A 113,657-nucleotide genomic window follows, 5' to 3' on the forward strand; every position below is an offset into this window, starting at 1 on the left:
CGTGAAACGACTTTGCGCCGATGATAGTGCTGCAACCAGTGTGAAAGTAGGTTATCGTCAGGCTAATTATTCAGCAGAGCCCGCCCAGTTAAGTCTGGGCGGGCTTTTTGCTTTTCTAAGGCTGTTTTCAACTTATATTTGCAAAATCGCCACAAAACCTTATATAGGGAAAGTTTTTGCTGGAGCCAAGAGGTGTGCGTACGGTAGCATTTCGCCTTTGCCATCTTTACCTTCCTTATGACCACCAGCAGCGACGCAATTTTGCAGCCCAAGCGGGCCAAGCATTTCCGCCTTGCCGCATTGATGGTGTCATTTTCCTGCCTGACTGTCGCGATCACGGTCCTGCTGCAGCTCCTACTCGTCGACCATTACGCCATCGCACATGCCTCGGAGCAGGCGAGACTCCGCTTGCAGCAGTTGTCCTGGCAGATGCGCGACTCGCTCGACCGTACCCTTGACCAGGCGGTGCGTGACGTCTATCTGCTGTCGGCCCTTCCGCAAGTGCAGCGTCCCGCCGACCCTGCCGCTGTGCGCCAGATTCTCGAAAACCTGCAGCACTATTTCAGCGATTATGCCTGGATTGGCATCGCCGATCCGAACGGTAAGGTGTTGGCCGCCACCGGCGGCCTCCTGGAAAACCGCGACGTCACCGCCCGGCCGTGGTTCCATACGGGCCAGCAGGGCGTCGTTGCCCATGACTATCATCCGGCCCTCCTGTTGGGACAACTCCTGCCGCGCACCTCCGATCCCTGGCGTTTCGTCGATATCGCCGGACCGATCCGGAATGCCGATGGTACGCTGCGCGGCGTGCTCGCCATTCACCTGAGCTGGTCGTGGGCGCGCAGTCTCGCCCGCGACTTGCTGACGCCGGCGCAGCGGGATATCGGCGCCGAAATCATCGTCGTGCGCAGCGATGGCGTGGTCCTGCTCGGCCCCAACGACATGCTGGAAAAGCGCATCGCGACGCAAAGCCTGACGCTGGCCCAGCAGGGCAAGACCGGCGCCATCACGGAACGCTGGCCGGACGGCTGCGTCTATGTGACGGGATACAGCCAGAGTGGAGGCAGCCGCGAGCACGCAGCCCTGCATTGGGCGGTCCTCGTGCGCCAGACGGAACAGGCAGCAATGGCTTCGGCGCACCAGTTCGAGCACCGTGCACTATGGTTCAGCCTGCTTCTTGCGGCTGTTCTGGCTTGCCTCGCAGCGCTGCTGGCACGCCGCCTCGCAGCGCCCTTGAAGTCGCTGAGCGGCGCCATCGAAGGCATGGCCCAGGCGCCGGACCAGGCGCGGCCGGAAGCGATTCCCCCGATTGGCGGATTCTACGAGGCAGAGGTCTTGTCCGATGCGCTGCGCGGTCTGATTCGCAGCGAACGCCACCATCGTGTGGAACTCGAGGAGATGAACGCGCATTTGGAAGAAACCGTGGCTGCGCGTACAGCGGAACTGCAGGGCCTCCTGATGCGTGACGTCCTGACCGGCCTGCCCAACCGGCGCGCCCTGCTGCAGGCGCTGCCCGAAGCGATGGCCCGTGCGGCGCGACTGGACCGTCCCTGCGCGGTGCTATTCCTCGACATGGACGGTTTTAAACAGGTCAACGACACCCGCGGTCATGAAGAGGGCGACGAGCTGCTGCGCCAGTTCGGCAGCCGCATCCTGACATGTATCCGCCAGACCGATATGGCGGCCCGCTTGGCGGGCGATGAATTCGTGGTGATCCTGGAGATGCTGGGCGGCGAGCCCGATGCAGTCGCCAAGGCCGATTTCCTGCTGAGCCAGCTTACCCGGCCGTTTATCCTGAGCAGCGGCAGCGTGCAGGTGGGAGCCAGTATCGGAGTGGCCCTGCAGATGCCGCATCAGGTGCCGGATCCGGCGCGCCTGCTGGCCCGGGCCGACCAGGCCATGTACGAGGCAAAGCGCAAGGGCAAGAGCAGGGTCGCGACGGCGCCGGTGGAAGCCGAGCCCGTCGCAGTGCGCTAGCGGCGCGCAGGCGTCAAGCGATGATTCAGACGCCCCAGAGGATGTCGCTGCCCTGGTCGCGCGCGGCGCGCAGCATTTCCAGCAGTGGATAGGCGCGGGTCGGGAAGCTCACCATTTCGGCCGGTTCGTGCTCGGCATCTTCGATCTCGCCGGCATGGGCCTTGACGTCCTGCTCGACCTCGTCGGTGGCCTGGTGCTTGCGGCTTTCCTCGATCTCATGTTCGAGCAAGGGCACCGCCTTGGCCGCTTCCGCAGCGGTGATGACACCGCGCTCCGGATCCTTGTCCAGCAGATCCAGGATGCGCATGGCGTGTTCCTGGAACATCAGGACGTTGGGATAGGCTTTGGATTTGAAGGTGATTAGCATAGCTGTCTCGTTCAATTTTTAGTAACCAAACGATAACACGACTCGCGGTAACATGTCGGTGCGCAGGCCCACTTTAGCCTCAGACTCGGCGCCTGCGCATCAGCCAGGCCAGCAACAGGCAAAGCAGTTCGGCCGCGAGCACGCCTGCCGCCATCAAGGCCGTCGAGCCCGCCGATGCGCCGCTCTCCACCGCCAGCGATACCACCAGCCAGCCGAGGCCGCCCCAGCACAGCGTGTTGACGCCCTCGAACACCGTGCACAGGAAGTTTTCCTTGCCGCGCATCTTGAAATCGCTGCGCAGGCCCGGCCGCCCCAGCCAGCCCACGATCAACGCGGCGCTGAGCACCGCTCCCACGACCACGAAGGCGATCAGGAGCCCGGCCAGCGGCGCTCGCACGAGCAGCCACAGCAGGGGCAAGGCGACCAGCAGCAGCGGCGGCATCACCGAGGCCGCCAGCTTGGCCAGCCGGATGGTGCGGCCGGCTGCCGGCGACGAGTGCAGCAGGTCGGGCGCATCCTCGGCCGAGACGATGATCCAGGCCAGCGAGCTGGTGAGCGAACTGCACAGCAGGGCCAGGCCGGCGCCGATCGCCGGGCCTGGTGCGTCGTTCTTCCGCAGGATCAGGAACAGCATCGGCGCCAGATAGACCAGTTGCAGCAGCACCTGGGAGATCAAATGTGGATCGCGTGCGATCAGGCGCCATTCCTTGGCCACGACGGTATCGAACAAGCTGCGGCGGAACCGCAGGCGCAGGGGCCCGGACGGCTTGCCGGCGGCACGCGCGCTGCCGGCCGCCTGTTGCAAGCCGTGCACGAAGAAGCGGTGCGTGCGGCCCACCGTCAGCGCAAACGCCGCGATGCCGAGCAGGGCCATGCCCAGCGTCGGCAGCGGATCGCCGAGCACGGCGCGGCCTGGCAGCCACAAGGGGCTGTCCGGCCCCAGCCACGGCGACTTCGCCATGGTGCGCAGCGTGCGCTCGGCATCGCCCGCATCGCCGCTGTGCGAGAGCATCGAATACGACTGCGACAGCAGGAACAGCAGGGCGCCCGCCACGGCGCTCAGCACCTGCGCCAGCACGCGCGTGCGGCGCGCGCCCAGCAGGCGCACCAGGGCCAGCGTGAGGAGCATGCCGAGGCAGGCCATCAGCGTGGCCGTGGCCACGATCGCTACATACACGCCGACCCAGTGGAACTGCCCCAGTGCCACGCCGACGTGGACGAGCGGCCCGAACAGGAACAGGTAGAGCGCCGCGGCGGCCAGGATCACGCCCAGCAGGCGCACCGTGAAGATGCTGCGCGACGACAAGGGCGAAGACAGCAGCAAATCCAGGTCGCCGCGCTCGAACAGCGCCAACACGCTGGCCCTGAGCGAGGCCGCGAGCATGAAGGTGGCGACGGCGGCCAGCAGTATCGTTGCCGGGATCGCCAGAACCGGATCGATGACGCCCCCCGGCGTGAGCTTGCGCAGGAAGGCAAACGCGGCCACATGCAGCAGCAGCCAGGCGACCGCCCACACCGTCATGCTGCCCCAGCTCATGCGCCGCCGTCCGCCCGCATTGATGGCCGCGCCATACCAGGCCAGCCGCAGTTCGTGGCGCAGCAGCCAGCGGGCCGAGCCGGGCGGTGCCTTCATGCCTGCTCCGTGAGCTGCAGGAACACGTCTTCCAGGCTCCCGCCGTGCGTGCGTTCGCGCAGTTCGGCCAGCGTGCCTTCCGCGATCAGTCGGCCCTGGCGGATGATGCCGATGCGCTGCGCCAGGCGTTCTGCCACCTCGAGGATGTGGGTGGTCAGGATCACGGTGCCGCCCTTGGCCACGTGGGAAACCAGCAGGTCCTTCACCTGGCGCGCAGCAGCGGCGTCGAGGCCGGTCAGCGGCTCGTCCAGGATCAGCAGCTCGGGTTCGTGGATCAGGGCGCCGGCCAGGGCCAGCTTCTGCTTCATCCCGCGCGAAAAGCCTTCGGTCAGCTCATGCGCATGCTTGGTGAGGTCGAGCCAGTCGAGCAGCCGGCGCGCGCGCGGCTCGGCGTCCTCGGGACCGATGCCCCACAGGCCGGCGACGAATTCGAGGTATTCGGTCGGCTTGAGCTTGCCGTACAACAGCGGGTCGTCCGGCAGGTAAGCCATCTTCTGCTTGGCCGCGCCGGGATCGCTGGCCAGGTCGATGCCGAGCACCTCGACCTGGCCGGAATCCGGCGCCAGCAGGCCGGTGACCATGCGCAGCGTCGTGGTCTTGCCGGCCCCGTTCGGGCCGAGCAGGGCGTAGAGTTCGCCGCGCCTGACGCTCAGGTCGATGCCGTCGACGGCCGGGCGGCCGAAAGCCTTGCTCAGGGCGCGCAATTGCAGTGCTGGGGTATCGCTGTTCATAGTTTGAAGGAAGTGAGGAACTGCTCGACCTGCTCAGGCGGCAGGGCGCCCGGCTTGCCGAGCACGATGACCTGGTAGAAGCGCTTGCCGCGCGCCTCGAAATGGCCCACCAGGCGCACCGGCGTGCCATTGCTGTTGCCGGTGGCGTCGACGTCGCGGCTGTTCTTGCCGGGCGCGGCGGCAGCTGTCCGGCTGTTCGCGGTGGCGCCGATGTTACGCATCAGCGCTTCCTGCATCGCCGCCACCGCGGCCTGGGCGTGCGCCTCGTCCGGCGCCTCGGCCGCGCCGACCGCAAAGGTCGCGCCATCGACGTCGGCCGCCGTCATCGTCATGCTGACCTGCATGCCATCGAGGTCGATCGTGCGGGTGAAGCTGGCCGGCTTGACCGGGAACATGATCCGGTAGGGCGCATCCGGACTGGCATAGTCGCGCCAGTTGTATTTCGGGCTGCAGGCGCCGAGCAGGGCGTTGGCCAGCAGGAGGGCAACAGCCGACGACGGGAGACGGATTTTCATGGGACCGATGGTATCAGTGCCCCGCGCCGCCGGCCAGTCCAATCCTTGCTTTTATGTAATCTCCGCCTATGCCTCGACCAGCCCGCGCCGGTACTGGATCGCCTCGGCCACGTGTTCCGGCTGCACCCGCGCGGACTCCGCCAGGTCGGCGACGGTCCGCGCCACTTTTAACACCCGGTGATACGCCCGCGCCGACCAGTGCAGGTGCCGCATCGCGCCGCGCAGCAGCTGCTCGGCGGCGGCATCGAGCGCGCAATGGCGGTCGATTTCGCGGGTCGACAGGCGCTGGTTGGCCTTGCCCTGGCGCGCCAATTGAAATGCATGGGCTTGCGCCACGCGTGCGGCGATGGCGCCGCTGGGCTCGCCGTCGGCATGCGCCGCCATCGATTCCGGCGCCATCGCCGACACCGGCACCTGCAGGTCGATGCGGTCGAGCAGCGGACCCGAGATCTTGTCCTGGTAGCGCAGCACGGCCTCCTGGCTGCAGCGGCACTTGCCGGACGGGTGGCCCAGCCAGCCGCAGGGGCAGGGGTTCATCGCTGCGATCAACTGGAAGCTCGCGGGAAAATCGGCTTGGCGCGCCGCGCGCGAAATCGTGATGTGGCCGGATTCGAGCGGCTCGCGCAGCACTTCCAGCACATGGCGGCTGAATTCAGGGAGCTCGTCGAGGAACAGGACGCCATGATGGGCCAGCGAAATCTCGCCCGGACGCGGCACCCCGCCACCGCCGACCAGGGCCATGCCCGAGCTGGTGTGGTGCGGGCTGCGGAAAGGGCGGCGCCGCCAGCGTTCGATCGAAAAGCGCCCGGCCAGCGACTGGATCGCCGCCGACTCCAGTGCCTCCTCATCGCTCAGTGGCGGCAGCAGGCCTGGAAAGCGCGAGGCCAGCATGCTTTTTCCCGCGCCGGGCGGACCGACCAGCAGCACTGAATGCAGGCCGGCGGCCGCGATCTCGAGGGCGCGCTTGACGTGCTGCTGGCCCTTCACATCCGCAAAGTCGGGATAGCAGGGCGGCGCCAGGGCTGCCGGCGGACGGTGGCGCGCCAGCCGGGCATCGTCGCTCCGGGCAGCGAAGTGCGCGCAGACCTCGAGCAGGGTGCGCGCCGGGTAGATGGCGGCGTCGCTGACCAGCGCCGCCTCGTCGGCATTCGCCTGCGGCAGGACGAAAGCGCGTCCGGCGCCGTCCGGGCTGCGGTGCATGGCGAAGGTCATCGCCAGCGCGCCGCGGATCGGGCGCAGCTCGCCCGACAGCGAAAGCTCGCCGGCGAATTCGTAGCGGTCCAGCGCGTCGCTGGGAATCTGTTCCGAGGCCGCCAGGATGCCCAGTGCGATCGGCAGGTCGAAGCGGCCCGATTCCTTCGGCAGGTCGGCCGGGGCCAGGTTGATGGTGATGCGCCGGTTCGGCAGTTCGAAGCCGGAATTCTGCAGCGCGGCGCGGACCCGGTCCTTCGATTCGCGCACTTCGGCGTCCGGCAGGCCGACGATGGCGAGGCCGGGCAGGCCGTTCGCCAGGTGCACTTCGACGCTGACGGCGGGCGCGTCCATGCCGGCCAGTGCCCGGCTGCGCAGTACTGCAAGACTCATGGCAATCCTGTCGGAATGAAGACTTGCAGATGGTGAGGGCAGGCCGCCACCCTATTGTTGAGAGCGGCCAAACGTGCGGCCGGGACTCAGGCAACCGGGGTTTCGGCGTCCAGTCCGGCAAGGGCGGGGAGGTGCAGCTCGATATTGAACTGCTCGGCGTCCGAAGGCGCGACGAAATAGGCGGTGATGTGGTCGAATTCCTCTTCCGACATCACTTTCGAGCCTGGTGGCTGCTCGATATTGCGCTGTCGTAGCTGGTTCTTGCAGAGGGCGTCCGGCAGGTCGACGAAATGCAGTACATGGTGCGCGCCCGCGGCCTCGAACAAGCTACGGAACCACTGGCGCTGGCGTGGGACGTTGCCGGGAAAGTCGAGTACCACCGAATTGCCGCGCCGGAGCAAGTCCACGATATGCGGCGCCAGGGTTTCCTTGAGTCGCGCCGCACGCTGCAGGTAATCCTCGAAGCTGTGGATGTCGGCCGGATACAGCCGCGACAGCCACGGGTCTTCGCAAATCAGCACCGCGCCCAGTTCGCCTGCCAGTTTCTTCGACAGGGTCGATTTGCCGGCGGCCATTTTCCCGCAAAAGAAATGCAGGGTTGGCGTGGAGGAATTCAGAAATGCGGGATTGCCCATTTTTCTCCCCGATCGAGGTGCTTGTTCAAGGTCGAATCAAGCTTGCGCGAGTATTGCTGGAAAGTCAACAGCCCTGATGGGGAGAAACGGATGACGTATAGTGCCGGGATGCCGAAACTGATCCTGTCCTGCGCCGTGCTGGCGCTGCTGTTCTGCCTGCTGTGCGGGCCGGTGCTCTATGTGGCCTTGCGCTTCAGGCGCAGAGGGGATGTCGCGGCATTGCGGCCGCTGCGCTCCGTCTGGCTGGCGCAGCTGGCGCTGGCCGCCGTCTTCATCTTCGTCGCCGACGATGCCCGGCTGGGCAATCCCGTCGGCGTCATGCTGGGCATCGTCATCGGCGTGAGCCTGGGCGGCGCAGCCGTGTTCGCCCTGTGGCGCCTCGTGCGGCGCCTTGCTGTTCGCTGAACCTGTGCGTTAAACCTTCTGCTCCGCCGCCAGCTTCGCTTCCAGTTCCGCCACGCGCAGTTCCAGCGCCTCGAGCTTGGCGCGGGTCTTGGCCAGCACCTGGGCCTGGATGTCGAACTCTTCGCGCGTGACCAGGTCCAGCTTCGAGAAGCCCTGGGTCATCATGGCCTTGACGTTGCGTTCGATGTCCTTGGCCGGCGAATTCTCGATCGCCTGGTTGATCCTGCCCTGCAGGTCGTTGAAGAAGTTATTCATATCCATCTCTGTCCATAGTGACCGGCGCCGCGCAATCTCGGTGCACCGCCTCGTGCGCACTCTTTTCGTGCGCGCCTCGCTGCGCTTTTCGCTGATTTAGTGCGTGCACCCAAGTGGCGCACGTCCCGCGGCGTCGTTTAAATTTTTTTCAATCCCAGAGTGGGGGCAGGCCCCGGGAATACAAGGCCAGCCGGTCCAATCCGGGGTGGCACGCATCCTGCTAAAGCAACCATACAAGATAAAAAAGCAGGAACGCGAAGTTCTGATTGTAAACCCATCAGGTCCAAAGTTCATTGATGAAGGGAGTTCGTATGAAGCGTCGAAGCAGCAAGTGGCCGCACGCCGTCGTGCTGGCAGCAGGATTGTGGAGCCTGACTACCGGGCTGGCCGGCGCACAGGAACAGGCGCCGGAGCAGAAGCCCGAGCATGAGCTGAGCTTCAATGCGGCGCTGACCAGCGACTACCGTTACCGCGGGGTGTCGCAAAGCCGTCTCGACCCGGCCCTGCAGGGCGGCGCGGACTACGTGCACAACCCGACCGGCCTGTACGTGGGGACCTGGCTCTCCACCATCAAGTGGACCAAGGACGCGGGCGGCAGCGGCAACGTCGAATGGGACATCTACGGCGGCAAGCGCGGCAACCTGAGCGCGGATGTCACCTACGACGTTGGTGGGCTGTACTACTTCTACCCGGACAACGGCCTGCACCCGAACGCCAACACCTTCGAGCTGTACGGCCAGCTGGGCTATGGCCCGGCCTACGTCAAGTACTCGCACTCGCTGACCAACCTGTTCGGCACCGCCGACAGTAAAGGCAGCGGCTACCTCGACGTCGGCGCCAACGTCGATGTCGGCAACGGCTTCACGCTGAACCTGCACGCCGGCCGCCAGAACGTGCGCCACAACGGTTCGCTGTCCTATACCGACTACAAGCTCGGCGTGACCAAGGACCTGGGCGTCTGCTCGGTGGCGCTGGCTTACGTCAAGGCGAATACCAGCAGCTACCGGAGTCCGTCCGGAGAAAACCTCGGGAAGTCCGCGGCGCTGCTGTCTGTTTCAAAAACTTTCTGAAGAGGCAATCGTATGAAAATGATCACCGCCATCATCAAACCCTTCAAGCTCGACGAGGTCCGCGAGGCCCTTTCCGAGATCAATGTCCAGGGTATTACGGTGACCGAAGTGAAGGGGTTCGGGCGCCAGAAAGGCCATACCGAGCTCTACCGTGGCGCCGAATACGTGGTCGATTTCCTGCCGAAGACCAAGATCGAGGCAGCGGTCGACGACGCCATCGTCGACCAGGTGATCGACACCATCCAAAGCGCGGCACGCACCGGCAAGATCGGTGACGGCAAAATTTTCGTCTCCAGTCTGGAGCAGGTAATCCGTATCCGTACCGGCGAGACCGGCAACGATGCGCTGTAAGGGGAAACCGATGATCCGCACAATCACCAAACTGATCGCAGGCTTGAGCGTGGCCGTGGCGCTGGGCAGTTCGCTGCCGGCCATGGCCCAGGATGCCGCCAAGCCCGCCACGCCGGCGGCCACCGCAGCCGCCGATGCAAGCGCCGCTCCCGCCGTGGCCGCTCCTGTCGCCGCTCCGGCAACGGCAGCGGCAACCCCGGCCGCGCCGGCCGCCGCAGCACCGGCTGCCGCACCGACTCCGCAGAAGGGCGACACCGCCTGGATGTTCGTCGCCACCTTGCTGGTGATCATGATGACGATCCCGGGCCTGGCCCTGTTCTACGGCGGCCTGGTGCGCTCGAAGAACATGTTGTCCGTGCTGCTGCAAATTTTCATGATCTTCGCCGTCATCATCGTGTTGTGGTGCATCTACGGCTACTCGCTGGCGTTCACGGAAAACAATGCCTTCATCGGCGGCTTCGATCGCGCCTTCCTGAACGGCATCTGGGATCCGGCCAAGGCCACCTTCGCGACCGCCGCCACCTTCAGCAAGGGCGTGGTGATCCCCGAGTTCATCTATGTCGCCTTCCAGGGCACCTTCGCCGCCATCACCTGCGGCCTGATCGTCGGCGCCTTCGCCGAGCGCGCCCGTTTCGCCGCGGTGCTGGCCTTCGTGGTGCTGTGGTTCACCTTCGGCTACCTGCCGGTGGCCCACATGGTCTGGTTCTGGACCGGCCCGGATGCGATCAAGGATGCGGCCACCCTGGCGACCGAATCCGCGAAGGGCGGCTGGCTGTGGCAGAAGGGCGCGCTCGACTTCGCGGGCGGCACCGTGGTGCACATCAATGCGGCCGTCGCCGGCCTGGTCGGCGCCATCATGATCGGCAAGCGCATCGGCTACGGCCGCGAGCACATGGCACCGCACTCGCTGACCATGACCATGATCGGCGCCTCGCTGCTGTGGGTGGGCTGGTTCGGCTTCAACGCCGGCTCGGCGCTGGAAGCGGGCGACGTCGCCGCGCTGGCTTTCATCAACACCCTGCTGGCGACCGCCGCGGCCACCGTGTCGTGGGTGTTCGGCGAATGGATCACCAAGGGCAAGCCGTCGATGCTGGGCGGCGCCTCGGGTGCGGTGGCGGGCCTGGTCGCGATCACCCCGGCCTGCGGCTTCGTCGGCCCGATGGGCGCGCTGATCATCGGCCTGGTGGCGGGCGTGGTCTGCCTGTGGGGCGTGAACGGCCTGAAGCGCATGATCGGCGCCGACGACTCGCTCGACGTGTTCGGCGTGCACGGCGTGGGCGGCATCCTGGGTGCGTTGCTGACCGGCGTGTTCGCCGCGCCGCAGCTGGGCGGGCAGGGCATCTTCGACTACACGACCAACAAGATGTCGGCCGACCCGTACTCGATCGCCGGCCAGGTGCTGATCCAGGCCGAGGCGATCGGCACCACCATCCTGTGGTCGGTCGTGGTGTCCCTGATCGCTTATAAACTGGTGGACATCGTGATCGGTCTGCGCGTGCCGGAAGAGCAGGAACGCGAGGGACTGGACATCACCAGCCACGGCGAATCGGCTTATCATTCCTGATTGCCGGCCGCATCGTTCGAAGCGCCCTGCGGGGCGCTTTTTCGTTTCCGATGGGATAATTGGCCTTTAAAAAGAAGGGGAGTGCCCCCATGTTGCATTTCCCACATCGCTAAGAAGCCCCAAGGACGTCACCATGGTTCCCCACCTTGCCACAGCCCTCAACGGTCCCCTGCTGGACCTGGAAAAGAAGATCCTCGAAGCCACCCCCGCCATCGAGCGCTGGTTCCGCCTCGAGTGGCAGGAGCATACGCCGCCATTTTATTGCTCGGTGGACCTGCGCAACGCGGGCTACAAGCTGGCGCCGGTGGATACCAACCTGTTCCCGGGGGGCTTCAACAACCTGTCGACCGAGATGCTGCCGCTGACGGTGCAGGCGGCGATGGCGGCGATCGACAAGTATTGTCCGGACGCCCGCAACCTGCTGCTGATCCCGGAAAGCCATACGCGCAACCCGTTCTACCTGCAGAACGTGCAGCGCCTGATGCAAATCTTCCGCCAGACCGGCCTGCACGTGCGGCTCGGTTCGCTGTCGCCGGAAGTGACCCAGCCGACGCCGCTGGCGCTGCCTGACGGGAACATGCTGGTGGTCGAGCCCCTGGTGCGTTCGCCCAACGGCCGCCGCGTCGGCCTGGCCGATTTCGACCCCTGCACGATCCTGCTGAACAACGATCTCTCGAGCGGCATCCCGAGCATCCTCGAGAACGTCCACGAGCAGTCGCTGCTGCCGCCGCTGCACGCGGGCTGGGCGATCCGCCGCAAGAGCAACCACTTCAAGGCCTTCGACGAAGTGGCGAAGAAGTTCGGCAAGCTGATCGACATCGACCCGTGGCTGGTGAATCCGTTGCACAGCAAGTGCGGCGAGGTGAACTTCCAGGAAGACGTGGGCATGGAGTGCCTGGCCGACAACGTCTCGGCCCTGCTGTCGAAGATCAAGAAGAAGTACAAGGAATACGGGATGAAGGACCAGAAGCCCTTCGTCATCGTCAAGCCCGACGCCGGCACCTACGGCATGGGCATCATGACGGTGAAGGACGCTTCCGAGGTCAAGGACCTGAACCGCAAGCAGCGCAACAAGATGTCGGTCATCAAGGACGGGGTTACCGTCAACGACGTGCTGATCCAGGAAGGCGTGCCGACCTTCGAATCGATCAACGACGCGGTGGCCGAGCCGGTCGTGTACATGATCGACCGCTACGTGGTGGGCGGCTTCTACCGCATTCACGCCGAGCGCGGCATCGACCAGAACCTGAACGCGCCGGGCTCGCAGTATGTGCCGCTGGCGTTTTCCCAGCAGCACGCGGTGCCCGATTTGAAGGCCAAGCCGGGCACGGCGGCGCCGAACCGCTTCTACGTGTACGGCGTGGTGGCGCGGCTGGCGCTGCTGGCGGCCTCGCTGGAGATGGAGCGCACGGATCCGGATCCGGAGATTTATTAATCACTGCCGCGTCCCCCCTACGGCTCCTTGCGCGCCATGTAGATGAAATGGGAGCGCAACAGCGGCACCAGCGCTCCCAGCAGCTCCGGCAGCAGCCAGGGCAGGCGTGCCATCGCCCGGCCCAGCGGCGGCGCCAGCACCAGGGTGCGGTAATGGCGCTGCTCGGCGGGCCAGAAGCGCAACAGTTCGACCTCGGTGAGCTTGCGGACGCTGGTGTTGCGCGGACTGCCGTAGCGGACGTCGAACAGCATCGCCCAGCCGCCGGGCTTGAGCACGCGCCACATTTCCGTAGCCAGTTCGCGCCGCATGTCTTCGTCCAGGATCGCCGAGAACACGGCATGTGCGCTGACCAGGTCGACGCTGTTGTCGGCAAAGGCGTCCAGCCGGCCCAGGTGCCAGCGCACCCCGGGCGCCGTGTGCAGGCGCGCGTGGTCGAGCCGCTCCTGCTGCAGTTCGGTGCCGGCCAGGTGGGAAGGCGTGGCGCCCCAGTCGATCAGCTGGCGCAGGAAGGCGCCGCTGCCGCAGCCGACATCGAGCACGCGCACGGCGGACAGGTCGCGGCCCACGGTGCGCGCCAGCAGTCCGGCCAGCACGCGCGTGCGCGCCGCCTCCCGGCTCACGGTGTCCGGCCGGTGCCAGTCCTGGCGCCCCGGCGTGGCGCTGCCGTGCCAGTGGCGATAGACGTGCTTGATGCGTTCCTGCTCGGCCTGCTTGCTCATCGTTGATCTCCCAGGCCGCCCATGATCCGTAAGCCATCTGCGCGCACGCTTGAGAGCCCGCAAATGCCACCCGAATAAGTGCTTTTTTGCCAATGGGAAGTGGCCGGACGGGCAAGGCGGGCGCTTCTGGCCGGCTTTTCGCGAGAATCCGCGTTTCCGGCTAAAATCGATGCATTGTCCCGACTGGAACCAACATGAAAATCGCTTTTCTCGCCGACCCGCTGTCCGGATTCAAGATCTACAAGGACTCGACTTTCGCGATGATGCGGGAAGCGGCGCGGCGCGGCCACCAGGTCTATGCCTTCGAGCAGCGCCACATGGTGCTGGAGCAGGGCGTGGTGACGGCCGACGTGGTCGAGCTCACGCTGACCGGCGATCCCGACGAGTGGTACCTCGCGGGCGAGGCGCAGACCCTGCGCCTGTCCGAGTTCGACGCCGTCATCCAGCGCAAGGATCCGCCGTTCGACATGGAATACGTGTACGGCACCTACCTGCTGGAACTGGCCGAGCGCCAGGGCGCGCGCGTGTTCAACAAGCCTTCGGCGATCCGCGACCACAACGAGAAGCTGGCGATCGGCCAGTTCAGCGAGTTCACCTCGCCGACCCTGGTGACGTCGTCGCCGACCCGGCTGCGCGCCTTCCACGCCGAGCACGACGACGTGATCCTCAAGCCGCTCGACGGCATGGGCGGCGCCGGCATCTTCCGCGTGAAGGACGATGGCCTGAACCTCGGCTCCATCATCGAAACGCTCACCGAGAACGGCACCCGCACCATCATGGCCCAGAAGTACATTCCGGCCATCGTCAAGGGTGACAAGCGGGTCCTGGTGATCAACGGCAAGCCGGCGCCCTTCGTGCTGGCGCGCATTCCGCAGGGCGGGGAAGTGCGCGGCAACCTGGCGGCCGGCGGCGTCGGCGTGGCCCAGCCGATCTCAAGCAGGGAGCGCGAGATCGCGGAAGCGCTCGGCCCGACACTGGCCGAGCGTGGCCTGTTGCTGGTAGGATTGGATGTGATCGGCGATTTCCTGACCGAGGTGAATGTCACCAGCCCGACCTGCTTCCAGGAGATCACCGACCAGACCGGCTTCGACGTCGCGGCGATGTTCATCGATGCCATCGAAGCACAGGTAACCGGAAAATAAAGACATGGTAGGCATTCTGCTGATGACCCACGCGCCGCTGGGCCAGGCATTCATCGCGGCGGTCGCGCACGTGTTCCGCGGCCCGACCGAGCGCTTCGAGGCGATCGACGTGACGGCGGACCAGGACACGAACGAGGTCAACCGCCTCGCGATTGAGGCGATCAAGCGCCTGGACGACGGCGACGGTGTGCTGGTCATCACCGACATCAAGGGCGGCACGCCGTCCAACTGCTGCAATACGCTGGCCGAGGCGGGCCGCGTGGAAGTCATCGCCGGCATCAGCCTGCCGATGCTGCTGCGCGCCATCACCTACCGCCGCGACACCCTCGACGTGGTGGTCGAGATGGCGCTGGCGGGTGCACAGAACGGCGCGGTCCGGGTCGACAACCGGATCCGCGTGGGTACCTGATCAAGTACTTGAGTTGATAAACTGAGTAACGAACGACACTACAACGAGAACATGATTCAACAGGAACTTGAGATTATCAACAAGCTGGGCCTGCATGCCCGCGCCTCCGCCAAATTCACCCAGCTGGCCTCGAAATACAAGAGCGACGTCTGGCTCACCCGCAACGCGCGCCGCATCAACGCCAAGTCGATCATGGGCGTGATGATGCTGGCCGCCGGCAAGGGCGCCAAGGTGACGCTGGAAGCCGACGGCCCGGACGAACAGGAGTGCATCGCGGCCCTGACGGGGCTCATCAACGACAAGTTCGGCGAAGGCGAGTAATGCCGGACTCCCGAGGCGGCCGGTTTCAAGGACCATCGATGGCATCGTTCACACTGCATGGCATTCCGGTCTCGCGCGGGATCTCGATCGGGCGCGCGCACCTGCTCACGCCGGCCGCGCTCGACGTCAAGCACTACCTGGTACCGGAAGAGCAGGTCGAGGCCGAGGTCAAGCGCCTGCAGGACGCGATCGCCGCGGTGCACCGCAACCTGCAGGACCTCTGGACCGAGTTGCCGAAGGACGCCCCGACCGAACTGGGCGCCTTCATCGACGTGCACGTGCTGATCCTGTCGGACCCGATGATCTCGGAAGCGCCGCTCGACATCATCCGCACCCGCCACTACAACGCCGAATGGGCGCTGGTGACCCAGATCGACGAGCTGTCGGCGCAGTTCGACGAGATCGAGGACGAATACCTCCGTGAACGCAAGCAGGACATCCAGCAGGTCGCCGAGCGCGTGCTGAAGGTCCTGATGGGCACCGCCCTGGCCGCGCCGCCCGTGCGCGCCGCAGGCGAGGACGAGTTCCAGCCGCAGATGATCGTGGTGGCCCACGACATCTCGCCGGCCGACATGCTGGCCTTCCGCGACCGCTCCTTCGTCGGCTTCGTCACCGACGTCGGCGGCCAGAACTCGCACACCGCGATCGTCGCACGCAGCCTGGACATCCCGGCTGCGGTCGGCATGAGCCAGGCCTCGCGCCTGGTCGAGCAGGACGACTGGGTGATCGTCGACGGCGATGCCGGCGTCGTGATCTGCAATCCGAGCGCGCTGGTGATGGAGCAGTACCGTGCGCGCCAGGCCATGTTGCTGAAGGCGAGGAAGCGCCTGCTGAAGCTGAAGAAGACCCCGGCGGTGACCAAGGACGGCACCCCGATCACGCTGCTGGCCAACATCGAGCTGCCGGACGACTGCGCGCCGGCGCTGGATGCGGGTGCGGCCGGCGTCGGCCTGTTCCGTTCCGAATTTTTGTTCATGGGACGCGGCGGGATCGGCAATGCGGGCCTGCGCGTGCCCAGCGAGGACGAGCAGTTCGAGCAGTACCGCAAGGCGGTGCTGGCGATGAAGGGCCGCCCGGTCACGATCCGCACGCTGGACGTGGGCGCCGACAAGCCGCTTGACCCGACCGAGCACACGGCGCTGAATCCGGCCCTGGGCTTGCGCGCGATCCGTTACTGCCTGGCCGAACCGCAGCTGTTCCTGACCCAGCTGCGCGCGATCCTGCGTGCCTCCGCCTTCGGCAAGGTGCGCATCCTGATCCCGATGCTGGCGCATGCCTTCGAGATCGACCAGTCGCTCAGCATGATCGCCCAGGCCAAGCAGCAGCTGCGCGAGCAGAACGTCAAGTTCGACGATGGCGTAGAGGTCGGCGCCATGATCGAGATCCCGGCCGCCGCGCTGGCGCTGCCGATGTTCGTCAAGCGCCTGGATTTCCTGTCGATCGGCACCAACGACCTGATCCAATATACGCTGGCGATCGACCGCGTCGACTACGAAGTGGCGCACCTGTACAATCCGCTCCACCCGGCGGTGCTGAACCTGATCGCGATGACGATCGAGGCCGGCCGCAAGGCGGGCATCGACGTCGCGGTGTGCGGCGAGATGGCGGGCGATACCAAGCTGACCCGCCTGCTGCTGGGCATGGGCCTGCGCGAATTCTCCATGCATCCGGCCCAGCTGCTGGCGGTCAAGCAGGAAATCCTGTCCAGCGACCTCACCGTGCTGCAACCACGCACCCGCCGCATCCTGCGCGCGATGGAACCGGCGGCGATTGCCGAGGCCGTCGAGCAGCTGCAAACCCTGTAAAACAAGAACCTCATGGGATCGATCGGAATAGTTTCACCCCAGGCGATGCACTTCGCCGAGCCCCTGCGCCTGCAAAGCGGCGCCGCCATTAGCGACTACACGCTGATGTATGAAACCTATGGCCTACTCAACGCCGACAAGTCCAACGCGGTGCTGATCTGCCACGCGCTGAACGCCTCGCACCACGTGGCCGGCCACTACGCGGGCGAAGCCAAGAGCGCCGGCTGGTGGGACAACATGGTCGGCCCCGGCAAGCCGGTCGATACCGACCGCTTCTTCGTCATCGGCGTCAACAACCTCGGCTCCTGCTTCGGCTCGACCGGCCCGATGCACACGAATCCGGCCACCGGCAAGCCCTACGGCGCAGCCTTCCCCGTGGTGACGGTGGAGGACTGGGTCGCGGCCCAGGCGCGCCTGGCCGAGCGCCTCGGGATCGAACAGTTTGCGGCGGTGATGGGCGGTTCGCTGGGCGGCATGCAGGCCCTGGCCTGGAGCATCATGTTCCCCGAGCGCCTGCGCCACTGCATCGTGATCGCCTCGACGCCCAAGCTGTCGGCCCAGAACATCGCCTTCAACGACGTCGCCCGCCAGGCCATCCTGACCGATCCGGACTACCGCGGCGGCGATTTTTATGAACACGGCGTGGTGCCGAAGAACGGCCTGAAGGTGGCACGGATGGTCGGCCATATCACCTATTTGTCGGATGATGACATGGCGGAGAAGTTCGGCCGCAAGCTGCGCAACGCGTCCGAGAGCGACGACTACAAATTCGGCTTCGGGGTCGACTTCGAGATCGAGTCCTACCTGCGCTACCAGGGCGACAAGTTCTCCGAGTACTTCGACGCCAACACCTACCTCCTGATCACCAAGGCGCTCGACTACTTCGACCCGGCGCGCGAGCATGGCGGCAACCTGGCCAAGGCCCTGTCGGCTACTCGCGCGCAGTACCTGATCGCTTCCTTCAGCACCGACTGGCGCTTCTCGCCCGAACGCAGCCGCGAGATCGTCGAGGCCCTGCTGGCGAACCGCCGCAAGGTCAGCTACGCCGAGATCGACGCGCCGCACGGCCACGACGCCTTCCTGCTCGAGGACGCGCGCTACATGAACATCGTGCGCGCCTACTATGACCGGATCTGGGAAGAAGCCAGCAAGAGCAGGGAGGCCGCATGAAATTCGAAGACCTGAGCACCCTGCGCCCCGACCTTGCCTTCATCGCGCACTGGGTCGGGGAACGCGCGCACGTGCTGGACGTGGGCTGCGGCGACGGCGCCATGCTGCGCTACCTCGAACGCAGCAAGCGTTGCACCGGCTACGGCGTCGAGATCGCCGACGACAAGGTCCTGGAGAGCACGAAGCGCGGCATCAACGTGATCCAGCACGACATGGAACAGGGCCTGGACCTGTTCGGCGACGATGCCTTCGACATGGTGCTGTGCCTGTCCTCGCTGCAGATGATGCAGCATGTCGAGGCGCGCCTGCGCGACATCGTCCGGGTCGGCAAGGAAGCCATCGTGTCCTTCCCGAACTTCGCCTACTGGCCGCACCGGATAGCGCTGCTGAAGGGCCGCATGCCGGTGTCGCGTTCGCTGCCCTACCAGTGGTTCGACACCCCCAACGTGCGCTACGCCACGATCTACGACTTCAAGGACCTGGCCGAGAAATGCGGGCTGGAGGTGCTGGAATACGTGGCGCTGGCCGAGGGCCAGGTCGTGTCCTTCCTGCCGAACCTGCGCGGCAGCCTGGCGGTGTTCCGCCTGCGCAAGAAGGATCTGGTCGTTACCTAACAGTGCGCTCTCATATGCTTGTGTATGATGCGGCGTAATGACAGCGTATCGGAGAGGACCATGACCAAGTTCAAGCAAGCAGTGGCCGTGCTGGCCTTGTGCGGCATCGTGCAGGTGGCCCCGGCCAAGGATCGCGGGCAGCAGGGCCAAGTGGTGCAGGACGGGATCGCGGTCAAGCCGCTGAAAGGCGGCGCTCTGCGCGACCTGCTGGCGCCGGAAGGCGCGATGGACCAGCAGGCCGCCCAACAATACACGGCGCTGCTGGGCCAGGCCCAGCAGAAGGGGGTGCTGGTGCCGCCCGGCGACCCGCAGGTCAAGCGCCTGCGCGCCATCGCCGAGCGCATCATCCCGCATACCACGCGCTGGAACCCGGATGCCCAGCAGTGGAAATGGCAGGTCAACCTGTTGAAATCGGACCAGGTGAACGCCTTCTGCATGCCGGGCGGCCGCATTGCCTTCTTTAGCGGGATTATCGACAAGCTCAAGCTCACGGACGACGAGATCGCCGCCGTGATGGGACACGAGATCGCGCACGCCCTGCGCGAGCACGGGCGCGACCGTCAGGCCAAGGCGACCACCACGGGCTTGGCATCGTCCGCGCTCGGAGCGCTGTTTTCGGCCTGGTCGGGCTACGACGTGCGCGGCCTGGCCAACACGGCGGGCCAACTGTACGTGCTGAAGTTTTCGCGCGACGAAGAGCGCGAAGCCGACCTGGTCGGCCTGGACATCGCCGCCCGCGCAGGCTACGACCCGCGCGCCGGCATCGCGTTGTGGAACAAGATGGCAGCACTGGACCAGAGCGGCGCGCCGATCGACCTGCTGTCCACCCACCCGGGCGGTGCCAACCGCATCCAGCAGATCGAAGATCACATGAACGTGCTGCTGCCGCTATACGCGCGCACCAAAGGCACCTCGGTGGACCGCCTGCCGCCATACCGATCGAATGTCGCGCTTCGTTAGAAAGGGCCACCAGGCCGAAGCCAATGCCTTCGTTCCGCTGCCGGTGCGCGACGGCGTCGCGCCCAGCTACCTGTGGATCACGGAAAGCCGCCCGGGCGGCATGCTGGCCTTCCTCGAGGAGCGTTTTGCCGGCGTCGCCGGCCCGCCCTGGCGCGAGCGCCTGGCGCGTGGCGACGTGGTCGACGCCACGGGCGAGCCGCTGCGGGCCGACAGCCACGTGCGCCAGGGCATGCGTATCTGGTATTACCGGGAACTTGAAGAAGAAACCCCGATCCCGTTCGAGGAAACCATCCTGTTCCAGGACGAGCACCTGCTGGTGGTCGACAAGCCGCACTTCCTGCCGATGATCCCGACCGGGCGCTTCCTGCGCGAGACCCTGCTCGTGCGTCTCAAGCGCAAGCTGGCCCTGCCGCACCTGACGCCGATCCACCGGCTCGACCGCGAGACGGCCGGGGTCGTGATCTTCTCGCACAACCTGGCCACGCGCGGCACCTACCAGTCGATGTTCCAGAAGCGCGTCATCCGCAAGACCTATGAGGCGCTGGCGCCGGCGCTCGAAGGCAGGGAGTTCCCGTTCACCTACCGCAGCCGGATGGTCGACGGCGAGAAGTTCTTCGTGATGAAGAACGAGCCGGGCGAGCCGAATTCGGAAACCGTGGTGGAGTTGATCGAGCGCCGCGGCGATCTCGCGCGCTACCGCCTGCACCCGCACACGGGCCGCAAGCACCAGCTGCGCCTGCACATGGCCTCGCTGGGCGTGCCGATCCTGAACGACACCTTCTATCCGGTGGCGCTGCCCTGCAAGGGCGACGATTTCTCGGCACCGCTGCAGCTGCTGGCGCGCTCGATCGCCTTCGAGGACCCGCTTACCGGTGAAGCGCGCAGCTTCGCCAGCAGGCGGGAGCTGGACTGGCCCTGAGGGCCGGCCTGTGATCGATTACAGGGCGTAGTCGATGATGAGGGGCGCGTGGTCGGAGAAGCGCTCGTCCTTGTAGACCGAGACCGCATGCGCCTTGGCCGCGATGCCCGGGGTGGCGACGTGGTAATCGATGCGCCAGCCGACGTTCTTCGCGTAGGCCTGGCCGCGGTTGCTCCACCAGGTGTAATCGGCGGCTTCGGGCGCTACCACGCGGTGCACGTCCACCAGGCCGAGCTCGTCGAAGATGCGGGTCATCCAGGCGCGCTCTTCCGGCAGGAAGCCCGAATTTTTCTGGTTGCTCTTCCAGTTCTTCAGGTCGATTTCCTTGTGCGCGATGTTCCAGTCGCCGCAGATGACGACCTCGCGGCCTTCGGCCTTCAGCGCTTGCAGGTGCGGCAGGAACACTTCCATGAAGCGGAACTTGGCTTCCTGGCGCTCCGGCGAGGACGAGCCGGACGGGCAGTAGACCGAGATCACGGTCAGATTGCCGACGTCGCAGCGGGTGTAGCGGCCTTCGTTGTCGAACTCGACGCAGCCGAAGCCGATCCTGACGGCATCCGGCCTGCTGCGGCTGTAGACGCCGGTGCCGGAGTAGCCCTTCTTTTCGGCGTAGTGGAAATGGCCGTGGTAGCCATGCGGCGCGAGGAATTCCTCGGTCATGTCGGCTTGCTGGGCTTTCAATTCCTGCACGCAGATGAAGTCGGCGTTCTGGCCGCCGATCCAGTTGAAAAAGCCTTTTTTGTGGGCGGAGCGGATCCCGTTCAGGTTGGCGGAAATAATTCTTGGCATGGATCGAAAAGAAAGAGGGCGGAACGGTTCTGGAAGGTCAAGAGTGTAACGTGTTTTGATCTATCTCAACATATCCCTCATGGACCAGGCTTACGGCCAGTGTGTACAGTTGAGGTCGATTTACCCATGAATGTGAACTGCTCTGTTGCGGCATGTTAAACTTTTTCGTGGTGTCTGCTTTCTGCGGCGCCTTTCACCAATGCACAGGGAGTTTGCGTGCTGATCAAGACCGACGACGTTCTGTCTGGCAAATACGGCAAGTGCGGGCATTTCGTCCGCTTCTACGACAATGACGACGTCCTGCTCGACGAGGTCGCGGCGTTCGTCGAGCAGGCCCTGCATGTCCATGGCAAGGGGATCGTGATCGCCAGCGCCGCGCACCGCGAGGCGCTGTGCCGGCGTCTGGATGCGGAGGCCGCGCGGGTCGTCTGGCTGGATGCCGAGGCGACGCTGGCGACCTTCATGGTCGACGGCTGGCCGGACCGGCAGCGTTTCGACGCCGTGGTCGGCGGCGTCGTGGCCGCAGCCTGCGCCGGCGGCGTCCGTGTGCACGCGTTCGGCGAGATGGTGGCGCTGCTGTGCGCCGCCGGGCAGTACGAGGCCGCGCTGCAGCTCGAACGGCTGTGGAACGAGCTGGCGCAGCGGATGGAGTTTTCCCTGTTCTGCGCCTATCCGTGGGATCTGTTCCCGTCGGCCGACCTGGCGAACGCCTTCCAGCAAGTGTGCGACGAGCACCATCACGCCTGCGCGGATGCGCCGATGACCTTCCCGGCCGGCGGCAAGGTCGACATCAACCTGGTCAAGCTCGAACAGAAGGTGCACGCGCTGCAGGCCGAGGTGGCGCGCCGCCAGGAGGCCGAGGAAGCCCTGCGCCAGAGCGAGCGCGAGTTCAGCGACTTCGTCGAGAACGCGGCCGAAGGCCTGCACCGGGTCGGCTTTGACGGCACCATCCTGTGGGCCAACAAGGCCGAGCTGCAGATGCTGGGCTACCGCTGGGAAGAATACGTCGGCCACCACATCGCCGAATTCCACGTCGACGAGCCCATCATCGGCAGCATCCTGCACCGGCTGTCGAGCGGCGAAACCCTGTACGACCAGCCGGCCCGCCTGCGCTGCAAGGACGGCTCGATCAGGCACGTGCTGATCCACTCGAACGGCCACTTCGAGGACGGCAAGCTGCGCTATACCCGCTGCTTCACGCGCGACGCCACCGAACGGCGCGAGCGCGACATCGCGCTGGCCCAGCGCGACAGCATGCTGCTCAACGCGCCGGTGGCGGCCGCGCTGCTGACCGGACCGGACTTCACCTTCCGCCTGGCGAACCGCAGCTATTGCGAACTGGTCGGCCGCAGCGGGCTGGAAGGGAAGGCCTTCCTGGAGGCTTTTCCGGAATTGCGCGACAGCGAGACGCTGCACCTGCTGGAACAGGTCTACCGCAGCGGCCAGATGGCCCGCGCGGAAGAGCTGCGGATCATCCTGCACGACGCCGACGGCCAGCCGCGCGAGCGCTTCCTCAAGTTCAGCCTGGAGCCGCTGGCCGTGACCGGAGGGGAAGCGCCGGGTGTGATCGTGGTGGCGGTCGACGTTACCGAACACGTGCGCAGCCGCCAGGAAATCGAGCGCGCCCATGCCGAGCGCGCAGAGCTGCTGGCCGAACTGACCGCGGCCGCCCAGGCCAAGGACGAGTTCCTGGCCATGCTCGGCCACGAGCTGCGCAATCCGCTCTCGCCGATCGTCACCTCGCTCCAGCTGATGCGCCTGCGCGGCGAGAGCGCCGCCCTGCGCGAGCGCGAGATTATCGAACGCCAGGTCGGCCACCTGATCCGCCTGGTCGACGACCTGATGGACATCTCGCGCGTCACGCGCGGCAAGATCGACCTGAAGTTCGAGCGCGTCGAGATCGCCCAGCCCCTCGACAAGGCGGTCGAGATGGCCAGCCTGCTGCTGGAAAAGCGCCACCACCGCCTCGACGTCGAGATCGAGCCCGGCCTGGCCTGGGAAGGCGATCCGGTACGCCTGGCACAGGTGGTCTCGAACCTGCTCACCAACGCGGCGCGCTACACCGAACCCGGCGGCCATGTGCGCCTGCGCGCGGCGCGCGAGGGCGCGTCCTGGCTGCGCATCAGCGTGGCCGACAACGGGGTCGGCATGGCGCCGGAACTGCGGGCCCAGGTGTTCGACCTGTTCTTCCAGGGCAAGCGCAATATCGACCGCGCCGAGGGCGGCCTCGGCATCGGCCTGGCGCTGGTCAAGAACATCGTCGAACTGCACGGCGGCCGGGTCGAGGCGCGCAGCGAAGGGAAGGGCAGGGGCAGCGAATTCGTCGTCCTGCTGCCGCTGCGCACGCTCGGCGCCGGCGCCGCGGACAGCCTGCCGGCGCCGCAGCCGGCACCCGCCGCCTGCCGGCGTCGCGTCATGCTGGTCGACGACAACGTCGACGGCGCCGAGACCTTGGCGCGCCTGCTGGTCGCCCACGGCCACCAGGTGCAGGTGTTCCACGAACCGATCGCGGCGCTGGCCGCGGTGCGCGCATTCCGTCCCGACCTGGCCGTGCTCGACATCGGCCTGCCGGTCCTCGACGGCTACGAACTGGCGCGCCGCATGCGCACGCTGCTCGACGGCCATCCGTGCCGCCTGGTCGCGCTGACCGGCTACGGCCAGGAAGCCGACAAGGCCAGGAGCGAGCAGGCCGGCTTCGAACGGCACCTGGTCAAGCCGGTCAATCCCGACCTCTTGGTGCGGCTGGTGGCGTTAAAATAGCGGCTTTACAGACCAGATCAGAGGTAAGTCGTGGACAATCTGCGCCAGCAGTTCATTGCGTTTTCCGTCGAGGCCGAAGTGTTGAAGTTCGGCCAGTTCGTCACCAAGGCCGGCCGCCAGTCGCCGTATTTCTTCAACGCGGGCCTGTTCCACGACGGTGCCACGCTGGGCAAGCTGGCCCAGTTCTACGCCCAGACCCTGCTCGACTCGGGCATCGAATTCGACATGCTGTTCGGCCCGGCCTACAAGGGTATTACCCTGGCCTCCGCCACTGCGGTGGCGCTGGCGGCGAAGGGCCGCGACACCTCGTTCGCCTACAACCGCAAGGAAGCCAAGGACCACGGCGAGGGCGGCACCATCGTCGGCGCGGGGCTCAAGGGCAAGGTCGTGATCATCGACGACGTGATCTCGGCCGGCACTTCGGTGCGCGAATCGGTGGCCATGATCCGCGCCGCCGGCGCCGAGCCGGCCGCGGTACTGATCGCGCTGGACCGCATGGAGCGGGCTGGCCGCGACGGCGTGCTGTCGCCGCTGTCGGCGGTGCAGGAAGTCAGCCAGACCTACGGCATCCCGGTGATCTCGATCGCCAACCTTGCCGACCTGTTCACCTACCTGTCGGCCGATCCGGCCATGGCGCAGCACAAGGAGGCGGTGGCGGCGTATCGCGCCCAGTACGGCGTGGTGTGATCCGGTAACTGCCGCCAGCATAAAAAACCGGGGCCAGGCCCCGGTTTTCGTTGAAAGGGTCAGCTTCAGCCGGCCAGCTTCTTCTTCAGCAGCTCGGTCACCTGGGCCGGGTTGGCCTTGCCCTTCGAGGCCTTCATGCACTGGCCGATCAGGGCATTGATCGCCGCTTCCTTGCCGGCGCGGTACTGCTCGACCGATTTCGCATTGTTGGCGAGGACTTCGTCGACGATGCCTTCCAGCGCGCCGGTGTCGGAGATCTGCTTCAGGCCTTCGCGCTCGATGATGGCGTCGGCCAGGTGCTCGTCCTCAAGCTTCGCTTCCCACATCAGGCTGAACACCTTCTTGCCGGCGTTGTTCGAAATCGTACCGTCGGCGATCCGTTTCAGGAGCAGGGCCAGCTGCGAAGCCTCGACCGGTGAATCCACGATGTCCACGCCTTCGCGGTTCAGTGCCGAGGACACGTCGCCCATCAGCCAGTTGGCGGCGGCCTTGGCGTTTTCCTTGCCGGCCTTGGCCACCACGGCTTCGTAGTAGGTCGCCATGCCCTGCGAGCCCGTCAGGATCAGGGCGTCGTATTCCGGCAGGCCGTAGTCGCTGACGAAGCGCTCGCGCATCGCGCCCGGCAGTTCCGGCATGTCGGCCTTCACGCGCTCGATCCAGTCCTGCGAGATCATCAGCGGCGGCAGGTCCGGGTCGGGGAAGTAGCGGTAGTCCTGCGCGTCTTCCTTGGTGCGCATGGAACGGGTTTCCTTCCTGTCCGGATCCCACAGGCGAGTCGCCTGGATCACCTTGCCGCCGTCTTCGATCAGTTCGATCTGGCGCCGCACTTCGTAGTGGATCGCCTCTTCCATGAAGCGGAAGGAGTTCAGGTTCTTGATCTCGCAGCGGGTGCCGAATTCCTGCTGGCCGACCGGGCGCACCGAGACGTTGACGTCGCAGCGGAACGAGCCTTCCTGCATGTTGCCGTCGCAGACACCCAGCCACATCACCAGCGAGTGCAGCGCCTTGGCGTAGGCGACCGCCTCGGCGGCGCTGCGCATTTCCGGCTCGGAGACGATCTCCAGCAGCGGCGTGCCGGCGCGGTTCAGGTCGATGCCGCTCATGCCGGCATAGTCCTCGTGCAGCGATTTGCCGGCATCCTCTTCCAGGTGGGCGCGGGTCAGGTTGATGGTGCTGGTGACCATCTTGCCGTCCTTCTCGTAGGCGAAGGTGAGGGTGCCGCCCTGGACCACCGGGTCCTCGAACTGGCTGATCTGGTAGCCCTTCGGCAGGTCGGGGTAGAAGTAGTTCTTGCGCGCGAACACGGACTGCGGCGCGATCTTCGCGCCGACCGCCAGGCCGAAGCGGATCGCGCGCTCGACCGCGCCGCGGTTCAGCACCGGCAGCACGCCCGGCAGCGCCAGGTCGACCGGGCTGGCCTGGGTGTTCGGCTCGGCGCCGAAGCGGATCGAGCTGCCGCTGAAGATTTTCGAATTGGTCGTGAGCTGGACGTGGTTCTCAAGACCGATGACGACTTCCCATTCCATAATATTCTCTCTTGTTTATCTCTGTTCCGGCGTGGTTGGCACAAACCGGGGTCAGAGCCCTTTTAAAAGCAACACCGGGCTCTGACCCCCGCCTCCGTTACACGCCTTCAGGGGCGCGGGTGTGCCAGTCGGTCGCCTGCTGGTACTGGTGGGCGATGTTCAGCAGCTTCGCTTCGCTGAAGTAGTTGCCGATGATTTGCAGGCCGACCGGACGCTTGGCGTTCTTCTCTCCCTGGCCGAAGCCGACCGGGATCGACATGCCGGGCAGGCCCGCCAGGCTGGTCGACAGCGTGAAGATGTCGGCCAGGTAGTTGGCGACCGGGTCGTCCGATTTCGCGCCCAGGTCCCAGGCCACGGTCGGGGCCACCGGGCCCATGATCACGTCGCACTTGTCCTTGAACGCGGCCTGGAAGTCGTCGGCGATCAGGCGGCGGATCTTCTGTGCCTGGACGTAGTAGGCGTCGTAGTAGCCGTGGCACAGCACGTAGGTGCCGACCATGATGCGGCGCTGGACTTCCTTGCCGAAGCCTTCCGCGCGCGTCTTCTTGTACATGTCCTGCAGATCCTTGTACTCCGGCGTGCGGTAGCCGTAGCGGACGCCGTCGAAGCGCGACAGGTTGCTCGATGCTTCCGCCGGCGCGATGATGTAGTAGACCGGAATCGACAGCGAGGTCTTCGGCAGCGAGATCTCGACCAGGGTCGCGCCCAGCTTCACGAACTGGTCGAGCGCGGCGCGCACGGCCTGCTCGACATCCGCGGCCAGGCCTTCGCCGAAATACTCTTTCGGCACGCCGATCCGCAGCCCGTTCAAAGGCTGGTTCAGTTCGCGGGTGAAGTCTTCGCGCGCATTGCCTTGTTCAGGGGTGAGGCAGGTCGAGTCGCGCTCGTCGAAGCCGACCATCTCGTTCAGCAGCAGGGCGCAGTCCTCGGCAGTGCGCGCCATCGGACCGCCCTGGTCGAGCGAGGAGGCGAACGCGATCATGCCGAAACGCGACACCCGGCCGTAGGTCGGCTTGATGCCGGTGATGCCGCAGAAGGCGGCCGGCTGGCGGATCGAGCCGCCGGTATCGGTGCCGGTCGCGGCCGGCGCCAGGCGCGCGGCGATCGCGGCGGCCGAGCCGCCCGAGGAGCCGCCCGGCACGGCCAGGGCATCCCACGGGTTCGTCACAAAGCCGAAGGCCGAGTTCTCGTTGGCCGAGCCCATCGCGAACTCGTCGCAGTTCAGCTTGCCCAGCGTGACCATGCCGGCGTCGCCGAACTTCGTGACCACGGTCGCGTCGAACGGGCTGACGTAGTTGCCCAGCATGTTGGACGCGGCGGTGGAGCGCCAGCCGCGCGTGACGAAGATGTCCTTGTGCGCGATCGGAATGCCGGTCAGCGGGCCGGCCGAGCCTTCCGCGAAGCGCGCATCGGCGGCCCTGGCCTGGGCCAGCGACAGCTCGGCGTCGACGTGCAGGAAGGCGTTATGCTTGCTCGCGGCGATGCGGTCGAGGTAGTGCCGGGTCAGCTCGGTGCTCGATACCTGTTTCGAATGCAGGAGCGTGGACAGCTCCTTGATAGTCTTGTTATGCATGATCTGGTGGGGGCTCGAACAAGCTGCTGCGCGTTGCATTGCTGGTGTGCGATGCTCGCTACGCTTCTTCGAAGCCCCTTCGCTGTTAATGGTTAAATTATTCGATGACTTTCGGCACCAGATACAGGCCGTCCTGGGCTTTCGGGGCCGGCGCCTGGTAGTCGGCGCGGCGGTCTTCCTCGGTCACCACGTCTTCGCGCAGGCGCAGCGGCAGGGCGAGCCTTGCTGCCAGCGGGTGCGACAACGGCTCGACGCCGGTGGTGTCGACGGCTTGCATCTGTTCGGCCAGGGCGAAGATGCCGTTCAGTTCATTGAGGGCGATCTTCGCGTGGGCCTCATCCATATCGAGCTGGGCCAGGTTGGCGATCCGTTTTACGTCTGAAAGAGTCAGGGACATGGCTTAAGACGCGGTCAAGGGCCGCGTTCAAAGATGGTTGTGCGAATAATGAAATTTGGTTAACGGCGTGCTAAAGCTGATAAAAGCTTTCTAATACCGTCGATCTCGCGGGCTGATATAGGCGTGTTTCCACCCGTTTTTCAGCGTTTAATCGGCAAATTATAAGGTAGAATGGCGGGCTAATGCGTTCTCCGGCGCCGAAAGCAGGCAGCCGCGCATGAAAGCCCGCGGTGCGGATTCATCAATCGCGGCGAGGATCCCCCGATTAATGTTTGGGATCTCGACAAGTCGACAAGTCGAGATCCGCTTTAGGCGCACTTGGATGCGCATCAGGACACACATGTTTGGTTTTGTCACGCAGTTATTTTCGAACGATCTGGCGATCGACCTGGGTACCGCAAATACCCTGATCTACGTTCGCGGCCAAGGCATCGTCCTGGATGAGCCGTCGGTCGTTGCGATCCGCCAGGAAGGCGGCCCGAACGGCAAGAAGACGATCCAGGCGGTCGGCAAGGAAGCGAAACAAATGCTGGGCAAGGTGCCTGGCAACATCGAAGCGATCCGCCCGATGAAGGATGGCGTGATCGCCGACTTCACCGTCACCGAGCAGATGCTCAAGCAGTTCATCCGCATGGTGCACGACTCGAAATTCCTGCGCCCGTCGCCGCGCATCATCATCTGCGTGCCTTGCGGTTCGACCCAGGTCGAGCGCCGCGCGATCCGCGAGTCGGCGCTGGGCGCCGGCGCCCGCCAGGTCTACCTGATCGAAGAGCCGATGGCGGCCGCGATCGGCGCCGGCCTGCCGGTGTCCGAGGCGACCGGTTCGATGGTGGTCGACATCGGCGGCGGCACCACCGAGGTCGGCATCATCTCGCTGGGCGGCATGGTCTACAAGGGTTCGGTGCGCGTGGGCGGCGACAAGTTCGACGAAGCGATCGTCAACTACATCCGCCGCAACTACGGCATGCTGATCGGCGAACAGACCGCCGAGTCGATCAAGAAGGCCATCGGTTCGGCCTTCCCGGGTTCCGAAGTCAAGGAAATGGAAGTCAAGGGCCGCAATCTGTCCGAAGGCATCCCGCGTTCGTTCACGATCTCGTCCAACGAGATCCTGGAAGCCCTGACCGATCCATTGAACAACATCGTCTCCGCCGTCAAGAACGCGCTCGAGATGGCGCCGCCCGAGCTGGGCGCCGACATCGCCGAGAAGGGCATGATGCTGACCGGCGGCGGCGCGCTGCTGCGCGACCTGGACCGCCTGCTGATGGAAGAGACCGGCCTGCCGGTGCTGGTCGCGGAAGATCCGCTGACCTGCGTGGTGCGCGGTTCGGGCATGGCGCTCGAGCGCATGGACAAGCTGGGTTCGATCTTCTCCTACGAGTAAGCCGGCGCGCGGTTTCGCGAAACAGGACGGGCGGCCTCCGCGCGTCCTGTTTTGCGTGTCTCGCCGCGTTCAATGTTAGTGTGTCTTCACGTCGGTGCCCCGCTGCATTCCACGGGCGCCCTCATTATTGGAAGTCATGGAATACAGTCCTCCGCCGCTCTTCAAGCAAGGCGCTCCCGCCAGGGTCAAGGTGACGGTGTTCGCAATCCTCTCGATCGCACTGCTTGTCGTCGACGCGCGGTTTCATGCGCTCACCGCCGTGCGCCAGGTTGCGGCCACGGTCCTTTATCCTTTCCAGATGGTGGCCCTGATGCCGCGCGACGCGCTGAGCAACATGGGCAGCTATTTCTCGTCGATCTCCGCCTTGCAGAAGGAAGTGCGCGACTTGAAGAGCCAGCAGGTGGCGATGGCCCAGGCCATGCAGCAGGCCCAGCTCCAGATGGCCGAGAACGGCCAGCTGCGCAAGTTGATGGACGCGCGCGCGCACCTGCCGGTGCGCTCGATGATGAGCGAGATCCTGTACGACGCGCGCGACCCGTCGACCCGCCGCGTGGTGCTCGACCGCGGCGCGCGCAACGGCGTCAAGCTCGGCCTGCCCGTGATCGATAACGCCGGCGTGGTCGGCCAGGTCACGCGCGTGTTCCCGTTCACCTCCGAAGTCACCCTGCTGACCGACAAGGAGCAGGCGATTCCCGTGCAGGTGCTGAGGAACGGCCTGCGCAGCGTCGCCTACGGCCGCGGCCAGTCCGGCCTGCTGGACCTGCGCTTCGTGGCGCCGAATGCCGACATCCAGGTCGGTGACGTACTGGTCACCTCCGGCCTGGACGGCATGTATCCGGCCGGCCTGGCGGTCGCCAAGGTCACCCAGGTGGAGAGCGTGGCCCAGGGCGCGTTCGGACGCGTGGTGTGCCAGCCGCTGGCCGGCATCGACCGCCACCGCCAGCTGCTGGTCGTGATGTCCGACGAGCCGGCGCAGCCGCGCCCGCCCGCGGAAGCCCCGAGGAGCAACGCCAACAACACGCCGCGCCGCAACCTGCCGAAGATGGAGCCGATCCCGCTGCCGCCGCTGCCCGCGCAGCCGCTGCCGCCGGCCCGGCAGCCGGCGCCGAACGGCGCCGCGCCCGCTACGGCCGGCGCCGGTGTGCGGCCGGCCACGGCGCCGTCCGCAGCGCCGTCAAGCGGTGTGCCGGCGGCGCCGGCGAACCGCGGCGCCGCACCGGCCCGCGCCACGCTGCCCGCAACGGCTGCCGGCACCGCGCCGGCCGCGCGTAACCCGGCCGCGCGCGCGCCGGCGACCGCTACGCCGGCTGCCGCGGCACCGGCTACCGCGGCACCGGCTACCGCGGCACCCGCGGCGCCCCAGCCGGCGGCCGCCCCGCGCACCGGGGAGGGTGCATAATGCCGAACCGTCCGCACTACATCCTGCTGCCGGTCAGCCCGCTGTTCATCGCCTTCAGCCTGATCTGCGCGTTCATGCTCAACCTGATGCCCTGGGGACGCTGGGTCGGCGCGCCGGACTTCGTCGCGCTGGTGCTGGTATTCTGGGGCATCCACCAGCCGCGCAAGGTCGGCATCGGCATCGCCTTCTCGATGGGCCTGCTGATGGACGTGCACGACGCCACGCTGCTCGGCGAGAACGCGCTGGCCTATACGCTGCTGTCGTATTTTGCGATCATGATCCACCGCCGCGTGCTGTGGTTCCCGCTGGTGACGCAGGCGATGCACGTGTTCCCGCTGCTCCTGATGACGCAGGCGGTCCAGGTGGTGGTGCGCTTCATCGTCACCGGGCGCTTCCCGGGGTGGCTGCACTTCATCGAAAGCGTGATCGCGGTGGCCCTGTGGCCGGCCATTACCTGGCTGCTGCTGGCACCGCAGCGCCGTGCGGTTGACAAGGACCATACCCGTCCCATCTGATTTTCTCGAATGACCGAAATTAAAGACAGCGATCGCGAGATCCACCACTTCCGCATGCGCCTGACGGCGCTGGTGGGGCTGGTGTTGATCTGCTTCGGCCTGCTGGTGGCGCGCTTCGTGTGGCTGCAGGTGGTCAAGCACAACCAGTACATGGCGCAGGCCGAGGACAACCGCATCGCGCTGGTGCCGATCGTCCCCAACCGTGGCCTGATCCTGGACCGCAACGGCGTGGTCCTGGCCAGCAACTACTCGGCCTACACGCTGGAAATCACGCCCTCCAAGCTGGAAGCCAACCTCGACTCCGTGATCGACGAGCTGTCCAAGCTGGTCGCGATCGAAGCGAAGGACAGGAAACGGTTCAAGCGCCTGCTGGAAGAGTCGAAGAATTTTGCGAGCGTGCCGATCCGCACCCGCCTGACCGACGACGAGGTCGCGCGTTTCACCGCGCAGCGTTTCCGCTTTCCGGGGGTCGAGGTGCAGGCGCGCCTGTTCCGCCAGTATCCGCTGGGCGAAATCGCGTCGCACGTGCTGGGCTTCATCGGCCGCATCAACCAGAGCGAAGCCAAGGCCATCGAGGCCAGCGACGACGCAGCCAACTACAACGGCACCGACCACATCGGCAAGGAAGGCCTGGAGAAGAGCTACGAACGCCAGCTGCACGGCCAGACCGGCTACGAGGAAGTCGAACGCTCGGCCGGCGGACGCGCGATCCGCACGCTGTCGCGCACGGCGCCGACCCCGGGCACCAACCTCGTGCTGTCGATCGACATCGAGCTGCAGAAGGTGATCGAGGAAGCCTTCGGTGACTTCCGCGGCGCCCTGGTCGCGATCGAGCCGGAGACCGGCGACGTGCTGGCCTACGTGTCGCGTCCCGGCTTCGACCCAAACCTGTTCGTCGACGGCATCGACGCCCAGAGCTGGAACGAGTTGAATACCTCGCTCGACCGTCCGCTGATGAACCGTCCGCTGTCCGGCACCTACCCGCCCGGCTCGACCTTCAAACCCTTCATGGCGCTGGCCGCGCTCGAGCTGGGCAAGCGCCGTCCGGAGCAGGGCATCAGCGACGCCGGCTTCTTCATGCTGGGCGGGCACCGCTTCAACGACGACAAGCCCGGCGGCCACGGCTACATCGACATGTACCGTTCGATCGTGATGTCCTGCGACACCTACTACTACCAGCTCGGCAACGACATGGGCATCGACGCCATCAGCGGCTTCATGAAGCAGTTCGGCTTCGGTTCGCCGACCGGCATCGACCTCGAGCACGAAAAGGCCGGCGTACTGCCCTCGCAGGAGTGGAAGCGCGAACGCTTCAAGCGCAACCGTGCGGCCCAGAAGTGGGTCGGCGGCGACACCATCTCGATCAGCATCGGCCAGGGCTACAACAGCTACACCATGCTGCAGCTGGCGCACGCGGTCGCGACCCTGGCCAACAACGGCGTGATCATGAAGCCGCACCTGGTCAAGATCCTGGAAGACGGCGGTACCAAGCAGCGCACACTGACGGTGGCGAAGGAATCCGGCCGCATCCCGCTCAAACCGGAGAACATCGAGGTGATCAAGCACGCAATGGTGGGCGTGATGACCGACCAGAGCGGCACCGGCTACCGGACCTTCCGCGACGCCCCCTATGTTGCCGGCGGCAAGACCGGTACCGCCCAGGTGGTGGGCCTGAAGGGCGCCAAGTACAATCACAACATGACGCCGGAGCGCCTGCGCGACAACGCGCTGTTCACCGCCTTCGCGCCGGCCGACAAGCCGAAGATCGCGATCGCGATGGTGGTCGAGAACGCCGGCTTTGGTGCGCAGTATGCGGCCCCGATCGCGCGCAAGGCGCTCGACTACTACCTGCTGGGCAAGCGCCCCGGCGACAAGGCCAAGCCGGCGGAGAAGCCGGTGGTGCCGAAGGAAGACCTGGCGGTTCCCGAAGAGTCCTTCGGTCCGAACGCCGGCCTGCCGAAGCCGCCGGGCGGTGAAACCCCTGGCAACAAGGAGTAAACGATGCCGGCCCATATTCCCGAACGGCGCTCGCTGAGCCGGCGCCTGAAACCCTATCTCCTGGTATTCGACGGCCCGCTGGCCCTGATCCTGTTCCTGCTGTTCTCGGTCGGCACGCTGACCATGAGCTCGGCCGGCCATGACTTCCCCGGCCGCATGGAAGGGCAGATGCGCAATATTCTGCTGTCCTTCGTCGTGATGTGGATCGCCGCGAATATTCCGCCGCAGATGCTGCTGCGGCTGGCGGTGCCGATCTATACCTTCGGCGTCACGCTGCTGGTCGCGGTGGCCTTGTTCGGCGTCGTCAAGAAGGGCGCGCGGCGCTGGCTGCACATCGGCGTCGACATCCAGCCTTCCGAGATCCTCAAGATCGCCACGCCGCTGATGCTGGCCTGGTATTTCCAGTCCCGCGCCGGCTTCATGAAATGGCAGAATTTCGTCGTCGCGGCGATCCTGCTGCTGGTTCCGTTCGGCCTGATCGCCAAGCAGCCCGACCTCGGCACCGGACTGCTGGTGGGCGCTTCCGGTTTCTACGTGATCTTCCTGGCCGGCCTGTCGTGGAAGGCGCTGGCGGCGCTGTTCGCGGGCGGCTGCGCGGCCCTGCCGGTGGCGTGGTCGATGATGCACGACTACCAGCGCGAGCGGATCATGACGCTGATCGACCCGACTTCGGATCCGCTCGGCAAAGGCTTCCACATCATCCAGTCGACCATCGCGATCGGTTCCGGCGGGGTGAGCGGCAAGGGCTATATGAAGGGCACCCAGGCCTACCTCGAGTTCATTCCCGAGCGCACGACCGACTTCATCTTTTCCGTGTATTCGGAAGAGTTCGGTCTGGTCGGTAACCTGGTGTTACTGTTCTTGTATTTTCTGCTCATCGGGCGCAGCATGATGATCGCTGCAAATGCCCCGAATCTGTTCACGCGCCTGCTGGCGGGCGCGGTCTCGATGATGTTCTTCACCTATTGTTTTGTGAACATGGGAATGGTCAGTGGAATTCTTCCCGTGGTCGGAGTTCCGCTTCCTTTCATGAGCTATGGCGGAACTGCGTTGATTACTTTGGGGCTCTGCAGTGGTATATTGATGAGTATCCAACGACACCGTAAACTGGTGCAGACCTGACATGAAAGAGAACGCGATAGCCGTTCGCGCATTACGCGGTCGATTTTTGCCAGCGGTTATTACGTTAGCGTCAGCGACGCTGATCACCGGCTGCAGCACGACCGAGAATGGCGAACACAAGAGCCTGATTCCCCTGCCCTGGAAGCACAAGGTGGCAACACGGAACGGCGATATCGACCCCAAGCTCCCCAAAGCCGGTTCCGGCCGCGGCGGCTACTACCAGGACGACGGCCCAGGCGACAATCCGCCGCCCGGCTTGCGCGACGTCCCCGATGCGGTCGTCAAGTACGAGCCCTATGCCAGGTTCGCCAACAAGCCGTATTCGGTATTCGGCCAGACCTACGTCCCGCTGGTCAACGACGAACCCTTCAGCCAGCGCGGCGTCGCCAGCTGGTATGGCGTGAAATTCCACGGCCAGCGGACCTCGTCGGGCGAGCCCTACGACATGTACAAGATGACGGCCGCGCACCCGACGCTGCCGATCCCTTCCTACGCCCGCGTCACGAGCCTCGAAACCGGCAGGTCCGTGGTGGTGCGCATCAACGACCGCGGCCCCTTCCACTCGGACCGCATCGTCGACGTCTCGTACACGGCGGCACTCAAGCTCGGCCTGCTGGGCAAGGGCAGCCACCAGGTCGAGATCGAGCGGCTGTTCGCAAACGATTCCACCCGCGTCGCCACCGTGCGCCGCGCCGCCGCCTCGGCCGCGCAGGCCGCGCCGGCGCCGGCCGAGATCGCCGCGCTGATGCTGGAAGACCGGGTCGCGATGGACAGCGCCGCGGTGGCGCGTCCGGACTCCCAATCCCGTTCGGAACAGGCGAAGGCCGTCAAGTCCGTCGCCAAGGCGGGATTCTACCTGCAACTGGGCGCCTACGGCCGCGACGGCAAGGCGGAAGAGGTGAGTGAGCAGCTGAAAAAATCCGGCGTCTCGCAGGCGCTGGAAGTGGTGCGCTCGGGTTCCGTCAACCGCCTCTACAGCGGCCCCTTCGACACCCGTGCCATGGCACAGGAAGCGGCGCGTTCGCTGCCCACTTCACTCGGCCTGAAACCGATCGTCGTACGCCGATAAAGGCATGCGTGGGCACCCCGTGCCCACGCGTGACGCCCGCACATCGTCAGCCCCTACCGGCAGCTCTTCGCCTCCGCATCCGACACCGCATCCGCCGCCGCGACTATGCGCTCGCGCGTGCCGGGCTCGATATCGCGGAAGCGGTAGGCGTAGCGCGTGGCCTCCCGCCCGCGCGGCGTGATGCGCGCCGTGTGCACGCCCTGCTTGTTCAGCTGCGCCAGCAGGGTCTGGGCCCCGTTCTCGGTCTTGAACACGCCCAGCGAGATCGCCCACTTCAGCGGCGAGTCCCCCGACATGATGAAGAAATTGGTGACGCCCAGGTTGCGCAGTTCGCCGGCCTTGCGCTCGGCCGCTTCCTTGCTGCCCTGGGGCGGAATGTTCACCAGGTAGCTGGTCACGTCCTGGGCCTGCACGGCCTGGCGCGACTGGCGTTCGCCGAGGTCGAGCGCAGCCAGGCGGGTTTCGAAGCGCTTGGCCTCACCGGTGCTGAAGGTGCCGACATCGATGCAGGCCAGCGGTTTCGCCGCTGCGCTTGCGGCTACCGCCGGCGCGCTCGCTTCCACGGCCGCCGCCGCTGGCGCGATGGCCGCTTCACTGGCCGCTTCGCTGGCCGCTGCCGGCGCCGCCTTCGCCGCTGCGGCCTGCTCGTTGGTCAGCACGGTCAGCCTGGCGGCTTCCAGTTGCGGCTTGATGCGCGCGCGCTCTTCCTCGCTTCCCTTGCTGGTGCCGAAGAAACCCTGGGCATACGCGAACAGGGCGGCATTCAGGAACAGCAGCGACCAGAAGACGAATCTCAACACGGCATTTCCCTATGGTGAAGGTGACGCGATGGCGGCCGCATGCAGGCCGACCAGCACAATATTATCCAGCATCCGGTACGGCACCGACAACGCCGGCGCCACGTGGCCGGCCGCGCCGCCCGAGATGATGCACAGCTCGGCCGGCAGGCTTGCTACGGCGCGCTCGATGGCGCCGGCCTGGGCCGAGATGCAGCCGGAGCGGATCGCGTCCAGCGTGTTGTCGGCAAAGGCGGGCGGCAGCACCGCATCCGCGCTGGCCTCGGGCAGCTGGGCGGTGCCGCGCGCGAGCGATCCCAGCATCAGGCCGAGTCCGGGCAGGATCATCCCGCCCACGAATTCTCCTGCGGACGAGACGGCATCCACCGTGGTCGCGGTGCCGCAGGTGGCCACCACCAATGCCTTGCCGGGAACCAGGGTGCGTGCGCCCAGCGCGGCGGCGAAGCGGTCCGCTCCCAGCTGGCTTGGATTGCGGTAGCGATTGCGCAGCCCGGCCAGCTCGGCTTGGGCGCTGAACCATTCCGGCTGCAGCGTTGGCCAAAGGCGCGGCAGCAGGGCCGCCAGGCGTTCGGCCAGCTGCGCGCCCGCCACGTTCGAGACGAGCGCGCGCGTGACGCCGTGGCCAAGCCAGGCGGCTTGCAGGGTGTCCAGCTCCGCGTGCAGCACCGCGCCGTGGGCGAGCCAGTCGCCCGGCGTCGCGCCATCCCGCGCCAGGGCCCACTTGACCCGGGTATTGCCTGCGTCGACCAGCAGCATCGTCATGACGGCACCTCAGCCTTTGATGCGCAGCGAGACGTCGCCGGCGACGATGGCGATGCGGCCGCTGCCGGTATCGAGCAGCAGGCGGCCGGCATCGTCGACCCCGGCGGCCAGGCCTTCGTGCAGGACTTCGCCGCGGTCGAGGATGGTGACCAGCTGGCCCTGCCAGCCATGCAGCAGGTTCCAGCGCGCGCTGAAGGCCCCGAAGCCGGCCTTGTCGAACAGGCGCAGGGCCTCGGCCAGGCCGTCCAGCAGGGCCGCCAGCAGGGTGTCGCGGTCCATCCGCGCGAGCCAGGGCACGGCGGCCACGGAGCGCCCGATCCGCTCCTCCAGCTCGTCCGGCATGACGAGGTTCAGGCCGATGCCGATGACGGTCCAGACGGCGCCGTCACCGGCCGCGGCGGTCTCCACCAGGATGCCGGCCAGCTTGTCGCCATCCTTCAGCACGTCGTTCGGCCACTTCAGCGCTACCGGCTGGCCGAGCCGGCCCAGGGTTTCGGCCAGCGCCGTGCCGACCGCGAGCGGCAGGCCCGTCAGTTTTTGCAGTCCGCCATCGAATTTCCAGGCCAGCGAGAAGGTGAGGGAATGGCCGGGGCTCGACAGCCAGCTGCGGCCGGCGCGGCCGCGGCCGGCGGTCTGGTGTTCGGCTACCAGCAGCAGCGGCGAGGCCAGGCCGGCAGCGCGCGCCAGCAGGTCGGCGTTGGTCGAGCCGGTTTCCGCCACGACTTCGACAGATACGCCGGCGTGGGACAGCGACATGATGCGCTGCGCGTTCATGCGGCCTCCTTGCGCGCCTTCTGCGGAGCCCGCGCGAACAGCGCGTCGAAGATCGCGTTCGGCAGCACGCGCAGCAGCCGGGCGACGAGGCCCATCTGCCAGGGGATCACACGGAAACTGGTGCCGGCCTCGATGGCGCCGACGGCCCGCGCCGCGAAGCGCCCGGCCGGCATCAGGAAGGGCATGGGGAATCGGTTATTGCTTGTCATGGGTGTATCGATATAGCCGGGCGCGATGGTCACGACCCGGATGCCGTAGGGGCGCATCTCCAGGCGCAGCGACTCGCAATAGCTGTGCACCGCCGCCTTCGAGGCGCAATAGGCGCCGGCGCCTTTCATACCTCGCACGCCCCCCACGCTGCCGATCGCCACCAGCCGGCGTGCGCCGGCACCCTCCTTCATCGCCGCGATGAAGGGGGCGAAGGTGGCGATGGTGGCCTGCACGTTGGTGGCGAACACGGACTCGAACAGCGGCAAATCCTCGAGCCGCTCGGTCAGGGTGCCGTGCGAGATACCGGCCGAGGCGATCACGACGTCGGCGCCCCCGTGCGCGCCGATGAAGTCGTTGGCCGCGCCCGCCAGCGCCGCGTGGTCGGTGACGTCGAGCGCATAGACGCGGTGGCGTTCCGGATGGGGGAGGGTGGCGACCAGGGCGTCGAGCGCATCGCGGCGGCGCGCCAGCAGGCCCAGCACGGCGCCGCGCGCCGCATATTCGCGCGCCAGCGCGGCGCCGATGCCGCTGGACGCGCCGGTGATGAACACGCGCTGAGGCGCGACGCTCATTGTTTTGCCTTGGCCACCAGGTAATCCATCACCTTCAGCGCCACCTCCTGCTGCTGGGCCTCGGTGCGTGCTTCGTTCGCGTACGCGCCGGCGTGCGAAGGCGAGGTCAGGTAGCGGCCGCCGATCGCGACCACCGGCCAGCGGTCGATGTGGTAGGCATCCATCATGGCGTCGGCGCGGCGCAGGCGCTGCTGGATGCCGAAGGAGCGGTAGGTGTCGACGAACTTGGCGCGCTCGATGCCGTTCTTCTCGGCCCAGTCGAACACCTGCTCGTCGCTGTTCAGGCGCAGGCGCTCGACGTGCATGGCATCGAACACCTTGTCGTGGTACTGCTCCAGCAGGCCCATCGCTTCGAGCGTGAAGAACAGGCGCTGCTGGGGCGCCACGCCGGCGTCGCGCGCGACATGCACGCGCTTGAACACGATGTTGTCGCCCTGCCGCCTGACCCAGGCGTTGAGGACCGGCTCGAAGGCGTAGCAGTGCGGGCAGTAGTAGGCGAAGAACTCGATGACCTCGACTTTGCGGCCGGTATCGGTCGGCAGTCGGGCGGGCAGGGTCAGGTAGTCGACGCCGTCCTGCGGCTCGGCGGCGGCAGGCAGGGCGACTGCCGCCTCCGCCAGGCCGAGCAGGGCGGTGCAGAAGCGGCGGCGAAGCGGGCGCGCCATGGTCAGCGCTGGTTGCGCACGATGGCGACGTCGACGCCGCTGTCGAGCAGCTTGGCGCGCGCCTTATTCATCGACTCGACCTGGCTGAACGGGCCGAGGCGCACGCGGTGCAGTACGCCGCTGTCGCTGGTGCGGTCGCTGATCGCGGCCTCGAAGCCGAGCAGGGCCAGCTTGGCGCGGGTGGCTTCGGCGTCGGACATGTCGCGGAAGGCGCCGGCCTGCAGGTAGTACACGTATTCGCCGCTGCCGGCAGCGGCGGCATGGGCCGCGGCCGGCGCGGGCGACGGCGTCGCGGCGGGCACGGCCAGCGGATGGCTGTTGCGCGCGGCCGGCTTCGCTTCCAGGCTGGCGATCGCCTGGCCCAGCGGATCCGCCGCCGCCGGGGCTGCCGGGACAGCCGGGGCTGCCGGAACAGCCGGGGCAGCCGGCTCGGCCGTCCTGGCGTTGCGCGCCGCTGCCTTTTCGGTGACTTCCTTGTTCGCTTCGCGCGCGGCGTCGCGGTTGGTGTACATCGGCTTGTTCGGATCCATCGCCTCGCCGGGGGCCGGGTCGGCCGGGCGGCCGGACTTGGCGGTTTTTTCCGTGAACGGCGAAGCGCCCTTGGTGATCGTCAGGGCCACCGCGACGGCGATGCCGAGGCCGACGATCAGTCCGATGATCAGGCCGGTGAGCGTGCTGCCGCGCTGGCGCCCGGCGGCACGGATGGTGCGGGGTCGGAAAGCGGTCATGGCGATTACATCTTCTCCGGTGCCGAGACGCCGATCAGCGCCAGGCCGTTACGCAGTACCTGGCGGGTCGCGGTGGCCAGGGCCAGGCGCGCCAGCTTGAGCGCTTCGTCGTCGTCGAGCAGCCACTTGTGCGCGAAGTAGTAGCTGTGCAGCTCGCCGGCCAGTTCGCGCAGGTAGAACGCGACCTGGTGCGGGCCGAGTTCGGCCTGGGCGCGCTGCAGCATCTCCGGATAGGCCGCCAGCTTGGCCAGCAGGCTCGCTTCGTGCGGGGTGTTCAGCGGCGACAGGTCGACGTTCGCGAGGCTGGCGACGTCGCCGCCCCAGTTGGCCAGCGCCGAGCAGATGCGGGCGTGGGCGTACTGCACGTAGTAGACCGGGTTCTCGTCGTTGGTGGCCAGGGCGACGTCGACGTCGAACACGAACTCGGTGTCGGCCTTGCGTGAAATGAGGAAGAAGCGCACGGCGTCGCGCCCGCGCGTGACGTCGCCGTTGCCCGACCATTCGATCAGGTCGCGCACGGTGACGTAGGAGCCGGCGCGCTTGGAGATCTTGACCTCTTCGCCATTCTTCATGACGGTGACCATCTTGTGCAGCACATAATCGGGATAACCGCGCGGGATACCAATATTTACCGCCTGCAGGCCGGCGCGCACGCGCGCGATGGTGCCGTGGTGGTCGCTGCCCTGGATATTGATCGCCTGGTCGAAGCCGCGCTTGAACTTCTGGATGTGGTAGGCGACGTCCGGCACGAAATAGGTATAGGTGCCGTCGGACTTGCGCATCACGCGGTCCTTGTCGTCGCCGTAGTCGGTGGTCTTCAGCCACAGGGCGCCGTCCTGTTCGTAGGTGACGCCGGCGTCGACCAGGGCCTGCACGGCGCTTTCCACCTTGCCGTCGGTGTACAGCGAGGACTCCAGATAGTAGTTGTCGAACCTGACCCCAAAGGCTTGTAAATCCTGGTCCTGCTCGTTGCGCAGGTAGGTGACGGCGAAGCGGCGGATCGATTCGAGGTCGTTGGTGTCGCCGCTGGCGGTGACCGGCGCGCCGTCGCTGCAGGAGACAGTCTTCTTCGCCATGAAATCGTCGGCGATGTCCTGGATGTAGTCGCCGTTGTAGGCCGACTCCGGCCACTCGATATCGCCGGGGCGGAAGCCGCGTGCGCGCGCCTGGACCGAATTGGCCAGGGTGGCGATCTGCACGCCGGCGTCGTTGTAGTAGAACTCGCGGGTGACCTTGTGGCCCTGGGCTTCGAACAGCGAAGACAGGGCGTCGCCCAGCGCGGCCTGGCGGCCGTGGCCGACGTGCAGCGGGCCGGTCGGGTTGGCCGAGACGAACTCGATGATCACGTGGTGGCCGGCGCCGCCGTCACCGCGGCCGTAGGCTGCGCCCTCCTGCAGGATGGTGCGTGCCACCGACTGCTTGGCGGCGTCGGCCAGGCGCAGGTTGATGAAGCCCGGACCCGCGAGCTCGGCCGAGGCGATCAGGCCCGCGGCCTGCGGATCGGCCTGCAGGGCGGCGACCAGGCGGGTGGCCAGTTCGCGCGGATTGGTCTTCAGCGGCTTGGCCAGCTGCATCGCGATGTTGCAGGCGATGTCGCCATGGGTCGGATCGCGCGGGCGCTCCAGCGCAATGTTGGGGGTCAAATCGGTGCCTGCGACGATCGGGGCCAGGGCGGCCTGGAACAGGGCAACGATTTCTTGTTTTTGTTGGGCGAGCATGAATGTGGTCGAAAATGAAATGGTTGGGGCCTAGGCCGGGGCCAATGAGACGGCGACAGAGCCGCAGGCAAACATCGGTCATTATACTGGTTTGACGCAACACGGAATACGTTCCCGGCCGTTGCCCCAAAGCTTCGTTTAAGCCTGCGCAACGCTTAACCGCTACAATGTGCGTCTTTATGCATTGACCGATTCGCCATGACTGAAAAGCGCCCGACGCTCACCCTCAAACCCAAGGCCAAGGCCGGCGCCACGCGTCCGGGGCAGAACAAGTCCGGCCCTGCGCGGCCGCAGGCCAAGGGAGGCCCGGGCAAGCGCGCGGACGCTCCGCGCGGCGGCCAGGGACCGGACACGCGTCGCCAATCCGGCCCGGCCAGCCAGCCGGGGCAGGGCGCACGCAGTCCCGCGCCGGAACAGGCATCGGCCCCGGTTTCTGCTCCCATTCCGCAGGCCAAGGCGCCCTCGGCCATGAACGAGGCCCCGCGCCTGCGCCAGAGCCACGAGCTCAAGACCCCGGCCCAGCTCGATTACCGCCCCGAGCTGAAGGGTGATTCGCTCGCGTTTGCCCTGCTCGGCGCGGCCAGCAGCCTGGCCCGCGTGCGCACCGGCACCGCGCTGCCGCAAGCCCTGTCCGAGGTGTTCCAGGCCTATGGCGCGACCCCGCAGGCGCGCGGCGCGATGCAGGACATCGCCTACCGCACGATGCGCCAGCTGGGCCGCAGCGAGACTCTGCTGGGCATGATGACGAGTAAGGCGCCGGAGCCGCCGATGCTGGCTTCGCTCTTGTGCGCGGCGCTGACCCTGCTCGATCCGCCGGAAGGATTGCCGCCGGCGTACGAAACCTTCACCGTGGTCGACCAGGCGGTCGGCGCGGCCGCCGCGCATCCGGATTTCGCCCACGCCAAGGCGATGGTGAACGCGGTGCTGCGGCGCTTCCTGCGCGAGAAGGACGGCCTGCTCGGCAGCGCGCTGGCGCAGCCGCTGGCGCGCTGGAATTATCCGCAGTGGTGGATCGACGCGGTGCGCACCGCCTATCCGCAGCAGTGGCAGGATATCCTCCAGGCCGGCAACCGCCAGCCGCCGCTGACCCTGCGCGTCAACCTGCGCAAGACCAGCGTCGAGGACTACCTGCAGACCCTGGCCGCGGCCGGCATCGAGGCGAGCCGCGTCGGGCCAAGCGCCTTGCGCCTGGCCCAGGCCATGAACGTGCTGCAGATCCCCGGCTTCGAGGCTGGACTGGTGTCGGTGCAGGATGCCGGCGCCCAGCTCGCCGCGCCGCTGCTCGACCTGCGCGACGGCATGCGCGTGCTGGACGCCTGCGCTGCCCCGGGCGGCAAGAGCGGCCACATCCTCGAGCTAGCTGCCGTCGAGCTGACGGCGCTGGACGTCGACAGCCGCCGCCTGGCGCGCGTCGACCAGAATCTGCAGCGCCTCGGCCTGCAGGCCACCGTGAAAACGGGCGCGGCCGAGCACGCCGATTGGTGGGATGGACGCCAGTACGACCGCATCCTGGCCGACGTGCCGTGCACCGCGTCGGGCATCGTGCGACGCCATCCGGACATCCGTTGGTTGCGCCGCAAGAGCGATACCCACCAACTTGCAACACTTTCTACCAAAATACTCGACAACCTTTGGCAGATGCTGCGGCCCGATGGTAAATTGCTGTTCGTGACATGTTCGCTCTGGCCGCAGGAATCGGAAGCGCAGGCCGCCGCCTTCGCGGCGCGCCATGGTGCGGTCCGTCTCGATGCGCCGGGCCAGCTTCTTCCAACGAGCGGTGCCGGGCAGGATCATGATGGTCTGTACTATGCCCTGTTCCAGAAGGCCGCGGCGTGAGACTTCCCGATAACACGCTTTTTTAAGGTTCTGGCCCTAGTGACTGCCCGATTTTTCCGCCTCCTCGTCTGCCAGGTGCTGCTGGTTTTCGTGTGCGCCACCGCGCATGCGGCCGAGGGGATCGAGATCACCCGCGCCAGCATCGAGGCCTCCGACGACGGCTACCGCCTGGCCGCCAATTATTCGTTCGACCTGACCCCTGGCCTCGAGCAGGCCGTGATGCACGGCGTGCCCCTGTACTTCACCACCGAGATCGAGCTGACCCGGCCGCGCTGGTGGTGGACCGACGACAAGGCCGTGTCCAAGCGCCGCACGGTGCGCCTTCACTACGACCTGCTGACCCGCCAGTACACCGTGTTCGTGATGGGCAGCATCCAGCAGAGCTTCGCCACCCTCGACGATGCGCTGTTCCTGATCCGGCGCCCCAGCCGCTGGCTGTTCGCCTCGCGCGGCGACCTCAAGCCCGGCGAAACCTACAACGTGAGCCTGCGCATGTTCATGGATCGCGAATACCTGCAGAAGCCGCTCCAGGTGGACGCCTTCAACAACGCCGATTTGCGCCTGGCCTCGCACAGGAAGACCTTCACCTACCGGGCGGAGTAAGGCGTGACCCAGGTCCTGCGCTACGCACTCGTGATCGGCAGCGCGATCGGCTCGATCCTGCTGTTCCTGCTCGCCTCGGCGTCCGACAACTCGGGCTTCTTCGACCGTAACTATTCCTGGCTGCTGGGGCTGAACGCCGCCGTCGCCGGCGCCCTCCTGATCCTGGTGATCGTGGCCCTGACGCGCCTGTACGCGCGTCACAAGGCCGGCAAGTTCGGCTCGCGCCTGATGACCCGCCTGATGCTGCTGTTCGCCGGCATCGGCATCCTGCCCGGACTGGTGATCTTCATGGTCTCGGTGCAGTTCGTGTCGCACTCGATCGAGTCCTGGTTCGACGTCAAGATCGAGGCCGCGCTCGACTCCGGCCTGAACCTGGGCCGCGCCGCGCTGGACGAATCGCTGTCCGAACTGGGTTCGACCGCCAGCACCACCGCCGCCACGCTGGCCGGGCAGGATCCGGCCAGCGCGCGTGCCATCCTCAGCCGCGTGGTCAGCGGCGAGACCGGGATGCAGAGCGCGCTGCTGCTGTCGGCCGAGGGGCACGTGCTGGCGTCGGCGGCGGCGAACCAGCAGGTCGACCTGGCCCCCGACCTGCCGACCCCGCAGATGCTCAAGCGCGCCGGCCTGCCGGGCGGTTATGCGCAGTCCGAAGGCAGCGCCGAGCGCGAGTTCCGCGACTTCCAGGGCGCCGGCGCACCCAGCGGCCTGGACATGGCCACCGGCCTGCGCCAGCGCGTGGTGGTGGCGGTGCCCGAGCCGCCTGGGATGGCGCCGCGCTACCTGCAGCTGATGCAGGCGGTGCCGGTCAACCTGGCCTCCAACGCCCAGGTGCTGCAGGACGCCTACAGCACCTACCAGAACCGCGCCTTTGCCCGCACCGGGCTGCGCAAGATGTACATCGAAACCCTCACGCTGACCCTGCTGCTGGCGATCTTCTCCGCCATCGGCAGCGCCTTCCTCATCGCCGGCAACCTGGCGCAGCCGCTGCTGGTGCTGGCCGAGGGCACGCGCGCGGTGGCCGAAGGCGACCTGTCGCCGCGCCCGATCGTCGAGACCAACGACGAACTCGGCACGCTCACCCAGTCGTTCAACGCCATGACCGGCCAGCTGTTCGAAGCCCGCTCCGCCGTCGAGCGCAACCGCTCCGCGCTGCAGAGCGCCAAGGCCCACCTCGAATCGGTGCTGGCGAACATGTCGGCCGGCGTGATCGTGATGGATGCCGACGGCGTGGTGGTCAACTCGAACGAGGCCGTGCACCGCATCCTGCAGATCGACGCCAGTGCGCTGGCCGGCCGTCCGCTGGACGAGATCGAGGGTCTGGAAGCCTTCGCCAGCGCCGTCACGCGGGCGTTTTCGGCCCAGAGCGCGGCGCAGAGCGCGCACTCGGCCGCACGGCATGGACGCCGCCAGGGCGACCAGCGCGCCCACTGGCAGCAGCAGATCGAGGTGCCGCGCCGGCCCGGCACCAGCGACGACCACGACCTGACCCTGCTGGCGCGCGGCTCGCGCCTGCCGGTGGGGGCGGGCAGCGGCTTCATCGTGGTGTTCGACGATATCTCCGACGTGATCTCGGCCCAGCGCTCGGTGGCCTGGGGCGAGGTCGCGCGGCGCCTGGCGCACGAGATCAAGAACCCGCTCACGCCGATCCAGTTGTCGGCCGAGCGCATGCAGATGAAGCTGGCCGACCGCCTCGACCCGCAGGGCGCCGAGCTGCTGAAGAAGGGCACCGACACCATCGTCAACCAGGTCGACGCCATGAAGCGCATGGTCGACGACTTCCGCGACTACGCCAAGGCGCCGCCGGCGGTGCTCGGTCCCCTCGACCTGAACGACCTCATCACGCAGATCCTGAACCTGTACCTGGCCGAGGACGAGTCGGACGTCATCCACGCCACATTGGCGCCGAACCTGCCGCGCGTGATGGGCGACGCGACCCAGCTGCGCCAGGTGATCCACAACCTGCTTGCCAACGCCCAGGACGCGCTGGCCGATGCCCCGCCGGCGAACGAGCCGCCGCGCGTCGACGTCGTCACCGAGACCATCCACTACGAAGGCGCGGACGGCGCGGCCGGCACCGCGGTGCGCCTGGCGATCGTCGACAACGGTCCCGGCTTCGCGCCGAAGATCCTGTCGCGCGCCTTCGAACCCTACGTCACCTCGAAGGCCCGCGGCACCGGCCTCGGCCTGCCGATGGTCAAAAAGATCGTCGACGAACACGGTGGACGTATTGACGTTGCCAACCGCGCGGATGGATCTGGCGCTTCAGTATCGATTTTGCTGTTAAAGTTAGCACCCGAGGCGAACTTGGCCGAAGCGTAAATCGCGCATAGAATCTGGGCTGTGAGGGTCAGACAGGAAGGCAAGACAAGATGGCGAATATACTCGTAGTGGACGATGAAATGGGAATCCGCGAACTGCTCTCGGAAATCCTTGGCGACGAGGGCCACGTGGTGCAGCTGGCCGAGAACGCGCAGCAGGCCCGTACTGCACGCCAGCAGGGTGCGCCCGACCTGGTACTGCTCGATATCTGGATGCCGGATACCGACGGCGTCACCCTGCTCAAGGAGTGGCAGCGCGACGGGCTGCTCAGCATGCCGGTGATTATGATGTCGGGCCATGCCACCATCGACACCGCGGTGGAAGCTACCCGTATCGGCGCCCTGAACTTCCTCGAAAAGCCGATCGCCCTGCAAAAGCTGCTGAAGGCGGTGCAGCAGGGCCTGACCCGGGCCCAGGAAGTGGCGCGCGCCCCGGCCATCGCACCGCGTCCGGCGGTCGCCAGCGTACCCGCGCCGGAACCGAGCATGCCCAGTGCCCCGATGTACGCGGCCCAGCCGCCTGCGAGCGGCGCGATCGGCATCGCGCGCCCGATCAGCAACGGCGAAGCCCATGCGCATGGCTACACGCTGTCCTTCGACCTGCCGCTGCGCGAGGCGCGCGACGCCTTCGAGCGCATGTACTTCGAACACCACCTGGGCCGCGAAGGCGGCTCCATGACCCGTGTGGCCGAGAAGACCGGCCTGGAACGCACCCACCTGTACCGCAAGCTCAAGCAGCTCGGCGTCGAGCCCGGCAAGCTGGGCAAGAAGAACGTCGGACAATGAGCGCGGCGCGCCCCGACCGCGTGCCTACCACGCTGGTCACGGGCCCGTCGGCGGAGGCGCGCGAGCGGGCCATCCACGCGCAGTTGCAGTTGTCAGATTTGCACCAAACTAGTGCAAGAGCGGCGATCATCCTGGAAGGCCTGGCGCCCGGTAATTCCCCTCTGGATACTCTTCCTGAACATCTCCTGTTCGCGCGCATCGCCCCGGGTTGCCTGTGCTGCACCGGCAATTTGGTTTTGCGTGTAACATTGAATCGCATGCTGCGCCAGCGCCCCGACCGCCTCTTCATCGGGGTCGCGCGCAGTGAGCATCTTGATCAGTTGCGATCGTGGCTGCAGGCCGAGCCATACGATCAGCTGCTAAGGCTGACAGCCAACCTGATCTCATAGGAGCATGCCTACAATGCCTCAGGCGTTTCCGGATACTTGAAATCGGTTGGGACAGCCCCACCTCATCATTGAAGTGGACTGCAAGTCATCATTGGTCGCCCGCCGCCGGGCACCAAGCTTCGCCAATCTGATCGAGTGAAGGAGTCATCATGAACATGATCTATAACAGCGAGCAATACAGCGTCGTCGAATTTGGCGTCGATCACAACCTCGAAGCCCTGCGCTTCGGCGGTTACGAAATCGTCGACAAATCCGGTCGCCGCGAAGCATTCATCGGCGGCAAACTGGCACAATCGTTCCGGCGTGACGTGAACAACCTGATCGCAAGCGAGCCGACGATGGAAGAGATCGACGAGTTCCTGGGTTCGTACGACACCTTGATGAGCCAGCCGGTCGTCCTGCACTGAACCGCATCGCCCGGGCCCGTCGTCTTCTCCAAGACCGGCCCGGCAACCCGCCCATGGTAAGCTTAGTGCATGTGCCAACTACTTGCCATGAATTGCAATGTCCCCACTGACATTGTCTTCAGCTTCACCGGATTCGCCCACCGCGGCGGCCGCACCGATACCCACCACGACGGCTGGGGCATCGCCTTCTTCGAGGGTGCCGGAGTTCGCCATTTCGTCGACCACCAGGCCGCCATCGCCTCGCCGATCGCCGAACTGATCAAGCAGTACCCGATCAAGTCGCTGAACGTCATCGCCCACATCCGCAAGGCCACGCAAGGCCAGGTCGCGCTGGAGAACTGCCATCCCTTCGTGCGCGAGCTGTGGGGCCGCTACTGGGTGTTCGCCCACAACGGCGACCTGAAGGATTTCCGTCCGACCCTGGACGGCCCGTTCCACCCGGTCGGCAACACCGACAGCGAACAGGCTTTCTGCTTCCTGCTGCAGGAGCTGCGCGCGCGTTTCGGCGACCGCACACCCGCCATGCCGGCACTACGCGCGGCCATCCGCGACCTGGTGCACGTGATCGCCCGCCATGGCACCTTCAATATGATGCTGTCCGATGGCTTGGCCCTGTTCGCGCATTGTTCGACCAAGCTGTGCTACGTGGTCCGCAAGTACCCCTTCGACAAGGCCTGCCTGGCCGACGAAGACCTGTCGGTCGATTTTTCCCAGGTCACCACGCCGAACGACCGCGTCGCCATCATCGTCACCACCCCGCTCACGACCAACGAAACCTGGACCGAATTCGCGCCGGGTGAGCTGAAAGTCTTCGTTGACGGCTTGCCGCAAGCGGAATGATCAAATGTGATTCGAATGGTACGTTTTTTTGTGGAAACTAATGCCTAAAAGCCACTAAGCGGGCGGAATGGGGTAAAGTACTTTGGTCTACCAGCTGCCGAAGAGTCCGAGATGACCGATACCCCGAGACAGGACCACGCCGACCATCCCTTGCGGGTGCGTGATTTTTACCTGGGCCGCCAGCCCGTGCTGGACCGCAACCAGGCCCTGTTCGGCTACGAGCTGCTGTTCCGCAGCACGCCGCTCGGGCAGGCAAACATCGGACAAGGCGGCGCAGCCGGCGCACCGGCCACCGGGACAACACCCGGCCTGAACGCCACCGCCGCCGTGATCGCCCACGCTGCCCAGCTCGGCCTGGCGCGTGCGATCGGCGACGCCCACTGCTTCCTGAACGTCGACACCGACGTGCTCGGCAGCGATATCTACGCCTTCCTGCCGCGCGAACGCACCGTGCTCGAACTGGCCGCTTCGGTGATGCCGACCGATGCCGTGCTGGCGCGCCTGGCCGAACTGGCCGGCCACGGTTTCCGGTTCGCGCTGGACGGCATCGGCAGCGCCAGTGCGGGGGACAGCGAGCGCCTGCAGCGCCTGCTGCCGCTGGCGCGCTTCGTCAAGCTCGACGTCCGCAACAGCTCGCAGCCGGCGCTGACCGCCCTGGTGGCGCGCCTGCACGGCATGCATCAAACCGTGGTGGCGGACAAGGTCGAGACCCGCGACGACTACCAGGCCTGCCTCGACCTCGGCGTCGACTATTTCCAGGGCTATTATTTCGCCCGTCCTTCGGTACTCGGCGGGCGCAAGCTCTCGCCCTCGCAGCTGGCGGTGCTGGAGCTGATGAACCTGGTCACCTCGGACGTCGACAACGCCGGCATCGAACGCGCCGTGAAGCGCGACATCACCGTGGCGCTGAACCTGCTGCGCCTGGTGAATACGCCGGCCGTCGGCGCGCGCCAGCGCATCGACTCGGTGTCTCAGGCCTTGCTGGTGCTGGGCCGGCGCCAGCTGCAGCGCTGGCTGCAGATCATGCTGTACGCCGAACCGGGCACGCGCGGCCACAACCAGACCCCGCTGCTGATGCTCGCCACGACCCGCGGCCGCATGATGGAACTGCTGGCCCAGCGCCTGCGCCCGGGCCAGCGCCACCTGTCCGAGATCGCCTTCACGGCCGGCATCATGTCGCTGATGGACGTCCTGTTCGGCATCCCGATGGCCGACATCGTCGAGCAGATCCCGGTCAGCGAGGAGATCAGGAACGCGCTGCTGCGCCGCAGCGGCTTTTTCGGCGAGCTGCTCAAGCTGGCCGAATGCATCGAGCAGCCGCACCCGCAGGACGAGGGCGCGCTGCCGGCACTGCGCGGGCTGGCGATTGCGGGCGACGACATGGTCGAACTCGAGATGGCGGCATTCCAGTGGAGTGACAGCGTCGTCAGGTATGCCATCTGAAGAGGGGCGAGCATGTCTTCTGTCTTGTTGAGTGTGCATAACCTGGTCAAGACTTACGGGACACGCCGTGCCGTCGACGGTGTCTCGTTCCGTGTGCTGGCCGGCCAGACCGTAGGCCTGCTGGGACCGAACGGTGCCGGCAAGTCGACCATCGTCAGCATGCTGTGCGGCCTGGTCGTGCCGGATGCCGGCGACATCTTCCTGGGCGGCGAGCGCGTCGGGCCGGGCGCCGCCGCCGTCAAGCGCAGGATCGGCGTGGTGCCGCAGGACCTGGCGCTGTACGACGATTTGTCCGCGCTCGAGAACCTGCGCCTGTTCGGGGCCTTGTATGGCTTGCGCGGCAAGCTGCTGGCCGAGCGGATCGACACCGTGCTGGGCCAGGTCAACCTGCGCGACCGCGCGCGCGACAAGCCGGCCACCTTTTCGGGCGGGATGAAGCGGCGCCTGAACATCGCCGCGGCCCTGATGCACGACCCGCAATTGCTGATCCTGGACGAGCCGACCGTCGGTGTCGACCCGCAGAGCCGCAACGCGATCTTCGACACTTTGGAGGCCTTACAGGCCCAGGGCAAGTCCCTGATCTACACCAGCCACTACATGGAAGAGGTGGAGCGCCTGGCCGACCACATCGTCATCGTCGACCACGGCAAGGTGCTGGCCGACGAGAGCCCGGCCTCGCTGCACAGCCGCCTGGCGGCCCAGGCCGCGCTGCGGGTCGAACTGGCCGGGCCGGCCCATGCGAGCCTGCTGGACGGGCTGCGCGCCCACCGCGGCGTGATTTCATTGGCTTGCTGCGAACTGGCGACCAGCGGCACCGCGCTCGACATCGGGCTGGCGCAGGCGGCCGATGCCTTGCCCGTGATGGGCTGGCTGCAGCAGGCCGGCTGCCGGCCGCTGCACTTCGCCACCGCGCGCACCAGCCTGGAAGACATCTTCCTGTCCCTGACCGGACGCTCCCTGCGCGACTGACATGACCGCCTTCTGCGCCCTCGTCCGCAAGGACCTGATCCTGTTCCTGTCCGACCGCCGCGCCCTCGTCATCAGCCTGGCGCTGCCGATCGTGATCGCGGCCTTCTTCGGCTCCCTGTTCGGCGGCACCGGCAAGGGCAGCGCGATCGAGGTCGCACTGGTGCAGCAGGACGGCAGCGAGGCCGGTGCGAAGATCGCCGCCGGCCTGAAGAGCGACCCGAGCCTGCGCATCACCCCGATGACGATGGCGGCCGCCGAAGCCGCCGTGCGCAAGGGCGAGCAGAAGGTGGCGATCGTGCTGCCGGCCGGCTTCGGCGAAGCGGCCGGCGCAGCCCTGTTCGGCAACCGCGAGAAGCCGTCCATCCCGCTGCTGTACGATCCCTCGCAGCCGGCCGTGCTGGCCATGGTGAAGGGCATGCTGACCCAGCAGGTGATGTCGACGGTCAGCGCCGAGATGTTCGGCGGGAAGATGGGCCAGGACCTGACCGAGCGCAGCCTGCGCCGGCTCGACGAACTGGCGCGCACCGACCCGGACAGCAAGGCATTGCGCGACATGCTCGCCAGCGTCCGCAAATACCAGGCGCTGCCGCAGAAAGAGGGCACTTCGGCCGCCGCCGCGAAGGGCCTCAGCATGCCGTTCACCACGACCGACAAGCAGCTCGCCAGCGGCATGGCGGAGCAGGGCTACAACGCGTATGCGCACGCCTTCGCCGGCATGGGCGTGCAGTTCATCCTCTTCATGGGGATCGACATGGGGATCGGCATCCTGCTGGCCCAGCGCAGCGGCGTCTGGAACCGCCTGCTGGCCGCGCCGGTGGGCCTGACCCAGGTGCTGCTGGCACGCGCGGCGTCCGGCGCCATCATCGCCTTCGCGCTGCTGTGCATCGTGTTCGCGGTGGCGGTGTTCGGCTTCGGCGTGCACATCGCCAGCCTGCCGGGCTTTATCGGCATGGCGCTGTGCTTCGGCATGCTGACCGCCAGCCTGGGCCTGCTGATCGCGGCCTTCGGCAAGACTCCGGAAGCGGCGCGCAAGATCGCGATGTTCGCGGTGCTGATCATGGTGATGCTGGGCGGCGCCTGGATGCCGTCCTTCCTGTTCCCGGAATGGATGCAGAAGCTGACGGTGGCGGTGCCGACCCGCTGGGCGATCGACGGCCTGGATGCCATCACCTGGCGCGGCATGGATGCGGCAGCGGCAGCGCCGGCGATGGGCGCGCAGTTGGGGTTTGCGCTGGTGTTCGGCGTGATCGCGGTGTGGAAGTTCAGGCGAGCCTGACCCGTCGTCCCCGCGCAGGCGGGGACCCAAGTTCTGCGTGAGCTATCGCAACGCGAACAAACTTGGATCCCCGCCTTCGCGGGGATGACGTTCTCAGAGATTCGGCGCCAGATAACGCTCGAGTTCCTCTTTCGGCAAGCCACGGCGCGCCGCCATGTCGTCCAGCTGGTCCTGTCCGATCTTCCCGACCACGAAGTACTTCGATTCCGGGTGCGAGAAGTAGAAGCCCGACACCGCCGCGCCCGGATACATCGCGAACGATTCCGTCAGCGCCATCCCGATCTCGTCGGCCTGCAGGGTCTTGAACAGCTCGGCCTTCACGGTGTGCTCGGGGCAGGCCGGGTAGCCCGGAGCCGGGCGGATGCCGACGTAGGCTTCCTTGATCAGCTGCTCCTTGCTCAGGTCTTCGCCCTGCGCATAGCCCCACAGGTCGGTGCGCACGCGCTCGTGCATGTACTCGGCGAAGGCTTCGGCCAGGCGGTCCGCCAGGGCCTTCACCATGATCGACGAATAGTCGTCGCCTTGTGCCTCGAAGCGCTTCTCGATCTTCTCGGCGCCCAGGCCGGCCGTCACCGCGAACATGCCGATGTAGTCGGCCACGCCGGACGATTTCGGCGCGATGAAGTCGGACAGGCACTGGTTCGGGCGCTGCACACCGTCCACCACCGGCTTCACGCCCTGCTGGCGCAGGCCGTACCAGGTGAAGGCGACTTCGCTACGCGTATCGTCGGTGTAGATCTCGATGTCGTCGTCGTTGATGGAGTTGGCGGGCAGCAGCGCGACCGCGCCATTCGCCGTCAGCCAGCGCCCGTCGACGATCTTCTTCAGCATCGCCTGGCCTTCCTCGAACACCTTGCTCGCGGCCTCGCCAACGACTTCATCGTTCAGGATGGCGGGGTAGGGACCGGCCAGGTCCCAGGTCTGGAAGAACGGGCCCCAGTCGATGTAGCGGGCGATGGTGGCCAGGTCGACGTTCTTGAAGACGCGGCGGCCGATGAATTTCGGCTTCAGCGGCGCATAGTCGAGTTTTGCCTTGTTGGCGCGCGCCTGCGCCAGGCTCACCATCGGCAGCGCCTTCTTGTTGGCGTGCTGCTCGCGGATGCGCTCGTAGTCGCCGGCGAGTTCGGCCACGTAGGCGTCGCGCGTGTCCGCCGTCACCAAGGCCTGGCCGACCGACACCGAGCGCGAGGCGTCCGGCACGTACACGACCGGACCTTCGTAGTGCGGCGCGATCTTGACGGCCGTGTGGGCGCGGCTGGTGGTGGCGCCGCCGATCAGCAGCGGAATCTGGCGCTCGCGGAAGTAGGGGTCGCGCTGCATTTCGCGCGCCACGTAGGCCATCTCTTCCAGCGACGGGGTAATCAGGCCGGACAGGCCGATGATGTCCGCGTTCTCTTCCTTGGCCTTGGCCAGGATCTCGGCGGCGGGCACCATCACGCCCATGTTGACGATCTCGAAGTTATTGCATTGCAGGACCACGGAGACGATGTTCTTGCCGATGTCGTGCACGTCGCCCTTCACGGTCGCGATCACCATCTTGCCCTTCGGCTTGGCGACGATGCCGGTGCGCGCTTCTTCAAGCGCCTTTTCCTTTTCGATGAAGGGGATCAGGTGGGCCACGGCCTGCTTCATCACGCGCGCCGATTTCACCACCTGCGGCAGGAACATCTTGCCTTGGCCGAACAGGTCGCCGACGACGTTCATGCCGTCCATCAGCGGGCCTTCGATCACCTGGATCGGGCGGCCGCCGGCGGCGTCGATCTTCTGGCGCGCTTCCTCGGTGTCCTCGACGATCCACTGCGTGATGCCGTGCACCAGCGCGTGCGACAGGCGCTGCTCGACCGCGGCCTCGCGCCACTCCAGGTTCGCTTCCTGCCTGTTACCGCCGGCTTTTAAAGTGCCGGCGAATTCGATCATGCGCTCGGTGGCGTCCTTGCGGCGGTTCAGCACCACGTCCTCGACGCGCTCGCGCAGCTCCGGCGCCAGGTCGTCGTACACGCCGACCATGCCGGCGTTGACGATTCCCATGGTCATGCCGGCCTTGATCGCGTGGTACAGGAACACGGTGTGGATGGCTTCGCGCGCCGGGTCGTTGCCGCGGAAGGAGAAGGACACGTTCGACACGCCGCCCGACACCTTGGCATGCGGCAGGTTCTCGCGGATCCAGCGGGTGGCGTTGATGAAGTCGACCGCGTAGTTGTCGTGCTCTTCGATGCCGGTGGCGATCGCGAAGATGTTCGGGTCGAAGATGATGTCTTCGGGCGGGAAGCCGACCTTCTGCGTCAGCACGTCGTACGCCCGCTTGCAGATCTCGGTCTTGCGCTCGAAGGTATCGGCCTGGCCTTTCTCGTCGAAGGCCATCACGATCACGGCGGCGCCGTAGCGGCGGCACAGCTTGGCCTGGCGCAGGAACTCCTCTTCGCCTTCCTTCATCGAGATCGAGTTGACGATCGCCTTGCCCTGCACGCACTTCAGGCCGGCCTCGATCACGCTCCACTTCGAAGAGTCGATCATGATCGGCACGCGCGAGATGTCGGGTTCGGAGGCGATCAGGTTCAGGAAGCGCGTCATGGCCGCCTGCGAATCGAGCATCGCCTCGTCCATGTTGATGTCGATGACCTGGGCGCCGTTCTCGACCTGCTGGCGCGCCACCGACAGCGCCTCGTCGAACTGCTCGTTCAGGATCATGCGCGCGAAGGCCTTCGAGCCGGTCACGTTGGTGCGCTCGCCGACGTTCACGAACAGCGAGGACTCGTCGACGGTGAACGGCTCCAGGCCCGACAGGCGCAGCGCGGTCGGGACTTCCGGCACGGCGCGCGGCGTGGCTTTGGCCATGACCTCGGCGATGGCCTTGATGTGTTCCGGCGTGGTGCCGCAGCAGCCGCCGGCCACGTTGATGAAGCCGGCCTCGGCAAACTCTTTCAGCAGGTTCGAGGTGTCCGCCGGCAGCTCGTCGAAGCCGGTGTCGCTCATCGGGTTGGGCAGGCCGGCGTTCGGGTAGATGCAGACGAAGGTGTCGGCGATGGTCGACAGTTCCTGCGCATACGGGCGCATCAGGGCCGCGCCCAGCGCGCAGTTCAGGCCGATGGTCAGCGGCTTCGCATGCCGCACCGAATTCCAGAACGCGGGCACGGTCTGGCCGGACAGGATGCGGCCCGAGGCGTCGGTGACGGTCCCGGAAATCATCAGCGGCAGGCGTGGCATGTCGGGATGATCGTCGAAGTACTGGTCGATCGCGAACAGGGCGGCCTTGCAGTTCAGGGTGTCGAAGATGGTCTCGACCAGCAGCAGGTCGACGCCGCCATCGACCAGGCCGCGCAGCTGTTCATAATAAGAGGCGACCAGCTGGTCGAAAGTCACGTTGCGCGCCGCCGGATCGTTCACGTCGGGCGAGATCGAGGCGGTCTTCGGGGTTGGGCCGAGGGCGCCGGCGGCGAAGCGCGGCTTGTCCGGGGTCGAATACTTGAGGCAGGCAGCGCGCGCCAGTTTGGCGGCCTCGACGTTCATCTCGTAGACCAGGTGCGCCATGTGATAGTCGTCCTGGGCGATGCCGGTCGCGCCGAAGGTATTCGTTTCGATCAGGTCGGCGCCGGCCGCCAGGTAGCGCTCGTGGATTTCCTGGATGATCTGCGGCTGGGTCAGGTTCAGCAGCTCGTTGTTGCCCTTGACGAACAGCTCGCGCGCGCCGCTTCCTTCTGGTGCGGCAAAATCCTTGAAGCGCACACCGCGGTAGGCCTGCTCGTCGAGCTTGTACTGCTGGATGATCGTGCCCATCGCGCCATCCAGAATCATGATGCGGCGCGCGAGGATCTCGCGGAGCTGGGCGTCGACGGGAGAGGTGGCGAGGGCGGCGGTGGTCATCGGTGATCTTTCCAGGGCGGGTCTACAGAGGCGGGTCTGAAATTATACCTTCACTAGCAGAGTTAGTCCCGATGTCAAGCTCCGACCCACAAAAATGCACCCAAGTGGTGCAAGGCGGGCTGGTGTAAAGACGCTTGTAACGTTGTGTATCAAAAGCCGGTTTGTTACAGTGCGATACAAAACGGGGCTTATTAGCAATTTCCCGGATACATACAGAGACGACAATTAATTCCCATGGCGCCGCCGCTGGCGCGGCCCTAGTTCAAATCGAACGGAATGTGCGGACCCGTCGTCCGCCGCCTCAATGGGAAGAATTGTAATGAACAAAGAATACCTGCCCGAATGGGACCAGCCTGCAACCCGCAATGAAGAAAGCATTGTCAGCAAGAATGTCGTGAGCGGCGTGAAGCAGATCGTGACCATCCGCCTGGATGTCGATATGCTGGAGTGGTTCAAGTCGGCCGGTCCGGGCTACCAGACCCGCATCAACCAGGTCCTGCGCGAGTACATGGAAGCAAATCGCGTGCGTGCTCAAGGCGAGCAGCAATAAGCGAGTAGGGTGGGCGCGGCCGGCGTAGGCAGTCTCTGCCCACCAGGATGTGAATGCGAAGGTGGGCAGAGGCTGCCCACCCTACGAGTTACTCGAACGACACGCCGTCGAACGAAAATCCCTTCAGGAACTCTGCTGCCGCCAGGCGCTTGCCACCCGGTTTCTGCAGTTCCGTCAGGCGCAGCGCGCCTTCCCCGCAAGCCACCACGATTCCCTGGGCATCGGCCGACAAGACCTGGCCGGGCTGACTCTTGCCCTTGATCGCCTGCGCATTCCAGATTTTCAGCGTCACACCTCCCGCCTGCGCATGGGCGCCCGGGAAGGGATTGAACGCCCGCACCTTGCGCGCCAGCTCGGCAGCAGGGCGCTGCAGGTCCAGCTTCGCTTCCTCCTTGCTGATCTTGGCGGCATAGGTCACGCCCTGTTCCGGCTGGGGCACGGCGTCCAGGCCACCCGCCGCCAGCTTGTCCAGGGCTTCGACGATCATGCGGCCGCCCATTTCCGCCAGCTTGTCGTGCAGGGTGCCGGTGGTGTCCGTGTCCAGAATGGGCAGGGCCTCGATCAGCAGCATCGGGCCGGTGTCGAGGCCTTCTTCCATCTGCATGATGGTCACGCCGGTCTGGGAGTCTCCGGACTCGATCGCGCGGTGGATCGGCGCGGCGCCGCGCCAGCGCGGCAGCAGCGAGCCGTGGATATTGATGCAGGGCTGTATGTCGAGGGTAGAGCGCGGCAGGATCAGGCCGTAGGCCGCGACCACCATCACATCATAGTCGGTCGCCAGCAGGCGTTCGTGGGCGGCTTTCGCTTCCTCGGCACGCTGCGGATCCTTGCTATCCATGCGTAAGGAGAGCGGCTGCAGCACCTCGATGCCGTGCGCGCTTGCCACCTGCTTGACCGCGGAGGCCTGCAATTGCATGCCGCGCCCGGCCGGGCGGTCCGGCTGGGTCAGCACCAGCGGAATCTCGAAGCCGGCATCGATCAGGGCACGCAGCGCGACCGCGGCGAACTCGGGTGTGCCGGCGAAAACGACCTTCATGCGCGCCGCCATCAACGACGGCCGGCGGCCTTCGGCCCGCTGTTTTGCTGGGCGCGTTCTTCCTTCAGCAGCTTGGTCTTGATGCGGTTACGCTTGAGCGGCGACAGGTATTCGACGAAGACTTTGCCCATCAGGTGATCCATTTCGTGCTGGATGCAAACCGCCAGCAGGCCGTCGCATTCCATCTCGAAAGGCTTGTTGTGCTGGTCGACGGCCTTGACCTTGACGCGCGCGGGGCGCTCGACGCCGTCGTAGATGCCGGGCACCGACAGGCAACCTTCGTCGTACACCTGCTTTTCCGGGCTGGACCAGGTGATTTCCGGATTGATGAAGACGAGCAGCGCGTCATGGGTCTCGGTCACGTCGATCACGATCACGCGCTCGTGCACATCGACCTGGGTCGCGGCTAGGCCCACGCCCGGGGCGTCATACATGGTCTCGGCCATGTCCGCGACCAGCTTTTGCAGACGCTCGTCGAATGCGGTGACCGGTGCGGCCACCTTGTGCAGGCGCGGGTCGGGATAGCGGAGGATGTTCAGTAAAGCCATGGTTCTTGTTTAACCTGTTTATTCTGTCGGTACTGCGTAGATGGGGTGTCCGTCGTGCCCGTGCCAGCTGTGCTATTGTTGCCGCACAGACATAAAAGCAACACGCCGCGCCTGCAGCAGGACGCGCTTGTCTTGCTAGTTCAAGGATTTGTGGGCAGAATTTGATTCAGTTCGGCAACCCTTCAGTACAGCAACCTTTGGATCCGGTGTGCGGTCAGGGAGTCGTCTGCTGTTTCGCGCCATGAATGGCACGGTGTGTTTATGCCGCACTTTACGGACTCTTTGATGAAAAATTTTAGCACAGGCGCCGTCCGACCGCTCGCAGGGCGCGTCGCCATGGCAGCCCTGGCCAGCGCCATGTTCGCCGCTCCCGCCGTGGCGGCGCCCACCACCGGCACGCATTGCAGCTTCCGTCCGAACGCCCCCGACCAGCACGTCGTCATCAAGCGCGATACCTTGTGGGACATTTCCGGCGCCTTCCTCGAGCATCCCTGGTGCTGGCCGCAGGTGTGGGGCATGAACCGCGACGAGATCCGCAATCCCCACTGGATCTACCCGGGCCAGGTCATCTATTTCGACCGCGCCCATGGCCGCCTGACGCTCGTCAAACCGGGCAGCAACGATGCCGAGGCCGGTCTGCCGCCGGTCACGAAGCTGTCGCCCCAGGTCCGCACCGAAGCGCTGGGCCTTGACGCCGTGCCCTCGATCCCGTCGAGCGCGATCGAACCCTTCCTGACCCAGCCGCTGGTGGTCGAGCCACGCGAGCTGGACGCCGCGCCGCGCATCGCTGCCACGCCGGAAACCCGGGTCTACCTGGGCGAAGGCGACCGTATCTACGTGCGCGGGCCCCTGAACGGCGCCACCAGCTTCCAGGTCTTCCGTCCGGGCAAGGAACTGGTCGATCCCGACACCGGCAAGGTCGTCGCCCACGAGGCCGCCTATGTCGGCGCCGCCAAGCTGGTGCGCGAAGCCGGGCAGGGCGTGGACGTGCATACCTTCACGGTCACCCGCTCGGTGCAGGAAATGGGCATCGGCGACCGCCTGCTGCCGACGCCGCCGATGCCGTTGCGTAACTACGTGCCACACGCGCCGGCCACCCCGATCGCGGCCCGCGTGATGGCGATGGCCAACGAATCGAATTACGCGGTGCAGAGCCAGGTCGTGACTGTCAACCGGGGCGCGCTTGACGGACTCGATGTCGGCTCCGTGCTGCAGCTCTATCATCTCGGGAAGACGATCCCGGACCCGGGCGGCAGCAAAGGTTTCCTCGGGATCGGCAAGTCGACGATGCGGATGCCGGACGAGCAGTATGGCGAACTGTTCATTTTCCGGGTGTTCGGCCATGTCTCGTATGGACTGGTCATGCAAGTGACGTTGCCGGTAGAAATCGGCGACGTGGCGAAATCACCGGAGTAAGCCCGCCGTGCAGGACACGGACCCCCAATCTTTAGCGGCCGCTGCAGTCAATCCAGCGGCCGCTACGCTTTTCCGGCCCGCCATGGACGACGCCCGGCTCGCGGCCTGGCTGCGCCTGGAGCGCGCCCCCGGCATCGGGCCGCACACCGGCCTCAAGCTGCTGGAGGCCTTCGGCGGCATCGATGCCATCTTCGCGGCCGGCGTCGATGCGCTGGTCGCCCACCTGGGTCCGGCCCAGGCAGGCGCCCTGGCGGCCCCGCCGTCGGGCGCGCTGGAGCGCCTGGTCGAGGCCACGCTGCGCTGGCGCGCGCGGCCCGGCCACCACGTGCTGGCGCTGGGCGAGCCCGGCTATCCCGAATTGCTGGCGCATATTCCCGATCCGCCGCTGCTGCTCTATATAAAAGGGCAGGCGGAATTGCTGGCCGCGCCGATGCTGGCGATGGTCGGCAGCCGCAACGCCAGCGCCCAGGGCAGGGCGAATGCGCTGGCGTTTGCGGAACACCTGTCCGGTGCCGGCCTGTGCATCGTGTCCGGCCTGGCGCTGGGGATCGATGCCGCCGCCCACGAAGGCGCGCTGAAAGGCGCCGGCTCGACCGTTGCGGTGGTCGGCACCGGGCCGGACCTGGTCTACCCGGCGCGCAACCGCGCCCTGTGCGAGCGCATCGGCGCGCAGGGCTGCATCGTCAGTGAATACCCGCTCGGCACGCCTCCGCTGCCCGGCAATTTCCCGAAGCGCAACCGGATCATCAGCGGGCTGGCGGCCGGGGTACTGGTGGTCGAGGCGGCAGTCCAGTCCGGCTCGCTGATCACGGCGCGCCAGGCGGCCGAGCAGGGCAGGGACGTGTTCGCGATTCCCGGCTCGATCCACGCCGCGCTGGCCAAGGGCTGCCACATCCTGATCCGCGAGGGGGCCAAGCTGGTCGATACGGCGGCCGACGTGCTGGAGGTGATGGCGCTGTCGCCGCTGGCGCGTTGGAACGCGGCGCCGGTCCGCCGGCCCAGCGCCGGCGCGGCCGGGCCGGCGGACAGCATGCCTGCGGGGGCCGCCGCCCTGCTGGCTGCGCTCGGCCACGACCCGGCCGAGCCCGACGATCTGCTTGCCTCCCTGGGCATGAAGCCGGCGTTATTGAGCAGCCAATTGCTTGAACTTGAGCTCGCCGGATTGCTCGAACGCAGGCCCGGTGGCAGGGTGCAAAGAGTGGTGAAGTGAGTAGAGAAGCGAATAAGGCCGATAAACAACGATGATGTTTCTAGACAGTAATGGACCTTGTGACGCACTTGTGCCGGGGCGAACTTAGCTGCTACAGTAGCGTCACCATGTTCGACATCCTAGTCTACCTTTACGAGACGTACTACCGTCCCGATGCCTGCCCGGAGCCGGCAGCCCTGGCACGCAAGCTGTCGGCCGTCGGTTTCGACGATGTCGAAATTTCCGAAGCGCTGGACTGGCTGAACGGCCTCACCGAAATGGCCGGCACGACCAATCCGGCCCTCGAATCCAGCGGCACCCGTTTTTATGTTGCACAAGAAGTCGATACGCTCGGCAGCGCCGCCGTCGGCTTCATCCAGTTCCTCGAGCTGGCCGGCCTGCTGACCGCCTCGCAGCGCGAGATCGTCATCGAACGCGCGCTGGCGCTGGACGAATCGCCGGTCACGCTGGGCAAGCTGAAAATTATCGTCCTGATGCTGCTGTGGAGCCAGGGCAAGGAGCCGGACGCGCTGATGTTCGACGACCTGTTCGGGGCCGACGAAGATGAGGACGCCGAACCGCGCCTCCTGCACTGAGATGTCACAATCGTCATGACGAAAACGGGGCTGCGGCCCCGTTTTTTCTTGCAGTAACGCAAGATCAAGCGTACTTTTCCTCTGCGCATCGCAGGCACAGTCCACTTGCGGAGTGTGACGCAACCCGCTTATCATTTGCCGCATCGCGTCAAATTGTTACCAACAAGCTATCAACGGACGGGAATCCCGGGCAAGGGATCGTGATCCGTGCGGTCGCCGTCATGTATGATGCGCGAGCCGCGACTATCGAACACACAGAGAAACCATATGACCAAAGCCCTCATCATTGCCGAGAAGCCCTCCGTGGCCAACGACATCGCCAAGGCGCTCGGCGGCTTTACCAAGCACGATGAGTATTTCGAATCCGACGACTACGTCCTGTCGTCCGCCGTCGGCCACCTGCTGGAAATCGCGGTGCCCGAGGAATACGACGTCAAGCGCGGCAAGTGGAGCTTCACCCACCTGCCGATGATCCCGCCGTACTTCGCGCTGAACCCGATCGCCAAGACCGAATCGCGCCTCAAGGTGCTGAACAAGCTGATCAAGCGCAAGGACGTCACCACCCTGATCAACGCATGCGACGCGGGCCGCGAAGGGGAGCTGATCTTCCGCCTGATCGCCCAGAACGCCAAGGCCAAGCAGTCGGTCAAGCGCCTGTGGCTGCAGTCGATGACGCCGAACGCGATCCGCGACGGCTTCGCCCACCTGCGCAGCGACGAAGAGATGATGCCGCTGGCCGACGCCGCGCGCTGCCGCTCGGAAGCGGACTGGCTGATCGGCATCAACGGCACCCGCGCCATGACCGCCTTTAACTCGAAAGAGGGCGGCTTCTTCCTGACCACCGTCGGCCGGGTCCAGACCCCGACCCTGTCGATCGTGGTCGAGCGCGAGGAAAAAATCCGCAAGTTCGTGCCGCGCGACTACTGGGAAGTGCGCGCCGAGTTCGTCTGCGCCGCCGGCGTCTACGAAGGCCGCTGGCTGGACACGAAATTCAAGAAGGACGAGAACGATCCGGAAAAGCGTCCGGAACGCCTGTGGAGCAAGGCCGCCGCCGAATCCATCGTCGTGGCCTGCCACGGCAAGCAGGGTGTCGTCACCGAGGAATCGAAGCCGACCACCTCGATGGCCCCGGCCCTGTTCGACCTGACCTCGCTGCAGCGCGAGGCCAACGGCCGCTTCGGCTTCTCGGCCAAGAACACCCTGGGCCTGGCCCAGGCGCTGTACGAAAAGCACAAGGTGCTGACCTACCCGCGTACCGATGCGCGTGCGCTGCCGGAAGACTACATCGGCACGGTCAAGTCGACCCTGGAAGTCCTGAAGGAAAACGCGAACTATCACCAGTTCGCCAAGCAGATCCTCGACAAGGGCTGGGTCAAGCCGAACAAGCGTATCTTTGACAACAGCAAGATCTCGGACCACTTCGCGATCATCCCGACCGGCGTGGTGCCGAAGAACCTGTCCGAGCCGGAACAGAAGCTGTACGACCTGGTCACGCGCCGCTTCATGGCCGTGTTCTTCCCGGCCGCCGAGTTCCTGGTCACGACCCGCTTTACCGAAGTCTCGGGCCACCAGTTCAAGACCGAAGGCAAGGTCATGACCAATCCCGGCTGGCTGGCCGTGTACGGCAAGGAAGCCGCCTCCGGCGACGACAAGGACGGCGCTACCCTGGTGCCGGTCGCCAAGGGCGAGAAGGTGCTGGCCGACAAGGTCACGCCGAACGGCCTGGTGACGAAACCGCCCGCACGCTACAACGAAGCGACGCTGCTGTCGGCGATGGAAGGCGCGGGTAAGCTGGTTGATTCCGACGAGCTGCGCGACGCCATGGCCGGCAAGGGCCTGGGCACGCCGGCGACGCGCGCCGCCATCATCGAGGGCCTGCTGACCGAGAAATACCTGCTGCGCGAAGGCCGCGACATGATCCCGACCGCGAAGGCGTTCCAGCTCATGACGCTCTTGCGCGGCCTGGGCGTGAACGAACTGACGGCGCCGGAACTGACCGGCGAGTGGGAATACAAGCTGTCGCAGATGGAGAAGGGCAATATCACGCGCGAGGAATTCATGCGCGAGATCGCGCAGATGACCCAGATCATCGTCAAGCGCGCCAAGGAATACGACAACGACACGATTCCGGGCGAGTACGCGACCCTGAAGACGCCGTGCCCGAACTGCGCCGGCGTGGTCAAGGAAAACTACCGCCGCTTCGCCTGTACCAAGTGCGATTTCTCGATGACCAAGGTGCCGGGCGGCCGCCAGTTCGAGATCGAGGAAGTCGAGGAACTGCTTAAAAACCGCACCATCGGTCCGCTGCAGGGCTTCCGCTCCAAGATGGGACGTCCGTTCGCGGCCATCCTGCGCATCGTGCGCGACGAGGACATCCACAACTACAAGCTGGAGTTCGACTTCGGCCAGGACCAGGCGGAGGGCGAGGAGGGCGAAGGCGTCGACTTCACCGGCCAGACCCCGCTCGGCCCCTGCCCGAAGTGCAATGGCGGCGTCTACGAAATGGGCCTGGCCTACGTGTGCGAGCACCAGGTCGCCAGGCCCAAGACCTGCGACTTCCGCAGCGGCCGCATCATCCTGCAACAGGAGATCCTGCCCGACCAGATGGCCAAGCTGCTGAACGAAGGCAAGACCGACCTGCTGCCGGGCTTCGTCTCGCAGCGTACGCGCCGTCCGTTCAAGGCCTTCCTGGTGCGCGGCAAGGACGGCAAGATCAGCTTCGAGTTCGAGGAGCGCAAGGCCAAGCCGGGCGCCAAGGCAAAGGCCGGTGCCGACGAGGGCGGGGACGAGGGCGGCACGGCGGTAGCGACCAAGCCGGCAGCCAAGACTTCGGCCAAGACCGCCGCCAAGACCGCGTCCAAGAAGCCGGCAGCCAAGGCGGTGGCGGCCAAAAAGCCGGCGGCCAAGCGCGCCACGGCGGCCAAGAAGGCAGCTGCGGACGAGTAATTCCAGCTGTTTCTGTAAAAACGCGGGCCGAGGCCCGCGTTTTTTTTATGCCTGTCGGCGCCGCCGGCGCCAGAGACACGAGCACCACGTGCGGACAATGTCCAGGGCACTCGGCATGGCATTGACCATGCGTCCTCTACTGAGCGGTGGCGTTGCGCGCTGCCCGGTGTCTCCAAAATTTAACGAAAATGCGCCAGGTCTAAAAATCTGACAAGAAATCATGTATATTTCCATGCTGCAACCCGGCTCGCCGAAGAGATTCGTGCTCCGTCCCCGCAAAATACGCAATTCCTAACATACTCACATGAGAATCTCCGACCTCAACATTGCAACCCGCCTGCACCTCGGCTTCGGCGTGGTCGTGGCCCTCCTGATCGTGCTGGTGAGCCAGTCCTACTCCAATTTCGCGCGCCTGGGCAGCGCCAACGAAACGAATATCCATACTTACCAGGTGCTCGGCGAGGTCGATGCCGCACTGATGGCCCTGGTGGACATCGAGACCGGCGAACGCGGCTTCGGCCTGACCGGCAAGGATGCCTCGCTGGAGCCCTACCATGCCGGCAAGGAAGCCTTCCGCCAGCACCTGGAGGCGGCCCGCAAGCTGACCTCGGACAACCCGCGCCAGCAGGACCGCCTGCAGCGCCTCGCGGCCGAGCAGCAGAAGTGGCTCGACAGTGCGATCGACCCGACCATCAAACTGCGCCGCGGCGCCCAGGATGCCGACATCGCCGCCGTCGTGGCGGCCGAGCAGGAGGGCAGGGGCAAGCAGGGCATGGATACGATGCGCAAGCTGGTCGCCGACATCAAGGGCGAGGAAGCCGGCCTGATGGCGGAGCGTGCCAAGGCCGTCGACTCGCTGGCGACGACCATGTCGCGGACCCTGATCGGCGGCGGCATCATCGCGGTGGTGCTGGGTGCGGCGGTCGCGATCTGGCTGGCGCGTAATATCACGGCGCCGCTCGGCTATGCGGTGCGCGTCGCCAAGCGCGTCGCCGAGGGCGACCTGACGGCGCGCGTGGAAGTGCGTTCGAAGGACGAGACCGGCCAGCTGATGGCGGCCCTCAAGGACATGAACGGCGCGCTGCTGGACATCGTGACCCGCGTACGTACCGGCACCGACACCATCGCCACCGCCTCGATCGAGATCAATGCCGGCAACCAGGACCTGTCCTCGCGCACCGAGCAGCAGGCCAGCTCGCTGGAAGAAACCGCGTCGTCGATGGAAGAGCTGACCTCGACCGTGAAGCAGAATGCCGACAATGCGCGCCAGGCCAACCAGCTGGCGGCGACGGCCTCCGAGAACGCCGTGCGCGGCGGCGAAGTGGTGGCCCAGGTGGTCAGCACGATGGCCTCGATCGACGCATCGTCGAAGAAGATCGCCGACATCATCGGCGTCATCGACGGCATCGCCTTCCAGACCAACATCCTGGCCCTGAACGCGGCCGTCGAGGCGGCGCGCGCGGGCGAACAGGGCCGCGGCTTCGCGGTCGTGGCCGGCGAGGTGCGCAACCTGGCCCAGCGCTCGGCCGCGGCGGCCAAGGAAATCAAGGACCTGATCGGCGACTCGGTCGAGAAGGTCGAAACCGGCTCGCGCCTGGTCGACCAGGCCGGCGCCACGATGGAAGAGGTGGTCGGCAGCGTCAAGCGCGTCTCCGACATCATCGGCGAGATCGCCGCCGCCAGCGACGAGCAGCGCGCCGGCATCGAGCAGGTGAACCAGGCGATCGTCCAGATGGACCAGGTGACCCAGCAGAACGCCGCCCTGGTCGAACAGGCCGCCGCCGCCGCCGAGGCGATGCAGGACCAGGCCGCCAGCCTGGCCAGCCTGGTGGGCACCTTCCGCACCGGCGCCGAAGGCCAGCAGGCCGCCGTGCCGGCCCGCCTGGCCCGTGCGGCCAGCACCTCGCGCGCGCTCGCGCCCGTGCGTGCGGCACGCCCGGCCGCCGGCCGCCGGGTCGAACCGAAGGTGGAACCGGTGCCGGCCGGGGATGAATGGGAGACCTTCTGACGTCTGCCGCGTCAGCGAATTGCCGCGTCAAACCGCGCTGTCGAAAAATATTTTCGACAGCCTGGAATAATGTGTTTCTGGCGCACGTCTATGCCGGTATCGAACAACACTAACGAGGAAATTGCCATGGTCCCGAACCGTATCGCACCGAGCATGTTGGCGGCCACCTTTGTCCTGGCGGCCTGCGGATCGATGAACAATCCCATGGTGACGAAATCGGACGGGGTCCTGGTCAATGCCTCCGGCATGACGCTGTACACCTTCGACAAGGATGTGCGCGGCAACGGCAAGAGTGCCTGTGCGGGGCAGTGCGCCGGACTGTGGCCGGCAGTGCAGGCCACGGCCGCTTCCTATGCGCCGCCGTATTCGGTGCTCACGCGCGACGACGGGTCGACACAACTGGCCTGGAAGGGCAAGCCCCTCTACCTGTATGCCCAGGACACCCGGCCGGGTGAGCGCAAGGGCGACAACTTCAAGAACGTCTGGCACGTCGTTGCCGACTGAACGGCAGCGGCCCACAGCGAGCGAGGCCGCCATGCCGGACCCCAGCGCCGAACTCATTTCCTGCATTCCCCGGCTGCGCCGCTACGCGCGGGCGCTGGTAGGAGACCGCGGCGGCGCGGACGACCTGGTCCAGGACACTGTCGAGCGAGGGTGGCGCCGGATCGCCGAATGGCGCCGTGATGGGGAGATGCGTGCCTGGCTGTTCGGGATCATGCATAACCTGCACGTCGATCAATTGCGCGCCAAACGCCTGCAAACCACGACGCTGGACGAGGAAACTTCCGACCCGGCGCAAGCGGTCGATCATTCTGCCGGCCTGGAGATCCGGGACATGGAGGCCGCGCTCAAGCTGCTTCCGGTCGAACAACGTGAAATCCTCCTGCTCGTCGGGCTGGAGGGAATGGCCTACGATCAGGTCGCGGGGACACTCGGCCTGCCTTTGGGAACCGTGATGTCACGGCTGTCACGCGGGCGCGAGAAATTGCGTATCTTAATGGAGGGCAAGGCCGCGCCCGTCGCGTCCCTGCAGGTGGTCAAATGAAGATCCTGCCAGTCACCGAAGCGGACCTGCACGCCTGGGTCGACGGCTTGCTGCCCCTTGCGCGCCGGGCCGAGATCGAGGCTTGGCTGGCGGCCAGGCCCGAGGAGGCGGCGCGGCTTGCCGCCTACCGTCGCCAGAACCTCGCGCTGGGGCGCCTGTTCGATCCGGTGCTCGATGAACCCGTGCCGCAGTCGATTGGGGTACCGGCAGCGCGCTCCCTACGGGGAACCGGCCCGGCCTGGCGCATCGCCGCCGCGCTGGCGCTCGCCCTGCTGGGAGCGGTCGGCGGCTGGACGCTGCGCGGCGCGGCCGATGCCTCCGGCGTCATGGCAGGCCTGGGCGACGCCGGCGCCGCGCCGGCAGGGCCGGACGCCAGCCTGGCGCGCCAGGCTGCCATCGCGCACGTCGTGTACAGCCCGGACGTGCGCCACCCGGTCGAGATCGGTGCCGACCAGGAAGACCAGCTGGTCACCTGGCTGTCGAAGCGCCTCGGGACCCCGGTCCGGCCGCCTCGCCTCGGCAAGCTCGGCTACGAGCTGATCGGGGGCAGGCTGTTGCCCGGGCAGAGCGGCCCGGTTGCCCAGTTCATGTACCACAACCTCGCCGGTCAACGCCTGACCCTGTATGTGTCCACCGAGCAGTCGCGCAATCGCGACACCGGCTTCCGCTTTGCCCAGGAGGGACCGGTGAGTGTGTTTTACTGGATCGACGGGAAATTCGGCTATGCGCTGTCCGCCGGCGCCAGCAAGGGCGAACTCGCCAGGCTGGCCATCGTCGTCCACGATCAACTGGAGAACAAGCAATGATCCGGCACCGGTTCACCTTCCTGCTCTGCCTGGCTGCGCTCGCGGGCGGCGCCAACGCGCAGCAGACGCAGCGTCACCCTCACGGCGACATGGAAGGCGGCAGGCCGCCGCCGGCCTTCGTCGCCAGCACCGCCAAACCGTTCGCCGCCTTGATGGACGATGCGATGGCGGTCATGGACGACGGCATGCGGCGCGCCCCGATGAATGGTGTGCCGGAACACGACTTCGTGAGCATGATGATTCCGCATCACCAGGGCGCGATCGACATGGCGAAGGCGCTGTTGCTGCGTACCACCGATCCTGAGCTGAGGAACCTGGCGCAGGGGATCATTACCGAGCAGCAGAACGAGATCGAGGTCATGCGGGCCTGGCTGCGCCGTCACGCCGCAACTGCGCCCGATCATTCACCAACCCACTGACGAAAGCGAGCGACATGAACACACGCACCATTTCCGCCGTATTCGGCGCAGCGCTGCTGGTCACCGGGGCGCATGCCGCGCCGGCATCCCAGGACCGTGTCTATACGGCCGACCAGAATTCGAACACGGTCTCGGTGATCGATCCGTCGACCAATACGCTGCTTGGGCAAATCCGGCTCGGCAACCAGCGGCCCGACGTGCTTTCGCCGCTGTACAAGGGCCAGATCAATGTGCACGGCCTGGGGTTTTCGCCGGATCACCGGACCCTGATCGCCGTGTCGAACGGTTCGAACTCGGTCACCTTCATCGACACCGCAACCAACAAGGTCAAAGGGGTGACCTACATCGGCCGCTCTCCGCATGAAGGATTCTTCAGCGCGGACGGACGCGAGGTCTGGGTCGTGGTCCGGGGCGAAGACTATATTTCCGTGATCGATCCGAAGACGTTCAAGGAAACGCGCCGCATCGCGACCGCGACGGGACCCGGCATGGTCCTGTTTCATCCCGACGGCAAGCGCGCCTTCGTGGTGTCGAGCTTTACCCCGGTGGTCGAGGTGGTCGACGTGCGTGCGCACAAGGTGATCCGCCAGATCAAGGTCATCAGCCCGTTCTCGCCCTTCCTGCAGCTGACGCCGGACGGCAGCGAGATGTGGATGACCCACAAGGACGTCGGCAAGGTCACGCGCATCGACACCCGGTCGATGGAGGTCAAGGAGGTGTTCGACACCGGGATGATCACCAATCACCTGTCCTTCGCGAAGACTGCGGCCGGCACGCTGGCCTATGTGTCGGTCGGCGGGGAGGACGTGGTCAAGGTCTTCAGTACCGGACCGAGGGCGGCGCTGGTGACGACCATCGCGGTTGGCGCGCTGCCGCACGGCATGTGGACGTCCGATGATGGCAGCCGAGTCTACGTGGGTCTCGAGAACAGCGACGCCGTCGACGTCATCGACACCGCCAGCAACAAGGTCGTCGCCCGCGTGCCGGTGGGCCAGGCGCCACAGGCCCTGGTCTACCTGTCGCACGCCGTGCCATCCGGCGAGGGCAGGGACAACCTGGTCGCGCGCACCAATAAGGACCCGGTCGACATCGCCTTGCACGCGGTGTCCGGTGAAGGCAAGGGTTTCATCGTGGCGCGCAACCTCGGCGTGACCGATTCCCTGGACGTATCGCTGTTCAAGCTCAAGCCGAAAACGATATACAGCGTTTATGCCAGCGGCCAGCGAACCCCGGTCGCGGTATTCGAGACCAACCCGATGGGCGGAGCTAACGGCACGGCGATCGGCCCGATGCGCGAGCTCTCGCGCCCGGGGCAGGCGGCCACCGCCAGCCAGATCGTCGTCATGGAAGGCGATGCGCCGCCCGACCCGGCGCAGGCTGCCCTCGTCAGCATGCGCTAGTCACAAAAAAACCGCGAATCGCTTCGCGGTTTTTTTACGTCCGCCGCTCGAAGCGGCAGCGGCAAAGCTTATTCCTGCCAGTCCTGCAGGGCGCGGATCGCCGCTTCGCCGTTGCGGATCGCTTTCACGCGGCGCACGATCTCGGCGCGCCAGGCTTCGTCGGCGTCCTGTTCCGGCTCGTCGCTGTCGGTCATCAGCAATTGCATAAGTTCATGCTTTTCCGACTCGGAAAGTTGCTGAATCTGGGCAGCCAATTCGGCGACGGTTGACATCCTTGCGCTCCTAACAGGAAATTGTGACTGAATAATATCTTGAACTTCATTGCGTGTCGACAGGGACCATATTATCTGTTGGTTTCCTGTCGATCAGCTTGTTGTCGGGGTCGATACCGGCCCGTGCCGGCCGGCCGTCGACCACCAAGGTGACGGTTTGCGGGCGGCGCTCGACCAGGCGGCGCTCGCGGGCCAGCGGGTTGCCGTTCTCGTCGTCGACGCCGAATTCGATCCAGTCCTTCGGCGGCACTTCCCGCTCTTCGCCCAGCCCGCCGGCCCGGACCTTGCCGGCGGTGGCGCGGATCGTCACCTCGTATTTTCCGTCCGGGCGGCGGTGCGCGCTGGCGCTGTCGGCGCGGTTCTCGTACAGCACGATGGACTCGAACAGGTCGTCGATCAGGTAGGCCTTGTCCGGTGGGGCGATCGCGCGCAGTTTCTCGACCAGGGTGGTGACGGTCGGGTAGGGCGGCCCGCGGAAGGCGTGTTCCGCCAGCAGCTGGCGCAGCACGCCGTTGACGGCTTCCTCGCCCAGCAGGTCCTGCAGCAGGTACATCGCCAGGCTGCCCTTGCGGTAGTGGATGTAGGGCTGGTCCTCGTTTTGCGCCAGCGGCAGTTCTTTCCTGGTTTCGAGCGCGCGGCCCATCAGGTATTCCTCGAGGTCGTAGCGCAGGAAGCGCTGCATCCGGCTGGCGCCGAAGCTGCGCTTCATCGTCATCAGCGCCGTGTACTCGGCCAGGCTTTCCGACAGCACGGTGGCGCCGCGGCTGTCGGCGCCGATCAGCTGGTGGGCCCACCACTGGTGCCCGACCTCGTGCGCGGTGATGTAATACGGGTAGTCGATGTCCTTGCGCGATTCCGGATCGACCTTGGCGATGAAGCCGGCGCTTTCGGAAAACGCGATCACGCCGGGCGCCGCCTGCGCGTATGACGCATAGCGCGGGAACTCCGCGATGCGCAGCTCGCGGTGCTGGTAGGGGCCGAACTGCTTCGAGCCGTATTCGAGGGCCGCCTTGGCGCCGCCGATCATGCGGTCGACGTTGAAGTCCTGGCCCGGCTGGTAGTAGACGTCGATCGTCACGTCCTGCCAGCGGTCGTGCCGTACTTCGTAGCGGGCCGACTGGAAGGTGATGAAGTCCAGGATCGGCTTGTCCATCCGGTAGTGGAAGTAGTGGCGGCCCTTGGCCATCCATTCGCTGTCCAGGGTGCCGGGCGCCACCGCGATCTGGTCCAGCGAGGTGCTTACCACGGCATCGAAGCGGACCCAGTCGGCGTCGCTGCCGAGGTAGTTGTTGGCGCGCGCGGCCTCGTCCTCGCGCGCCGCCATGCGCTCCTTCGGCGCCAGGCCGTGGCGCTTGCGGTCGCGGTCGTCCTTCAGCTCGAGGCTGTGCTGGTAGCCGACGTGGGGCAGGATGGCGTTGCTGAAGAAGGTGCCGTTGGCCACCACCGCCGTCTCGCGGCCCAGGCCGAGCACGCCGCCGGGCGCGTCCTCGAGCTCGAACTCGAGGGCGATGCGCGCGCCCGGCGCGATCGGCGTCGCCAGGGCATAGCGGTAGAAGCCGCGCTCGGCGTCGGCCGCCAGCAGCTTGATTCCCAACTGAGCCGGCTGCGACAAGCGCAGGCGCAGGATCGGGCCGGGTTGCTGGGTCACGAACAGTTCGGCGATCGGCGCGCCGCTGCGGTTCTCCAGCTGATAGGCGCCTTTCACCTTCAGCGTGCGGGAGGCCGGCATGATGTCGACCTGCAGGTCGACGCTGGCGATGCGCGGCTGTGCGATTTTAGCGTAGCGGCGGTAGCGCAGTTCGTATTCGGCGCGCAGGCGGTCCTTGGTCCAGGCGCTCTGGTAGGCGCCCAGGTGCTCCAGGTTGTACCAGAGCAGCAGCCCGGCCCCCAGGAACAGCAGCGCGCCCAGGCCGAAGGCGCCCAGCACGCCCGGGCTCAGGCGCTGGCGCGCCAGCTGCAGGCGGTTCTTGAAGCTGTCGGCCATGCCGCGCGGCCACAGCACCAGTGCGGCCGTCAGCAGCACCAGCGCGGCGCCGCCCCAGTACACCAGCAGCGCGCGCTGCAGCGGCAGGTAGTGGCCGAAGCCGTTCATCGCCGAATAGGTGATGTCCGGCAATGCGCCGTACACCAGCATCGGGTGGTCCAGCCCGAGCGCGCCGAGGGTGATGCTGGCGATGTAGTACAGCACCAGCACGAAGTAGCCGAGGTATTTGTGGTTGAGGATGGCCTGGACCGCGATCGCCAGCACCGCCACCAGCGCATACTTGGGCAGCAGTACGCCGAACAGGGTGAACAGATACAGGCCGGGTTCCAGCGCCACGTAGCCGCGGAACAGCTGGATCAGCATCCCGCACGCCATCGCCACCAGCAGCAGCACGGCTTGCAGGCCGACCAGGGCCAGGGTCTTGGCGGCCAGCGGCAGCCAGCTCGGCACCGGCAGCGCGTCCAGCATCTGGGCCATGCGCGCCTCGCGCTCGCGCCAGACCATCTCGCCGGCGTAGAAGGTGGTGACGATCAGCAGGAACAGCGCGAACATGTCGCGGATCTGTTCCAGCACCATGTAGGTGACCGGATAGGTCTTGGTGCCGTAGAGCGCGCCCATGTCGAGCGAGCTGACCACCAGCACCAGCACGCCGGCCAGCGCGATCACGGCGAAGTAGACGTTCTTGACCGATTCGCGCAGGTCGAGCCAGGCCGACTTCAGCAGCAGCAGGCCGAGGCTGCGGGCGGCGAAGTCGGGCTCCTCGCGGGTAGCGCCGGCCGGCTGGGGCGCGGCCGCCGCGGTCTCGCCTTCGCCGCGCGCGGCCGCGCGCCGGGTGGCGGGGCTCGACATGAAGCTGAAGCGCCAGTAGCCGAGCAGCAGCACGACCAGCGAAAAGGCCGACCAGATCAGGCGGTTTGCCAGGTACACGCCTTCGAGCGGCACCTGCCGCGCATTGCGCTCGGCGATGCTCCAGTATTCCGTCAGGCGGATCAGGGCGGTGGTGCCGAACGGATCGATCAGCGCGGCCAGCGTCTTGTAATCGAGGTCGCGCGCCAGCGAAGGCGCCACCAGGTAGCCGATCATCATCACCACGCCGGCCACATACACCGGCAGCATGCGCCGCGTGAGGGCCGCCAGCACGAAGAAGATGGCGCCGAAGATGAACAGGTTGGGCAGCAGGGTCAGGAAGTAGGGCGCCAGGTAGGCCAGGACGGAAAAGGCGCCGACGCGCGACGGGTCGACGCCCGGCAGCAGGGCGCCCAGCAGGTTGCCCAGCACGATCGAGGAATACACCACCGCCATCGTCGCCAGCGCGCCCAGGAAGCGTCCGAACACATAGGCGTATTTCGGGATCGGCGCGCTGAAGAAGAAGTGATGGGTCTCGTATTCGAAATCCTGCTGCACCGAGCGGCCCATCATGGCGGCCGCCACCACGATGCCGAAGCAGCCCAGCAGGCTTGATGACAGCGCGACCTGGCGCGGGCCGTTGAGCAGCACCCGGCCGCCGAAGGAAATCGTGATGTCCTTGAAGGCGCCGCCGGCGGCCGCCACCCAGAACATCGCCAGCGCCAGGAAGGAGAAGAAATAAATCCAGGTCGACAGGAGTTTCAGCCGCTGCCGGGCTTCGAACAGCGCGATGGCGTAGAGCGCGCGCATGAACTCAGCAGTTTCCCGCCGCCGCGTTGTGGCGGCCGGCGATGGTGGCGAAATAGACGTCGTCGAGGGTCGGGTGGATCGGCTCGAAGTCGTCGCCCGGATAGCGCTCGGCATACACGTGGATCATCGGGCGCCCGCTCAGCAGGCGGGTCGAGATGACCGTGTGGCGCTTCTGGAAGGCGAGCAGCTCGGGCTTGCTGACGAAGCGCGCCCAGATCCTGCCCTCGATGCCTTCGATGAGCTTCGCCGGCTCGCCGCACAGCAGCACGTGGCCCTTGTTGATGATCGCCATGTTGGCGCACAGGTCGGCGACGTCGGACACGATGTGGGTCGACAGAATCACGGTCTTGTCCTCGCCGATGTCGGACAGCAGGTTATGGAAGCGCACCCGTTCCTGCGGGTCGAGGCCGGCGGTCGGCTCGTCGACGATGATCAGCTGCGGGTCGCCGAGCAGGGCCTGGGCGATGCCGAAGCGCTGCTTCATGCCGCCCGAGAAGGTGCCCAGGCGCTGGTCGCGTACTTCGAACAGGTTGGTCTGCTGGAGCAGGCCGTCGACCACCTCGCGCCGGCGGGCGCGGTTCGCCAGGCCCTTGAGCTGGGCAAAATGGTCGAGCAGCTCGTAGGCCGTCACTTTCGGGTAGACGCCGAAATCCTGCGGCAGGTAGCCGAGCAGGCGGCGCACTTCGTCCTTGTCGTCGAGGACGTCGATATCGTCCAGGAACACCGAGCCGGAATCGCATTCCTGCAGGGTCGCCAGGATCCGCATCAGGGTCGACTTGCCGGCGCCGTTCGGTCCGAGCAGGCCGAACATCCCGGGCGGGATGCTCAGCGTGACCCCGTCCAGCGCCACGACGCCGTTGGCGTAGGTCTTGGACAGGTTGCGGATTTCTAGTTCCATGGTGAGAATCTGCGTATTTTGACGACTATTGCATTGTATTAAAAATGAGCGGCAGGGGTGGCGCCCGTGCGACACACGGCAGTTTCACCGGCCCAGAGTGCAGAAAAGCGGGACCAGGGCGCAGCGAAAACAGCGCTCCAGCATACGGCAGGGGAAAATTCCTGTCCACTTTGGCAACTTCCACTCGCGACTACAAGCGCTTCATCTACCGCAGCATCAACGGGACCAGGGCGCGGACGAGCAAGGCATATAATGGCGCTTCTTTCAAGCATATCGACTATGCAAGCCATGGATAACCTGACCCGCTCGATCAACCCCCTCGACAACCTGATCGCCGGCTTCGACCGCGCCCTGCGCGTGGTCGGCGGCGTGGCCAAGGCCTCGCGCCCGAATCCCGGCGCCGCGGCCCGCGACTGCGAACTGAACGCCCAGGAGGCGCGCCACAGCGCCGGCCTGATGCGCGTGAACCACGTCGGCGAAGTCTGCGCGCAGGCGCTGTACGACTCGCAAGCGCGCCACGCCGCCAGCCCGGCGATGCGCGCCCAGTTCGTGCAGGCCGGCCGCGAAGAGGAAGACCACCTGGCATGGACGGCCGAGCGCCTGTCCGAGCTGGGTTCCCAGCCCAGCCTCCTGAATCCGCTGTGGTATGCCGGCGCCTATGCGATGGGCACGCTGGCCGCGCGCATGGGCGACGCCCACAGCCTCGGCTTCGTGGTCGAGACCGAGCGCCAGGTCGAGGCCCACCTGAACGGCCACCTGGACCAGCTGCCGCCGCAGGACAACAAGTCGCGCGCCATCGTCGACCAGATGCGGGTCGACGAGATCGAGCACGGTTCGCAGGCGCAGGCGATGGGCGCGGCCGAGATGCCGCTGCCGGTACGCATGGCGATGCGGGCGATGGCCAAGGTCATGACCACCACCGCGTATTACATTTGAATGTCCGCGTGGGCGATTGATGCCGGGGGCATCAATCGGGTGCCCACCATCGGATCACGCTTCGATGATCTCGAAGGAGTGCGTGATCTCTACCGTCTTGGCCAGCATGATCGAGGCCGAGCAGTACTTGTCGTGCGACAGCTTGACGGCCCGCTCCACTGCTGCCGGTTTTACATTCCGGCCGCTGACGATGAAGTGGAAGTGGATCTTCGTGAACACCTTCGGGTCGGTATCGGCGCGCTCGGCCTTCAGGGTAACGTCGCAGCCGCGCACGTCTTCGCGGCCGCGCTTGAGGATCAGCACGACGTCATAGGCGGTGCAGCCGCCCGTGCCCAGCAACACCATTTCCATCGGACGCGGCGCCAGGTTGTGGCCGCCGCCTTCCGGCGCGCCATCCATGCTGACCATGTGGCCCGAGCCGGTTTCGGCCCGGAAGCTCATCCCGGACGGGCCGTTCCAGCTGACTTTGACTTCCATTCGATTCCTCCGAAAAGAATCTATTTTAAGCCTTACACGGACAGCACGTAGCGCTCGCTCTTCATGCGCCAGCTGGCGAAGCCGACCGCCAGCAGCGCCGCCAGCGCCGAGCAGGCGAAGGTCATCACGAAGGGCAGGGCGCCGACGTCGATACCCTTGGCCATTTCGCGCAGCAGGGTCTGGTTCGACAGCATCGGCACCATATACATCCAGTTTGCCGTCTTCAGCTCCATCATCGACACCACCACGCCCGGGATCAGCGGCACCAGCATCACGACACTGAGGACGCTCTGCGCCTCCTTGAATGAGCGGGCGTTCATCGCCAGCGCCACCTGCAGGCCGGCGGCGAACAGGCACAGCGGCACGGTGGCGATGCAGATCAGCGCCAGCTCGGCCCAGTTCAGGCTCCACGACATGCCGATCTCCTCCAGCGGCAGCCAGCACAGGATCGCGTGCGCCAGCCCCAGTTCGAGGGTGAGGCCGGCGATCGCCAGGCTGGCCGCGGTCAGCCACTTGCCGATCACCAGCTCCCAGGGGCGGATCGGCTGCGCCATCAGCACTTCCATCGAGCGGCGTTCGCGCTCGCCGGCGGTGCTGTCGACGGCGGTCGACATGCCGCAGATGAAGACCGGCAGGAACAGCACCCCGAGGATGCTGCCGATCAGGACCGCCGAGCGCGAGGCGTTGGTGCCGGTGTCGAAGCGCTGCACCTGGATCGGCGCCAGCGTTGCCGGCGACACCCCGTGCGCCAGCAGACGCGCGCTGGCGACGTTGGCGCCGTAGGCTTGCAGCACGTCCTCGATGTCGCGGCGCTGTTTGCCGTTCTCGTCGGCCGAGTCGAACCACAGCTCGATGCGCGCCGGGCGCATGGCCGCATAGTTCTCGCCGAATTTGTCGGACAGGCGCAGCACCGCCGGGTAGGTATGCGCCTGCAGCAAGGCGGTGATGCCGGCTTCGTCGAGCGCGCCCGGATCCTTGACGGTGATGCTGCGCTGCTTGAACTGCGAGACCAGGGTCGGCACCCGGCTGGCGCCGATCACGGCGATCTCGACGCCGTCGCGCTCCGGCTTGGTGGCGCGCTTGATTTCGTGGTTCAGCATGTAGCCGAGCATTGCCGGATACATCAGCGTGAACAGGGACAGCAGGGCGAGGGTGCGCTTTTCGCGCAGGCTCTCGCGCAGCTCTTTCAGGTAGACGATCAGGAATTTCGGCTTCATGCGGCGATCCCTTCTTCGGTGCCGACCAGGTTGACGAAGGCGTCTTCCAGGTTGGCGATGCCGGTGCGCCGGCACAGTTCCTCGGGCGAGCCCTGGGCCACGGTATGGCCCTTGGCGATGACGATCACGTCGTCGCACAACTGGGTCACTTCCTGCATCACGTGGGTGGCCATGATCACGCAGCAGCCGTCGGCGCGCAGCGCGGCCAGGGCGTGGCGCAGCGCGCGCGTGCTCATCACGTCCAGCCCGCGGCTCGGTTCGTCCAGCAGTAGGTGGCGCGGGCGGTGCAGCAGCGTGCGCGCCAGCGCGACCTTGATGCGCTGGCCCTGCGAGAAACCCTTGGTGCGGCGCTCCAGGATGTCGCCCATCCCCAGCAGCGCCGAGACTTCGTCGATGCGCTGGCGCAGGTCGGCCCCGGCCATGCCGTTCAGCTCACCGAAGTAAGTCAGGAATTCGCGCGTGCTGAGGCGTTCGTACAGCCCGAACTGGTCGGTCAGGAAGCCGATGTTGCGGCGCACCGCCAGCGGATCCTGCTCCGGGTCGACGCCGTCGATGGCGATGCTGCCGTGATCGCGCCTGAGCAGCCCCACCAGGGTGCGCAGGAGGGTGGTCTTGCCGGCGCCGTTGGGGCCGAGCAGGGCGGTGATCTGGCCGTCGCGCGCGGTGAAGCTGACGCCGCCGAGCGCCTGCACGGCGCCGAACTGTTTGCGTACTTCCTGGACTTCTATCATGGCAGGCTCGATTCAGGGTTGCGGCCCGGCGCTGCCGAGCTGGAAGGTCGGGGCGGGGATCTCGGCCAGGCAGCCCGCGTCGAGCGGGCCGTCCGGACGGTCGAGGAATTCGCGCAGCAGGCGCGGCGCACAGCCGAGCTGCGAGACGCCGTGACCGGCGTTCGCCACCACCAGCCGGCGGGCCTTGGACATGTAGCGCGCGGCGCTTTCCGCGCGGCGCGGCGGCGTCACCGGATCGAGCGCGCCGGACAGCAGCAGCACCGGAGCCCGGATCACGGTCGGCTCGGCATACGGTACGGCCGGCACGTCGAGCGTCTTGCACAGGGCCGGGATGCGGTCGGCCAGCGGCCGTGTGAGCGTGGATGCGTCTTCCTTCATCAGCGCCGGCGTCATGCGCGGCACGTCCTCGGCGCAGACCACGGCCAGGTGCAGCAGGATCGCGCTGGAAGCGTCGCTGGCGAAGTCGCCGGCGATGTTGTGGCGGGCGACGAAGGGCTCCCAGCGCCCCTGGTAGGCGCTGTGGATCAGGAAGGGCAGGCGGCGTGCGTCGGCCGGCGAATACAGGATGTTGTGCACGGTGCCGAGGAAACGCGGGCCGGTCATGGTGAAGCTCACCGGCCTGGCGGTGCGCGGGTCGGCGATCGACAGCTTCAGGCCGGCCTCGGCGCGCGCCGCCAGGGCATCGAACTCGGCGCGCAGGTTCGGGTAGGCCTTGTGGCAGGCAGCGTCGCCCTGGCATTGGGCGAACAGCTTGTCGAGTGCGGCCTGGCCGTCGCGGCCGCCGGCCGGAATCACCTGGTCGGGCGCGGCGACGCCGTCCAGCACCAGGCTGCGCACGCTGTCCGGGAAGGCGCGCGCATAGGCCTGGCCGAGCCGTGTGCCGTAGGAGCCGCCCCAGACGTTGATCTTGCCGTAGCCGAGCGCGCGGCGCACCTGTTCGATGTCGCGCGCGGCGGCGGCGGTGGTGTAGGCGGCGAAGGGAACGCGCCGGGCGCCGATGCAGCGACGCAGCTCGGCTTCGAGCTCGGCGTCGCTCATGGTCTCTTCGTTGGCGGGGCTCTCGCAATCGAGCTTGCCCGACAGACCGGTGCCACGCTGGTCGATGAAGACGATGTCGCGGGTGGCGCGCACGCGCTTGAAGGCGGCCGACAGCAGCGGCAGCACGTCGCTGCCGGCCTGGCCGGGGCCGCCCGCCAGCACGAACAGCGGATCGGGGCGGGCCGATTCGCGGAAGGCCGGGGCCACGGTCACGTGCAGCTTCAGGCTGCCGGCGCCGCTGTTGGCATAGTCGAGCGGGACGGCGACGGACAGGCAGCGCAGCGCTTCTTCGGCGCCGGGCAGGTGGCAACCGCGGGCAGCGGCCTGTTTCCCGCCAACCGGCGTACGGGCGTCCGGCATACGGGGATCCGGCATACGGGCATCCGGCGCAGCGAGCGCGGACGTCGAACACAGCAGGGCAAACAGGACAGGCAGGATCGGACGAATGTTCACGGAGTCTCCTCTTCGTTGCCGAGCATAGTAAGTTGCTATTCTTTTTATGGTCAATAAAAGCTTGCAAAAATGCATTAATTCTTGAGTCTAGGCGAGCTTGTCTGAAAAGAATTTGCGCTATCTCCAAGCAGAGAGTGTCGGATGCGCGTCAAGGCTGACTTGACTGGAGGGGTCTGGACCAGCTATGATCGTGGGCTTTCCATTTGCTCAGGAAAAGACAACAAGGCCGAGTCCGCAGTTGCACTTGCGGAACCACCATTTGAGCATTTACACCTAGATATAGGAAGTCAACATGAAAACTTTTTCCGCTAAGGGCCATGAAGTCCAGCGCGATTGGTACGTGATTGACGCGACGGACAAAGTCCTCGGACGTGTTGCCAGCGAAGTGGCACGCCGACTGCGCGGCAAACACAAGCCAGAATTTACTCCGCACGTCGACACCGGTGACTTTATCGTCGTCGTCAATGCAGGCAAGCTGCGCGTGACCGGCACCAAGGCCACCCAGAAGACCTACTACCGTCACTCGGGCTACCCGGGCGGTATCTACGAAACGAACTTCCTGAAAATGCAACAGCGCTTCCCGGGCCGTGCCCTGGAAAAGGCTGTCAAAGGCATGCTGCCGAAGGGCCCGCTGGGCTATGCCATGATCAAGAAGCTGAAGGTCTATGCGGAAGCCACCCACCCGCACGCAGCCCAGCAACCGCAAGCACTCGATTTCTAAGGAACTGACATGATCGGTAACTACAATTACGGCACCGGCCGTCGCAAGAGTGCAGTCGCCCGCGTGTTCATCAAGGCTGGCACCGGCCAGATCATCGTGAACGGCAAACCGGCCGCCGAGTACTTCTCGCGCGAAACCGGCCTGATGGTCATCCGTCAGCCGCTGGAACTGACCGGCAACGTCGAGCGTTTCGACATCAAGGTCAACGTGCATGGCGGCGGCGAGTCCGGCCAGGCAGGTGCAGTGCGCCACGGCATCACCCGTGCACTGATCGACTATGACGCAGGCCTGAAGGGCGACCTGGCACGTGCCGGTTTCGTCACCCGTGACGCCCGTGAAGTCGAGCGTAAGAAAGTTGGTCTGCGCAAAGCACGTCGCGCAAAGCAGTTCTCGAAGCGTTAATCGATACCGCAGCGCCTCTTGCGCTGCTGTCGAAAGAAGCCGCCTGCTGCAAAGCCGGCGGCTTTTTGTTTTTCATCAAACCGGGGTCAGACTCCAAATTTTGGCAAAAGCCATCAGGCTATTTCCAAAAACGGGAGTCTGACCCCGGTTTGATTTTTCGCAGGTGGGGCAGGGGTGCGGCGACGCTGCTAAAATTGCAGCCTCGTCCTGCTGGGCCTTATTTCTATTTACGAAGGAAAGAACATGATCAAAGTTGGCATCGTTGGTGGAACCGGATACACGGGCGTGGAGCTGCTGCGCCTGCTGGCGGCTCATCCCGAGGTGCAGCTGACCGCCATCACCTCGCGCAAGGAAGACGGCCTGCCGGTGGCAGACATGTTCCCGTCGCTGCGCGGCCACGTCGACCTGGCCTTCTCGAGCCCGGACAAGGCCGACCTGACCCAGTGCGACGTGGTGTTCTTCGCCACCCCGCACGGCGTCGCCATGGCCCAGGCTCCGGCCCTGCTGGCTGCGGGCGTGAAAGTCATCGACCTGGCCGCCGACTTCCGCCTGAAGGACCGCGCCGCCTTCGAGAAGTGGTACAAGATGGAGCACACCGCCCCCGAGTTGATCGAGGAAGCAGTGTATGGCCTGCCGGAACTGAACCGCGACGATATCAAGAAGGCCCGCCTGATCGCGAATCCGGGCTGCTATCCGACCACCATGCAGCTGGGCTTCTACCCGCTGCTGAAGGCCGGCCTGATCGATGCCGGCAAGCTGATCGCTGACAGCAAGTCGGGCGTGTCCGGCGCCGGCCGCAAGGCCGAGATTGGCACTCTGTTCTCGGAAGCGAGCGACAACTTTAAGGCCTACGGCGTGGCCGGCCACCGCCATACCCCGGAGACCTCGGCGCAGCTGCAGCGCTTTACCGACCAGAAAGTCGGCCTGATCTTCACGCCGCACCTGGTGCCGATGATCCGCGGCATGCACTCGACCCTGTACGCGCGCCTGACCAAGGACATCGACAACGCCGCCCTGCAGGCGCTGTTCGAGGATGCCTACCGCGACGCCGAGTTCGTCGACGTGATGCCGTTCGGCTCGCACCCGGAAACCCGCTCGACGCGCGGTTCGAACATGCTGCGCATTGCGCTGCACCGTCCGGACGGCGGCGACACCGTGGTGATCCTGGTGGTGCAGGACAATTTGGTGAAGGGCGCCGCCGGACAGGCCGTCCAGTGCATGAATCTGATGTTCGGCGTGCCGGAAAACATGGGTCTGAAGCAGATCGCGCTGCTGCCGTAAGCAAGCTACGGTGTCTCCCTCGCAAGGGTTGCTGACAAGATGCAGATCAAGGCAGGCAGTGTTGAGCACGGTAAATTGACCGTTGCACTGTTGCGCTCGGCAACGTGTTACTACGCGAGGGGACTAGTATGTTCGGTCGTAATGCAAAAAGCGAAATCGACAGCCTGATTGGCATTTCCGCAAGGATCGAAGGCGATCTGGTATTCACCGGCGGTCTGCGCATCGATGGCGAGGTCCATGGCAACGTGATCGCCAGCGACGCCGGCGACAGCGTCCTGATCGTCTCCGAGCACGCCCGCATCGAGGGCGAGGTGCGCTGCGCCAACCTGGTTGTCAACGGCTATATTGCCGGGACCGTGTATTCGACGGAACTGCTTGAATTGCAGCCGAAAGGCCGCATACATGGGGATGTCCATTATCGTCTGCTGGAAATGCACGGCGGCGCCCTGGTGACGGGAAAGCTGAGCCACGAAGCCTCCCCGACTCCGGCCGCCGAGCCGGTGTTTCATTTAGGCGTTGCGCCGCAGGGGGCTTGAGCATGACTGGCGCCAAGCGACTATAATGGACGAAATCCGAATCCAATCAGGAGTTTATCCATGACCGCAATCGCCGAATTGCATCGCTCGCAAGAGCAAGACGCAATGCCGTCTCCCATCAACTTCACCGACAGCGCCGCGCAGAAGGTCGCCCAGCTGATCGAGGAAGAAGGCAATCCCGACTTGAAGCTGCGCGTGTTCGTGCAGGGTGGCGGTTGCTCGGGCTTCCAGTACGGCTTCACCTTCGACGAGATCATGAACGACGACGATACCGCGATGGAAAAGAACGGCGTCACCCTGCTGATCGACTCGATGAGCTACCAGTACCTGGTCGGCGCCGAGATCGACTACAAGGACGATCTCGAAGGCGCCCAGTTCGTCATCAAGAACCCGAACGCCACCTCGACCTGCGGCTGCGGTTCGTCGTTCTCGGCGTAATCGTTCCTGCGCAAGTGAAAGGCCGCCCAGGCATTGCCGGGCGGCTTTTTTTATGCCGGATACAAGGCGCCCAGCACCCGCAGCCCCGCCGCACCCGTCACCGCCGGCAAATTCCCCGGCTGGCGCCGCATGAAGCGATAGCCCAGCCAGGCGAAGGCCAGGGCCTCGACCCGGTTCGGCGCCACGCCCAACTCCTCGGTCGACTTCACCGGAATTCCGCCGCCGAGCGCCTCCTCGATGTCCCTCAGCAGCACGCCGTTATAGGCGCCGCCGCCGCACACGTACACGGCCTGGGCCGGCTGTTCCTTTGTTTCCGCCTGGATCGCGCGCGCGATCGACACCGCCGTCAGCCGCGTCAGGGTGGCCTGCACGTCGGCCGGTGACAGGCCGGAGCGCTGCGCCAGCTTTGCATCCAGCCATTCCGCATGGAACAGGTCGCGGCCCGTGCTCTTGGGCGGCGGTTGGCGGAAGTAGGGCTCCTCCAGCAGGAGGTCCAGCAGTGCGCCGTCGACCTTGCCGGTAGCGGCGAAGCTGCCGTCCTCGTCGTAGGGTTTGCCGGTGTGGCGCCCGATCCACAAGTCCATCAATACGTTGCCGGGGCCGGTGTCGTAACCGCTCACCCGGCCGTCGCCGTGCAGCACGCTGATATTGCCGATGCCGCCGATGTTCACCACCACCCGCACCGTCTTCGGCTTGCCGAACCGGGCCGCATGAAAAGCCGGCACCAGCGGCGCGCCCTGGCCGCCGGCGGCGATGTCGCGCGTGCGGAAATCGGCGATCACGTCGACTCCCGTCAGTTCCGCCAGCAGGGCGGGATTGTTGGTCTGGCGCGTAAAACCCAGTTCCGGGCGGTGGCGGATGGTCTGGCCATGCACGGCCACCGCGCGCACCGGGCCGGGCGCCTGGGCCAGCAATTGTTGCACGCAATCGGCGTAGCAGTGCGCCAGGGTGTTCGCGGCCAGGGCTTCGCGCTCCAGTTCGTTGTCGCTTGCGGCCTGCAACGCCATCAGTTCGGCGCGCAGCGCGGCGGGGAAGGGCGTGAATGCGGCGTGCAGGGTGCGGATGCCGCGGCCGGCGAAATCGGCCAGCACGCCGTCCACGCCGTCCAGGCTGGTGCCGGACATCAGGCCGATGTAGAGGGAAGAAGCGGGCATTATTTACCTGATCGGATGGGGGGGAGCAGAGCCCACCCGTGAAAATCGGGATCTGACCCCATGAATAAGATTGCCAAAAGAAAAGCGCCTTGCACTGTCCAGTGCAAGGCGCCTTATTCTATCTGCAATTCGGAAGCAGTTTAGCGGGCGGCCATTGCGTTGCCAGCCGGGCTCAGCAGGGAGAAGCGGTGCGACATGTCCGCCGCTGCCATGCGGAAGCGCGACATTTCGCCGGACGTCAGCGGCTGCGCTTGCAGGTTCTTCAGCTTCATCGGGTCCGTGGCTTCGCCGCCGATGCGGAATTCGTAGTGCAGGTGCGGGCCGGTTGCCCAGCCGGTCGCGCCGACGTAGCCGATCACGTCGCCCTGGTGGACCTTCTCGCCGCGGCGCAGGCCGCTGGCGAAGCGGCTCATGTGGCCGTACGCGGTGCTGTAGTTGGACCAGTGCTTGAGCACGACCATGTTGCCGTAGCCGTTCGACACGCCTGCGAAGTCGACGGTGCCGTCGCCGGCGGCGCGGATCGGGGTGCCCATCGGGGCTGCCATGTCGACGCCCTTGTGCTGCTTCCAGACGTTGAACACCGGGTGCACGCGCATCGAGAAGCCCGAGGAGATGCGGCTGAAGGCGACCGGCGACTTCAGGAAGGCTTTCTTCAACGACTGGCCGTCCAGGGCGTAGTAGCCGCCCTGGTGGGTTTGCGGGTCTTCGTACCAGACCGACTGGTAGGCTACGCCGCGGTTGATGAATTCGCCGGCCAGCACGCGGCCGGTGCGGACCATCTCGCCATCCTGCCAGAAGGTTTCGTAGACGACATTAAAACGGTCGCCACGCTTCAGGTCGGAACGGAAGTCGATATTGGTCGAGAACATCTCGATGATCTGGTTGACCACCGAATCCGGGATCTGGCCGCCGTCGACGTTGGCGTCGGTTGCGGCGTACAGCGAGGTGTTGATGTCGCGCGAGCGCATTTCGACGCGGCGCTCGAGCTCGGCCGGGGCCTTGCTGACGACGAACTTGTCGCCCTTGCGCGTGACGGTGACGGTATTGAACGTGTCCTTATCGACGGCGATGGTCGCGCGCAGCGTCAGCATCAGGCCGTTCTCGTCGGTCTCGGCCTGGATGCGCTTGCCGGTCTTGAGATTGAGGATGCTGCGTGCCAGCTTGTCGTTGCGGACGAAAGCGGCGGCCTGCTGGTCGTCGATGCCGAGGCGGGTGAAGACGGAACCCAGGGAATCGCCGGGACGGATGCGCTCTTCGTGGATGAATTCCTGCTGGTCCTGTTGCAGTGCGGCGATCTGGTCAGCCAGATTCGGCAGTTGCAGGTCTTGTGCGATGGACTTGACAGGAATGTCGGCGGCATCCGGCGCGATCGGGGCGACTGCGGTCGCGCCGAAGGCACACAATGCCAGGGCAGCGGCGCCACCCGCAATGATGCGGGTTTTGCGGCTGGTCTCTGCGAGACCAAACCAGCGCTTGCCGGTGATTTTCTGTATTGGGTTCATGCAATCAGTTAAAATTTGCCGCTTCAGCGTCCCAAGACCAAGGATTTTTCTTAGTTTTATTACTTGTTGTCTGTGGAATTTTTCAAGCGGCAAGATTGACGGGATCGCGAATTATATCAAAATACGGGGTCCTACAACTGTTTTAGCCATACTCCTACAAGAATTTTATGACTTTCTCTGAGCTTTCTGGTAATGCCAAAACTGCAACTTCCGCCGGGGCCGCGGCACTTCCCTTGAGCGATGCCGTCCAGGAAGCCCTTGCAATCACCAAGCGCGGCGTCGACGAACTGCTGATCGAGAGCGAGTTCGCGCAGAAGCTCGCGCGTTCCGAGCAGAGCGGCCAGCCGCTGCGCATCAAGCTCGGCCTCGATCCGACCGCGCCCGACCTGCACCTGGGCCACACCGTGGTGCTGAACAAGCTGCGCCAGCTGCAGGACCTGGGCCACCAGGTGATCTTCCTGATCGGCGATTTTACGTCGATGATCGGCGACCCGTCGGGCCGCAACGTGACCCGTCCGCCGCTGACCCGCGAGCAGATCGAAACCAATGCGCAGACCTATTTCAAGCAGGCCTCGCTGGTGCTCGACCCGGCGCGTACCGAGATCCGCTACAACTCCGAGTGGTGCGACCCGCTGGGGGCGCGCGGCATGATCCAGCTGGCCTCGCGCTACACGGTGGCGCGGATGATGGAACGCGACGACTTCACCAAGCGCTACAAGAGTGGGACTCCGATCTCCGTGCACGAGTTCCTTTACCCGCTCATGCAAGGCTATGATTCAGTCGCTTTGAAAGCGGACCTTGAGCTAGGTGGAACGGACCAGAAATTCAACCTGTTGGTCGGCCGTGAGTTGCAGAAAGACTACGGCCAGGAGCCGCAGTGCATCCTGACCATGCCGCTGCTCGAGGGCCTGGACGGCGTCGAGAAGATGTCGAAGTCCAAGAACAACTACATCGGCATCACCGAGCCGGCCAATACCATGTTCGGCAAGCTGATGAGCATCTCCGACGTCATGATGTGGAAGTACTACGAGCTGCTGTCGTTTCGCTCGATCCAGGACCTGGCGGCCCTGAAGGCCGAGGTCGAGGGCGGCCGCAACCCGCGCGACGCCAAGGTCGCGCTGGCCCAGGAGATCGTGGCGCGCTTCCACTCGCAGCAGGCGGCCGAGGATGCGCTGGCCGACTTCGTCAACCGCTCCAAGGGCGGGATCCCGGACGACGTGCCGGAAGTCAGCATCGGCGGTGCCCCGCTGGGCCTGCCGCAGCTGCTGCGCCAGGCCGGCCTATGCGCTTCCAGCTCGGAGGCAATGCGCATGATCGACCAAGGCGGCGTGCGCATCGACGGCACGGTCGTGGCCGACAAGGCGCTGCAAGTCGAGGCCGGCACCTTCGTGTTGCAGGTTGGTAAGCGCAAGTTCGCGCGCGTGACCCTCGCCGCGGCATGATCGGCCTGCGATGATCGGTCTACTACAGCGGGTCACCCAGGCCAGCGTCGCGGTCGACGGCGACACCGTCGGCGCGATCCGGCACGGGTTGATGGTGCTGGTCTGCGCCGAGAAGGGCGACACCGAGCGCGAGGCCGACGCCTTGCTGGCGAAGCTGCTCGGCTACCGCGTCTTTTCCGACGAGGCCGGCAAGATGAACCGCAGCGTCACCGACGTCGAAGGCGGCCTGCTGCTGGTGCCGCAGTTCACGCTGGCGGCCGATACCCGCTCCGGCACCCGGCCTTCGTTCTCGCCGGCGGCCGCGCCGGAAGACGGGCGCCGGCTGTTCGAACGTTTCGTGCGCCAGGCGCGCGCGCGTCACGGTAAGGTCGAGACCGGCCGGTTCGGCGCCGACATGCAGGTGTCGCTGACGAATGACGGTCCAGTGACTTTCTGGCTTCGTATTGATCCACCCAAGGTTTCTGGTTGAAACTGCGACGCCTCGCGCAGGTCAATGTGACTAGGAGCGAATGGCGGGAATGGAGGGCAGGACGATGAACATCTGGAGCGATTCCTTTACCGAGGGCGGTCCGATTCCGCCACGCTGCGCGTTCGCCGAGATCGATCCCGGCAGCCACATCAAGCTGTCGAGCAACCGCAGCCCCCACATCGCCTGGGACGAGGTGCCGGCCGGCGCCGAATCCCTGGTGCTGCTGTGCCACGACCTCGACGTACCGACCGACGGCACGGACGTCAACAAGGAAGGCAGGACGGTGCCGGATGCCTTGCCGCGCACCGATTTCTATCACTGGGCGCTGGTCGACATCCCGGTTGTCCTGTCCTCCTTCGCCGAGGGTCTGTTCTCGGACATGGTGACCCCGGCCGGCAAGAGCGGTCCGCTGGTGCCGTTCACGATCAAGAACGGCACCGAGCACCAGCTGCGCCACGGCCTCAACGACTACACCGGCTGGTTCGCGAACGATCCCGACATGGCCGGCGAATACTTCGGCTACGACGGTCCCTGTCCGCCCTGGAACGACGAGCGCGTGCATACTTACGTGTTCACGCTGTATGCGCTCGACATCCCACGCCTGCCCTTGACGGGGCGCTTCACCGGCAGGGAGGCGCGCCTGGCCATCACGGGGCACATCCTGGACGAAGCCCGGATCTTCGGCGTGTATTCGCTGAACCCGGACATCGCCGCCACCCTCATCGACAAATAACGCGATAACACATTGACTAACGCAGCACACCCACCCACGAACATCCTCCTGATCCGCCACGGCGAAACCGCATGGAACGCGGAGCGCCGCCTGCAGGGCCATCTCGACATTCCGCTGAACGAGGAAGGCGAACGCCAGGCCCGCCTGCTCGCCGAGGCGCTGGCGCTCGAACCGATCGACCTGCTGGTGTCCAGCGACCTGGGGCGTGCCCGCCAGACGGCCCAGGCGGTGGCCACGCTGCGCGGCATGCCGCTGCAGATCGAACCCGGCCTGCGCGAGCGCTGCTACGGCGGCTTCGAAGGCTTGTTGTACAGCGAGATCGAACAGCGCTTCCCGGCCGAGTTCGCGGCCTGGCAGGCGCGCGACATCGATGGAGTTTTGCCAAGTGGCAAAAATTGTGGCGAAAGCTTCCGCCAGTTCTACGCCCGCGCCACCGAGACGATCCTGGCCCTGGCCCAGGCGCACCCCGGCCGCACCCTGGCCCTGGTGGCCCACGGCGGCGTGCTGGAGTGCGCCTACCGGATGGCCGGCAACCTGTCGCTGGAAACGCCGCGCGACTTCAAGGTCTACAACGCCAGCATCAACCGTTTCCGCGTCGACGACGGCAAGCTGGTGCTGGAGAGTTGGGGCGAAGTTTCCCACCTGCGCCCGGCCGTGCTCGATGAGTTGACGTGAAAGAATAAAAGTGTGCTGATAAATTGAGCAGCGGTTCAGGTAAAATAGCGAGTTCCCGAATTTTTCCTGGTTTTTCTCCCGTGCAAATTGGCCCCTACGCGCTGCGCAATAATGTCTTCGTCGCCCCGATGGCCGGGGTGACCGACCGTCCGTTCCGCCAGCTGTGCAAGAAGCTCGGTGCCGGTTATGCGGTGTCGGAGATGGCGGCCTCGAATCCGCGCCTGTGGGCCAGCGAAAAGAGTTCGCGCCGCACCGACCATGCGGGCGAGATGGAGCCGAAGGCGGTGCAGATCGCCGGCGCGGTGCCGGAAGAGCTGGCGGAGTGCGCGAAATTCAACGTCGATCGCGGTGCCCAGATCATCGACATCAACATGGGCTGCCCGGTCAAGAAGGTCTGCAACAACTGGTGCGGCTCGGCCTTGCTGCAGCACGAAGACCTGGTCCAGCGCATCCTGGAAGCGGTAGTTCGCGCGGTGGACGTGCCGGTCACGCTCAAGTTCCGCACCGGCTGGGACCGCCAGAACAAGAACGCTCTGACGATCGCGCGCATGGCCGAGCAGGCCGGCATCGCCATGCTGACCCTGCACGGCCGCACCCGCGCCGACGGCTACAAGGGCGATGCCGAATACGACACCATCGCCGCGGTGAAGGCGGCGGTCTTGATTCCGGTGGTGGCCAACGGCGACATCACGACGCCGGAAAAGGCGAAATTCGTGCTCGACCATACGGGCGCCGACGCCGTCATGATCGGCCGCGCGGCCCAGGGCCGTCCCTGGATCTGCCGCGAGATCGACCACTACCTGCGCACCGGCGAGTACCTGCCGGCGCCGCTGGTCGACGAAGTGCGCGAACTGATGAACGAACACCTGCCGGCCCATTACGCCTTCTACGGCGAATACCTGGGCGTGCGGACTGCCCGTAAACACATTGGCTGGTATGTGCAGGACCTGCCCGGCGGCGAGGAATTCCGCCAGCGCATGAATTTGCTGGAATCGACCGCCGAACAACTGGCGGCCGTGGACGATTTCTTCAAATCACAACATGGATATGGCGAGCGGTTACAATACCGGCCCGCGCATTCTGATCCGGTCGCGATCGCGGCATGAATGATCAATAAGAAGTAACAAAAAAATAAGAATAATCGGAGACAGGGCTGCCACAAGCGGACCATCAACCAAGGCGAAGTAGCACATGAGCAAAGAAAGTATCCAGGAAGTCGTTCAGAAAAGTCTCGAAGATTATTTCAACGACCTGGGCGAGCAAAAACCGACGAATATCTACGACATGATGCTCCTGACCGTCGAAAAACCGATCCTGCAAGTGGTGATGACGCGTGCCGAAGGCAACCAGTCGCATGCCGCGCAAATGCTGGGCATCAATCGCAACACCTTGCGCAAGAAATTGCAGGAACACGGGCTGCTGTAAACGCCGGCGGGAAGGCCGGCGTGCGAGCGTGCGCCGGCCTTGCCCGGCGTGATTGACACTGCATGTCCGCACCGATTTTTATCAACAGGCCTTCCCATGATCAAACAAGCCCTCATCTCCGTTTCCGATAAAACCGGCGTGCTCGATTTTGCGCGCGCGCTGTCCGCGCTCGGCGTGAACATCCTGTCGACCGGCGGTACCGCCAAGCTGCTGCAGGACAATGGCGTGCCCGTCACCGAAGTCGCCGACTACACCGGCTTCCCGGAAATGCTCGATGGCCGCGTCAAGACCCTGCACCCGAAAGTGCACGGCGGCATCCTTGCGCGGCGTGATTTTCCTGAGCATATCGCCAAGCTGGAAGAGCATGGCATCCCGCAGATCGACATGGTGGTGGTGAACCTCTACCCGTTCCAGGCGACCGTCGCCAAGGAGCAGTGCTCGCTGGAAGACGCGATCGAGAACATCGACATCGGCGGCCCGACCATGCTGCGCTCGGCGGCCAAGAACCACCGCGACGTGGTGGTGATCGTCGACCCGGCCGACTACGGTCCGGTGCTGGCGGAAATGAAGGGGACGGGGGAGGCTGCCGGCAGCGTCCGCTACGACACCAAGTTCCGCCTGGCGAAGAAAGTATTCGCCCACACCGCGCAGTACGACAGCGCGATCACGAATTACCTGACCAGCCTCGGCGAAGACAAGCAGCACGCGACCCGTGCCGCCTACCCGCAGACCCTGAACCTGCACTTCGAAAAGGTCCAGGACATGCGCTACGGCGAAAACCCGCACCAGAGCGCCGCGTTCTACCGCGACCTGGCCCCGGCCGCCGGCAGCCTGGCCAACTACCGCCAGCTGCAGGGCAAGGAACTGTCGTACAACAACATCGCCGACGCCGACGCCGCCTGGGAATGCGTCAAGACCATGGGCGGCTTCGAGCAGCCGGCCGGCTGCGTGATCATCAAGCATGCGAATCCCTGCGGCGTGGCGATCGGGCTCGATGCCCTGGACGCCTACCAGCGCGCGCTGAAGACCGACCCGACCTCGGCCTTCGGCGGCATCATCGCCTTCAACGTGCCGGTCGACGGCCGCGCCGCGGAAGCGATCGCCAAGCTGTTCGTCGAAGTCGTGATCGCTCCGGTGTTCACGGCGGAAGCGCGCCAGATCATGGCGGCCAAGCAGAACGTGCGCCTGCTGGAGATCGCGCTGGGCGAGGGCCACAACCCCTTCGACGTCAAGCGCGTGGGCGGCGGCCTGCTGGTGCAATCGCCGGACGCGAAGAACGTCGGCCTCGACGACCTGCGCGTGGTCAGCAAGAAGCAGCCGACCCCGCAGCAGCTGCAAGACCTGATGTTCGCCTGGCGCGTGGCCAAGTTCGTCAAGTCGAACGCGATCGTGTTCTGCGCCAACGGCATGACCCTGGGCGTAGGTGCCGGCCAGATGAGCCGCATCGACTCGGCCCGCATCGCCTCGATCAAGGCGCAGAACGCCGGCCTGAGCCTTAGCGGTTCGGCGGTGGCCTCGGATGCGTTCTTCCCGTTCCGCGATGGCCTGGACGTGGTGGTCGACGCCGGCGCGACCTGCGTGATCCACCCGGGTGGCTCGATGCGCGACCAGGAAGTGATCGACGCGGCCGACGAGCGCGGCGTGGTGATGCTCTATACTGGTACGCGTCACTTCCGCCACTGATCTGACCTTACGCGTGGGCACGTGATTGATGCAAATGGCATCAATCACGTGCCCACGCGGCATACGTGGCATGATTGCCATGAACCTGTGTTTTTGCACAGTATTTTTCCCACGAAATACGCCAGCCGGTATAACATTCGATAATGATTATTCTCGGCATCGACCCGGGCCTGCGCACGACGGGGTTCGGCGTCATTGAAAAACACGGTCACCGGCTGCGCTATATCGCGTCCGGCACCATCAAGACCGGCCTTGAGGGCGCCTTGCCGCCGCGTCTGAAGATCATCCTGTCCGGCGTCAGCGAAGTCGTCGCGACCTACAAGCCGGCTTGCGCGGCCATCGAAAAAGTCTTCGTCAACGTGAATCCGCAATCCACGCTCCTGCTCGGCGCGGCGCGCGGTGCCGCCATCACGGCGCTGGTCGGCGCCGACCTCGACGTGGCGGAATATACGCCGGCCGAGGTCAAGCAGGCCGTGGTCGGTACCGGCCGCGCCGTCAAGGCCCAGGTCCAGGAGATGGTGGCGCGCCTGCTGAAACTCCCCGGCCTGCCCGGCTCGGACGCCGCCGACGCCCTCGGCATCGCGATCTGCCACGCTCACGGCATGGATGCGCTGGCGCTGATCGGTGCGCTGTCGCCGGAAAAGCAGGCCCTGCACATGCGGCGCGGCCGCCTGGTTTAACCACACACATTGAAAGTAAAGGGCTAGCGATGATCGGTCGTCTCTCCGGGATATTGTTGGAAAAGAATCCCCCGCAAGTGCTCGTGGATTGCCAGGGCGTCGGCTATGAGGTCGACGTACCGATGGGCACCTTCTACAACCTGCCACACACGGGCGAGAAAGTGGTGCTCTTTACGCACTATGTGGTGCGGGAAGATGCGCACCTGCTGTTCGGCTTCGGTTCCGCCAACGAGCGCGCCGTGTTCCGCCAGCTGATCAAGATCACCGGCGTCGGCGCCCGCACCGCGCTATCCATCCTGTCCGGCATGTCGGTGGCCGACCTGGCCCAGGCCGTGACCCTGCAGGAAGCCGGGCGCCTGGTCAAGGTTCCCGGCATCGGCAAGAAGACCGCCGAGCGGCTGCTGCTGGAACTGAAGGGCAAGCTGGGCGCGGATATCGGCGCGGTCGGCGGCGCCGTGCAGGACGACGCCCAGGCAGACGTGCTCAATGCACTGCTGGCCTTGGGGTATTCTGACAAGGAAGCGCTGGCCGCCATCAAGAACATGCCGGCCGGTACCAGCGTGTCCGAGGGTATCAAGCTGGCCCTGAAATCGCTGTCCAAGGCATGACCTAGGTTAAAAACGAGCAATGAGCATCCAGACCGACAACTTCACCGAGCAGCGCATCATCGACGCCGCGCCGGCCTCGCCGAACGAGGAGGCGATCGAGCGCGCGTTGCGGCCCAAGCACCTCGACGAATACGTCGGCCAGTCGAAGATCCGCGACCAGCTCGAGATCTTCATCTCGGCGGCCCGCAAGCGCCGCGAGGCGCTCGACCACACCCTGCTGTTCGGCCCGCCGGGCCTGGGCAAGACCACGCTGGCCCACATCATCGCGCGCGAGATGGGCGTCAACCTGCGCCAGACCTCCGGCCCGGTGCTGGAACGTCCGGGCGACCTGGCGGCACTCCTCACGAACCTCGAAGCGAACGATGTGCTGTTCATCGACGAGATCCACCGCCTGTCGCCGGTGGTCGAGGAGATCCTGTACCCGGCACTGGAAGACTATCAGATCGACATCATGATCGGCGAAGGCCCGGCCGCGCGTTCCGTGAAGCTCGACCTGCAGCCGTTCACGCTGGTCGGCGCCACCACCCGCGCCGGCATGCTGACCAATCCGCTGCGCGACCGCTTCGGCATCGTCGCGCGCCTGGAGTTCTACAACGTCGAGGAACTGACCAAGATCGTGACCCGCAGCGCCGCGCTGCTGGAGGCGCCGATCAACGAAGAGGGCGCGCGCGAGGTCGCCAAGCGCGCGCGCGGCACCCCGCGTATCGCCAACCGCCTGCTGCGCCGCGTGCGCGACTATGCGGAAGTGAAGGGCAACGGCGAGATCACCATGGACATGGCCGACCGCGCGCTGAAGATGCTCGACGTCGACACCGTCGGCTTCGACGTGATGGACCGGAAACTCCTCGAAGCGGTGCTGTTCAAGTTCGCCGGCGGCCCGGTCGGCATCGGCAACTTGGCGGCGGCGATCGGCGAGGCCGCCGACACCATCGAGGACGTGCTGGAACCCTACCTGATTCAGCAGGGCTATCTGCAGCGCACCCCGCGCGGCCGCATCGCCACCCCGCTGGCCTATAAACACTTCGGCGTCGCCGCACCCCGCATCAGCCCCACCGGCGACCTGTGGGACCAGCTTCCGCCGGGCTGAGCGGAGGCTCCCATGGAAATCTGGGTCGATGCCGATGCCTGTCCGGGCGTGATCAAGGACATCCTGTTCCGCGTGGCCGAGCGGCGGCAGCTGCAGGTCAGCCTGATTGCCAACCAGCTGATCCGGGTGCCGGGTTCGCGCTTCATCCGCGCGATCCAGGTGCCGAGCGGCCCGGATGTGGCGGACACCGAAATCGTGGAGCGCCTGGCGCCGGGCGACCTGGTGGTCACCGGCGACATCCCGCTGGCGGCGCGCGTGCTCGAGAAGGGCGGCGACGCGCTGAATCCACGTGGCGACTTTTATACGAAGGACAATATCGCCCAGCAGCTGACGATGCGCGCCTTCATGGAAGAATTAAGGAGCGGCGGCGTCGACACCGGCGGCCCCAGTGCCTTCAGCCAGGCCGACCGCCAGCAGTTCGCCAACGCCCTCGACCGCTACCTGGCGCGGCGTTCTTAGAACCGCGCACCGCGCCGGTCTGCCGACGGGTGGCGCTGGACGACCAGCAGTACCGGCTCGCTGCGCTCGCGCTGGCGCATCGGGCGCTGGCGGCGGTCCGGCGCGGCCGGGTAGACGAAGCTGATGAACAGCAGCACCGTGAACGACAGCAGCCCCGCGCTGGCCCACAGCAGCGCGGCATCGGTGCGCGTGGCCAGCATGGTGATGCCCGCGGCCGCCGGAATCATCAGCAGCAGGCCGCCGAGGGTGCGCGCCTGGGCGGAGCGGCGCATGCGGTCGCCGCGCGCGGCGATGTAGAGGAAGCTGAGCGATACCAGCGCCAGCCCGGCCAGGCCGCCGACCGCGATCCAGGCCGGCAGGTTCGGCCGCGTGGATCCGGCAGTCAGCAGTGGGGGCAAGATGAGGACCAGGCCGCCGGCAGCCAGGGCAAGCAGGCGTAGGACGATCATGAGGACGCTCCCTTGGCGCACAGGGTGGTCCGGACGGCGGGGTGTCGGCTCTCAGTGTTCATGTTTATCAAGTGCAAGGATTGGAGTGTGCAAAGATTAACATTAAGATAATTTCTGCGGCGCGCGCTTGAAGGCCTGTGCGGCGAAGCCGGCACGCATCCAGGGCATGCGGCCGTTGGCGAGCCAGCCCTCGATCGTCGGCCCGGGGACGGCTTTCGAAAACAGGTAACCCTGGCCGTAGTCGCAGCCGGCCTGCTTGAGCAGATCGAGCTGCTCGGGTGTTTCAATGCCTTCGGCAATCACCAGCATGCCGAGCTTGTGGGCCATCGTGACGATCGTTTCGCACAAGGCATAGTCGGTCGTGTCGGCTTCCAGGTGCATCACGAAGGAGCGGTCGATCTTCAGGAACTGGAACTTGAATTTCTTCAGGTAGGACAAGGACGAGTAGCCGGTGCCGAAGTCGTCCAGCGACAGGTCCATGCCGTGCTCGGCGATCTGGCGCAGTTGCTGGACGACGAAGGGATTATTGTCGAGCAGCATGCCTTCGGTGACTTCGACGACCAGCGTGTGTTCCGGCAGCGCGGCATCCCTGGCCATCTGAAAACAGCGTTCGCAGGCTTCGCGCCCGGCCAGCAGCTGCATCGGGGACACGTTGATCCCGACCTGCAGGGAGGCATCGTGTTCTCGTTTCCAGCCGACCACGTCACGCACGACCGTCTCGAAGATCTGCTCGCCCAGCTCCACGATCAGGCCGGTTTCCTCGCACAGCGGAATGAATTCGGCCGGACCGATCGTGCCGCGCTGCGGATGGGTCCAGCGCACCAGCGACTCGGCCTTCTTCAGCGCGCCGGTCGCGAGATCGACGATGGGCTGGTAGTGGACGTCGAGCCGGCGTTCGTCGATCGCGCTGCGCAGGTCCTTGGTCAGTTGCCGCCGCGCCTGGGCGCGCTCCTGCATGACGTGCGAGAAATACGTATAGCGATTGCGTCCCTGCTGCTTGGCCACGTACATCGCCTGGTCGGCATGCTTGACCAGGCTTTCCATGTCGGCGGCGTCCTTCGGGTAATGCGTGATGCCGATGCTGGCCGACAGGTGCAGGGTTTCGCCGCCGAGCGCGAAGGGGCTGGCCATGGCCTGGATGATCGCCTGGGCGGTGCGGTCGACGGCAAACGTCTCCTCATCGATGTGTTTCCGGCCTGGCGCCAGCAGCACCGTGAACTCGTCGCCGCCCAGGCGCGCTACGGTATCGCCGTCGCGCGTGCAGCCGAGCAGTCGTTGGGCCGCTTCGCGCAGGATTTCGTCGCCGGCGGAGTGGCCCAGGGTTTCGTTGACGTCCTTGAAGCGGTCGAGGTCGATCACCAGCAGGGTGAAGCCGGTGGCGTCGCGGTCGGCGACCTGGACGGCCCGGGCCACGCGCTCCAGGAACATCTGGCGGTTCGGCAATCCCGTCAGGACATCGTAGTTCCCCTGGCGCCAGGCGAGTTCTTCGGCACGCTTGGTCTCGGTGATGTCGGTGCCGATGTCGATATAGTTGCGCACCCGCCGGTCGGGACCGTAGGCGGCGGTGATGGTGCGGTACTCGGCGATCACGTGGCCGTCCTTGTGCCGGCTCCACAATTCTCCCTGCCACTGGCCGGTGGCCCGCAGCTGCGCCCACAAGGCATCGTCGAAGTCGGATTCCTCCAGGCCGGCGTTGTACACCCGCGGCGCCTTGCCGGCGATGTCGTCCGCGGTGAAGCCGCGCATGGCGGTGAACGCCGGATTCACCGTTTCGATGCGGCCGTCGGGATCGAGCACGGCAATCGCCTCGTGGCTGTTCTCGAACAGCAGCGAACCCAGTTCCAGGCTGTGCTGGGCGGCCTTGAGCACCGAGATGTCGGTGACGGTGCCGAGCATGCGCAGCGGCTTGCGCGCCGCGTCGAAAACGACCTTGCCCTGCATGCGGATCCATACCCAGTGGCCGTCGTGGTGGCGCACCCGGGCCTCGGCGTCGAGCCGTTCCGACTTGCCTGCGGCGATGGCGGCGGCGGCCGCTTCGATGGCGCCGGTGTCGTCGGGATGCACCCAGTCGCGCAGGGTCTCGCGGGTCGCCGTCAGCGGCGAGCAGCCCATGCCGATGATGGACTGGAAGAACGGAAAGATGGTCAGTTCGCCACCCAGTTCATCGGCACCGGCTTGCCACTCCCATGCGCCGGCGCCGGAATATTCGAGGGCCAGCCGCCAGCGTTCTTCGAGCTCGGCCAGCCGTTGCTGGTTGCGGTGATGCTCGGTGACGTCGTGCACGACGCCCATCAGGAGCCGGCAGGTGCCGTCCGCCTCGATCACGGGAGACACGGTAACATCCCCCGTCCTGATGCCGGTCGGATAGCTTGACACTTCTTGCCACTGCACCACCTTGCGGGTGGCAATGGCCTCCCGGTATTTCGACTTCACCAGCTCCAGCGAGGCGGGCGGGATGATCTGGTCGACTTCCTTGCCGACCACCGCAGAGACAGGCAGGCCGGTGGTGAGGGTGAAGCGCTCGTTGACCGCGGAAAAGCGGTAACGGTCGCCGTCCAGCACCTCGAGGAAGAAGATGACGTCGGCGACGTGCTCGAACAGGTAAGTCAGGTAATGCAGCGGCACCGGCGGCGCATCGGCTGCCAGGTAGCGCGCGACCTGGCTCGACGCGGCGGCCGAATGCGGTACAACCGGTGGGATGCCGGGCGGGTCTGTCATTGCTTCTTCCCTCCACATGGTTGAAGGGAGTGTAACGCACATCCGGAAGGCGCCGGCGCCGGGTTCTCCCGGCCTTGGCGCCGTTCGCCGCCCGTCAGCGGCTCACTCCTGACGCAGCCAGACCTGCGAGCGGCCGAACATCGGCATGCCGACATAGCCGCGCACTTCGACTTTCTTGCCGCCTTCGCGCACCATCAGCTTGCTCTTGTAGACCTTGCCGTTCTTCGGATCGAGGATCTCGCCGCCGGCGTATTCGTCGCCGGTCTTCTTCAGGCCCGAGACGATGGTCATGCCGATGATCGGCTGGTCCTTGCGCGCATCCGTGCACGGCAGGCATTTCGGGTTCTGGTCTTCGTCCGGGGCGCGGAACAGTTTCTCGATCTTGCCCTGCAACTCGCCATGGTTCTCGGTAATGCGGATCAGGGCGGTCGGCTTGCCCGAACTGTCGTCGATGGTCTTCCACAGGCCGACCGGCGAGCCCTCCTGTGCCCATGCCGCTGGGGCAGCGAGGGCGGCGGCAAGAACGGGAACAAGCAGTGAAACCTTGATGAGGGTGCGCATGGTGTCTCCAGTGTGATCGTTGGTGTGATGGGCAAGCGGAGTGTAGCAAACAGTACGGTCGTTCGGTAAACAGCCGGATGGAAATTCTTGCAGATGCTGCTGCGCGCACGGCGCGTCCGTGGCGATCGAAGCGGCCGCTAGCGGCAAAGAAAAAGCCGCGCCGGGCAGAGCCCTGGCGCGGCTTCCAAGCGCTGCGGTGAGCGGTCAGGCGGCCGGCAGCTTGGCCAGCTGTTCCTGCATCTTGGCCAGCGTGGCGCTGAAGTTCTCCACGCGCTCGCGCTCCTGGGCCACCACGGCGGCCGGGGCGCGGGCCACGAAGCTCTCGCTGGACAGCTTGCCGTTGGCCTTGGCGATCTCGCCCTGCACGCGCGCGATCTCCTTCGACAGGCGCTCGCGCTCGGCGGCGACGTCGATCTCGACCTTCAGCATCAGCTTGGTCGTGCCGACGATCGACACCGCGGCCGGCGATTCCGGCAGGGTGTCCACGATCTGCACTTCCGACAGCTTGCCCAGCAGCTGCACGTAGGGCGCGAAGCTTTGGGCGGCAACGCGGTCGGCCTCCGAGCCCGGCTCGACGATCAGCGGCACGCGCACCGACGGCGACAGCTTCATCTCGCCACGCAGGTTGCGGGTGGCGTCGGTCAGCTTCTTGAACTGCTCCATCCAGGCTTCGGCACCTGCGTCGATCAGCGCTTCGTCGGCGATCGGGTAGGGCTGCAGCATGATGGTGTCACCAGTTTTGCCGGCCAGCGGCGCGACCGCGTGCCACAGCTGCTCGGTCACGAACGGGATGATCGGATGCGCCAGGCGCAGGATCACTTCCAGCACGCGCAGCAGGGTGTGGCGGGTGGCGCGCTGCTGGGCCTCGCTGCCTTGCTGGACCTGGACCTTGGCCAGTTCCAGGTACCAGTCGCAGTACTCGTCCCAGACGAAGCTGTAGATGCTGCTGGCGATGTTGTCGAAGCGGTAGTCGGCGAAGCCCTTCGCCACGTCCAGCTCGACGCGGTTCATCAGCGAGATGATCCAGCGGTCGGCCTGCGACAGGTCTTCCGGATTCGGCTTCCCGGATGGCCGGACCCCGCAGTCCTTGCCTTCGGTGTTCATCAGCACGAAGCGGGTTGCGTTCCACAGCTTGTTGCAGAAGTTGCGGTAGCCTTCGCAGCGGCCGAGGTCGAAGTTGATGTTGCGGCCCAGCGAGGCGTAGCTGGCCATGGTGAAGCGCACGGCGTCGGTGCCGAAGGCCGGGATCCCTTCCGGGAATTCCTTGCGGGTGGCCTTGGCGATCTTCTCGGCGCCGCGCGGGTCCATCAGGCCGGTGGTGCGCTTGGCAACCAGCGACTCGACATCGATGCCGTCGATCAGGTCGATCGGATCGAGCGTGTTGCCTTTCGACTTGGACATCTTCTGGCCCGAGGAGTCACGCACCAGCCCGTGCACGTAGACGGTCTTGAACGGCACCTTGCCGGTGAAGTGCGCGGTCATCATGACCATGCGCGCCACCCAGAAGAAGATGATGTCGAAGCCGGTCACCAGCACCGACGAGGGCAGGAACAGGTCCATCTCCTTGGTCTGCTCCGGCCAGCCCATGGTCGAGAAGGGCACCAGCGCCGACGAGAACCAGGTGTCCAGCACGTCTTCGTCACGGCGCAGCGCGCCCGTGATGCCCTGGGCCTGTGCCTTGGCTTTCGCTTCTTCCTCGTCGCGGGCGACGATGATGTTGCCGGCCTCGTCGAACCAGGCCGGGATGCGGTGGCCCCACCACAGCTGGCGCGAAATGCACCAGTCCTGGATGTTGCCCAGCCACTGGTTGTAGGTGGTGGTCCAGTTTTCGGGGACGAACTGGATCTCGCCGCTGGCGACTTTTTCGAGTGCCACTTCGGTGATCGACTTGCCCGGGTTGAAAGTACCCTCCGGAGCCGGCTTGCTCATCGCGACGAACCACTGGTCGGTCAGCATCGGCTCGATGACGCCGCCGGTGCGGTCGCCGCGCGGCACCATCAGCTTGTGCGGCTTGACCTGTTCCAGCAGGCCCAGGGACTCCAGGTCGGCGACGATCTTCTTGCGCGCGACGAAGCGGTCGAGGCCGCGGTAGGCTTCCGGCGCGTCGTCGACGATCTTGGCGTCGAGCGTCATGATCGACAGCATCGGCAGCTGGTGGCGCTGGCCGACTGCGTAGTCGTTGAAGTCGTGCGCCGGGGTGATCTTCACGCAGCCGGTGCCGAAGGCCTTGTCGACGTATTCGTCGGCGATGACCGGAATCTGGCGGCCGGTCAGCGGCAGGGTCAGCATCTTGCCGTGCAGGTGCGTGTAGCGCTCGTCGGTCGGGTCGACCGCGACGGCGACGTCGCCCAGCATGGTTTCCGGACGGGTGGTGGCGACCGTCAGGTGGCCGCTGCCGTCCACCAGCGGGTACTGGATGTACCACATCGAGCCGTCTTCTTCCTGCGAATCCACCTCGAGGTCGGACACGGCGGTGCCCAGCACCGGGTCCCAGTTGACCAAACGCTTGCCGCGGTAGATCAGGCCCTGCTCGTACAGGCGCACGAAGACTTCGGACACGGTCCTGGAACGCGGCTCGTCCATCGTGAAGTATTCGCGGTTCCAGTCGGCGGAGGCACCCAGGCGGCGCATCTGGCCGGTGATGGTGCTGCCCGACTTTTCCTTCCACTCCCAGACCTTCTCGACGAAGGCTTCGCGGCCGAGGTCGTGGCGCGAGATCTTCTGGGCGTCGAGCTGGCGTTCGACCACGATCTGGGTCGCGATGCCGGCGTGGTCGGTGCCCGGGATCCAGGCGGTGTTAAAACCACGCATGCGGTAGTAGCGGGTCAGGCCATCCATGACGGTCTGGTTGAAGGCGTGGCCCATGTGCAGGGTGCCCGTCACGTTCGGCGGCGGCAGCTGGATGCTGAACGAAGGCTTGTCGGCGTCCATGGTGGCGGCGAAGTAACCGCGCTGTTCCCATTCGGTACGCCAGAATTGTTCGATGTCGGCTGGCTCGAAAGACTTGGCTAGTTCCATGATATGGCGTGTGGTGGCGTTGAATTTGCGAAAGCAACCATTATAGATGACGCGATGCCTGCCGCAACGGCAGCATCGCGAAGGGCGGAATATCGCCACGCAGGATGCGGTCGATGTGATCGAAGCTGGCAGGCTTGGTCAGGTGGTGGTCGAAACCGGCGTTGCGGACGCGCGCCAGCGTTTCCTGGTCGTTCCAGCCGCTCAGTGCCACGACCGTTACCCGTTCGAGTCCGGCGATCCGGCGCAGGGCGATGGCGGTATCGTAGCCATCCATGACGGGCATGCCGAGATCGAGGAAAATGAAGTCCGGGCGAAACCGGTCGGCGTGCGCCAGGCCGCTGGCGCCGCTCTCCGCCGTGACGATGGCGTGGCCCTTCAGTTCGAGCGCCATCCCCAGCATTTCGCGGGCATCGTCATTGTCGTCGATCAGCAGGATCTTCCGGGGCGCCGGTGCCGTCGATGCTTCGCCGCCGGGCGGGCCAGGCGGGTTCATCGAAGGTCGTCCGCACGCGAGCGCGGGGGCAGGCGGCGCGGCACGGTGATCCGGAACGTCGTGCCCTCGCTCTCGTTCGAGGTGACGCTGATGCTGCCATTGTGCGCGTTGACGATCTCGCGTGCGATGAACATGCCGATGCCGAGGCTGGTCTCGCGCAGCTCGTCGGACTGCCCGTTCGCCGCAAGGCGCACCAGCGGATCGAAGACGCTGCCGAGCTTATTTGCAGGAATGACCGGGCCTTTGTTGTTCACCGTAACGCTGACTTCCTCTGGCGTGGACGAGATGCCGACGCCGATCGGCAGGTCGCGCGCTCCGTATTGCAGCGCATTGCCGATCAAGTTGGAGAGCACCTGCGCGAGCCGGTCGTCGTCGGCAAACACATCCTCCCGGGCGAAGCTGCCGAAATCGATGATGCGTTCGGGATGGGAAGTACGCAGTTCCTCGACGACGTTCATGCACACTTCGGCCAGGTTCATCCGCTTTGGCTTGATCGGGATGCCGGACCCCAGATGGGTGCGGGTAAAGTCGATCAGGTCGCCGATCAGTTTGCTCATCCGCTGGCCGCTGTTGAAGATCCGCGTTGCCGCCAGCACGTACTTGCTCGGTATATCGGTGGCGCGCATGACGAAGGTGGCGCCGGTGATGACGGTGCCGAGCGGGTTGCGCAAGTCGTGACCCAGGATGGCCAGGAACATGTTCTCCGATTGCTTGACCAGATGGGCGTAGCGTGCGACCGACTCCGCCAGCGCCTGGTCGATGGCTTCGTTGAAGCGCGTGACGTCTTCCATGTCGGTGGCCTGCCTGGAAGCCATCTGCGAGGTCCACTGGTGCAGCACGCTCGAACGCAGCGCGCGGTATTCGGAGACCAGCTGCTCGACGCTGTAGCCGGACAGCAGGCGCGCTTCCGCATGGGTTTCGGCGGCGGTATCTTGATCACCGCGCGGGGCCCTTCCTTGCGATTTCTCGGATTGCTCGAGCGGCGTTTGCGGCGTCTTGAGGTCGACCGCGATGACGGTCAGCATCAGCTTGGCATGGTCGCGCAATTCGGTGTCGTCCATCGTCAGGGCCGGCGGCTCGATGGTGCGGGCAAAGTCTTCCCATGCCTGCAGGATCGACTCCATGTTATCGAGGATGAAGTCGGATAGCCGTGCGGTGGTTTTCGTGAGCATGCCTGCCTTGTGTGAATGCCAATGAAGTCAGGGCGGTTGCCAGGACTGCAGCACGATCAGAAAGGATCGAAGGAGATTCGCGCAGGAATGGTCCGCTGTGGCGGACGAAGGCTGTGGAGGGACCGACAATGATACGGTTTGAAAGGATGCCTCGATCGAATATACAGGTGAAACTTGTAAACGACTAAGCTTATTTTGGGGTGATGTCGAAGCCGAATGGAAAGGCCCGGGTCTGTTCGGTACAGGACCCGGGCCTTTTTACCGCGCCGGATGGCGCAGAGTGCTTACTTGCCGCAGCCCAGCGACTTGATACGGTCGTAGGCAGCCTTGGCCTGCACCAGGCCGTAGCCGTACTTGGTGTCGCGGCCGGCGGTGCCCAGGTCGAGCGCGCTGTTGTTCAGCGAGGTACGGATCTGGGAACCGGTGCAGGTCGGGAAGTAGCTCCACACCAGCGCAGCCACCGCCGACACGTGCGGGGTAGCCATCGAAGTGCCGTCGAAGTAGGCGTAGTTCGATGCCGTGATGGCGACCGTCGCGCTCTGGCCCAGCTGGCCCTTCATCGCGGCGCCGTCGGTATCCGAAGCCGTCACCGACGGGATGCTGGTCACGGCGCCGTTCAGCGTGCCGCCGAACGCGCCGGCCACGTTGTTGTACACGATCGCGCCGACGCCGCCGCTGTTCTGGCAGTTGTTCACCTTGGTTGCGAAGTCGACCGTGCCGCGCTGGATCAGGCAGACCTTGCCGGAGACGGCGGTGTTGACCGTGTCGCCGATGCCGAAGTCGGCCAGCGGCGCGGTGGCGGACTTGACCGGCGAGCCATCCATTGCCGACGACGCGTAGTTGACGCCGCCGACGGTCAGGGCCGTGTCCTGGCCGGTGCCCATCGGCACGGTCGACAGCACCGAGACGCCCGGACCGGCGATCTCGACGTCGCTGTTGTACTGCGAGAAGGAGGCGACGACCTTGTTTTCGTCGAGCGCAGCCACCGACATCACGCTGGCATAGCCGGCCGGGTAGGAGGTGGTGGCATTGCCGTCGTTGCCGGCCGCGGCGATGCTCAGCACGCCCTTGGTCTGCAGGCTGTCGAAGGCGCGCTGCTCGGTGATGCTCTTGGCGCCGCCGCCCAGCGACATGGTGATGACGTTCGCGCCCGCCGCACCGCACTTGTTGGCGGCCGATGCCAGGGTCGACGAATAGGTCCAGGCGCCGTTGGCACCGAACACCTTCACGATGTGCAGCTTGAGCTGCTTGTTCGGGTTCACGCCGACCACCCCGGTGCCGTTGTTGACGCCGGCGATGGTGCCGAACACGTGGGTGCCGTGGTGGGTTTCGTCGGTGTACCACCAGCCGGTACCGGAATCGTATTCGCCGGTGACGTTGGCGCCGTTGTCCTTCAGGTCTTCATGGCTGAAATCGACGCCCGAGTCGATGATGCAGATCTTGCGGTTGGCGACGTTGGTGTCCGGCAGCTGGTCGGCCTGGACCAGTTTGATGCCGTAGGGGACCTGCTGGCCGAGGACATACGGGGTGCCGGTCGACGGCGTGGTCAGCGAGAACGGCTTGCGCAGCACGTCCTCTTCGATGTATTCGACGTTCGGGTTGTTCTCCAGGCCCTTCAGTGCCGCGGTCGGCACTTCGACGGCCATCGCATTCATGTTGAAGATTTCCTGCTTGACCGAGCCCTTGGCGGCGGCGACCAGCGACTTCACATTCGCTGCGGCGCCCGGTTTGAAGGCCACGATCACGCGGGCGGTGGTCGGCGCGGCGGCCGACGCACTACCCGAGAATGCAATTGCCAGCGCCGCGGCGCAGAGGCCGAGGACCGGGACGAACTTTGATGCGCGAGTTTTATTCTGATTCATCGGTGCTTCTCCGTTAAGTTTCTTCGTTATCGCCGCCGACTCGTGGTCCGCGTGCTTTGTCGTTTCATTGCTTAAACAACCGATACAACCGATACAACCGATACATCGCTGCTTTGTGAAGGCCGGGCCCAGCCGTTCATAAACAGTGGCTCAAGTGTATTGATGGAACTTAAACAGATGCAACGGATTTTCAATCGTGCGCAAGAACTGTTGCGTGATCGTCTGTGCATATAATTCAATTGACAAATATCTAGATTTGTCACAAATGTAGATTCTATATTTCTGGCCGCCAAAGTTGGCGTCATGGAAATTTTGTTAATTTCGACCGCCGGTCACCTTCTCTGCGAAACACGATAACCATGAGCGTGCCTGCCTCTTCCCGCCGGCTGATACTGCTGGTCGACGACGACACCCTGCTTCTCGATTACATCGCCACCGTGCTCCGGCACGCGGGCTACGACACAGTTGGCGCCTCGTCCGCTGCCGATGCGCTGCAGCGCATCGCCGAACGCGAGGGCGCGCCTCAGGAGCCTGGGTTTGCGCTGGCCCTGCTCGACATCACCATGCCCGGCATGTCCGGACTCGACCTGGCGCGGCGCCTGAAAGACCACACCGAGGTGCCGTTCATGTTCCTGTCGTCGGTGGACGACGCCGAGACCGCGCGCCAGGCCGCCAGCCATGGTGCGGTCGGCTTCGTGGTCAAGCCCGTCGACGCGTCGCGCCTGCTGCCGGCCTTCGAGGCGGGACTGGCGCGCGCCGACGAGATCCGCCAGCTGCGCAGCACCGAGGCCAACCTGAACGCGGCCCTGGCCGCCGGCCGCGAAACCAGCCTGGCCGTGGGCCTGCTGATGGCGCGCTACCGGACCGACCGCATCACCGCCTTCGAAGTGCTGCGCGACCATGCGCGCGCGAGCCGCCGCAAGATCAACGAGGTCGCCGAGCAGCTGGTGGCGGCCGAGGAACTGCTCAACAGCCTGCACGGGGCGTTCACCGCAAGGCTGCGCGGCAAGTAGGAGCGCCTAATGTTCCAGATGATGCTCCGGGGCCGCCGCCTAGCCGGGCTTCGCGCTGGCCACTCCTGTCGTGGCGAAGCGTTCGCGGTACAAGGTGGGCACGATGCCCATCCGCTTCTGGAAGACACGGCGCATTTGCGCCTCGCCGTTGAAGCCGGCGCGCGCCGCCACCGTCTTGAGCGGCAGCGCGACATCGGCCAGCAACTGCCTGGCGCGCTCGAAGCGGCAGGCGGCGATGAATTCCTGGGTGCTCAGGCCCACTTCCTGCAGGAATACGCGGGCGAAGTGGCGCTCGCTCATCATTGCCTTCTGCGCCAGCTGGGCCACGCTCAGGCGCTCATGCAGGTTTTCCAGGATCCATTTCTGGATCTCGCGGATACCGGGCCGCGCCGTGCGTTCGCTCAGCAGGTGCGTACTGAATTGCGATTGCCCACCCGGGCGCTTCAGGTAGACCACCATGTCGGTCGCTACCTGCAGCGCCAGCTCCTTGCCGAAATCCTCTTCGACGAGGGCCAGTGCCAGGTCGATCCCGGCGGTGACGCCGGCCGAGGTCCACAGGTGTCCGGCGCGTACGAAGATGGCATCCGCATCGACGGCGATGCCGGGATGATCGGCCTGCAGGCGCTCGGCCACGCTCCAGTGCGTGGTCGCGGCCTTGCCATCGAGGACCCCGGCCGCGCCGAGGAAAAATGCGCCGGAGCAGAGTGCAGCCAGCCGCTGCAGGCGCGGACTGGCGGCGGCGACCCAGTCGACGATGGCGCCGCCTTCGGCCAGCGCGCGATGGATGTCGCGCGCGCCGGCGACAATGGCCGTATGCGGCAGCGCCAGCAGGTCCAGGGCCTTGGTGGCCTGCAGCGACATTAGGGTATCCGAAGGCACCTGGCCTTCGCGTATGGACGCGATGCGGACATCGTAGCCGTCCGGCTTGCCGCTGCGCCGCAGGTGGACGTTGGCATATTCGAAGACGGACATCGGACCGATGGCTTCCATTGCCTTGAAGCCGGGATAGACGATGATGTCGACAGTGAATGCCGGGGACGCGGGCCTGTTCTGCATGGGTCTTCCACTACTGTTGGCGGCTGACAAATCCGGTCATTATGGCACCAATTCCAGACATCCAATGGAGCGCCTATTGGCCGCGGCCCGGCTTGTGCGGATAATGGCCGGATTGCACAACCACGTCAGGAAAGATTCCATATGAAAACCAAGGCAGCGATTGCATGGCAAGCGGGTAAGCCGCTGACGATCGAGGAAGTCGAACTCGAAGGTCCGAAAGCAGGTGAAGTGCTGGTCGAGGTCAAGGCGACCGGCATCTGCCATACCGACTGGTACACGCTCTCCGGCGCCGACCCGGAAGGGATCTTCCCGGCCATCCTCGGCCATGAAGGCGCGGGCGTGGTGGTCGACGTCGGCCCCGGCGTGACCAGCCTGCGCAAGGACGACCACGTCATCCCGCTGTACACCCCGGAATGCCGCCAGTGCAAATTCTGCCTGTCGCAGAAGACCAACCTGTGCCAGGCCATCCGCAGCACCCAGGGCCGCGGCCTGATGCCGGATGCTACCAGCCGCTTTTCGCTGGACGGCAAGCCGATCTACCACTACATGGGCACCTCGACCTTCTCGAACTACATCGTGGTGCCGGAGATCGCGCTGGCCAAGATCCGCTCGGACGCGCCGTTCGACAAGGTCTGCTACATCGGCTGCGGCGTCACCACCGGCATCGGCGCAGTGATCTTCACGGCCAAGGTGGAGGCGGGCGCCAACGTGGTCGTGTTCGGCCTGGGCGGCATCGGCCTGAACGTGATCCAGGCGGCCAAGATGGTCGGCGCCGACAAGATCATCGGCGTGGACCTCAATCCGGGCCGCGAAGAGATGGCGCGCAAGTTCGGCATGACCCATTTCGTCAATCCGACCCAGGTCGAGAACGTGGTCGACGCGATCGTCCAGCTGACCGACGGCGGCGCCGACTACTCCTTCGAATGCATCGGCAACGTGACCACGATGCGCCAGGCGCTGGAGTGCTGCCACAAGGGCTGGGGCCAGTCGATCATCATCGGCGTGGCCGAAGCGGGCAAGGAGATTTCCACCCGTCCGTTCCAGCTGGTCACCGGCCGCGTGTGGAAGGGCTCGGCCTTCGGCGGCGCGCGCGGCCGCACCGACGTGCCGAAGATCGTCGACTGGTACATGGAAAACAAGATCAATATCGATGACCTGATCACGCACCACCTGCACCTCGACCAGATCAACGAGGGCTTCGACCTGATGAAGAAGGGCGAGTCGATCCGCTCGGTCGTGGTGTACTAAGCACGTCGCCCCCGCAGCTTAAACACGTCACCCCCGCGAAGGCGGGGGCCCAAGTTCTTCCGTCCATTCCTCCTTTCCCGCAGCCTGTCGCAGCACGTTGGCGGCCTTCGGCGCCTGTCCCTATCCTGTCTTCATCGATTGTTCGTCCTTGTCTAGAAAAAAAGTTCTAGACAAATTTTTCTAGCCGGCCTATCCTGCATCCGTCGAAAGGAAACCGCATGCACGCGATTCACCGCCCAAGCGGCAGGCAGGCGCGATGAGCGCCGCCGCCGGGATCGCCGCCCTGGCCTGGGCGCTGCTGGACTTCGTCTGGCAGGGCGCGCTGGTCGGCTGCGCCGCCGCCGTGCTGCTGGGCCTGCTGGGCAGGGCGCGTCCGCAATGGCGCTACCTGCTTGCCTGCGGCGCGCTGCTGCTGTGCGCGGCGCTGCCGCTGGCCGGCATGCTGGCCGCCGTGCTGACGCCCATGGCGGGGCAGGGCGCGGACGGCGCCGCGTTCACGCTGCCGTCGTCCCTGCTGCAGGCGCTGCGGTCCGGCGTCGCGCGCGATGCCGCATGGGGGCTGGCCGATCGCGCCGCGCTGCCGGCGGCGTGGGATGCGGCGGGCTGGCGCGAGGCGCTGCGGCCGCGCCTGCCGCTGGTGATCCTGTGCTGGTCCGGCGGCGCCGCCTTGATGGCCCTGCGCCTGCTGCTGGGTCTGGCCTGGGTGCGCCGGCGCAGCCGTCCGGACGCGTACCGGCACGATCCGGCCTGGCAGGCCGTGCTCGACCGCCTGGCGGCGCAGCTGGGCATTGGACGCAAGGTGATTCTCGGGCTGGTGGACGAGCTCGCCAGCCCGGTGACCGCCGGAGCCCTGGCCCCGCTGGTGCTGGTGCCGGCCGCGCTGGCGACCGGCATGGCGCCGCAGCTGCTCGAGGCCCTGCTGGCGCACGAGCTGGCGCATGTGCGGCGCCACGACTACCTGCTCAACCTGGTACAGAGCGCGATCGAGATCCTGCTGTTCTATCACCCGGCGGTGTGGTGGCTGTCGCACCGCATCCGGGTCGAGCGGGAACTGATCGCCGACGACCTTGCCGCAAGCGCGCTGGGCGAACCGCGGCGTCTCGCGCTTGCATTATCCGAGCTGGACCTGTTCCAGCTCTCCACCACGCAACTCGCCCCTGGGGCATCTGGAGTAGGAGGAAATCTCATGTCTCGCATCAAACGCCTGGTTCGTCCGCAAGCGGAAGCCCTCGATTGGAAGCTGGCCTTGCCGGCCCTCGGCCTGGCCCTGACGGCCGCCCTCCATGCCCATGCCGGCACCGCGCCGGCGGCCCCAGCCGCGGCGCAGGAGAAACCCGCGGTCCACGTGACCCTGCAGGAAAGCCGCGGCGATGCCTACGCGCTGGTGGGCGAGGGCGACCAGGGTTTCAACATGACCGGCAACAGCGCCGACTGGCCGTCCATCAAGCAGCTCAAGCGCAGCGTCAAGGGTGAATTCCTGTGGTTCCGCGACGGCGGCAAGTCCTGGATCGTGCAGGACCCGGACACGCTGGCGAAGGCCCACGCGGCCTGGGCGCCGGTGAACCGGCTGGGCGAGCAGATGAATGCCTATGGCAAAGAGATGGACCAGCACGGCAAGGCCATGGACGCGTTGGGCAAGCAGATGGAGCAGGCGGCCGGCGCCATGCGGGCCGACCAGCCGCGGGTGCGCGAGCTGGAGCGCAAGATGAACGAGCTGGGCCGGCAGATGGGCGCCCTCGGCGAGCAGATGGGCAAGGCTTCTTCCGATAGCGAACGCAAGCGCCTGGACGAGAAGATGCACGGTCTGGACCAGCGCATGCGCGAGCTGGGCGAGCAGATGCGCGCCGCCCACGAGAGCGAAGGGCAGCGCCGCGCCGGCGCCAGCATGGACGAGATCGGCAAGCGCATGGACGAGGCCGGCAAGCCGATGGATGCGCTGGGCAAGAAGATGGATGCGCTCGGCAAGCAGATGGACCGGGAGAGCAAGGCCGCCGACAAGACGATGCGCGGCCTGATCCGCGATGCGATCGCCAGGGGCCTGGCGCAGCAGGCACCGGTGCAGGGCTGAGTTTATTTTTCCCAGGCAGTATGGCAGCATATGGGCGTTTATCTTTTATAAAGTCATGCCATGCGCCCAGCCCGCCTAGCTGTCCTTCTTTCCCTTGCCGGCGCCGCTGCGCTGGCGACTGCCCAGAACACGCCCGCACCCACCGCTTCGGCGGCGCCTGCCGCCGCCGAGCGCCCAGCCAAGGAATTCCCGTACACGCCGGGCCTGAACCCGGAGTCGATGGACCGCAGCGCCGACCCCTGCGTCGACTTCTATCAGTACGCCTGCGGTGGCTGGATGAAGAACAATCCGATTCCCGCCGACCAGGCGCGCTGGTCGGTGTACAGCAAGCTGGCCGAGGACAACCAGCGCTTCCTGTGGGGCATCCTCGAAGACCTGTCGAAACGCCAGGACGGCCGCAACCCCAACCAGCAGAAGATCGGCGACTATTTCGGCGCCTGCATGGACGAGCGTGCCATCGAGGCGCGCGGCGCCGAGCCGCTCAAGCCCTATTTCGACCAGATCGCGGCGCTGCGTTCCAACAAGGACTTGCCGCGCGTGCTGGCACGCCTGCACCTGGCGCTGGCCGACCAGGGCCTGTTCTTCGGTTTCGGCTCGAGCCAGGACTTCGGCGATTCCACGCGCGTGATCGCCTTCGCCAGCGCCGGCGGCCTGGGCCTGCCGGACCGCGACTCCTACCTCAAGCCTGACGCGAAATCGAAGGAGCTGCGGGCCAAGTACGTCGCCCACATCGCCAACACGTTCAAGCTGCTCGGCGATGCGCCGGAGCAGGCACAGCGCCAGGCGGCGCGCGTGATGGACATGGAAACCAGGCTCGCCAAGGCCTCGCTGTCGCGCGTCGACAAGCGCGACCCCTATAAACTGTTCCACAAGGTCGATGCGAAAGGCCTGCAGGCCCTGACCCCGGGCTTCGACTGGCACGCCTACCTGACTGAAGTGGGGCAGGACAAGCAGGCCGTCTTCAACGTCACCGAGCCGGCCTTCTTCAAGGCCCTGGCGACGATGTGGAAGACCAGCGACATCGACGCGACCCGCGCCTACCTGCGCTGGCAGGTGGCGCGCAACCTCTCGCCGGCGCTGGCGTCAAACTTCGACCAGGAACACTTCGACTTCTTCAGCAAGACCCTGCGCGGCATCCAGCAGCAGCCGCCGCGCTGGAAGCGTTGCGTCGGCCTGGTCGACCGCCAGCTGGGCGAAGCGCTGGGCCAGGAATTCGTCAGCCGCGCATTCTCGCCGGAGCTGAAGGCCAAGTCGCTGCACATGACCCGCCAGGTCGAGGAAGCGATGAAGAAGGACATCGACTCGCTCGACTGGATGAGCCCTGAAACCAAGAAGCGCGCCCAGGACAAGCTGGCCGCGATCGTCAACAAGATCGGCTATCCGGACAAGTGGCGCGACTACGGCACGTATAAGGTGAAACCGGGCGACTTTGCCGGCAACGTCGAGCGCGGCAACGTGTTCGAGACCCGCCGCGACCTGGCCAAGATCGGCAAGCCGCTCGACCGCGGCGAATGGAGCATGACCCCGCCGACGGTGAACGCCTATTTCAATCCGCAGATGAACGACATCAACTTCCCGGCCGGCGTGCTGCAGCCGCCGCTGTTCGATCCGAAGATGGACGATGCGCCGAACTACGGCAACACCGGCGGCACCATCGGCCACGAGCTGACCCACGCCTTCGACGACGAAGGCCGCCAGTTCGACGCGAAAGGCAACCTGAAGGATTGGTGGACCAAGAAGGACGCCAAGGAATACGAAGAGCGCGCCGCCTGCATCGTCGACCAGTACGCGCAGTACACCGTGGTGGACGACATCAAGATCAACAGCAAGCTGACCCTGGGCGAGGACATCGCCGACCTGGGCGGCCTGATCCTGGGCTGGATGGCGTGGAAGGAAGAGATGGCCAGCATGCCGCAGCAGGCGCAGCCGCAACTGCGCGACGGCCTGACTCCCGAGCAGCGCTTCTTCGTCGGCAATGCGCAGTGGGCCTGCGAAAACGACCGCCCCGAAAACCTGCGCGTGAAGGCGATGACGGACCCGCACTCGCCGGGCCGCTACCGCGTGAACGGCCTGGTGGTGAACATGCCGCAGTTCCAGCAGGCCTTCCAGTGCAAGCCGGGGCAGCCGATGGTGAAGGAGAAGCGTTGCCGCGTGTGGTAAGGGCTAGGTCCGCCTTGCCCCCTGGTCGCTCGCCTGCGCCTGCATGTGGATCAGGTTAGCCTCGAACGACTGCATCTGCAGTCCAATGTCGCTCATGTCGGCATTGGACTGCCGCAGCCGCGGGAACAGCTGGTTCTCTTCCTCGTCGATGTGGCTCAGCACCGCATTC

General features: G+C 65.8%; 105 protein-coding genes (1 of these 105 running past the window's edge). 65 read left to right on the forward strand and 40 right to left on the reverse strand.

What is annotated here, in order from left to right:
• Both ACI48D_RS08865 and ACI48D_RS08870 read left to right on the forward strand, forming a co-directional pair.
• Positions 1–241 (forward strand): hypothetical protein (locus ACI48D_RS08865; protein WP_435570857.1); only part of this gene is annotated, 241 nt, incomplete at its 5' end.
• Positions 238–1,977, forward strand: coding sequence for a diguanylate cyclase domain-containing protein (locus tag ACI48D_RS08870; RefSeq protein WP_435570858.1), 1,740 nt, complete (start codon positions 238–240; stop codon positions 1,975–1,977). The genes ACI48D_RS08865 and ACI48D_RS08870, both read left to right, overlap by 4 nt.
• Before the next feature lie 25 nt (positions 1,978–2,002).
• Here ACI48D_RS08870 and ACI48D_RS08875 read toward each other — a convergent pair whose 3' ends face one another.
• The 6 genes from ACI48D_RS08875 to ACI48D_RS08900 form a co-directional block, all read right to left on the reverse strand.
• Positions 2,003–2,344 carry a DUF1840 domain-containing protein gene (locus tag ACI48D_RS08875; RefSeq protein ID WP_435570859.1) on the reverse strand — a complete coding sequence of 114 codons (342 nt, stop codon included), beginning with the start codon at positions 2,342–2,344 and terminating at the stop codon, positions 2,003–2,005.
• 79 nt (positions 2,345–2,423) lie between these two features.
• Positions 2,424–3,977: a putative ABC transporter permease subunit gene (locus ACI48D_RS08880; RefSeq protein ID WP_435570860.1), complete on the reverse strand. Its 1,554-nt coding sequence runs from the start codon at positions 3,975–3,977 to the stop codon at positions 2,424–2,426.
• A complete protein-coding gene (locus tag ACI48D_RS08885; protein WP_435570861.1) occupies positions 3,974–4,708 on the reverse strand; it encodes an ABC transporter ATP-binding protein in 735 nt (244 codons plus the stop codon). The genes ACI48D_RS08880 and ACI48D_RS08885 overlap by 4 nt, the downstream gene beginning before the upstream one ends.
• Positions 4,705–5,223: a hypothetical protein gene (locus ACI48D_RS08890; RefSeq protein ID WP_435570862.1), complete on the reverse strand. Its 519-nt coding sequence runs from the start codon at positions 5,221–5,223 to the stop codon at positions 4,705–4,707. The genes ACI48D_RS08885 and ACI48D_RS08890 overlap by 4 nt, the downstream gene beginning before the upstream one ends.
• A 66-nt stretch (positions 5,224–5,289) precedes the next feature.
• Positions 5,290–6,807: a YifB family Mg chelatase-like AAA ATPase gene (locus ACI48D_RS08895; RefSeq protein ID WP_435570863.1), complete on the reverse strand. Its 1,518-nt coding sequence runs from the start codon at positions 6,805–6,807 to the stop codon at positions 5,290–5,292.
• Between the two features lie 86 nt (positions 6,808–6,893).
• Positions 6,894–7,442 (reverse strand): AAA family ATPase, encoded by a 549-nt coding sequence (locus tag ACI48D_RS08900; protein ID WP_435570864.1) that lies wholly within the window; start codon positions 7,440–7,442, stop codon positions 6,894–6,896.
• A gap of 90 nt (positions 7,443–7,532) precedes the next feature.
• Between ACI48D_RS08900 and ACI48D_RS08905 the strand changes: the two genes are divergently transcribed.
• Positions 7,533–7,847, forward strand: a complete 315-nt coding sequence (locus ACI48D_RS08905; RefSeq protein ID WP_435570865.1) for a hypothetical protein — start codon at positions 7,533–7,535, stop codon at positions 7,845–7,847.
• 9 nt (positions 7,848–7,856) lie between these two features.
• On the opposite strand, the gene ACI48D_RS08910 is transcribed toward ACI48D_RS08905, so the two are convergent.
• Complete coding sequence (locus tag ACI48D_RS08910; RefSeq protein ID WP_435570866.1) at positions 7,857–8,108, reverse strand: accessory factor UbiK family protein; 252 nt, start codon at positions 8,106–8,108, stop codon at positions 7,857–7,859.
• Between the two features lie 305 nt (positions 8,109–8,413).
• On the opposite strand from ACI48D_RS08910, the gene ACI48D_RS08915 reads away from it, so the two are divergent.
• The 4 genes from ACI48D_RS08915 to gshA all read left to right on the forward strand — a co-directional run bounded on the left by ACI48D_RS08915 (position 8,414) and on the right by gshA (position 12,522).
• Positions 8,414–9,172: a TorF family putative porin gene (locus tag ACI48D_RS08915; RefSeq protein ID WP_435570867.1), complete on the forward strand. Its 759-nt coding sequence runs from the start codon at positions 8,414–8,416 to the stop codon at positions 9,170–9,172.
• Positions 9,173–9,184: 12 nt separating this feature from the next.
• Complete coding sequence (locus ACI48D_RS08920) at positions 9,185–9,523, forward strand: P-II family nitrogen regulator (protein ID WP_047827009.1); 339 nt, start codon at positions 9,185–9,187, stop codon at positions 9,521–9,523.
• Between the two features lie 10 nt (positions 9,524–9,533).
• Positions 9,534–11,087, forward strand: coding sequence for an ammonium transporter (locus ACI48D_RS08925; RefSeq protein ID WP_435570868.1), 1,554 nt, complete (start codon positions 9,534–9,536; stop codon positions 11,085–11,087).
• A 133-nt stretch (positions 11,088–11,220) separates the two neighbouring features.
• Complete coding sequence (gene gshA, locus ACI48D_RS08930) at positions 11,221–12,522, forward strand: glutamate--cysteine ligase (protein ID WP_435570869.1); 1,302 nt, start codon at positions 11,221–11,223, stop codon at positions 12,520–12,522.
• 17 nt (positions 12,523–12,539) lie between these two features.
• Here gshA and ACI48D_RS08935 read toward each other — a convergent pair whose 3' ends face one another.
• Complete coding sequence (locus ACI48D_RS08935) at positions 12,540–13,241, reverse strand: class I SAM-dependent methyltransferase (protein WP_435570870.1); 702 nt, start codon at positions 13,239–13,241, stop codon at positions 12,540–12,542.
• A gap of 194 nt (positions 13,242–13,435) precedes the next feature.
• On the opposite strand from ACI48D_RS08935, the gene gshB reads away from it, so the two are divergent.
• From gshB to ACI48D_RS08975, 8 genes are read left to right on the forward strand one after another with little or no spacing between them, the layout of a single operon-like run.
• Complete coding sequence (gshB, locus tag ACI48D_RS08940; protein ID WP_435570871.1) at positions 13,436–14,383, forward strand: glutathione synthase; 948 nt, start codon at positions 13,436–13,438, stop codon at positions 14,381–14,383.
• Positions 14,384–14,387: 4 nt separating this feature from the next.
• Complete coding sequence (locus ACI48D_RS08945; protein WP_435570872.1) at positions 14,388–14,792, forward strand: PTS sugar transporter subunit IIA; 405 nt, start codon at positions 14,388–14,390, stop codon at positions 14,790–14,792.
• A 51-nt stretch (positions 14,793–14,843) separates the two neighbouring features.
• Positions 14,844–15,113 carry an HPr family phosphocarrier protein gene (locus ACI48D_RS08950; protein ID WP_435570873.1) on the forward strand — a complete coding sequence of 90 codons (270 nt, stop codon included), beginning with the start codon at positions 14,844–14,846 and terminating at the stop codon, positions 15,111–15,113.
• Between the two features lie 38 nt (positions 15,114–15,151).
• Positions 15,152–16,918, forward strand: a complete 1,767-nt coding sequence (gene ptsP, locus ACI48D_RS08955) for a phosphoenolpyruvate--protein phosphotransferase (protein ID WP_435570874.1) — start codon at positions 15,152–15,154, stop codon at positions 16,916–16,918.
• A gap of 12 nt (positions 16,919–16,930) precedes the next feature.
• Positions 16,931–18,088: a homoserine O-succinyltransferase MetX gene (metX, locus tag ACI48D_RS08960; protein ID WP_435570875.1), complete on the forward strand. Its 1,158-nt coding sequence runs from the start codon at positions 16,931–16,933 to the stop codon at positions 18,086–18,088.
• Positions 18,085–18,702, forward strand: a complete 618-nt coding sequence (gene metW, locus ACI48D_RS08965; protein ID WP_435570876.1) for a methionine biosynthesis protein MetW — start codon at positions 18,085–18,087, stop codon at positions 18,700–18,702. The genes metX and metW overlap by 4 nt, the downstream gene beginning before the upstream one ends.
• Positions 18,703–18,762: 60 nt before the next feature.
• Positions 18,763–19,662, forward strand: coding sequence for a M48 family metallopeptidase (locus ACI48D_RS08970; RefSeq protein ID WP_435570877.1), 900 nt, complete (start codon positions 18,763–18,765; stop codon positions 19,660–19,662).
• Entirely contained in the window at positions 19,646–20,581 is a 936-nt protein-coding gene (locus ACI48D_RS08975; protein ID WP_435570878.1) for an RluA family pseudouridine synthase, read from the forward strand. The genes ACI48D_RS08970 and ACI48D_RS08975 overlap by 17 nt, the downstream gene beginning before the upstream one ends.
• Before the next feature lie 18 nt (positions 20,582–20,599).
• Here ACI48D_RS08975 and ACI48D_RS08980 read toward each other — a convergent pair whose 3' ends face one another.
• Positions 20,600–21,370, reverse strand: coding sequence for an exodeoxyribonuclease III (locus tag ACI48D_RS08980; protein ID WP_435570879.1), 771 nt, complete (start codon positions 21,368–21,370; stop codon positions 20,600–20,602).
• 216 nt (positions 21,371–21,586) lie between these two features.
• Between ACI48D_RS08980 and ACI48D_RS08985 the strand changes: the two genes are divergently transcribed.
• Both ACI48D_RS08985 and pyrE read left to right on the forward strand, forming a co-directional pair.
• The gene (locus ACI48D_RS08985) at positions 21,587–24,130 is read left to right on the forward strand and encodes an ATP-binding protein (RefSeq protein ID WP_435570880.1); all 2,544 of its coding nucleotides are present in this window, start codon (positions 21,587–21,589) and stop codon (positions 24,128–24,130) included.
• A 30-nt stretch (positions 24,131–24,160) separates the two neighbouring features.
• The gene (pyrE, locus tag ACI48D_RS08990) at positions 24,161–24,817 is read left to right on the forward strand and encodes an orotate phosphoribosyltransferase (RefSeq protein WP_435570881.1); all 657 of its coding nucleotides are present in this window, start codon (positions 24,161–24,163) and stop codon (positions 24,815–24,817) included.
• A gap of 65 nt (positions 24,818–24,882) precedes the next feature.
• Here the strand turns inward: pyrE and gatB are convergent, their stop codons facing one another.
• From gatB to gatC, 3 genes are all read right to left on the reverse strand, one after another.
• Entirely contained in the window at positions 24,883–26,343 is a 1,461-nt protein-coding gene (gatB, locus tag ACI48D_RS08995) for an Asp-tRNA(Asn)/Glu-tRNA(Gln) amidotransferase subunit GatB (RefSeq protein WP_435570882.1), read from the reverse strand.
• Positions 26,344–26,440: 97 nt separating this feature from the next.
• Positions 26,441–27,916 carry an Asp-tRNA(Asn)/Glu-tRNA(Gln) amidotransferase subunit GatA gene (gene gatA / locus ACI48D_RS09000; protein ID WP_435570883.1) on the reverse strand — a complete coding sequence of 492 codons (1,476 nt, stop codon included), beginning with the start codon at positions 27,914–27,916 and terminating at the stop codon, positions 26,441–26,443.
• Between the two features lie 97 nt (positions 27,917–28,013).
• A complete protein-coding gene (gene gatC / locus ACI48D_RS09005) occupies positions 28,014–28,313 on the reverse strand; it encodes an Asp-tRNA(Asn)/Glu-tRNA(Gln) amidotransferase subunit GatC (RefSeq protein ID WP_435570884.1) in 300 nt (99 codons plus the stop codon).
• 340 nt (positions 28,314–28,653) lie between these two features.
• Here gatC and ACI48D_RS09010 point away from each other — a divergent pair, with 340 nt between their 5' ends.
• From ACI48D_RS09010 to ACI48D_RS09035, 6 genes are all read left to right on the forward strand, one after another.
• Positions 28,654–29,697 (forward strand): rod shape-determining protein, encoded by a 1,044-nt coding sequence (locus tag ACI48D_RS09010; RefSeq protein WP_047827025.1) that lies wholly within the window; start codon positions 28,654–28,656, stop codon positions 29,695–29,697.
• A gap of 136 nt (positions 29,698–29,833) precedes the next feature.
• A complete protein-coding gene (mreC, locus tag ACI48D_RS09015) occupies positions 29,834–31,096 on the forward strand; it encodes a rod shape-determining protein MreC (protein WP_435570885.1) in 1,263 nt (420 codons plus the stop codon).
• Positions 31,096–31,611 (forward strand): rod shape-determining protein MreD, encoded by a 516-nt coding sequence (gene mreD / locus ACI48D_RS09020; protein ID WP_435570886.1) that lies wholly within the window; start codon positions 31,096–31,098, stop codon positions 31,609–31,611. The genes mreC and mreD overlap by 1 nt, the downstream gene beginning before the upstream one ends.
• A 9-nt stretch (positions 31,612–31,620) precedes the next feature.
• Positions 31,621–33,609, forward strand: coding sequence for a penicillin-binding protein 2 (mrdA, locus tag ACI48D_RS09025; RefSeq protein ID WP_435570887.1), 1,989 nt, complete (start codon positions 31,621–31,623; stop codon positions 33,607–33,609).
• A gap of 3 nt (positions 33,610–33,612) precedes the next feature.
• Entirely contained in the window at positions 33,613–34,731 is a 1,119-nt protein-coding gene (rodA, locus tag ACI48D_RS09030) for a rod shape-determining protein RodA (protein ID WP_435570888.1), read from the forward strand.
• A gap of 151 nt (positions 34,732–34,882) precedes the next feature.
• Complete coding sequence (locus tag ACI48D_RS09035; RefSeq protein ID WP_435570889.1) at positions 34,883–35,800, forward strand: septal ring lytic transglycosylase RlpA family protein; 918 nt, start codon at positions 34,883–34,885, stop codon at positions 35,798–35,800.
• 53 nt (positions 35,801–35,853) lie between these two features.
• Here the strand turns inward: ACI48D_RS09035 and ACI48D_RS09040 are convergent, their stop codons facing one another.
• Genes ACI48D_RS09040 through argS form a run of 7 tightly spaced genes read right to left on the reverse strand, consistent with a single transcriptional unit; the run spans position 35,854 to position 42,026 of the window.
• A complete protein-coding gene (locus ACI48D_RS09040; protein ID WP_435570890.1) occupies positions 35,854–36,600 on the reverse strand; it encodes an SPOR domain-containing protein in 747 nt (248 codons plus the stop codon).
• Positions 36,601–36,609: 9 nt separating this feature from the next.
• A complete protein-coding gene (locus ACI48D_RS09045) occupies positions 36,610–37,353 on the reverse strand; it encodes a type III pantothenate kinase (protein ID WP_435571119.1) in 744 nt (247 codons plus the stop codon).
• A gap of 15 nt (positions 37,354–37,368) precedes the next feature.
• Entirely contained in the window at positions 37,369–38,133 is a 765-nt protein-coding gene (locus ACI48D_RS09050; RefSeq protein WP_435570891.1) for a biotin--[acetyl-CoA-carboxylase] ligase, read from the reverse strand.
• Positions 38,130–38,915, reverse strand: coding sequence for an SDR family oxidoreductase (locus tag ACI48D_RS09055; RefSeq protein ID WP_435570892.1), 786 nt, complete (start codon positions 38,913–38,915; stop codon positions 38,130–38,132). The genes ACI48D_RS09050 and ACI48D_RS09055 overlap by 4 nt, the downstream gene beginning before the upstream one ends.
• On the reverse strand, positions 38,912–39,580 hold the full coding sequence (locus tag ACI48D_RS09060; RefSeq protein ID WP_435570893.1) for a thiol:disulfide interchange protein DsbA/DsbL: 669 nt from the start codon (positions 39,578–39,580) through the stop codon (positions 38,912–38,914). Before ACI48D_RS09060 ends, ACI48D_RS09055 begins: the two co-directional genes overlap by 4 nt.
• A gap of 2 nt (positions 39,581–39,582) precedes the next feature.
• Complete coding sequence (locus ACI48D_RS09065) at positions 39,583–40,308, reverse strand: SPOR domain-containing protein (protein ID WP_435570894.1); 726 nt, start codon at positions 40,306–40,308, stop codon at positions 39,583–39,585.
• Positions 40,309–40,313: 5 nt separating this feature from the next.
• Positions 40,314–42,026: an arginine--tRNA ligase gene (argS, locus tag ACI48D_RS09070; protein ID WP_435570895.1), complete on the reverse strand. Its 1,713-nt coding sequence runs from the start codon at positions 42,024–42,026 to the stop codon at positions 40,314–40,316.
• A 198-nt stretch (positions 42,027–42,224) separates the two neighbouring features.
• Here argS and rsmB point away from each other — a divergent pair, with 198 nt between their 5' ends.
• The 10 genes from rsmB (at position 42,225) to ACI48D_RS09120 (ending at position 52,893) form a co-directional block, all read left to right on the forward strand.
• Positions 42,225–43,862 carry a 16S rRNA (cytosine(967)-C(5))-methyltransferase RsmB gene (gene rsmB, locus ACI48D_RS09075; protein ID WP_435570896.1) on the forward strand — a complete coding sequence of 546 codons (1,638 nt, stop codon included), beginning with the start codon at positions 42,225–42,227 and terminating at the stop codon, positions 43,860–43,862.
• A gap of 39 nt (positions 43,863–43,901) precedes the next feature.
• Positions 43,902–44,465: a DUF4390 domain-containing protein gene (locus ACI48D_RS09080; protein WP_435570897.1), complete on the forward strand. Its 564-nt coding sequence runs from the start codon at positions 43,902–43,904 to the stop codon at positions 44,463–44,465.
• Positions 44,466–44,468: 3 nt separating this feature from the next.
• Positions 44,469–46,784: a sensor histidine kinase gene (locus ACI48D_RS09085; RefSeq protein WP_435570898.1), complete on the forward strand. Its 2,316-nt coding sequence runs from the start codon at positions 44,469–44,471 to the stop codon at positions 46,782–46,784.
• Between the two features lie 50 nt (positions 46,785–46,834).
• Complete coding sequence (locus ACI48D_RS09090; protein WP_435570899.1) at positions 46,835–47,569, forward strand: response regulator; 735 nt, start codon at positions 46,835–46,837, stop codon at positions 47,567–47,569.
• Positions 47,566–47,958: a GTPase gene (locus ACI48D_RS09095; RefSeq protein ID WP_435570900.1), complete on the forward strand. Its 393-nt coding sequence runs from the start codon at positions 47,566–47,568 to the stop codon at positions 47,956–47,958. The genes ACI48D_RS09090 and ACI48D_RS09095 overlap by 4 nt, the downstream gene beginning before the upstream one ends.
• Positions 47,959–48,107: 149 nt before the next feature.
• Positions 48,108–48,365 carry a BTH_I0359 family protein gene (locus ACI48D_RS09100; protein ID WP_230020237.1) on the forward strand — a complete coding sequence of 86 codons (258 nt, stop codon included), beginning with the start codon at positions 48,108–48,110 and terminating at the stop codon, positions 48,363–48,365.
• 69 nt (positions 48,366–48,434) lie between these two features.
• The gene (locus ACI48D_RS09105; RefSeq protein ID WP_435570901.1) at positions 48,435–49,205 is read left to right on the forward strand and encodes a class II glutamine amidotransferase; all 771 of its coding nucleotides are present in this window, start codon (positions 48,435–48,437) and stop codon (positions 49,203–49,205) included.
• Between the two features lie 111 nt (positions 49,206–49,316).
• Positions 49,317–50,648, forward strand: a complete 1,332-nt coding sequence (locus tag ACI48D_RS09110) for an EAL and HDOD domain-containing protein (protein ID WP_435570902.1) — start codon at positions 49,317–49,319, stop codon at positions 50,646–50,648.
• Between the two features lie 12 nt (positions 50,649–50,660).
• Entirely contained in the window at positions 50,661–51,617 is a 957-nt protein-coding gene (locus ACI48D_RS09115; protein WP_435570903.1) for an ABC transporter ATP-binding protein, read from the forward strand.
• A gap of 1 nt (position 51,618) precedes the next feature.
• On the forward strand, positions 51,619–52,893 hold the full coding sequence (locus ACI48D_RS09120) for an ABC transporter permease (RefSeq protein ID WP_435570904.1): 1,275 nt from the start codon (positions 51,619–51,621) through the stop codon (positions 52,891–52,893).
• A gap of 93 nt (positions 52,894–52,986) precedes the next feature.
• Here ACI48D_RS09120 and metH read toward each other — a convergent pair whose 3' ends face one another.
• A complete protein-coding gene (gene metH, locus ACI48D_RS09125) occupies positions 52,987–56,754 on the reverse strand; it encodes a methionine synthase (RefSeq protein ID WP_435570905.1) in 3,768 nt (1,255 codons plus the stop codon).
• A 319-nt stretch (positions 56,755–57,073) separates the two neighbouring features.
• Here metH and ACI48D_RS09130 point away from each other — a divergent pair, with 319 nt between their 5' ends.
• Positions 57,074–57,304, forward strand: coding sequence for a BrnA antitoxin family protein (locus ACI48D_RS09130; RefSeq protein WP_435570906.1), 231 nt, complete (start codon positions 57,074–57,076; stop codon positions 57,302–57,304).
• An 88-nt stretch (positions 57,305–57,392) separates the two neighbouring features.
• Here the strand turns inward: ACI48D_RS09130 and fmt are convergent, their stop codons facing one another.
• Positions 57,393–58,340, reverse strand: coding sequence for a methionyl-tRNA formyltransferase (gene fmt, locus ACI48D_RS09135; RefSeq protein WP_435570907.1), 948 nt, complete (start codon positions 58,338–58,340; stop codon positions 57,393–57,395).
• 11 nt (positions 58,341–58,351) lie between these two features.
• Complete coding sequence (gene def, locus ACI48D_RS09140; protein WP_435570908.1) at positions 58,352–58,888, reverse strand: peptide deformylase; 537 nt, start codon at positions 58,886–58,888, stop codon at positions 58,352–58,354.
• Positions 58,889–59,173: 285 nt separating this feature from the next.
• On the opposite strand from def, the gene ACI48D_RS09145 reads away from it, so the two are divergent.
• From ACI48D_RS09145 to ACI48D_RS09190, 10 genes are all read left to right on the forward strand, one after another.
• A complete protein-coding gene (locus ACI48D_RS09145) occupies positions 59,174–60,304 on the forward strand; it encodes a LysM peptidoglycan-binding domain-containing protein (RefSeq protein ID WP_435570909.1) in 1,131 nt (376 codons plus the stop codon).
• 7 nt (positions 60,305–60,311) lie between these two features.
• Positions 60,312–61,514, forward strand: coding sequence for a DNA-processing protein DprA (gene dprA / locus ACI48D_RS09150; RefSeq protein ID WP_435570910.1), 1,203 nt, complete (start codon positions 60,312–60,314; stop codon positions 61,512–61,514).
• A 107-nt stretch (positions 61,515–61,621) separates the two neighbouring features.
• Positions 61,622–62,089: a DUF494 family protein gene (locus ACI48D_RS09155; protein WP_435570911.1), complete on the forward strand. Its 468-nt coding sequence runs from the start codon at positions 61,622–61,624 to the stop codon at positions 62,087–62,089.
• A gap of 267 nt (positions 62,090–62,356) precedes the next feature.
• Positions 62,357–65,035, forward strand: coding sequence for a DNA topoisomerase III (locus ACI48D_RS09160; RefSeq protein ID WP_435570912.1), 2,679 nt, complete (start codon positions 62,357–62,359; stop codon positions 65,033–65,035).
• Between the two features lie 304 nt (positions 65,036–65,339).
• Entirely contained in the window at positions 65,340–67,043 is a 1,704-nt protein-coding gene (locus ACI48D_RS09165; protein WP_435570913.1) for a methyl-accepting chemotaxis protein, read from the forward strand.
• A 126-nt stretch (positions 67,044–67,169) separates the two neighbouring features.
• Positions 67,170–67,547, forward strand: coding sequence for a COG4315 family predicted lipoprotein (locus ACI48D_RS09170; RefSeq protein ID WP_435570914.1), 378 nt, complete (start codon positions 67,170–67,172; stop codon positions 67,545–67,547).
• A gap of 31 nt (positions 67,548–67,578) precedes the next feature.
• Positions 67,579–68,088 (forward strand): RNA polymerase sigma factor, encoded by a 510-nt coding sequence (locus tag ACI48D_RS09175; RefSeq protein ID WP_435570915.1) that lies wholly within the window; start codon positions 67,579–67,581, stop codon positions 68,086–68,088.
• The gene (locus tag ACI48D_RS09180) at positions 68,085–68,894 is read left to right on the forward strand and encodes an anti-sigma factor family protein (RefSeq protein ID WP_435570916.1); all 810 of its coding nucleotides are present in this window, start codon (positions 68,085–68,087) and stop codon (positions 68,892–68,894) included. Before ACI48D_RS09175 ends, ACI48D_RS09180 begins: the two co-directional genes overlap by 4 nt.
• On the forward strand, positions 68,891–69,313 hold the full coding sequence (locus ACI48D_RS09185; RefSeq protein ID WP_435570917.1) for a DUF305 domain-containing protein: 423 nt from the start codon (positions 68,891–68,893) through the stop codon (positions 69,311–69,313). Before ACI48D_RS09180 ends, ACI48D_RS09185 begins: the two co-directional genes overlap by 4 nt.
• A 14-nt stretch (positions 69,314–69,327) precedes the next feature.
• Positions 69,328–70,713, forward strand: a complete 1,386-nt coding sequence (locus ACI48D_RS09190) for a YncE family protein (RefSeq protein WP_435570918.1) — start codon at positions 69,328–69,330, stop codon at positions 70,711–70,713.
• Positions 70,714–70,781: 68 nt separating this feature from the next.
• Here ACI48D_RS09190 and ACI48D_RS09195 read toward each other — a convergent pair whose 3' ends face one another.
• Genes ACI48D_RS09195 through ACI48D_RS09205 form a run of 3 tightly spaced genes read right to left on the reverse strand, consistent with a single transcriptional unit; the run spans position 70,782 to position 75,523 of the window.
• Entirely contained in the window at positions 70,782–70,985 is a 204-nt protein-coding gene (locus ACI48D_RS09195; RefSeq protein ID WP_435570919.1) for an addiction module protein, read from the reverse strand.
• A gap of 46 nt (positions 70,986–71,031) precedes the next feature.
• Positions 71,032–74,625 (reverse strand): M1 family aminopeptidase, encoded by a 3,594-nt coding sequence (locus tag ACI48D_RS09200; RefSeq protein ID WP_435570920.1) that lies wholly within the window; start codon positions 74,623–74,625, stop codon positions 71,032–71,034.
• A gap of 4 nt (positions 74,626–74,629) precedes the next feature.
• The gene (locus ACI48D_RS09205; protein WP_435570921.1) at positions 74,630–75,523 is read right to left on the reverse strand and encodes an ABC transporter ATP-binding protein; all 894 of its coding nucleotides are present in this window, start codon (positions 75,521–75,523) and stop codon (positions 74,630–74,632) included.
• Positions 75,524–75,802: 279 nt separating this feature from the next.
• Between ACI48D_RS09205 and coq7 the strand changes: the two genes are divergently transcribed.
• Entirely contained in the window at positions 75,803–76,459 is a 657-nt protein-coding gene (gene coq7, locus ACI48D_RS09210) for a 2-polyprenyl-3-methyl-6-methoxy-1,4-benzoquinone monooxygenase (protein ID WP_435570922.1), read from the forward strand.
• A gap of 54 nt (positions 76,460–76,513) precedes the next feature.
• Here coq7 and ACI48D_RS09215 read toward each other — a convergent pair whose 3' ends face one another.
• Genes ACI48D_RS09215 through ACI48D_RS09230 form a run of 4 tightly spaced genes read right to left on the reverse strand, consistent with a single transcriptional unit; the run spans position 76,514 to position 80,375 of the window.
• On the reverse strand, positions 76,514–76,936 hold the full coding sequence (locus ACI48D_RS09215; protein ID WP_435570923.1) for an OsmC family protein: 423 nt from the start codon (positions 76,934–76,936) through the stop codon (positions 76,514–76,516).
• Between the two features lie 32 nt (positions 76,937–76,968).
• Complete coding sequence (locus ACI48D_RS09220; RefSeq protein ID WP_435570924.1) at positions 76,969–78,153, reverse strand: ABC transporter permease; 1,185 nt, start codon at positions 78,151–78,153, stop codon at positions 76,969–76,971.
• Positions 78,150–78,884, reverse strand: coding sequence for an ABC transporter ATP-binding protein (locus tag ACI48D_RS09225; protein ID WP_435570925.1), 735 nt, complete (start codon positions 78,882–78,884; stop codon positions 78,150–78,152). Before ACI48D_RS09225 ends, ACI48D_RS09220 begins: the two co-directional genes overlap by 4 nt.
• A 12-nt stretch (positions 78,885–78,896) precedes the next feature.
• Positions 78,897–80,375 carry an alpha/beta fold hydrolase gene (locus ACI48D_RS09230; RefSeq protein ID WP_435570926.1) on the reverse strand — a complete coding sequence of 493 codons (1,479 nt, stop codon included), beginning with the start codon at positions 80,373–80,375 and terminating at the stop codon, positions 78,897–78,899.
• Between the two features lie 292 nt (positions 80,376–80,667).
• Between ACI48D_RS09230 and rplM the strand changes: the two genes are divergently transcribed.
• From rplM to erpA, 5 genes are all read left to right on the forward strand, one after another.
• The gene (gene rplM, locus ACI48D_RS09235) at positions 80,668–81,096 is read left to right on the forward strand and encodes a 50S ribosomal protein L13 (RefSeq protein WP_435570927.1); all 429 of its coding nucleotides are present in this window, start codon (positions 80,668–80,670) and stop codon (positions 81,094–81,096) included.
• Between the two features lie 9 nt (positions 81,097–81,105).
• Positions 81,106–81,498, forward strand: a complete 393-nt coding sequence (gene rpsI, locus ACI48D_RS09240; RefSeq protein ID WP_028102305.1) for a 30S ribosomal protein S9 — start codon at positions 81,106–81,108, stop codon at positions 81,496–81,498.
• Between the two features lie 243 nt (positions 81,499–81,741).
• Positions 81,742–82,779, forward strand: coding sequence for an N-acetyl-gamma-glutamyl-phosphate reductase (gene argC / locus ACI48D_RS09245; protein WP_435570928.1), 1,038 nt, complete (start codon positions 81,742–81,744; stop codon positions 82,777–82,779).
• Positions 82,780–82,907: 128 nt separating this feature from the next.
• Positions 82,908–83,315, forward strand: a complete 408-nt coding sequence (locus tag ACI48D_RS09250) for a bactofilin family protein (protein WP_435570929.1) — start codon at positions 82,908–82,910, stop codon at positions 83,313–83,315.
• A gap of 60 nt (positions 83,316–83,375) precedes the next feature.
• The gene (gene erpA, locus ACI48D_RS09255; RefSeq protein ID WP_230020263.1) at positions 83,376–83,753 is read left to right on the forward strand and encodes an iron-sulfur cluster insertion protein ErpA; all 378 of its coding nucleotides are present in this window, start codon (positions 83,376–83,378) and stop codon (positions 83,751–83,753) included.
• 50 nt (positions 83,754–83,803) lie between these two features.
• Here the strand turns inward: erpA and ACI48D_RS09260 are convergent, their stop codons facing one another.
• Both ACI48D_RS09260 and ACI48D_RS09265 read right to left on the reverse strand, forming a co-directional pair.
• Positions 83,804–84,907: an anhydro-N-acetylmuramic acid kinase gene (locus ACI48D_RS09260; RefSeq protein ID WP_435570930.1), complete on the reverse strand. Its 1,104-nt coding sequence runs from the start codon at positions 84,905–84,907 to the stop codon at positions 83,804–83,806.
• 140 nt (positions 84,908–85,047) lie between these two features.
• Positions 85,048–86,409, reverse strand: coding sequence for a M23 family metallopeptidase (locus ACI48D_RS09265; protein ID WP_435570931.1), 1,362 nt, complete (start codon positions 86,407–86,409; stop codon positions 85,048–85,050).
• Positions 86,410–86,576: 167 nt separating this feature from the next.
• On the opposite strand from ACI48D_RS09265, the gene tyrS reads away from it, so the two are divergent.
• The 11 genes from tyrS to ACI48D_RS09320 all read left to right on the forward strand — a co-directional run bounded on the left by tyrS (position 86,577) and on the right by ACI48D_RS09320 (position 95,670).
• The gene (gene tyrS / locus ACI48D_RS09270) at positions 86,577–87,851 is read left to right on the forward strand and encodes a tyrosine--tRNA ligase (RefSeq protein ID WP_435570932.1); all 1,275 of its coding nucleotides are present in this window, start codon (positions 86,577–86,579) and stop codon (positions 87,849–87,851) included.
• Positions 87,852–87,861: 10 nt separating this feature from the next.
• Positions 87,862–88,320 carry a D-aminoacyl-tRNA deacylase gene (gene dtd, locus ACI48D_RS09275; protein ID WP_435570933.1) on the forward strand — a complete coding sequence of 153 codons (459 nt, stop codon included), beginning with the start codon at positions 87,862–87,864 and terminating at the stop codon, positions 88,318–88,320.
• A 64-nt stretch (positions 88,321–88,384) separates the two neighbouring features.
• Positions 88,385–89,053, forward strand: coding sequence for a YbhB/YbcL family Raf kinase inhibitor-like protein (locus ACI48D_RS09280; RefSeq protein ID WP_435570934.1), 669 nt, complete (start codon positions 88,385–88,387; stop codon positions 89,051–89,053).
• A 12-nt stretch (positions 89,054–89,065) separates the two neighbouring features.
• Positions 89,066–89,728 (forward strand): histidine phosphatase family protein, encoded by a 663-nt coding sequence (locus ACI48D_RS09285; protein ID WP_435570935.1) that lies wholly within the window; start codon positions 89,066–89,068, stop codon positions 89,726–89,728.
• An 80-nt stretch (positions 89,729–89,808) separates the two neighbouring features.
• Positions 89,809–90,834: a tRNA dihydrouridine synthase DusB gene (gene dusB / locus ACI48D_RS09290; protein WP_435570936.1), complete on the forward strand. Its 1,026-nt coding sequence runs from the start codon at positions 89,809–89,811 to the stop codon at positions 90,832–90,834.
• Between the two features lie 85 nt (positions 90,835–90,919).
• Positions 90,920–91,153 (forward strand): helix-turn-helix domain-containing protein, encoded by a 234-nt coding sequence (locus tag ACI48D_RS09295; protein ID WP_036235444.1) that lies wholly within the window; start codon positions 90,920–90,922, stop codon positions 91,151–91,153.
• Between the two features lie 96 nt (positions 91,154–91,249).
• The gene (gene purH, locus ACI48D_RS09300) at positions 91,250–92,836 is read left to right on the forward strand and encodes a bifunctional phosphoribosylaminoimidazolecarboxamide formyltransferase/IMP cyclohydrolase (protein WP_435570937.1); all 1,587 of its coding nucleotides are present in this window, start codon (positions 91,250–91,252) and stop codon (positions 92,834–92,836) included.
• Positions 92,837–92,979: 143 nt separating this feature from the next.
• Positions 92,980–93,516, forward strand: coding sequence for a crossover junction endodeoxyribonuclease RuvC (gene ruvC / locus ACI48D_RS09305; protein ID WP_435570938.1), 537 nt, complete (start codon positions 92,980–92,982; stop codon positions 93,514–93,516).
• 29 nt (positions 93,517–93,545) lie between these two features.
• Positions 93,546–94,124 carry a Holliday junction branch migration protein RuvA gene (ruvA, locus tag ACI48D_RS09310; RefSeq protein WP_435570939.1) on the forward strand — a complete coding sequence of 193 codons (579 nt, stop codon included), beginning with the start codon at positions 93,546–93,548 and terminating at the stop codon, positions 94,122–94,124.
• Positions 94,125–94,143: 19 nt separating this feature from the next.
• Positions 94,144–95,211 carry a Holliday junction branch migration DNA helicase RuvB gene (ruvB, locus tag ACI48D_RS09315; protein ID WP_435570940.1) on the forward strand — a complete coding sequence of 356 codons (1,068 nt, stop codon included), beginning with the start codon at positions 94,144–94,146 and terminating at the stop codon, positions 95,209–95,211.
• Positions 95,212–95,223: 12 nt separating this feature from the next.
• Positions 95,224–95,670, forward strand: a complete 447-nt coding sequence (locus tag ACI48D_RS09320) for a YaiI/YqxD family protein (protein ID WP_435570941.1) — start codon at positions 95,224–95,226, stop codon at positions 95,668–95,670.
• Here ACI48D_RS09320 and ACI48D_RS09325 read toward each other — a convergent pair.
• From ACI48D_RS09325 to ACI48D_RS09355, 7 genes are all read right to left on the reverse strand, one after another.
• Positions 95,667–96,119, reverse strand: coding sequence for a hypothetical protein (locus ACI48D_RS09325; protein WP_435570942.1), 453 nt, complete (start codon positions 96,117–96,119; stop codon positions 95,667–95,669). The two genes, ACI48D_RS09320 and ACI48D_RS09325, sit on opposite strands and share 4 nt — an antisense overlap.
• A 102-nt stretch (positions 96,120–96,221) precedes the next feature.
• On the reverse strand, positions 96,222–98,837 hold the full coding sequence (locus ACI48D_RS09330) for a sensor domain-containing protein (RefSeq protein ID WP_435570943.1): 2,616 nt from the start codon (positions 98,835–98,837) through the stop codon (positions 96,222–96,224).
• 102 nt (positions 98,838–98,939) lie between these two features.
• Positions 98,940–99,398, reverse strand: a complete 459-nt coding sequence (locus ACI48D_RS09335; RefSeq protein ID WP_435570944.1) for a DUF2147 domain-containing protein — start codon at positions 99,396–99,398, stop codon at positions 98,940–98,942.
• A gap of 204 nt (positions 99,399–99,602) precedes the next feature.
• Positions 99,603–102,416 carry a valine--tRNA ligase gene (locus ACI48D_RS09340; protein WP_435570945.1) on the reverse strand — a complete coding sequence of 938 codons (2,814 nt, stop codon included), beginning with the start codon at positions 102,414–102,416 and terminating at the stop codon, positions 99,603–99,605.
• Between the two features lie 40 nt (positions 102,417–102,456).
• Positions 102,457–102,909, reverse strand: a complete 453-nt coding sequence (locus ACI48D_RS09345; RefSeq protein ID WP_435570946.1) for a response regulator — start codon at positions 102,907–102,909, stop codon at positions 102,457–102,459.
• Positions 102,906–104,081 carry an ATP-binding protein gene (locus ACI48D_RS09350; protein ID WP_435570947.1) on the reverse strand — a complete coding sequence of 392 codons (1,176 nt, stop codon included), beginning with the start codon at positions 104,079–104,081 and terminating at the stop codon, positions 102,906–102,908. Before ACI48D_RS09350 ends, ACI48D_RS09345 begins: the two co-directional genes overlap by 4 nt.
• A gap of 284 nt (positions 104,082–104,365) precedes the next feature.
• The gene (locus tag ACI48D_RS09355; RefSeq protein WP_435570948.1) at positions 104,366–105,943 is read right to left on the reverse strand and encodes a S8 family serine peptidase; all 1,578 of its coding nucleotides are present in this window, start codon (positions 105,941–105,943) and stop codon (positions 104,366–104,368) included.
• 359 nt (positions 105,944–106,302) lie between these two features.
• Here ACI48D_RS09355 and ACI48D_RS09360 point away from each other — a divergent pair, with 359 nt between their 5' ends.
• Positions 106,303–106,956, forward strand: coding sequence for an ANTAR domain-containing response regulator (locus ACI48D_RS09360; RefSeq protein ID WP_435570949.1), 654 nt, complete (start codon positions 106,303–106,305; stop codon positions 106,954–106,956).
• 39 nt (positions 106,957–106,995) lie between these two features.
• On the opposite strand, the gene ACI48D_RS09365 is transcribed toward ACI48D_RS09360, so the two are convergent.
• The gene (locus ACI48D_RS09365) at positions 106,996–108,012 is read right to left on the reverse strand and encodes a GlxA family transcriptional regulator (protein WP_435570950.1); all 1,017 of its coding nucleotides are present in this window, start codon (positions 108,010–108,012) and stop codon (positions 106,996–106,998) included.
• Between the two features lie 141 nt (positions 108,013–108,153).
• Here ACI48D_RS09365 and ACI48D_RS09370 point away from each other — a divergent pair, with 141 nt between their 5' ends.
• From ACI48D_RS09370 to ACI48D_RS09380, 3 genes are all read left to right on the forward strand, one after another.
• Positions 108,154–109,260, forward strand: a complete 1,107-nt coding sequence (locus tag ACI48D_RS09370; protein WP_435570951.1) for an S-(hydroxymethyl)glutathione dehydrogenase/class III alcohol dehydrogenase — start codon at positions 108,154–108,156, stop codon at positions 109,258–109,260.
• A 256-nt stretch (positions 109,261–109,516) separates the two neighbouring features.
• Positions 109,517–111,328 (forward strand): M56 family metallopeptidase, encoded by a 1,812-nt coding sequence (locus ACI48D_RS09375; RefSeq protein WP_435570952.1) that lies wholly within the window; start codon positions 109,517–109,519, stop codon positions 111,326–111,328.
• A gap of 60 nt (positions 111,329–111,388) precedes the next feature.
• A complete protein-coding gene (locus tag ACI48D_RS09380) occupies positions 111,389–113,488 on the forward strand; it encodes a M13 family metallopeptidase (protein WP_435570953.1) in 2,100 nt (699 codons plus the stop codon).
• Positions 113,489–113,491: 3 nt separating this feature from the next.
• Here ACI48D_RS09380 and ACI48D_RS09385 read toward each other — a convergent pair whose 3' ends face one another.
• Positions 113,492–113,657, reverse strand: partial view of a hemerythrin domain-containing protein gene (locus ACI48D_RS09385; protein ID WP_435570954.1) — the 3' portion only. Its footprint extends 308 nt past the window's final position; the window shows 166 of its 474 coding nt (coding positions 309–474); the start codon falls outside the window, past its right edge; the stop codon is at positions 113,492–113,494.

Source organism: Massilia sp. LXY-6 (genome assembly GCF_051233485.1).
Lineage (GTDB): Bacteria > Pseudomonadota > Gammaproteobacteria > Burkholderiales > Burkholderiaceae_D > Telluria.

Coding starts and splice junctions, on each gene's coding strand:
- ruvC (WP_435570938.1), top strand. CDS start 92,980: ATGATTATTCTCGGCATCGACCCGGGCCTGCGCACGACGGGGTTCGGC.
- ACI48D_RS08890 (WP_435570862.1), bottom strand. CDS start 5,223: ATGAAAATCCGTCTCCCGTCGTCGGCTGTTGCCCTCCTGCTGGCCAAC.
- erpA (WP_230020263.1), top strand. CDS start 83,376: ATGACCGCAATCGCCGAATTGCATCGCTCGCAAGAGCAAGACGCAATG.
- ruvB (WP_435570940.1), top strand. CDS start 94,144: ATGAGCATCCAGACCGACAACTTCACCGAGCAGCGCATCATCGACGCC.
- rplM (WP_435570927.1), top strand. CDS start 80,668: ATGAAAACTTTTTCCGCTAAGGGCCATGAAGTCCAGCGCGATTGGTAC.
- ACI48D_RS08915 (WP_435570867.1), top strand. CDS start 8,414: ATGAAGCGTCGAAGCAGCAAGTGGCCGCACGCCGTCGTGCTGGCAGCA.
- dtd (WP_435570933.1), top strand. CDS start 87,862: ATGATCGGTCTACTACAGCGGGTCACCCAGGCCAGCGTCGCGGTCGAC.
- purH (WP_435570937.1), top strand. CDS start 91,250: ATGATCAAACAAGCCCTCATCTCCGTTTCCGATAAAACCGGCGTGCTC.
- ACI48D_RS09095 (WP_435570900.1), top strand. CDS start 47,566: ATGAGCGCGGCGCGCCCCGACCGCGTGCCTACCACGCTGGTCACGGGC.
- ACI48D_RS09120 (WP_435570904.1), top strand. CDS start 51,619: ATGACCGCCTTCTGCGCCCTCGTCCGCAAGGACCTGATCCTGTTCCTG.
- ACI48D_RS09170 (WP_435570914.1), top strand. CDS start 67,170: ATGGTCCCGAACCGTATCGCACCGAGCATGTTGGCGGCCACCTTTGTC.
- ACI48D_RS09335 (WP_435570944.1), bottom strand. CDS start 99,398: ATGCGCACCCTCATCAAGGTTTCACTGCTTGTTCCCGTTCTTGCCGCC.
- ACI48D_RS09105 (WP_435570901.1), top strand. CDS start 48,435: ATGTGCCAACTACTTGCCATGAATTGCAATGTCCCCACTGACATTGTC.
- mreD (WP_435570886.1), top strand. CDS start 31,096: ATGCCGAACCGTCCGCACTACATCCTGCTGCCGGTCAGCCCGCTGTTC.
- ACI48D_RS09200 (WP_435570920.1), bottom strand. CDS start 74,625: ATGCGCGCGCTCTACGCCATCGCGCTGTTCGAAGCCCGGCAGCGGCTG.
- tyrS (WP_435570932.1), top strand. CDS start 86,577: ATGACTTTCTCTGAGCTTTCTGGTAATGCCAAAACTGCAACTTCCGCC.
- argS (WP_435570895.1), bottom strand. CDS start 42,026: ATGCTCGCCCAACAAAAACAAGAAATCGTTGCCCTGTTCCAGGCCGCC.
- ptsP (WP_435570874.1), top strand. CDS start 15,152: ATGGCATCGTTCACACTGCATGGCATTCCGGTCTCGCGCGGGATCTCG.
- ACI48D_RS09220 (WP_435570924.1), bottom strand. CDS start 78,153: ATGAAGCCGAAATTCCTGATCGTCTACCTGAAAGAGCTGCGCGAGAGC.
- ACI48D_RS09100 (WP_230020237.1), top strand. CDS start 48,108: ATGAACATGATCTATAACAGCGAGCAATACAGCGTCGTCGAATTTGGC.
- rpsI (WP_028102305.1), top strand. CDS start 81,106: ATGATCGGTAACTACAATTACGGCACCGGCCGTCGCAAGAGTGCAGTC.
- ACI48D_RS09350 (WP_435570947.1), bottom strand. CDS start 104,081: ATGCTCACGAAAACCACCGCACGGCTATCCGACTTCATCCTCGATAAC.
- ACI48D_RS09340 (WP_435570945.1), bottom strand. CDS start 102,416: ATGGAACTAGCCAAGTCTTTCGAGCCAGCCGACATCGAACAATTCTGG.
- ACI48D_RS08895 (WP_435570863.1), bottom strand. CDS start 6,807: ATGAGTCTTGCAGTACTGCGCAGCCGGGCACTGGCCGGCATGGACGCG.
- metX (WP_435570875.1), top strand. CDS start 16,931: ATGGGATCGATCGGAATAGTTTCACCCCAGGCGATGCACTTCGCCGAG.
- ACI48D_RS09175 (WP_435570915.1), top strand. CDS start 67,579: ATGCCGGACCCCAGCGCCGAACTCATTTCCTGCATTCCCCGGCTGCGC.
- ACI48D_RS09265 (WP_435570931.1), bottom strand. CDS start 86,409: ATGAACCCAATACAGAAAATCACCGGCAAGCGCTGGTTTGGTCTCGCA.
- ACI48D_RS09225 (WP_435570925.1), bottom strand. CDS start 78,884: ATGATAGAAGTCCAGGAAGTACGCAAACAGTTCGGCGCCGTGCAGGCG.
- metH (WP_435570905.1), bottom strand. CDS start 56,754: ATGACCACCGCCGCCCTCGCCACCTCTCCCGTCGACGCCCAGCTCCGC.
- ACI48D_RS09295 (WP_036235444.1), top strand. CDS start 90,920: ATGAGCAAAGAAAGTATCCAGGAAGTCGTTCAGAAAAGTCTCGAAGAT.
- ACI48D_RS09115 (WP_435570903.1), top strand. CDS start 50,661: ATGTCTTCTGTCTTGTTGAGTGTGCATAACCTGGTCAAGACTTACGGG.
- ACI48D_RS08885 (WP_435570861.1), bottom strand. CDS start 4,708: ATGAACAGCGATACCCCAGCACTGCAATTGCGCGCCCTGAGCAAGGCT.
- gatA (WP_435570883.1), bottom strand. CDS start 27,916: ATGCATAACAAGACTATCAAGGAGCTGTCCACGCTCCTGCATTCGAAA.
- def (WP_435570908.1), bottom strand. CDS start 58,888: ATGGCTTTACTGAACATCCTCCGCTATCCCGACCCGCGCCTGCACAAG.
- ACI48D_RS08880 (WP_435570860.1), bottom strand. CDS start 3,977: ATGAAGGCACCGCCCGGCTCGGCCCGCTGGCTGCTGCGCCACGAACTG.
- rodA (WP_435570888.1), top strand. CDS start 33,613: ATGCCGGCCCATATTCCCGAACGGCGCTCGCTGAGCCGGCGCCTGAAA.
- ACI48D_RS08975 (WP_435570878.1), top strand. CDS start 19,646: ATGTCGCGCTTCGTTAGAAAGGGCCACCAGGCCGAAGCCAATGCCTTC.
- ACI48D_RS09010 (WP_047827025.1), top strand. CDS start 28,654: ATGTTTGGTTTTGTCACGCAGTTATTTTCGAACGATCTGGCGATCGAC.
- ACI48D_RS09370 (WP_435570951.1), top strand. CDS start 108,154: ATGAAAACCAAGGCAGCGATTGCATGGCAAGCGGGTAAGCCGCTGACG.
- ACI48D_RS08970 (WP_435570877.1), top strand. CDS start 18,763: ATGACCAAGTTCAAGCAAGCAGTGGCCGTGCTGGCCTTGTGCGGCATC.
- ACI48D_RS09180 (WP_435570916.1), top strand. CDS start 68,085: ATGAAGATCCTGCCAGTCACCGAAGCGGACCTGCACGCCTGGGTCGAC.
- ACI48D_RS09165 (WP_435570913.1), top strand. CDS start 65,340: ATGAGAATCTCCGACCTCAACATTGCAACCCGCCTGCACCTCGGCTTC.
- ACI48D_RS09360 (WP_435570949.1), top strand. CDS start 106,303: ATGAGCGTGCCTGCCTCTTCCCGCCGGCTGATACTGCTGGTCGACGAC.
- ACI48D_RS09050 (WP_435570891.1), bottom strand. CDS start 38,133: ATGAACGCGCAGCGCATCATGTCGCTGTCCCACGCCGGCGTATCTGTC.
- argC (WP_435570928.1), top strand. CDS start 81,742: ATGATCAAAGTTGGCATCGTTGGTGGAACCGGATACACGGGCGTGGAG.
- ACI48D_RS09280 (WP_435570934.1), top strand. CDS start 88,385: ATGAACATCTGGAGCGATTCCTTTACCGAGGGCGGTCCGATTCCGCCA.
- ACI48D_RS09375 (WP_435570952.1), top strand. CDS start 109,517: ATGAGCGCCGCCGCCGGGATCGCCGCCCTGGCCTGGGCGCTGCTGGAC.
- ACI48D_RS09345 (WP_435570946.1), bottom strand. CDS start 102,909: ATGAACCCGCCTGGCCCGCCCGGCGGCGAAGCATCGACGGCACCGGCG.
- mrdA (WP_435570887.1), top strand. CDS start 31,621: ATGACCGAAATTAAAGACAGCGATCGCGAGATCCACCACTTCCGCATG.
- mreC (WP_435570885.1), top strand. CDS start 29,834: ATGGAATACAGTCCTCCGCCGCTCTTCAAGCAAGGCGCTCCCGCCAGG.
- ACI48D_RS09130 (WP_435570906.1), top strand. CDS start 57,074: ATGAACAAAGAATACCTGCCCGAATGGGACCAGCCTGCAACCCGCAAT.
- ACI48D_RS09060 (WP_435570893.1), bottom strand. CDS start 39,580: ATGGCGCGCCCGCTTCGCCGCCGCTTCTGCACCGCCCTGCTCGGCCTG.
- ACI48D_RS08910 (WP_435570866.1), bottom strand. CDS start 8,108: ATGGATATGAATAACTTCTTCAACGACCTGCAGGGCAGGATCAACCAG.
- ACI48D_RS09380 (WP_435570953.1), top strand. CDS start 111,389: ATGCGCCCAGCCCGCCTAGCTGTCCTTCTTTCCCTTGCCGGCGCCGCT.
- ACI48D_RS09145 (WP_435570909.1), top strand. CDS start 59,174: ATGAAAAATTTTAGCACAGGCGCCGTCCGACCGCTCGCAGGGCGCGTC.
- ACI48D_RS09320 (WP_435570941.1), top strand. CDS start 95,224: ATGGAAATCTGGGTCGATGCCGATGCCTGTCCGGGCGTGATCAAGGAC.
- coq7 (WP_435570922.1), top strand. CDS start 75,803: ATGCAAGCCATGGATAACCTGACCCGCTCGATCAACCCCCTCGACAAC.
- fmt (WP_435570907.1), bottom strand. CDS start 58,340: ATGAAGGTCGTTTTCGCCGGCACACCCGAGTTCGCCGCGGTCGCGCTG.
- gatC (WP_435570884.1), bottom strand. CDS start 28,313: ATGTCCCTGACTCTTTCAGACGTAAAACGGATCGCCAACCTGGCCCAG.
- gshA (WP_435570869.1), top strand. CDS start 11,221: ATGGTTCCCCACCTTGCCACAGCCCTCAACGGTCCCCTGCTGGACCTG.
- ACI48D_RS09195 (WP_435570919.1), bottom strand. CDS start 70,985: ATGTCAACCGTCGCCGAATTGGCTGCCCAGATTCAGCAACTTTCCGAG.
- gatB (WP_435570882.1), bottom strand. CDS start 26,343: ATGGAATGGGAAGTCGTCATCGGTCTTGAGAACCACGTCCAGCTCACG.
- ACI48D_RS09055 (WP_435570892.1), bottom strand. CDS start 38,915: ATGAGCGTCGCGCCTCAGCGCGTGTTCATCACCGGCGCGTCCAGCGGC.
- ACI48D_RS08920 (WP_047827009.1), top strand. CDS start 9,185: ATGAAAATGATCACCGCCATCATCAAACCCTTCAAGCTCGACGAGGTC.
- ACI48D_RS08945 (WP_435570872.1), top strand. CDS start 14,388: ATGGTAGGCATTCTGCTGATGACCCACGCGCCGCTGGGCCAGGCATTC.
- ACI48D_RS08900 (WP_435570864.1), bottom strand. CDS start 7,442: ATGGGCAATCCCGCATTTCTGAATTCCTCCACGCCAACCCTGCATTTC.
- ACI48D_RS08950 (WP_435570873.1), top strand. CDS start 14,844: ATGATTCAACAGGAACTTGAGATTATCAACAAGCTGGGCCTGCATGCC.
- ACI48D_RS09250 (WP_435570929.1), top strand. CDS start 82,908: ATGTTCGGTCGTAATGCAAAAAGCGAAATCGACAGCCTGATTGGCATT.
- ACI48D_RS08905 (WP_435570865.1), top strand. CDS start 7,533: ATGACGTATAGTGCCGGGATGCCGAAACTGATCCTGTCCTGCGCCGTG.
- ACI48D_RS09185 (WP_435570917.1), top strand. CDS start 68,891: ATGATCCGGCACCGGTTCACCTTCCTGCTCTGCCTGGCTGCGCTCGCG.
- ACI48D_RS08870 (WP_435570858.1), top strand. CDS start 238: ATGACCACCAGCAGCGACGCAATTTTGCAGCCCAAGCGGGCCAAGCAT.
- ruvA (WP_435570939.1), top strand. CDS start 93,546: ATGATCGGTCGTCTCTCCGGGATATTGTTGGAAAAGAATCCCCCGCAA.
- ACI48D_RS08925 (WP_435570868.1), top strand. CDS start 9,534: ATGATCCGCACAATCACCAAACTGATCGCAGGCTTGAGCGTGGCCGTG.
- ACI48D_RS09190 (WP_435570918.1), top strand. CDS start 69,328: ATGAACACACGCACCATTTCCGCCGTATTCGGCGCAGCGCTGCTGGTC.
- ACI48D_RS09155 (WP_435570911.1), top strand. CDS start 61,622: ATGTTCGACATCCTAGTCTACCTTTACGAGACGTACTACCGTCCCGAT.
- ACI48D_RS09090 (WP_435570899.1), top strand. CDS start 46,835: ATGGCGAATATACTCGTAGTGGACGATGAAATGGGAATCCGCGAACTG.
- ACI48D_RS09355 (WP_435570948.1), bottom strand. CDS start 105,943: ATGAATCAGAATAAAACTCGCGCATCAAAGTTCGTCCCGGTCCTCGGC.
- ACI48D_RS09065 (WP_435570894.1), bottom strand. CDS start 40,308: ATGACCGCTTTCCGACCCCGCACCATCCGTGCCGCCGGGCGCCAGCGC.
- ACI48D_RS09260 (WP_435570930.1), bottom strand. CDS start 84,907: ATGCCCGCTTCTTCCCTCTACATCGGCCTGATGTCCGGCACCAGCCTG.
- ACI48D_RS09330 (WP_435570943.1), bottom strand. CDS start 98,837: ATGACAGACCCGCCCGGCATCCCACCGGTTGTACCGCATTCGGCCGCC.
- ACI48D_RS09045 (WP_435571119.1), bottom strand. CDS start 37,353: ATGCTGCTGGTCGACGCAGGCAATACCCGGGTCAAGTGGGCCCTGGCG.
- gshB (WP_435570871.1), top strand. CDS start 13,436: ATGAAAATCGCTTTTCTCGCCGACCCGCTGTCCGGATTCAAGATCTAC.
- ACI48D_RS09160 (WP_435570912.1), top strand. CDS start 62,357: ATGACCAAAGCCCTCATCATTGCCGAGAAGCCCTCCGTGGCCAACGAC.
- metW (WP_435570876.1), top strand. CDS start 18,085: ATGAAATTCGAAGACCTGAGCACCCTGCGCCCCGACCTTGCCTTCATC.
- rsmB (WP_435570896.1), top strand. CDS start 42,225: ATGACTGAAAAGCGCCCGACGCTCACCCTCAAACCCAAGGCCAAGGCC.
- ACI48D_RS09205 (WP_435570921.1), bottom strand. CDS start 75,523: ATGGAACTAGAAATCCGCAACCTGTCCAAGACCTACGCCAACGGCGTC.
- ACI48D_RS09215 (WP_435570923.1), bottom strand. CDS start 76,936: ATGGAAGTCAAAGTCAGCTGGAACGGCCCGTCCGGGATGAGCTTCCGG.
- ACI48D_RS09365 (WP_435570950.1), bottom strand. CDS start 108,012: ATGCAGAACAGGCCCGCGTCCCCGGCATTCACTGTCGACATCATCGTC.
- ACI48D_RS08935 (WP_435570870.1), bottom strand. CDS start 13,241: ATGAGCAAGCAGGCCGAGCAGGAACGCATCAAGCACGTCTATCGCCAC.
- ACI48D_RS09325 (WP_435570942.1), bottom strand. CDS start 96,119: ATGATCGTCCTACGCCTGCTTGCCCTGGCTGCCGGCGGCCTGGTCCTC.
- ACI48D_RS08875 (WP_435570859.1), bottom strand. CDS start 2,344: ATGCTAATCACCTTCAAATCCAAAGCCTATCCCAACGTCCTGATGTTC.
- ACI48D_RS08980 (WP_435570879.1), bottom strand. CDS start 21,370: ATGCCAAGAATTATTTCCGCCAACCTGAACGGGATCCGCTCCGCCCAC.
- ACI48D_RS09110 (WP_435570902.1), top strand. CDS start 49,317: ATGACCGATACCCCGAGACAGGACCACGCCGACCATCCCTTGCGGGTG.